Consider the following 115,343-nt stretch of genomic DNA (forward strand, 5'->3'; position numbering starts at 1 on the left):
TGCAAAGCCGCTTCAGCCAAAAACAGAAACAAATCGTAACCGGTGAACTTCCGGGCCACATCGACATAGCCGATTTCCGCGAGCAACTCTTCGATTTGCTCGCGGGGAAATACAGTTTGCAGAACACTCGAGAATGTCGTAGACTTTGTCATGAGGTCGCCTCGTTTCGATGTTTGTAGGGGTACAAACAGCTTAACAAACAGGCGTCCTTTTTGCTATTTTTTGGTTAATCAACAGGCCTAGCATAACAGCACTTATTTTTTGACGTCCTGAATATTTGCATTTATTTCTTAACGCCCTGCAGATCGTACTTATTCCCTGGCGCCAGCATTTCTGTACATATCGCATCGCTCGCCTTTTAAAGCCTTCCACATTCCCTTGTTCATTCTGGATTTTGGTTGTACAGTATGAACATCAACAGCCATGGGAGGTTGCAGAGTGCTTTTCGGGAAATTAAAAGGGAGCGGGGGCCGAGCCAGTCTTCAAACCAAATTTCTGCTGGCGTTTGCGGTGCTGCTGCTGATCGTACTGGGCATTTTTGCGGTCTATGTGAATCAAATGGTGGTTCGGCCGCTTCGGGACAGAACGGAAAACGAAATGCGGCAGACTGCAGCGAAAATCAGCGATCAGCTCAATCTATACGTCGATAGTCAGAATCAGCTTTCGCAGCGTATTTTATCAAGCCAGGATATTTTTACGTTAATGCCGTCCGGCGACTACTCGCGTTTGAGTGTAGAAGGACTGAGCCGAAGCCGCAAGCTGAGAGAAATTATGTTCCAGTCGATTGGGCCCAGCATGAATATTGAAGATGTGGCAATCTATGATCTGCGCGGCGCTCTGCTCACGACTTTTATCAGTGCTGCGGGCAATCCGTCGTCACTGCTGCCTTTTTTGGAAGAAAGCGAACAAAATACAAGTTGGATCGAAAACGGTTACGCTCTGTACCGGACAAGTCCGGATCGAGTCTTTTTCGTTCGATCGATCATCAATCAGAATGGCAAAATCTTCGGCTATATGGCCATTCAGCTGCAGCAGGACATGTTAGACCGTTCCGCTTCCGTTGTCAGTTCGGGCAGTGAAGTGTACGTGCTCGACCCGGACCGGCAGCCCATCTACGCATCGGGAAATCTGAAAAGTGCAGACCTTGCGGGCTTCTCCATGCCGACTTCTGAAAAGGACTCGAGCGGCGTTTATCTCGACAGCCAGGGCGATTATGTCGCTTATTACCGATCGAACGAAACAGGATGGACGACCTACACCATAACGCCGAAAAAGGTAGTGCTCGGTCCGGTCAATTCGGTCACGAACGTCTCCATGCTGCTGATTGCTTCGCTTCTTCTCTTTTCCGCCGCCTATATTTACTTCTCCGCCCGCAACTTTCTGCTGCCGATTCGCAGATTGCGAAGCCAGATTCTGCACATCAATTACAGCAATATGGACACTCGGGTCGTGACCCCGTCGTCGAACAACGAACTGCTGCTGCTGAACGAAGCATTTCAAGGACTGCTGGATCGGCTTCAGGTATCGATCGAGCGGGAAAAGCTGGCTGTGCATGAAGAAGCGGTTGCCCGAAACTCGGCACTGCAGGCGCAGATCGCACCACATTTTATTCATAATACCCTGTATCTGATCAGCATTGCCGCACAGGAAGGGAAAAATGCGGTCGTATCGGAAATGTGCAAAAATCTCTCGGACAGTCTGCGCTATATTGTGTCTTCGCCGTATCAGCATGTCAGTCTGACGCAAGAGCTGGAGCACACCAAGCATTATTTGACGCTGCTGCAGCATAATTACGAGGACGATCTGGAATGGACGATAGACGAGGATCGGGCGTTCGACAGTATTCGGCTGCCGCGCCTTGTCATTCAGCCTTTTGTGGAAAACTGTATTGAACACGCATTCAAGCAGGCGGATACGCCGTGGCGAATTGAAATCCGGGTGAAGCTGTACAACGGACTGTGGGCGCTGGAAATTCGGGACAATGGAGACGGATTCGATTCGGATACGATTGCTGCTGTATTGGGCCGTATTCGTACAGCTGAAGTTACGGAAAAAGAGGAGTATAAAGATTCGGCTAACGACAAAACAAATGCAATAGATGCAATAGATATAGTAGATGCAATAGATGGAGTAGACGAAATAAGCGGAATAGACGATAGAAACGGAAGCCGCAGCGAATCTGCAAAAGAAAGCGAAACGGGAATCGGTGGCATGGGTATTGTCAATACGGTCAGACGTTTGCAGCTCATGTACAAAAACCGGCTGTTTTTCAATATGTACAACCATAACGACGACGGTGGGGGAGCGGCTATTCAAATTATCGGGTCGCTAACGGAGGACTTTTATTGAGTCGAACAAGAGAAACAAGAGAAACAAGAGAAACAAGACAGTTTAGCCAACTAAGTCCCACGATATGTATTGACAGTTGATCGACCGCTTGGAGTAGGGGAGTCTGTGTTCGAATGGAACAAGAAAGGAGACGACGGCATGTACAACATTCTGATCGCGGAGGACAGCAAGCCGATCCTGCGCAATATCCAGTCGTTGATTCAATCGGCCAATCTTCCGGTGAAGGTTACGGCTGCTGCGTCCAACGGCGTAGAGGCGCTTGTGCATCTGCGGGAGCAGCACATCGATATCCTGCTGACGGACATTCGCATGCCAAAGCTGGATGGCTTGGGACTGATCGAAGAAGCCAAGCATTTGAACCCTCGGCTGCAAACCGTGCTGATCAGCGGCTACAGCGACTTCGAATATGCGCGCCGGGCGTTGAATCTGCAGGCATTCGACTACCTGCTCAAGCCCGTGGAGCAGGAACAGCTGACGGAAGTGCTGACCCGTCTGCTGGAACAGCTGCGTCTGCAGGAGGAGAGCGACCGGAGGCTGCTGGAAGGCGTTGTCGCGCCGGAACTGCTGGCGCATATGACGCTGGACGCCGAGCTGCTGACCGGCGAGCATGCGCTTCTGCTGCTGCGCCGCCGGCCGTTCTCGCCGCAGTCTGACGGATGGACGCCGTCAGACGTACAGGCCGCGCTTGCTCCGGCCTGCGGCGCTTTGCGCTGCCGGGTGCTGCCAACGCTGCACCCGCAGGGACTCCTCGCGTTCGCGGACGCGAGGGTGCTGACCGCCCACGCTTCGCCGGAGGCGTGGGCGGGCGCGGCGCGCAGCGCGCTTGCGGAGCGCGGCATTCATGCTGCCGCGCTGGGCTGTCCGCAGCCGGTGGAGCTGCGGGATCTTGCCGGCTTGTACAGCCGGCTGGAACGCGCCATGCGCGAGCGGCTGACCGTGTCGGGCAGCCTGGAGCCCTGCGCCGGCGAGCCGGAGGACGGCAGGCCGCGCTGCGGCGAAGCCGAGAAGCTGGCGGCGCAGGCGCAGCTCGCGGAGCTGCTCGCCCAGCGGCAGAAGGAGCGATTCCTTCTGCTGCTGCGGCAGAAACTGCCGCTGTGGCTGAGCGGCGGCGCGAAGCTCGCCGAATTGGAACGGCTGGTCCGTTTTCTGGCGGAGGAGTTCGGTGCTGCGGTGCTGCCGGATGGCGGCGATTACGCCGACCCATCCAACAGCCTAGGCAGCTCAAACAATCGGGACAATCTGCATAACCTGAACAACCCAAACAATTCGGCCAGCGCGTTGGACACGGAGCTCCATAGTCTGTTCGCCGTGCCCAGTCCGGAAGCTTTTGCCGAGGTGCTTCACGATTGGTGTGCCGCCAGATTCGATCCGCTGCAGGAATCGGGCCGAAGAGGGGGCGAGGAGTTGTTTGAGCAGCTCGATCGCTATTTGCGGCAAAATCTGTACGCTCAGCTCTCCATGCCGGATGCGGCGCAGCAGTTTCATGTCAGCCCGTCGTACATCAGTCGGATTGTAAAACGGTATACGGGGCGCACATTTGTCCATCATTATATGGATCTGAAGATCTGCGAAGCACGGCGGCTGCTGGCTTCCGATCCCGACGTGAGGGTCAAGCATATCGCGGAAGCGCTTGGTTTCGGCGATCCGCATTATTTTTCCAAAGTGTTCAAGGAATACGCCGGATGCAGTCCGTCGGAGTATCGGGACACGTTGGCGATCGAATCTGAACGTATATAAAAGCACATGAAAGTAGATAAAATGCATATAAAAGTCATATAAAAAGCACACAAATTATAGTGAAATCATCGCTGCTTCCAGCTGCGGCAGCTCCTACCGAAAAGGGTAATAAGCAGGAGAGAAAGCATATGCCGCAGAAGCTTGTGCTGTAGGAACTATACTGAGCCGGGCTTTTTCCTAAAAAAGACAAAGGAGCCTTTCCATGACCCTTTCGATCAACGCCCCAAATCATCCGCTAAATCTGCTGGGCAATGAGCCGGATTCCGAAGAATCGACAGATGTGGACTTGGCTTTTTTTCTGGTGCGCAAACAGAAAGAGGCAGACCGGTATTACCGGGCCAAAGCGTTCTCGATTTCGGAAGAGCTGAGTCACTGGCTGAAGCGGCAGCTGATCAAGGAAATCCGGGCGATGCAGATCAAGGAAGATGACGGATCGCGGCGCTTTGTCGTCAGCGAATATCATCTTGAAGTTCAGAAGCACGGCCGGTTGGCGAAACTGACTCTGGGCGAGGAAATCGGTTTGCCATATGAGCGCAAGAATGCCCTTCTCGGTGCTCTGGCCAATCCGGATGGTCTGCTTGACGTGCAGGAGACGGACTTTCAGGTGATACAAGCGGATGTTGACGGAGAGCGTTTGTATTTCTTTTTCTACCGCAAACCTAAGCAGAGCGCATCACGAAAAAAGTGGGCGCTCGGACGCTCCGGCGAATTGGACTTTGCTTCCGACGAATTGATCGAATTGGGCGGAAAGATCGACTTTATGCTGGTGGGGGATGAGCTGTACATTTCCAACCTGCTTTCTTTTGAAAATGTGTTCGATTACCGCGATCATATTGTCAGCGCCAGAGATCGGAATCTGGAGACTATTACAAATATGCCCTTTTTCGCGATCGACGAGTTGGACAAAGAACGATTCAAAAGGGACTGCAGCGCCATTTTCCATACTCGGACGTTGGCACAATTGGGAGCGGAACAGCTGGAGACATTGGAAGAAAACTTTAAAGATCGCTGCAGCGAGCTCCGACAAATTCGCAATGGTGTTCCATCGAGTGCCGAGCGGGCAGAAGAATATCGCCGTACCTATGCACCCCTCTGGGAGCTGTACGATTTTCTCGATCTGGATCACGAAGTGATTATGTATCCCGAAGGCAGTCGGCCGACCGCTCTGCTGCACTTTTTTGCGGACAAGATCGTACAGTCGTTCCTGACGAAAGAGTTCGGCTTGGCCGATTCCATCGATAGTGCCGGAGATCGACAGGAAGATAACGCCTAGAGAGGAGAATCCGGACCATGTGGAGCAAAAAAGAACCGATCATCCTCTGGACGACCGCTTACGCACCGCTGTTCATGCTGATGATCGGCGGTTTTTTGTATCGGAACAATCTGCTTCCGGCGTGGCTTGGGCGAGAATCCCTAAATGGGCTTCTTGGTGGCCGAATGTGGATTGCGGAAGTTGTTTTCCTGCTGGTTGTGCTGGGAGCTTCGCTGCTGCTGTACCGTCTGGTCATCGTCTGGCTGCTGCGTGATACGGAGAAAAAGGTGGTTTCGCAGCGCGGTGGACGGATGTATGCGGTGCGGCGTTTCGAAAAACTGCCGGCGAGCGACTATACTTTCTTCCTCATGACGCTGCTGCTTCCTCGGTTGGCACTCGACTATTCGTCCATCACCAACTTTGCCGTGTCGCTGCTGATGATCGTGTTCATTATCGCCGTGTTCGTAAAAACGGATACGATTGCCACCTGCCCGCTGTTTTTCGTGTCGGGATTTCAGGTGTTCAAAGGAACAATCTCGGCATACAGCCTCGAAGAGGAAGCGGCGGACAAAGGGCTGCGGCAGGAAGTTGTGATGCTGGTGAGGGAGAAGGATCTGGATCTTGGAGCGAAATATAGAGGCGAGCCGCTGACAGGGAAGATGTATGTGATCAGTCGCAGTAATAAGGAAAACTGACAGGTGCTAAATGGATAGAAATAGGGACTACCTTGCAATTTGATTCAATTTTGATGATTTTAATTCAATGAAGTGTTTATCCGATCGATATTCCGGTTACTCCAACTTATGGAGGTGATACGGATGTCCCATGAACATGACAGCAAGCAATCTTCAGCCAAGATGTCTACTCTGGCTTCCAAGGTACTGCAGGATAACTCTGCTGACCAAAAGGAAAAGTCGCTGGCGGGATCGGTATTGTCTCAGTCCGAGGCCCATCATGAAGACTCGTCTGATAAGGATCAAGAAGACAAGTAAACATAGAGAATTCGTTTTGTATAAAAAGCTGCAATCCCTAAAAACGAAAAAAGCTCCCGTAAATTCCTGAGTTCGCTCGAAGCGAAACCGGAATACGGGAGCTTTTTAAATAATCGCATTAAGGCTCTAAGTTACCTTGCCTTAATGCATCATGCATTAAGGTAGTCTGCTTAACGATCAGTTACATAGGAATGACCCTATTCCTTACTTGGAAAAGTCCATCACATCCAGCGCTCGTCCCAGCATTGCCGCACTCTCGGCACGGGTTGCATGGCGATCCGGCAGGAAGCGGCCGATGGAATCACCCTGTACTAATCCGAGACTGCCCAGCAAATTGACGGACTCCGCAGACCAGGCCGGAATACGATCTGTGTCCGTGAAGGCTGCGGACGAAGTACCGGACTGACTGTAGCCGGCGAAGTTCAGGGCGCGTGCTACCATAGCTGCCATCTCCTGACGTGTCACTTGGGCGTTGGGACGGAAAGTGCCGTCCGTGTATCCGCCAATGAGACCGGCTTCTGCCGCTGCACTTACCGAACCGGCATACCAGCCCGAAGCTTGAACGTCTTCATAGGCAGCTGGAGCGGAGACGGAAGTCGTAAGTCCCAGCATACGAACCAGCATGGCAGTGAACTCGGCGCGGGTAACGGCTGTACCTGGACTGAATTTGCTGCTGCTTACACCGTCTACGATGCCTTTGGCAGCCAGAGCGGTGATTTCGGCGTTGGCCCAATGGGCTTTCGTATCGGTAAAGGACTTGTTCTGCTGCGCTGCAACATAGGTGCTGTTGGTGCGGCTGTAGACAATCAATTCACTGCCGTTTCGTTTGAACGGAACCGGAGACAGGGTCATCGTTCCGTTAGCCGCCGTTTCGAGTCTCAGTACGGCTGTAGATCCGGTCGCTGCGCCGGACAGCGGAATCGTACGTTTTACGTACGTATCGAACTTCCGCAGTTCGCGGCTTGTACCGGAAGCATCGACCAGTGCAAGCTCAAAGTCGACAGCCTGCAGGGCGTTCCAGCCAAGCGTCTCCACCTGGCTCAGCGCCTGAGAGTTGCTCGAGATCGTGACTTGAAGGCCACTTGTTCCTGCAGCGTTTGCGGCAGCAGGCAGTCCGAGCTTATTAAGCGGTACGCTGTAACCGCCGTTCGGCGTCTCGATCGACAGCACTCGGACCCCTCCGGATACTGCGGTGCGGAGTGCTTCCGGAGTCAAGGACATCTGCATGCGATCGGCATTTTCTCCGCTGCCAAGAGACAGTCTGAGACTAAGCATATCGGTACCGCTTGTTTGCAGAGCTTGACGAATAGCATTTGCTTCAAGCTGGGCTTCGGCAACTCGGATTCCACCGTTTACGACAACGGCAGGAGTCATTTCGATCCGTCCCGCTGTGCCGGTTGGAGTGCCCGGTACGGTGCCTTGGTTTCCTGGAACGGTGCCTGGAACTTGACCGGAAGACGTTCCGCCTGCAGAAGGTGCCGATCCGCTGTTACCGCCACCGGAAACCGGAGGAGTCTGTGCAGGCGGTGTAGTCGGAGTTCCTGAGCCGGGAGAGCCCGAGCCAGGGTTTCCAGGATTACCTGGTTGTTCCGTTCCTGGTGTTCCGGGAGGCGTCTTAAGGCTCAGATCCAGCTGCACGAGCAGCGGATCATGGTCGCTGACCCGGCCGCTGCCATCCATGAAGTCGGCGTTGATATGCACAATATCCAGCTTCGCCGCATTCGTCAGATTGCGTCCGACAAGAATATGGTCAAGGGTCTGCGAATTGCCTTCATAGACATAGGAGTATCGTTCGTTCTCCGGCAGCTCGTCGACCAAGTTGATCAGCTCTTTGCCGCGTAAAATGCTCAGTGCGTTGGAGAACTGGAAATCGTTCAGGTCGCCCAATACAACAACATTGGCGTCCGGATCGTTCGTCTGAATCTGCTGTACAAATCCATTGACGACAGCGGCAATCTTGGCACGCTGAACTTCGCTTTTCAGTTCAAATGGTTGAATACCGCCGAACGGAGCGCCGTCTCCCAGCTTGGAATTGAAATGGTTGCCGATGACGACCACTTTCTCCCCTTTGAATTCAAACTCGGCAGCGAGCGGTTTTCTCGAACTTCTGAAAATCTCGTTCTGCGGTTCGATGCGGCCCGGATTGAGGGTCAGACCGTTTTCGTCATAGCTGACGGCATCCGTGCTTTCGCCTTTAGGTTTTTCCGTCAGGGTTACCCGCTCAGGATTGTACAGATAGCCGACACGGATATTGCCGCCCGGAGAACCGCCGTCCCGGTTATTTTCCGGTTCGATGTCCGTAAATTTGTACGAAGGACCGCCCGCATCTTCGATCGCTTTGATCAGCACGCCGTAGCTTGCAGAAGCATCAGTTACGCCGTCGTCGATCGTGCCGCTGCCATCCTGCACTTCGAGCAGAGCGAGGATGTCCGGCGACTGCAGGTTGTGTACAATCGCTTCACCGATCTCGCCGATCCGCTTGCCGGCAGTCGGGCTGAAGTTTTCCAAGTTGAAAGAAGCAATATTCAGCTTGTCTTCTTCCGGAGTCAGATGAGTAACGGCACGTTCCAGATCACCCGGGACAACAGCCGGAAGCTCTTCTGGCAGGATTTTGTAGTTGCTGAAGTTGTAGCTCATCACGCCGATTACCGGTTCTGCAAAATGATCGCCGGTCTTCACCATTTCTTTCGGCTTTTTATCGATCAACAGACGCTGCGGATTAAGACCTCTCTCGGTCAGCAGCAGACCGCCGGCAGGCGTTCTTACTTCATCCGCATCCGGCCCGTTGTCTACCAATACCGGCAGTTCATAAGAATAAGGTCCGATAATTTCGGCATCGTTCAACTGAATACGCATGCTCTCCAGACTTTCGAAAAAGTCCATACCGTTAGCTTCGGAATCGAACTCTTCGAGTGTCCCGGTCTTGATATTCCCAGTCGGCATAATGCGTCCGTCTTTGCCCAATATAATCGGTTTTGGCAGTTCGACATTTTGCTCCAGCACCCGGATATCCGAAGCGACTGACGGAACGACCTCCGTCGTAGTCAGGTCAACCGGATTACTGGTGTAAGTGAGCTCGGTGTACTCTTTGATCGTTCCGCTGATGCTGACTCGATCGCCGGGCTTCACGCCGTGGCTTTTGAAATAAACAGCGATCGCTTCCGATGTGGCATCGTTATCGTCAACCAGATCGTCCTGCTCCTGAATGTAGAAAGTACTTCCGCTGACGAAGATTACGATTCCTTCCACATCTTTGACGCTCAGGCCTTCATAGGGCGAACGATGAGCTCCGCCCTGAATATCGTGGATGCGAAGCTGGTCGAGCTCTTTCAGTACTTGATACTGGAAAGAAAAGATTTCGCTGCGCTGGTCGCCCTGTACCGCGATCGCTTTGACCGTCGTATCCTCGCTCAAGGTCAGCGGTGCTTCGTAGAGGTTCGAATTTTCATCCGGGTCGCTTCCATCTGTCGTATAACGAATGACTGCGCCTTCTGCCGGTACATGCAGAGAGATCGGCGTACTGCGTGTGACGGTACCCGAGTTTGGGGTGGCTAGCACGGACATCTCGTTTTCGACAACATCGAGGCCGTTTCTTGGAATGAGCTGAATGGCCTGGTTGTAGCGGTTCATTACACCGACGATTCGGCTGTACATTTTGCCGGTTTGAACAAGTCCGTTTTTAGAATAGATAATAAACTCGCCTTGGTCGTCTTTGGCCGTGAAGCTGCTCGACGAGCTGACCGATTGTACATCTACGCCTTCAACTTCAACCAACATGCCCTCATATTTGGCGGAGCCAGCTGGTGTAAAGTCGCTCGAAGTCAGTTTTAACGGAGCAGGAACACCGGCAGAGGCTTATGTGACTGTAAGGTCGGATGCGTTTGCATTAATCTGCAGCAGTTCACGGTAAAGACCAAGCTTTCCGGAAACTTCGATCACGTCTCCCGCCTGTACGGCAGGGGCGCCGGAAGCTCTGACCACAATGCCGGCTTCGCTGTCCTGCACGTAGATGTTCAGTGCGCTGCCGGATTCCTCAACATAAGTGACGGTTCCTTCTACCCATACACTTTGTCCTTCTGCGATTTGGCGAGCTTCGTAGATCGAAGTTTTTTGCAGCGTGGTATAAGAAAATTCGGAGATTTGGCTGCGTTCCAGACCTTGTGCTTCCGCATAGGCGCGGATAGAAGTGGGACCTTCAATCAGAATTGGATCGGTATAAGGAATCGGAGCGTTCCCGTTGATCTCGACTTGAATAGAAGCATCCGGCGTTCCCGTACGCAATGTAATCGCGGTTCCGCTCTTGACCGTTCCGGACGATATATCTGCTTGTACCGGCATCGTCTGTGTAGGAGCGGCAGGCGTGTGACGTTCAATCGAAGTAGGATTTTTGAGTCCGGTTTGCGAGTAGTAAGCTTCAAGAGAGCCGGTTACGACAATGCTCTGTCCGCGAAGTTCAGGGTGATCTTTCAGGTTATATCCGCTGCGCAGAGCTCCCGACGGAAGCTGAACCGCAATCGTCTTGCTGCGATCGGTTTCCTGCGGAGAATCGGCAATCAGAATATTTGTGTCAACCGCATAAGCACCGTCAGCTTCTGGCTCTAATTTGTGAGAGCTCGCACTGATTACAACACCAATTATGTATCCTGATACCGAAGCGACTTCCTTATTATTGTTCAGCAGCTGCGCATCCGCCACCGATAAAGGAGCGCTTGCCTGCTGTATATCGAACTGTGCTTCGGCATAAGCTGATCTAGGCTTTACGGTTCCCGGAAGCGATCCCGAGACCAGCAAGGTTCCTGCGGTAAAAGCCGTCAGAAGCTTGCGGAGTTTATGTTTTTCCCAAAATGTCATGCGTGTAATTCCTCCATATTCCTCGTTTTCTAAAAAGTCAGCCTCTCCACCTTAACGAATAATTGTTTGCTGGTTGTTAATGGAGTGTAAAAACAAACATGGGAAAAGCAAGAAATCAAGCAAGGAGGAATTAAGCAAGAAGCAAAACAGAAAAAAGCATGCCAAACAGACGAGAAAATACTTCGAATCGGAAAACTTATTAAAAATTTAAGAAAATTATTATTACTATCATCTTGAGTAAGCATTATTTTTGTATTTTCATGCATGACCAATAAGTCATTTCGGCAATGGGATTTCCAAAGCGAAAATGCTTGCTGCGTATGATTTTAATCTAAAAAATATTGTTTAAAAAACGACCAAAAAACAAATTGACCGATGTTTATTTATTCTGTATATTGTAAATTAATTGTAAGTGAAGAATTAAATGATAAGACTACATAGAGACGGCGGTCTTGATGCGAAAGAGGTGTGGAGATGGAATTGACAATGACGCTGCGTTCCGAAATTGAAAAAGGAATTGCGGATATGGGAATGAATTTTTCGGAATTCGGCGAATGGTCGGGAATTAACCGTGGCATTTTCAGTGCGATATTGAACAGCAATCCTCCCAAACCGATTTCGCTTAATCAGATGGAACGGATCGGCCGAGCGCTTGGACATGAGGAAGGGTGGATGTTCGAGCGATATATCGAAGAATGTTTTTACGATGGCCGGCCCAATAGGCGTCGCGTCGAACCATTCCTCATCCGCTGCGCCGAGCTAGGCCGGGTCGAATGCATTCAGGCGGTACTGTCGCGTCTGCTGGAAGATCTGCGGCAGCTCGATATGATCTTCGAAATTGCAGAAGCTTTGTACGAGGGAGGTAAAGTTGAAGAATCAGTCGTCTTTTACCGCTGCCTGGTACAGAACGAAAAGTATCATCAATCGGAAAGATTGGCGGTGAGTCATTATCGACTATTTCGAGCAGCGCTGGGAGAAGATAATGAGCAGAACCTGAGAGCTGCCATTGAATTTGAGCCGTTTTGCGAGAGGCTGCCGGATCATCATCGGTTGGACGGATTGATGAAATTGGTGAACGTATATTTGTCTTTGGACAAAAGACCAGAAGCGAAAAAGTATTCGCATCTACTTTTTGACTTTTCACAAATCATTTATCTTAACGAAGAACAGCGATTGAAGCGTGGGTTAGACCAAAATCGAATTCCAAGCGAATATCCATTGGTCGTTTATTATGGTTATGGCTTTTTGGCTATGCAAAATATCATGCTCCATGAAGAAAATTACGAGAAAGCAAAAAGTTACATAGCCGGCTATGCGGATTTGGATTGGTTCGCCGATTTGGATGAGCAGTCGCGCGTTGAAGTCGATAAGTTCAAATTTTTTGCAAAAATTAATACGATGCAAGTCCGTTTGTTAGAAGGGGAGCAAGAAGTTCTGTCTGAATGTGTACAGTTTATCGAAGAAAATCCATCTGAACTGCTGGTAACACTTTTAATTATTGTGGAATCTGCAAATAAGCATCATTATACGATTGACCACATTTTGAACAAGTTTTCTGATCCTCTTGAACAACTGCTTCGTGAAAATTCCGTTTATAGTCAAGAGAGTAATTACAATAGGTATACAAGTCTTTGTTATGAAAGTGCATTATACTTTTGGAATAAAGAAAAATATAAACTTTGTTTAAATTATCTATTGCTTGGTTTGGAAATGGCGATTAATATAAACAATAAAGACATGTTTATGAAATATGTCCCATTATTTGAAAAGCTTCGAAGTTTAACGGATGAACGCGAACAAAAACAGTACGAGAATTTGATGAGGAGGCTATAAGATGAAAAAGCAACTAGCTAAATTCGTTGTAATGTTTGGGGTATTTGCAGTGATAACCGCATCTACAGCTCTTACTTCATCTTCTGCAGTAGGAACGATAGAACTTACTGGAGAAGCCCAATTTTTTGAAATTTCAGGTGTTGCCGGAGGTACTTCAGGCATTGGTGCTTGGTAAGAAATTAAATAATCTTTATGAAAAACGCCTCTCTTTCAGAGTTTTCTGAAAAGTGGGGCTTTTTCTGCTTCACTGGTGCTTCGGAGGGTTAAGGGTGGTAGAACCATACTACTGTACATAAGATGTACATACTGGGAGGCGTTCACATGAAGAAAACACGGACTGGTCAAGCGAAAAGGTGGCCTGTGGCGGTATTGGCAACAGTTGTAGCAGCAGGAGGCGTATATGCGCTGCCGCATATGTTTGCTGACGATTCATCCAAGACACAGGCGGTATCGACATCTGCGCCAACAGCGGCCGCAGGTGAAAAAACTATCGCAGATCAAGGAACGAAGGTTTCCTCGGCAGACGCAGCTTCCATTCGTACAACGGATGCATCGTCAGCCGCACCTCTTGCCGTTCGCACGGCAGCTGTATCTGCAGCGGGCGATGCGGAAGTCGTTCAACCGGTTGTATCGGTCGATGCGAAAACAGCTTCGGCTGCAGCGTCGCGTGCGGCGCTTATCAAACTCTCCTTTATGAGTGTTCAGACAGTAGAGTATGCTCCGCTGGAGCCTTCGCAAAAGCAGTACGCCAAGCTGGCGGAAATCCGCAATCGGGCGATCGAAGTGTCGGCCGATCCGGACGCTCCCGCAGACCGGGTCTTCTCGTCTTCACGTAAGTTGGAAGAAGCCCTGGATCGCTACAACGATACTGCAATCGGGAATGCCAATTCGGTGAAGAAAATTCTAAGCGAAGTTCAGACAGCCACATTGAACGGTCGCAATGAAAGTGCCCTTAACGCTTCAGAACGTTTGCTGTTGAAAGGCGTCACGGAAGCGCAAAATAAACTGACGGGCGATTCGACGAAAGCCGGCGCGCTGTCGGCTTACAAGCATTTTCTGCTGCGCGAGGCGGAAGCGAATGAGCTGGAATCGTTCAAGGCTTCTGACTATACAGCCGTGTTGAACCAGTATGAAGCCAATATCAAAGCTCGGATCGAAAGCGCCGGAAGTTACGCCAAGGATGCTGATAAACTTCAAAAGGCTTATCATACGTCGGTAAAAGCGATGCAGGCGGCAATTAGCGGATCGGACAATAAAAATGTGTTGGATGCGGCTCAATCAGGTCTGGAAACTACGTATACTGCATTGACAGAAGGGCTGGGACTTGCAGAAGAAATTCGTAAAGCGCAGCCTCTGCTTGATTCGCCTGTCGGAAGAGAAGTCGGAAAATACCCGGCATCGGCGATCGGTACGTTGAATCGTGCGATTAATAAAGCTCAGCGGGCACTCGATACAGCGAAAACCTCGGCAGGAATTGCAGAGGCTCGCGCGGAACTGGTTAAATCGATCTCGGACTTCAAGGCCAAGCGGAACGCTTAACAGCCGGATCTGTAAACATTCAATATAAAGAGAATTGATTAGCCTTCTGCTTTGAGCAAGGGGGTTTTTGTTATTCTAATTATTTCCTTATCTGATTATTTCAAAAAAATCTAAAAAGTTTTCGGTAGGGGGTTTTTTATGCGTCTAAACTTATGGATGCCGTTTAAACATGTTACGTAGTCCCAAATGATACATAATTAAGGAGGAATGTAATTGAAAGAGCAAGTTGTTGGTCGTAAAGTGAAAGCGGTATCTGCAGCTTTTCTTGCATCTGTCGTCGCTTTTGGAGGAATCGGCTTCACTCCGCCTGTTCAAGCGGTAGAAGCGCAGACCATACAGCAGACGGATCTTTCGTCGTTTGCTTATCTGAGCGATCCGGCCAGAACGAAGCTGATCGATCTAAATGCGATGCGAGAGATTTCCACCAGTCCGGCGCAGTCGTCCGATTTCGTTTCCGTTGCTTACTATCAAATGCTGGGCATCCAGCATGAAGCCGCGCAAGCGGTTATGGATCCGACGACTTCTCAGGCCCGACTGCAGGCAATTGCAAGACAGTACGAGCTGAGACTGGCCGACTATCAGGATTTTTACCTTAAAAAGTTCTGGGTAGATCGCTATCTGTTTGTGGAGGAGAGAGCGATCTGGAGTTCAGTCGATAATGAAAGTGAACTTACACCGGAAGACAGGAAGATGTTGGATGTAATCGGCCGAACTTTCGCGCAGATTCGTTCCAATCCGAACCCGACGGACAAAGACTACCGCGATGCTTATGTAGACATCTATGCCAAGTACATACTTGAGCGGCAAAAGCTGAATCCGACCAAAGATCCCGGTTGGTATGGAGCGCAGCTTGCTTATATTCGTGAAGATGTGGAGACCAAGCATCAAGCTGCGCTATCAGCCGGCAGCACCGAAGACTATTCCGCTTCCTTGCAGGAAGTTGATCAGGCGCTCTCCAATGCGGAGCATCTGCTGGCGAATTCAGCAAGCATCACTTGGCTGGAAATTGCGCTTGCTGATGCAAGAGCTAAAGCCGAAAACGCTATTGAAGCCTTTGATCCTTACGTGCCGCAAAGACCGTTCCGTGAAGAAAGTTTTCTAACCTCTCTAATTCAGGCTTCCAAGAACAGAATGGATTCCCCTAAAGGAATCAATCCGGGCGAATACCCGGCTTCCGCTTTCGGTGCACTTCGCCGAGCGATTAATGAAGCTGAGCGTTCCTTAGAAAAAGGTAAAACGCGGGCAGATTTCGGAATCGCACTTGCCAAGCTGTACGAAGCCGACACTATTTTCTTGAACAGCCGCAAACAATAAAACAATCAAGGAGAGATAAAAACAATGAAAATGAATTCGAAAGTATTCGTGCGAACATCCGCAGCCGCACTGGCCGTGGCTGTAAGCTTTGGAGGATTCGGCTTGCAGCCGTCTATTCAGGCGGCGGCACCTGCGGTATCTTCCACGGCACCCGTCTCGCTGAATTATCTGTCTGATCCGGTTCGGACGGACCTGATGAACCTCAATGATATGAGGCAGGAGACGTTGAAGATAACGGAATCTTACAATTACGATAATAATCCCAATGCTTACAAATACTACGATCTGCTTAAAATCCAGGACAAAGCTTATAAGATAACAATGGATCCGGCGGCAACACAAGCAGAATTATCTGCGCTCAAGCGGGAGTACGAACAGAAGCTGAACGATTACATCGATCAATTTATCTATGATTCCGAGGTCGCCAAGCTCTTGGCGACGCTGAATTATATGTTAAGTCTGAATGAAAGTAATCTCAATCCGTACGAACGCGCTAAACTGAATGCCGTGAGGGATTCGTTAGCCTTTGTCACGCAAATCGGTTGGCAGGAAAAAGGAAATTATATGCGAACTTTCAAAGAAGTCTATCTGCCTAGAGCCGCCAAAGCGAGTGAATTATACAGCTATAACCCATCGACTTATCAGCAGCGGATATCGGAATATCGTGCCGACATCAAGAATCGGCTTGATGCACTTGGCGGAGGATCGGCGGCGTATACCGCTTCGATAAACGCTTTTAATCAAGCGGCTTCCCTGCTGGATCAGATGGTAGCAAGCGGCTCCAATTATAATCAAGTTAGAATGGCTGCAGGCAATCTGGAAGTCCGGTACACGACACTTAAAGCGGAATTAAAGTCGGGTACGCCGCTGCCGGAAGATGCAAGACAGCCGCTGCAGACGCAAATTAATTACGCCTGGAAGCTGATGGAGCAGCCGAAAGGCATTCGCTCCGGACAAACGCCTCAATCGGCATTCGGAGATCTGCGCCGCGCGATTCGTAAAGCGGAAGCGGTACTCAAAAAGGCTACAACGCGAGAAGAACTTACCAGAGCCCATGAAGAGCTGACCAAAGCAATATCCGTATTTAACGGACGTAAAAAACCTTGAGTCGGGTGTTGGATTGACAGGTCTGCAAGAAAAAGCTCTCTGCCAAAGGCAGAGAGCTTTTTCTACAATAGGAAACTGTTGCTTTCCGAAAGCTGCCCGTATTTTCGCTTTGCAGTAAAAGGAATTCAGCCGCGTACCCGAACTTCCTCCAGCAGCCTTTCAACGACTTCGTCCAAAGGTGTCATTATCTGTGCTTCGTCGTCGTAGCGGCGCACGTTCACACATCCGGATTCTTTCTCTTTTTCGCCGACGACCAAAATATACGGAATCTTCTCCTGCTGCGCTGCCCGCATCTTATAGCCGAGCTTATTGCCGCTGACTTCGGCTTCGGCTCGAAGTCCGGCATCCTGAAGCCTTTTCCGAACTTCAAATGCATAATCGTCGTAATGTCCCGACACCGGGAGCACGCGCACTTGAACCGGCGAGAGCCAGAGTGGAAATGCCCCGGCATAGTGCTCGATCAAGATCCCGATAAAGCGATCAATCGATCCGTAGATCGCGCGGTGAATAACGACCGGCCGATGCTTGCCGCCGTCTTCGCCGATATAAGACAGGTCGAATTTTTCTGGCATCTGGAAATCAAGCTGGATCGTTCCACACTGCCAACTGCGGCCAAGAGCATCCAGCACGTGGTAATCGATCTTCGGTCCGTAAAAAGCGCCGTCGCCTTCGTTCAATCGATAGTTCACGCCGCGGTCCTCCAGTACATTGCGCAGCGCATTCTCGGCTGCAGTCCAGAGTTCTTCTGATCCCATACTGTCTTCAGGACGCGTGGACAGTTCAATCCGATAATCAAATCCGAACACATGATACATCCGGTCGATCAGGTCCATCACCTTACCGATTTCTTCTTCAATCTGACCCGGAAGCACGAACAAATGCGCATCGTCCTGACAAAATGTCCGCACTCGCATCAGTCCGCTCAGCGCGCCGGAGTATTCATGTCGGTGTACCTGACCGAATTCCATCATGCGGATCGGCAGATCGCGGTAGGAATGCAGTTCGTTTTTGTACATCAGCATATGACCGGGGCAGTTCATCGGCTTAAGCGCAAAAGCTTCGTCGTCTACCTCGGAAAAGTACATATTGTCCTTGTAATGATCCCAGTGACCGGATTCTTCCCACAGGCGGCGGTTCATCATAAACGGAGAACGCACTTCGTCATAGCCGCTGTCAAGCTGCATATTTCGCGAGAAATTTTCCAGCTCCGTACGCAGCTTCATGCCGTTCGGCAGATAGAAGGGCATCCCTGGAGCTTCGTCCGAGAACATGAACAGCTTGAGTTCGCGTCCCAGCTTGCGGTGATCCCGCTTCTTGGCTTCTTCCAGCATCTGAAGATGATCGTTCAGCTGCTCTTTGCGCGGAAATGCCGAACCGTAGATGCGCTGAAGTACAGGACGATTCGAATCGCCTCTCCAGTAAGCTCCAGCCACGCTCAGCAGTTTAAAAGCTTTGAGTCGTCCTGTCGAAGGCAGATGCGGTCCGCGGTCAAGATCCGTAAATTCACCCTGCTCGTAGAGCGAGAAGACGTCGCTTTCCGCTGCGTCTTCGATCATTTCGATTTTGAACATTTCGCCGCGCTCTCGGAAAAAATCCAGCGCTTCAGCGCGGCTGACAGTCCGGCGGCGGATTGGAAGGTTCTCTTCGACAATCCGCCGCATTTCGCGTTCAATGGCGGGCAGATCTTCGGCGGACAGGGCATGAGGCAGTGCAAAATCATAATAAAATCCGTCTTTGGTCGGCAGACCGATTCCCAGTTTTACCGCATCTTCGTCGTACAGCCTTTTAACGGCCTGGGCAAGCAGATGAGCGGCGCTCAGTCGATAGACCGGCAGACTGTCTTCGTCGCCTGGAAGCAAAATCTGCAGCTCGGAATCTTGTTTCACCGTTTCGCTCAAATCGACAAGGCGGCCGTTCAGTCTGGCGGCGACGGCATTTTTGCCGAGCGAAGTGCCGGCGGAGCGCGCCAGATCAAGGACGGATACGCCCGATTCTACGGAACGTACATCTCCATTTGGAAATCGGATTTCGATAAGATTGGAGCCAGTTGTAGAATTGGATTTCGAATGAAATAAAGGTGACATGCTGCATTCCTCCAAGTGTGAGTGGGATAGCGAGCGCAGAATATCCGGAAAACGCAAAAAGCGCAATCTCCCGGAAAGGGACGAGTGCGCTCGGCTCGTGGTTCCACCCTCATTCGGTCCCGGCTTCGGAAGACTGTGCTTCCGTAAATAGGCCGTGACCCTTACTTGGAATCCGCTAACGGGGATCAGACGGCGGAGGCTACCGGCCGCCGTGCGTTCCCACTCAGGAAAGCATCGGTCGCGGCGTTCGCATCCGCGGCTGCGGAGGGGTAATTCCGGGCCGCTTACCGAAGAAGCTTTCAGCAATCGCTTCTCTCTCTGGACAGTGCGCGCAGGGAATATTGTCTCCGGTCAAAGCCGAGTGTTTCATTGATTCTGGATTATAAGGGGCAAAACGGAAAAGGTCAAGCGCAAAAGTTTGAACGATTGTTCGCCGGAGGTTATGATGAAATTGTGAAGGATTAGGATATTCGGCAAAAAGAAGGGGTGCTGGCCATGTATGGACATACTTTTGCCCAGGCGCTGTGCAAGCTTAAAGGCGACGAGCTGAGGCTGGTTTACGTACTATGCTGCGATACGGCGGTTCAAGAGCTGCTCGTGTCCAAAATTCGCGATTGGATCAAACGGGATCCTGAGCGTTTCTCCAGAAAGCTGGAGGAAAAAACGCTTGCCTATCGGGAATGGGACGACAACGAATTGAGACTTGGTATTCTGCTGGAGCTGGCTGAACGCGCTAAGCTGCTGGGTGCTCCACTGACGACGCCCGGCGAGCTGGAGCAATTTGCGGGAACGATCGTCGAACAGGTCGAACTTGGTGCTTCGCAGGATGATGGAGCTTACTATGCTTATCGAGAAGATCGTCCGGAGTCGGGAGAGCTGGAGACTTTAATCGATTATCAGATCGCTCAACTTGTACTGGCGTTGGGCCGACTGCTTGATACGGCGCCGCAGACGGAGTGGGACGAATACATGCAGCGAATTGAATCGCTGCTGCCGGATACGCCCGAGCTGTGGGAGACCGCACCGCCGGTTGAGGAGCGGGTACAAGATGTTAGAGTAATAGAGCGCGATTTCGAAGATATAAATAGCCAGGTGAACGAAGAAATCGACTTCCGGGGTTCGCAGAAGGAGGCCGGAATACCTCAACCTGTAGACGATGAGCGGAAAGGCGTCCGGCTGGATAAGACTGAGCCTGAAGACATCCTATCTTCGCCTGTTATACCGGGGTCCATGAATGGAGCGTATCCTCGGGAAACAAACTTGGATAAATCTCTGGAGGAAGCGCATATACTCAACAACGAAGAGGTTCCGGCGGATGCCGAATCTGTCGAATCTCCAGAACCGGATGCTCCTCCGCGGCCTAGCGGTGCGAAGCTGCTGCTTGCCGCTCTGGAGCAGCAGGAAGGCTTCGCCTATTACGAGACCGTCATGACGCTGCTGGCATCTGCAGAAGGTCTGCTGGGCTTTGGTCGGACAACCGTGCTGGACGGACAGCGCATTGATTTTCTGGCCGTATCGGCCAGTCCGGTCTTCCTGCAGATGATTCCAGTCGGAGTCAAGCCCGCTCATCTGTCGCTGCGCGGCCTGAATCCGCAGCGAAGACGTCTTCCGCTGCTGATGCTGCAGCTATTCCTGCCGGAACTGGTCTCCGGAGACGAGCAGGCGGCGGATTACGAGCCGCTGCTGGCCTTGTGGCGCTCTCGTGCGGAAGCACATGCGGCACTGAAAGCCGAAATTGAGGAAGAAGATTCGCAGATTGACTATTACAAGCGCGAATCGGCCAGCTGCGCCGAACAGCTTGAAACCGCCCGTGCCGAGCGGGAAGGTTCCGAAGCGCGAATTGTGCAAATCCGCAGTTCACTGGTAGACAAGCTGCGTGTCAGCAGTATGCAGCTGCCGTATATTTCCGATTCGTTTGACCGACTTCTCCAGGAGTATGCCGACAACCGTCATCGGATGACAAATGCCGAGACGACCCGGCAGGAGCGGAGTCCGGGCTTCTCGGGACTGGTCAAGTACACGCTGAACTATGCAGCTTCAAGTGTAACACTGCTGGATTTGCGGCGTAAGCAGGACCGCCTGCTGGAACGGATGGCAGACGAAGCGCTGCGTACCGACGGCGAGTGGGGGCAGGGCGAACGCTATGTCGTTGCGGCGGAACGGGAAAGGATCGGTCACCTGAATACCGAGATTTCACGATTGGAAAGTCTTCAGACCGAATACCGCGAGCAGCTGCGGCAGTCCGAACAATCCCGCAAGGCATTGGAACAGGAAATGAAAAACTTGGAGAAGCGGGTATACGGACTGGCCGACCTGTAGAGAAGCAGAAGCAGGGTCGGCAGCGGTTTTCTGCTGGAAGCTGTATAGAATACATGCAAGTTTACCGGATTGATAAAAAGGACCGGATGTTCCGCAGTAGGCGGAGCATCCGGTCCTTTTGTTGTTTGAATCCGTGGAAAAGTAAGCCGGCGCTTATACGTAATTATTTGCCGGGTGCATAAAAGCTGATCGTGCCTGTCCCTTCGTCGGCGCTGACGAACAAATCCCGCCCGTTCACACGGTGGATGCCCTCTGGCGATTCGCCGGCAGTTCGGATCAATCCGAGATAGAGGGGAGTTCTGACATCGGCCAGATCAAAAAACAGAATCGCATTTGCGCGTTCGGCGGCTACGGCCAATAAAGATTGTCCGTTCACGACGGACACTGTCAAGTTCTCGACTTCGCTTCCTTTGTTGGGACTGCGTTTGTCGGGATAGATGCCGGCTTTGGCCGCTGCTTCGTCGATCAGATTCAGACTGTCGTAAACGAGGTTCCCTTCCAGATCCCAGACAGCAATGTTCCGTCCCCCGGCTTTGACACCATCGTCGAACTCGTTCTTGCCTAGATCGCCTTCATTGGCTGTAATCAGATACTGTCCATCCGGAGAGAAGGTGATGCCGTCAGGTTCGAAGCGACCTTTCATGTTACTGGAGAAAGAGACCTGTCCGTCGTCTTCAAGATCGGCGAGGTGCTCGGTCGTACCAAGTGCAAATATTTTCGTTATCGTTTTGTTGGCGAGATCGACCAGTGCGATGACGTTATTTTCCTGAAGCGTAACGGCCGCCATCGTTCCGGCGTCGTTGATGGCAGCGTACTCCGGTTGAGGTTCGTGCGGATATACGGCACCTGGCGTTCCGGCAAGATCGACCGGCAGGTCGGTAAGCGTTCCTTTTAGAGGGTCGCCGCCGTCAAATTCGACAACGGTAATGCTGCCCGGGCGCTTGGCATTCGGATAGTCGAATTCGTCCGTTTCCGGGTCCAATTCTTCGTCTTCGATTGCAATGACCGCACGACTTCCATCTTTCGAAACAGCGATCGAATCCGGCCCGATTCCAAGGGGATAAGTCTTGACAATGTCGTAGCTCTGCAGGTCGACAACCGCAAGAATACCCGGGTTGGCTAACTGCATCGTATCGCCGGTCCGAATGACCGCCAGCGCATATTCACCGTCCGGCATAACGGCTGTGCTCGTCACTTCGGCTTTGTCCGACAAGGATTTGAAACTGATGCTCTTAAGCAGGGATGGTCGGCTTGTATTGGAAATGTCCAACACGCTGATACTGCCCTCGTCCGCTTCGGTGACAATCAATCGTTGTCCATCTGGAGTGGACGAAGCAATCTCGGCTTTGCCGGAAGGCATTTGGAAAGAGGAAACGAGCTGGAAGCCGGTATTGTTTTGAGCGGCCGCAGCTGCATCCAACAAAGTGCTCAGCGCAGCTTGCGAAATGTACACGTGTCCGTCTCTGACATATGGCGCAGCGTCCAATTTCAAGGTCCGATCATTGAGTGTCATAGAAGTCGAACCGATTGTAAAGCTGCCGTTCAGACCGCTGCCCTGAATCGTGACACTGCGGGAAGCGGCATTCCATTTTACTGCCCCTTGCAGATTTTCGACGACGGTGCGCAGTGGAATCGGTGCCTCGGCTTCAGCCGCACGAAGGGCGCCGGGATTTAGGGTCATTATGCCCGAAGCAAGCGAAAGCGTCGAGATGGTCAGCAGAAGACGTCGGATCTTTTTGTACTTGGCTCTGTTGCGTCGTTTTAAGCTCATAATCAGGCTCCTTGTTAAGTGAAATTTTTGGATCGTTTTAAATCGATTTAAATATGTAAAATGCGTAAGACTCGAAAAGATTGTAAATGCTGCAAAGATGCAGCACGCTATGCGCCAAACTTATGCCATTTTAAAAAGAAAATGTGTGGCCTATGTCAAGATAAGTGTCGAATTTTGTAAACGGCCCCTAATACCGAGGGAGCCGCATATTATGATACACTCGATAGGTGCAGGAACGAATACCGCCGATTGCGGGAGAGGAAGAAAAAGATGATTAAAAAGCAGGGGATTCTATTCAAAAACGGCCGGATCGGCCTGAAAGCTGTACAGGGACGAACGGATGCAGTGTATACGGAAAACGGAGTCATTCGGGCAGTTGGAACAGCAAAGGAATTGGAGCTGCAATTGTCCGGTCGGGAATATGGAATTGTCGATTGGGACGGAGCCTTCGTGCTGCCGGGTCTGGTCGATTCACATATGCATTTGTCCATGCAGGGAGTCAAGCTGGAAGCGCTGGACTTCTCGGATACGTTATCCAAGGAAGAAATGCTGATGCAGATCCGCCGGCGCGCGGAACAAACGCCGCAAGGAGAGTGGATCTTCGGACTGAACTGGAACGAAAATGCTTTCTCGCCCGCCGCGGCTCCGACAATCGCCGAACTGGACGAAGCGGCCGGCGACCATCCGCTGTATTTGACACGCACCTGCTTCCATGCGTACCTCGCTAACGGCGAAGCTTTCCGGCGTGCTGGCATTTCAGGGGATACGCCCGATCCGCCTTCAGGTGCATTCGGACGCTGCGAAGGAGGGCAACTGAACGGCTGGATCTATGAAGAGGCGTCGAAGCTGCTCACTGTCGTACAGCCTCAGCCGGACTACGCCGCCAAAAAAGCCGCGATCCGCAGAGCCTGCGAGTATGCGCTCAGCCTTGGGCTGACCGGGGTACATACGGAAGATCTGCGTTATTTGGGCGGTATCGATATTATGCGCCGCATTCACCGCGAACTGAGGGAGGAAGGAGTACTGCTCCGATCGCATCAGCTGATCTTCCACGATTATCTGGACGAGGCAGAGGGGCTTGGACTCAGAGCCGGTGACGGCGACGAATGGCTGCGGATCGGCGCAGTCAAGATCTTCTCCGACGGAGCGATCGGCGGCCGAACAGCTCTGCTGAATGCACCTTATCATGACTCGCCGGAAACCAGCGGGATGGCGATTCATCCGCGCAGCGAACTGCATGGCATAACGGCCCGCGCACGCTCGCTCGGCTACCCGATCGCCGTCCACGCGATTGGCGACGGCGCGGCGGATTTGACGCTGGGAGCGATGGAAGCTTATCCGCTGCAGGGAATTACCCGCCTCCCCGATCGTTTTATTCATGCACAAGTGCTGGATGCCGCTCTCTTGGAGCGCATGACCCGGCTGCAGATGATCGCGGATATCCAGCCCCGCTTTGTGCCAAGTGACTTCCCTTGGGTGTTGGAACGTGTCGGTCCGGAACGGACAGACTATTTGTACGCATGGAAAAAGATGATCGACGCGGGTGTTATCTGCGCCGGCGGCAGCGATGCCCCAATTGAGCCGCTGAATCCGCTGCTTGGTCTGCACGCAGCCGTCACGCGGCGCCGTCCCGGCGGCCTGGAACCGGCCGAAGGCTATCTGCCGCACGAACGCCTCAGTCTTGAAAAGGCGCTGTGGCTGTTCACGGAGGGCAGTGCATTGGCCGCAGCGGAACAACATGAACGGGGGCAGATCCGCGAAGGCTTTGCCGCTGATTTTACCGTACTGGACCGCGATATCGCTCAAGATGAAGAATCACTGCTGGAAGCACGGGCTCTTATGACCGTGGTCAACGGAGAAGTCGCTTACCGGGCTTGAACCGGACGTGCGCAATAAGCCGAAGGAGGAAGCCGTTTGAGTCGCACCGGACCCGCCTCGGCGGGATTTATACGTTTATATACGCTTGCCTTTTTATTCTTTTTTGCAAACTCTGTTCTGACGGTCATCCTGCCTCTGCGCGGTGCGGAATCGGGGATGCAGCAGGGCGGGATTGGCTTGATGATGGGAGCCTATATGCTGACCTGCATGCTGCTGCGTCCGCTCGCCGGACAATGGATCGGACGGTTTGGCCCATTGTCCGTTATGCGGGTTTTGCTTGCGGTTCATGCGCTGACGCTGCTGCTGTATGCGGTATCGGACGTTGGCGGCTATATACTGCTGCGCGCGCTGCAGGGTGCGGCAACGGCGTTTTTTTCCATGACTGTGCAGGCCGGCATTGTCGAGCGGCTGGATGAACGCGATCGGGGGCAGGGATTGTCGCTGTATACCCTTTCGACCATGCTGCCTTCACTGGCTGGTCCGCTGCTGGCGGTAGAATTGTGGGAGCGGGGAGGGAGTTTCGGCTTTGGCGGCGTAATGGTTCTGCTGGCTGCCGCTGCGCTAGCGGCGGGATTGTCGCTTCCTCTTCCGGGCGCTTCCGCGAACAAGGCGACTTATACACTTCAAGGCATGATGAAGTCGTTCGGCGAGATCGGACGAAGCCGGCCGCTTGGCGTCAGCACGGCCGTTATGCTGCTGATTTCATGCGTGTTTGGCACGATCGCGACCTTTTTGCCGCTGTATATGATTTCGTCGGGCATTGGGAATGCAGGCGTTTATCTGGCGCTGCAGGGTGGGGTAGTTGTGCTGTGCCGCTTCGCTTTTCGTAAAAAGATTCCTTCCGACGGACGCTGGAGCACTGCGCTGATCGCCGGTCTGCTGCTGGCTTCGGCTGCCGGAACGCAGATGCTTGCCATGCCGCAGACGTTCGGGACGTTCTTATATGTTTCGGCAGTCTTTAACGGAGTTGCGCTGGCTTTCCTGTATCCGACGCTGACGACCTATCTGTCTTTCGCCCTGCCGGTTGGAGCCAGATATACGTTGATGGGATTGTTTATGTCGTCTTACGACCTGGGCTTTGCCCTTGGCGGACTGGCGCTCGGGTGGGTCGCACAGATCTGGTCTTATCCGGCGGTGTTCGGCTGCTGTACGGTATTGGCGCTGGTTGCAGCCGTTATTGTACTGATTGGCGGACGCAAGATGAACGCGATAACCTCATAAGCCAAGTCAAAAAACATGTCATCCGGTTCGCTCATTTGCGGCTAATCGGGTGGCATATTTGTTTATTGTCCAGCTGTAATTGGATGAGCTGCAATTGACAGAAGGGAGACGCATGCCGACTGCTCAACGGATACAGCTTCGCCGGTATTGAACAAATCGTGCTTAAGGCCGAGCGCAAAGCGATTATCGACCGTAAAGCGATGGGATGCGCGCATATCGGATTATCGTATGAAGAGTATGCGCCGGCACCGGCTTCTTATAAGGCCAAGGCTCAATAGAAGGCGGAAGAAACACGGGTGGAGAATCATGAATATCCGGAACTATATTCAAATATGATGGATACAGATGTAGATGCAGATGTAGGTGTAGGTGTAGGTGCAAATGCAGATGCAGCATCGCAGATGTAACTTGTCATACGGATAGACGGATGTTTGGCATAAATAGAAAGCCTGATTATTGCGGATCCAATCCGCAATAATCGGGGCTTTTTGGCATTTCGGATTAGGTAACTTCGCTGCGGTTGGCTTGAAGAATCGCTTCGCGATTTTCCCACAGCATCGTACGCAGATTGGATTTGGAGCCTTGAATAATAAAATAGGGGATGCCGGATGTTTTGGCCAGTTCGACGCCTTCCCAAGACGCGCGGTGTGACGTGGAGGTGATTAGCAGGAAGAGTGCCTGAGCCCGCCGCAGACTGGAGGCGACCAGATCGGGTCTTTCTCCGTTTTCATGCACGTAATCCGCTCCGCTTTCGGCCACAACCTCTTCAAACCATTTACGCTGTCCGCCGAGTACGACTACTGTACAGCCTTTGAGGAAAGGTTCTGGTTTGGCCTTGCGCCCCTCGCGCTTGAGCTTTGACGAAGAAGACGATGAGGGGCGGAATGAGGAAGACTCGCGGCGCGGCGCAGCTTCCGGATCGGAGAAGTCGCGGTAGACTCGGGCGAGCCGGGCAACTGATTCTTCTTCCCCGACATTGAAAATGCAGGGCGACCCGTCGGCCGGCCGTTGAATATCCAGATCCCGGGGATGAATCGGGTAGCGGCGATTCGCGTTATTCATGTCGACGGCATAGCCTGTTCCCTGCTCATCAAGCTCGACATAACCGTTATACTGGCGGATCGGAGAATAGGTATCGTCGCCTTGGAACAGCAGTTCAATCTCGTACTGTGTCCCGCTGTACTCATCTTCTCGCGGTGCACACCATACTTCAGCTTCATGCTGAAGCTGAAGTTTGTATACAATCGATTCGGTAATATTGAATGTATCGCCGTCTTCCAGCACAATATATCCGCCATGATCCCGGCGATAGAAAGTCCCCGCCTGCCCCGGTTCCGGGTTTGCAGAGATATCCCTATTTGAGGGTCCTGTTGTTTCCGTCATACGGGAGGACGACTCGGTTTTTGATTCTTCTACCGGCATGACGACGTTAGAAGCTTCATCCGGAAGTGCTGCCGGATTGGCATTCAGCAGACGTCGTCCGGCAGCGTACATGTCGACCGCATCCAGCAGGTCGAGCGTACGGCGCAGGTGGGTTCGCGCTTCCAGATCGCCCGGCTCTTCACTGCCGGGAAGTGCTGCCCCCGATATGCGCAGATCATGCCGCAGCAGCGCATCGAATCGGCGGATCGTCGAATCTGCCGATTTCGATTCCGATTCCGCCGATTCCGCTCTCGATTCGCTTGAATCGTGTTCGTGAGCAGTCATCTTTTCGCCTGCAAGGCTTGCGATCTCCGTGCGCAAGCTGTGCTCTACGGCCTTCGCACTGCGCCGCACTTCAGTCAGCTCCGCTTCCAGACTACTGCGTTCCTGCTTGTGCTGCCGCTTCAGCTCCGACAGTCGGCTCGCTGCCGCTTCGCGCTCTTCGGTCATCCGGCTGCTCAGCCGCCGTTCGGCTTCAAGTTCCTGTTCGATGCGATCCGCATGTTCGCGAAGCTTGGCTGATTCCCGATGTGCTTCTGCTGTTTCCTTTTCGGCCCGCCGCGCACGTTCTTCTTCTCTTCGGCAGCGCTCTTCCAGCGCTTCAATCCGCTTGTTCAGCTTCTCGATCCGGCGCTGTTCGGCGGCTTCACTGCGATTTCCCGCCGCTGGCTGGCGCTCCTGCATATTCCGGCTGTATAAATCCTTCTCCCGAAGCTGCCCATCTTCATGCAGTACCAACCGTTCAAGACGTTGGTGGTCTGCCTCGGCATCGATCTTCTCATCCGCTATGGAAGTGCAGAAATAGAGAGCCCAATAGCAGTGCCATTTGCCGTAACGAACTATCCAAGCATCGGGATTTTCATCAAAGCTTTCAAGTGAAAAAGACGAATCTTCGGCATCGAGTACGGTTCGCCTTATTTCAAGCAAAATGGCTGCCGCCAGTTTGCGCCGGATCTCGAGACTGTTTCGGCCGCGGGTCGTCAGATCCAGCATGGACTTGGCAAACAGAGCTTCCGGCCATTTTGCCAAACTTCTTCGGGCAAAAGGGAACTCCAGTGCTTGAGCCATCCTCCTTTTGGAGGGTTCGTTCATTTCCCGCAGCAGCGGAGCGACAAACTGGAGCGGCACAGCCGAAATTTGGTCTTCGCTCAGCGCTTCGACGGATAATGTCGAATCATGGTTACCGACCGGCGGGACGAGCGGTAATTTCGTTGGAACGGAAGGCTTGATTCGTTTCATGGGCTCCTCCTTCTGGATGGACAGCCAATCCCGGCGAAGCCGGTGTGCGCAAAGTGTCATCCTTAATATATGCTTTTAAATATAACGAATTTGCACAGAGTTTACATTATGAAAATGATGAATTCGACATTTTTCGAGAAAAAGACGGAGTTTGAAGAGTTAAAAAAGTAAAAGAATGGCTCGAATCTAGGGGATATATGTTATAATCGTAACCGTTACCAAGCAAGGAGCGGGCAAAGGATTAACCTGCGATAGTTTTGCTCTAATTGCTGCGGTGCGGTTTGATAGAAGAGTAAGGAATTTGGGTAAATAGTGAGAATGACTGTATTTACGTATAAGAAGCTTTTTTAAAGGAGAATAAAATTGACTTCGTCTTATAATCCGAATTTGTCCATATACGCACGCATATATAACAAAATGTCGACAGGTGTCCTGTTGATGACATTGGACGGTCAATGTGTCGGTGTAAACCCGGCCATCAGCCGAATTTTTGGTTGGGAGAAAGCCGGATTTCTGGGATACGGCTACCGGAACCTGCTGCTTGCAGAACAGGACAGCTCTCTGGATTTGATTGACTCGTTGGATGAATGGTTGAAAAATCCTCTTCCCTTCGAACCTGTTGAAATTCGTCTTGAACGAAAGGATGGAGAATCCGTCTGGGTCGAAGTAGAATGCGAGCTGCCGGGCGAAGAAGAGGAAGAGCAGCTTGTTGTCGTCTACATCGAGGATATATCGGATCGTAATGTGACCGTGGAAAACAAGCATGATCGCACAAGGGAAATCTATAAGCTGATTACGCAAAATACACCGGATATGATCTCTTTCAGCAAGCCTGACGGCACACTGCTGTATGTTTCGCCTTCGGTTGAACGCACACTGGGATATACGCCTCAAGAGATGCTTGGACGGAACCGAACCTCTTATTACCATTCCGGGGATGCAACAAAAATGAAAATTGAAGGCACACTTTACGCGGAAGACCGATCTTTTGAACGTCGGGTTCTGCATAAGGACGGAAGTGTACGCTGGGTCGATACGTCGTTTCGTCTGATTCGGGACTTGGATGGCAAGGTCAGTCGGGTACTGGTTATCGCACGTGACATAACCGAACGAAAGATGAACGATCTAATTTTGGCGAAAGCCCAGAAGATGGCGAATATCGGATCGTGGCACTGGGATATTCAGCAGCAGCAGCTTACCTTTTCCCGCGAAATGCGCGAAATTTTCGATTATACCTTGGAACCGATCGAACAAAATACAGATTCGTTTATTGCGGTTATTCATCCGGACGATCGTGATAGCGTCGCCCAACATATCAGAGCAGCGCTCAGCCAAGGCCGTGACGGTGAACTAACATATCGGATTGTTCTTCCGGGTAACCGGGAGAAGACCATTTACGGAATTTGGGAAGTGTTCAAAGACAGCATGACCGGAGAACCGCTGCAGATAACCGGCATCGTCCAGGATGTGACCGAACGTGTACGCATCGAAGCCAAGCTGCGAAGCAGCGAAAGCCGCTACAGATCGTTATTTTTGAACCATAATGCTGGCATAATTTCCATGGATATGAAGGGCCGTATTGTCGATGTGAATCCGGCGCTGGTAGCCATGAGCGGCTATACAAAAGATCAGATCCTGCGATTAAGAGTCGGCATGCTTCAGCCCAAAGAATATGCGGTTCCTTCGCGAACTCATTTCCTTGCGGCACGGAACGGAGAATCGCGTACTTTCGAAACTTCATTCTATCGACGTGACGGTCGGCTTCGACATGTAAGTATCGCCTATGTGCCGATAGGTTCCAAGAAGGATCAGTCCGGCGTATATGCAATCGTTACGGATATTACCGAGCGCAAGCAGTATGTTGCTCAGATTGAAGCACTCAGCTATCAGCATTCGCTGCTGCTGAACACTGTGTCCGAAGGCATTATCGGCTTCGACTTGGAAGGACGCATTATGTTCACCAATCCATCGGCCGCGGCTATGCTCGGTTATGAAGGCGGCGAAGCGATTGGATGCTCGTACTTGGATATGATGCGCCATGCAAAAACGCAGGACAGCACGTATCAGAACGGAAGCGGGAAAATGCTGGATGCGATTGCTTCCGGAGATGCGCCCCTGCAGTCTGAAGCGGTATTTTGGCGAAAAGACGGAGAAAGCTTTTTGGCGTCCTGCCAGCTTACGCCGATTATGGATCAAGGGGAACACAGAGGAACCGTTCTGGTGTTCCGCGATGTAACCGGGGAGAAAGAAATTATCCGGGCCAAAGAATCCGCAGAGCGGGCCGATCGGGCCAAATCGGAGTTCTTGTCGATCGTCAGCCACGAGCTGCGGACACCAATGAACGGTATTATCGGCATGACGGATCTGCTGCGTGAAAGCAATCTGCAGGAAGATCAACAGCAGTATGTCAAAATTATTTACGAAAGCAGCCATGCGCTCCTCAAAATCTTGAATGAGATTTTGGATATTAGCAAGATTGAAGCCGGACGAATGGAGATTGAACTGTATCCCGTTGATCTGCGCGAAATGCTCAACAGTGTCATTCAGCTGTTCCTGCCGCGTGCAGTGGAAAAAGGACTGGCACTTAAGTTTGCTGCCGACGAAAGTATTCATTCTCTGCCTTCCATCATAATTGCCGACAGCGAACGTCTGCGTCAGGTACTGATCAATCTGCTTGGCAATGCGATCAAATTTACCGAGCAAGGAAGCGTATCTCTCTGCGTAGCTCCGAAGGCATTCCGGGCGCCGAATGAACTTTGGATTGAATTTTCGGTAAGTGATACTGGAATCGGTATTGCCGCCGATAAGCAGGATAAGCTGTTCCAACCGTTCTCTCAACTGCATCCGATCTTGAATCGTAAATATGGCGGTACCGGATTAGGACTGTCGATCAGTCGGAAATTGGTTGAGTTGATGGGCGGAAGCATCTTTGTTGAAAGTGACGAAGGAGAAGGGGCAACCTTCTCCTTCCTGCTTCGTTTACTGCTGCCGGAAGCGGAAGGAGAGCGTTTTCTGGAAGCGAAGTCCGAAGAGATACCGAGCGATGTAGCGGCATCTCTCCTGCAGCCGGAACATCGGAAAAATCTTCGTATTCTTGTTGCGGAAGATCATCCCGTCAATCGCAAGGTTATCGAGTCTATCCTTGCCCGTTTTGGCTGCACAATCGATATGGCAGAGGATGGAGAACAAGCTGTGCGTCGGGCACTGTCTCAAGACTATGACCTGATCTTCATGGATGTGCAGATGCCGGGGGTAGACGGATGCGAAGCCGCTTACCAGATTCGCACTCATCTGCCTGCTGGACAAGTACCGCTGATTGTCGGAGTCAGTGCTTTCGTTCGTCAAGAAGAAATCAACCGCTGCTTGACGGGCGGCATGGACGATTTTATTGCAAAACCAATTGTCGCTTCCGAAATTGAACGAATACTGAATGATCCGCGTCTGCAGCAGGGTCATCGCAGCCAGTCCGGTTCAGGAAGCATCTAATTCAAATAGATCGAAGGATCCAAACAGAACGAATGATTTGCATAGACTTAACGATTCGCATAGATTGAACGATTTGAACAGAACATGATGAAAAGCTCATCTTTCGATCCCGGATCGAAAGATGGGCTTTTTCGTTTGAATGTACAGTTTTCTTTTTCCATTTCAAGCAACCTTCTGTAGATTCTATTCGTTGGTAAATGTAGGAAGGTACTTGATTTATTGACCATAGAGTTAAGAAAGATATGCAAAGTATATAGTAAAGGAAAAAAGGGGGTCTACTAAAAATGTATACGACAAAGAAAAAGTATACGACAGGGAAGAGACCGGAGATCAAAAAAAATTTAAAGAAAATCGGTATGCGAAGTCTGGTGCTGGCATCCCTGGTGGCCGTAACAGCAGGCTGTTCGAACGAAACGGAGACGGAAGCTTATCAATCGGCCTATACGGCCGAGGATGTCAATCCAAAGCTTGCGGCGTCGATGAACCGATTTGCACTGGATTTCTACACTATGCTGGAGCAGCACCCGGGCGAAAAAGACGTAGGACCTAATCGGATGATCTCGCCGGCAGGCATTGCTATGGCACTGTCCATGCTCAAGGCGGGTGCGGAAGGCGAAACGAAGCGTCAGATGGATGAAGCGCTGCGGCTGAACGGGATGTCCCTAGAAGACTTGGCCAAAGGACAGATGATTTTACGTGATCTGCTGCGGGGTTCAGATCCGTCGGTCCATATGGCGATCGCCAATTCACTGTGGAGCCGCGAAGGCTTTGAGTTGAACAAGGATTATGTCTCGCAGATTGAGAAAAGCTACGGAGCTCAGGTGCAGGCGCTGGATTTTTCCAAGGAGCAGGCTGTCAACACGATGAACCAATGGGCTTCTGACAATACTGCGGGGAAAATTCCGAAAGTGATCGAGGCGCCGCTTAGCGATGAGCTTATGCTGCTGTTGATGAACGCCATGTATTTCAAAGGGGATTGGACCGAACCTTTTGAAAAAGAACAAACCAAAGATCTTCCGTTCCATACGGAAGACGGTGAAGCCGTCGATGTACCGACGATGCATCAGAGCGGCGACTACGATTATCTGGACGAAGAAGGATTCCAAGCCATCCGTCTGCCATACGGCGAATCCAAAAACTTCGGCATGATTCTCGCACTTCCAGACGAAGATCGCTCGCTCGATGATTTTAAGCGACGGAATCTGCCGGAATTCGAGAAGTGGAGTAAGGACTTGACCGATCAGCCGGGCATTATCGAACTGCCACGCTTCAAGCTGTCGGACAAATTGGAGCTGAACGATGCCTTGTCTGCGTTGGGAATGCCTGCAGCATTCGACGACCAACAGGCTGAACTCGGCGGACTTGCGGCTTCCGGTGCTGACCCCGGCGAACTTTACGTCGACTTCGTTACACACGATACATTCGTTGAAGTGAACGAGGAAGGAACCGAAGCGGCAGCCGTTACGGTGATCGGCGTCGAGGCCGGTTCGGCTCCTCCAGCCCCGTTCGAGCTGAAGCTGAATCGTCCGTTCTTTTTCGCGATCACCGACCGTACCACCGGTTTAATCGTCTTTATGGGCGAAGTCGGCAATCCGCTGGAGAGCTGAAACCAAAAGTTCAAAGCTGAAATAAAAAGCCTAAAGATGAAGCCCTGCGGTATAACCCGCAGGGCTGTGCTCCATGCAGTTTGAAAAGCCTGCATCTAAAAAGACTGATAGGCAGAGGGGGAGTTCGTGAAGTTCGCCTTTGAAATCGGGAAGCCACCTCTTTGATTAAGCCTGCTTCCCGATTGAGACAGCGAACGCAGCGAACTACCCTGGAGCCGTTCAAAGAGTTTTATGCCTTACAGGATTTTCGCCCGACAAAAAAGCCCCGCGGCTAAGCCGCAGGGCTTCTTGATTAAGAACGAGGTCCGAACAAGCCGGATTTTTTGAGTCCTTCCCAGAACTCGCCGAACTGCGGAATGTCGAACTGCTGGGCAGCATCGGACAGCGCCGTCTGAGGGTCCGGGTGTACTTCGACCATGATGCCGTCTGCGCCCGCTGCAAGAGCGGCTTTGGCGCAAGGAAGCATGATGTCTTTGCGTCCTGTCGAATGCGTCACGTCAACCATGACCGGCAGGTGCGTTTCCTGCTTGAGCAGCGGAACCGCCGAGATGTCGAGCGTGTTGCGCGTCGCTTTTTCGTATGTGCGAATGCCGCGCTCGATCAGCATGATCTGCTCGTTGCCGCTAACCATAATGTATTCGGCCGCATGAACGAATTCGTCCAGCGTCGCGGACAGGCCGCGTTTCAGCAGAACCGGAATCTTAGCGCCGCCGACTTCTTTCAGCAGCTCGAAGTTGTGCATGTTGCGCGCACCGATCTGGATTACGTCGATGTAATCGGCCGCCAGCTCGATATGCGATGGATGCACGATTTCACTGATTGTCGCCAGACCGAACTCGTCCGCAACTTCCTTCAGCAGCTTCAGGCCGTCAAGACCCAGGCCTTGGAAATCGTACGGGGATGTTCTCGGTTTGAAAGCTCCGCCGCGCATAATTGTAATACCGGAGTCTTTGAGAGCCTTGGCAACCGTACGCAGCTGTTCGCGCGACTCGATCGAACATGGACCTGCTACGAGAACCGGGCTTGGTCCGCCGACCTGCACGCCTTTGAATTGCACGATTGTGTCTTCCGGACGCTTTTTGCGGCTGACCAGCAGCTGACGCTTATGGTCTTCCTGTTGAATGTTTAGCGATGCCTTGAAAATTTCCTTGAACAAGTGCTTCAGCGTACTGTCAGGGAATGGACCCTTATTCAGGCCAGTGATGCGATCCAGAATTTCTTTTTCGCGCTCCGGCTCGAATTTTGGGACACCTTGGGATTCTTTGACTTGACCGATTTGATGTACCAGTTCGGCACGTTTGCTGAGTAGTTCCAGAAGCTGGGAGTCGATTCCATCAACACTCGCTCGCAGCTGTTCCAATGTTTCATTCATATCTGCATAGTCTCCTTATTAGCTGCAACCCTGTTCCTCCGTCGACATAATCGCAAAAGAGCGTCAAGACTCCTTCTGCTTTACCGCGTTGTTTCTGGACAGGATTGAAAAGCTTATTTCTAGACATTTTAATCCCGCTGCGCATACATAGCAAGACGCGGAAGCTTTTTTAGTCAAAAAACGCAAGAAAAAGACCGATTTTTTTTATCAAGCCATATGGTAAAATAGAAATTGGGAACTTTAACCAACTACTGTCGCAGCGGTTAAAGCCGTTTCCAGTGCAGATCAAACCAGTCGAGGAGCCTGTCTCAATCCGCTGCCCGGTTTCGCCCCTCTGAGTCGCACCTAAACCGTGTGCGGTTCGGAGGGGCGAAATCCTACTATTTAAGTGAGACAAGCTGCTAGAGTCAGGAGGAAGAAGTATGATTATCGGAGTACCGAAAGAAATCAAAAATAATGAAAATCGAGTCGGCATGACACCGGCTTCGGTCACGGCCTATATTGCCGAAGGACATGAAGTGCGGGTAGAGGCAGGCGCGGGACTCGGTATCGGATTTTCGGACAAAGATTATAGGGATGCAGGCGCTGAAGTCGTATCGGAAGCGGCGGAAGCTTGGGCAGCCGAAATGGTCGTCAAGATCAAGGAGCCGCTGGAGAGCGAATACGGCTTTTTCCGTCCGGGCCTTATTCTGTATACGTATCTGCATCTCGCGGCGGAACCGGATTTAACCCACGCATTGTTAGACCGGGGAGTAACGGGTATCGCTTACGAAACGATTCAGCTGGGAGACCGAAGTCTGCCGCTGCTGACGCCGATGAGCGAGGTGGCTGGCCGCATGTCTATTCAGATCGGTGCACATTTCCTGGAAAAAACGTTCGGGGGAAAAGGGGTTCTGCTCGGCGGAGTGCCGGGTGTGGAGCCGGGCAGAGTGACCATTGTAGGCGGTGGTATCGTAGGGGTCAATGCGGCGAAGATGGCGATGGGACTTGGAGCGGACGTCACGATCCTGGATATTAATGCCGATCGGCTGCGTCAGCTGGATGATCAGTTCGGCGGCAGGCTCAAGACACTGATGTCCGACAAACATAATCTGGAGATAGCAGTCGAGCGTGCGGATCTGCTTGTCGGAGCCGTATTGATTCCGGGGGCCCGGGCACCGAAGCTTGTAACGGAAGATATGGTCAGACAGATGGGCGCCGGTTCGGTCATCGTGGATGTGGCAATCGATCAAGGCGGTTCGATTGAAACGATTGATCGAATCACGACGCACGACGACCCCGTATACGAAAAACACGGTGTGCTGCACTATGCGGTAGCCAATATGCCGGGAGCGGTCGCCCGTACTTCGACACTGGCGCTAACTATGGTTACGACGCCTTACGGCCTGCAAATTGCGCGAAACGGATTCCGCCAGGCCGCGCACTTCAATCCGGCGATTGCCAAAGGAATCAATACCTATGGAGGCCGCGTGACGTACCGGGCGGTCGCGGAAGCGCACGGATTGGCGTATACTGAGATTGAAGCTATTTTGAACGAAAAGGGAGAGAGTATCGCATGAATCATATATTCCGACTCCAAGCAGATTGGAACGGAGGACGTAACAGCACAGGTACAATTGAGAGCGGACAGCTGAAGACCGAGATTTCGATTCCCGAATCGATGGGCGGACCTGGAGTCGGTACCAATCCGGACGAGATGCTGCTCGGTGCGGCGGCAACCTGCTATATTATTACGTTGGCGGCGATGCTGGAACGCTCTTCGATCGGGGTGGAAAGTCTGACCCTCGATTCAGAAGCCGTTGTAGACGTCACCAATAATATTTTCACATACAAATCGATTACGCATCGTCCCCTGCTCGTGCTGACAGGCGGTCAAGACGAAGAAGCGCGGACGAAGGCCGAGAAGCTGGCGTACAAAGCGGAAAGCTCCTGCATGATTACAAGAGCGCTGCAGGGCAACGTTGAAGTGTCGGCAGAGCCGACAATCACCGTAGGAGAAAAAACGCCTTGAGACTGATTGTCCGGCAGGGGGAACATACAAGAAGGATTCCAGTAGGTTTTGTTTGTGATTCTTCTTATGGTTCTTCCTGTGGCCGCTCTTATTAAGGATCTACATTTACACTTTGAAATACCCGATATAGAGATATAGCAGCAAAGTAAGCGAATTCATACAAGGAATCATCACTACATGGCTTATCGGATTCTGCTCCGCAGTAGACACTTATTCGGATTAGGATCGAGGCTTGAGAGGACGGAAAACGATGCAACCGCAGTTTCGGATTGAAAAAGACTTCCTGGGTTCCAAGCAGGTTCCCGCCGACGCTTATTACGGCGTTCAGACGATGAGGGCAATCGAGAACTTCCCGATTACCGGCTACCGCATTCACGAATCGATGGTTCGCGCACTGGGAATTGTGAAAAAAGCGGCGGCGCTTGCCAATATGGAAGTAGGCCGTTTGCCGGGTCACCTGGGCGCTCCGATCGTGGAGGCGGCAGGAGAAGTTATGGATGGCGTTTGGGATGCTCAGTTCATCGTTGACCCTATTCAAGGCGGCGCAGGAACGTCGATCAATATGAACGCCAATGAAGTCATCGCTAACCGGGCTCTTGAGCTGATGGGGAAGCCGAAGGGCGATTACTTCCATCTGAATCCGAACGTGCACGTCAATATGGCCCAATCGACCAACGACGTGTTTCCGACCGCGATTCATATTGCTTCCTTGTCGCTTGTTGAGAAGTTGGAAGATACAATGGAGCGTCTGCAGCGTTCTTTTGAAAATAAAGCGCGTGAATTCGATCATGTCATCAAAATGGGGCGTACCCATCTTCAGGATGCGGTGCCGATTCGTCTCGGTCAAGAGTTTGCCGCTTATGCGCGCGTATTGGGCCGTGACCTGCACCGGGTTCGCCGTTCGAAAGAGCTGCTGCATGAAGTGAATATGGGCGCTACCGCGATTGGAACGGGGCTGAACGCCGACGTCAACTATATGGAGAAAGTTGTGGTTAAGCTTGCGGAGATCAGCGGGATGCCGCTGCGTCATGCGGAAGATCTGGTCGATGCGACACAGAACACGGATGCTTATACCGAACTGTCGGGTGCGCTGAAGATCTGCATGATCAATCTCTCGAAGATCGCTAACGATATCCGTCTGCTGGCATCGGGACCGCGCGCCGGTCTGGCCGAGCTTAAGCTGCCGGAGCGTCAGCCGGGTTCTTCGATCATGCCGGGCAAAGTCAACCCTGTTATGTGTGAAGTCGTTAATCAGACCGCTTTCCAGGTAATCGGCAACGATCATACAATCTCGCTGGCCTCGGAAGCCGGACAGCTTGAATTGAACGTTATGGAGCCGGTATTGGTATTCAACCTGCTTCAATCGATCAGCATCATGAATCAGGCGCTGACCGTATTCCGTACACACTGCATCGACGGCATTGAAGCCAATGAAGCAAATTGTGCGGAGTATGTAGAGCGCAGTGTAGGCGTTATTACGGCGCTGAGCCCGTATCTGGGCTACGAGATTTGCGCTCGTATCGCGCGCGAAGCGATGACGACAGGACGCTCCGTACGCGATTTGTGCCTGCTGCACAATGTGCTCAGCGAAGAAGAGCTGGACATTATTCTGAATCCGTTCGAGATGACGAAGCCGGGTATTGCAGGTTCTTCGCAGCTGACGCGGGATTAGGCCGTAATTCAGTCTGAAATCGAATAAGCGGGAATAGACAGAGAAGCTGTCTTCGGAAGTCGTTTTGACGCTTCTGGAGACGGCTTTTGCTGCATAAGGAAGCCGGATGTGGGATTGAAGCACGGAATGAATGTATGAAATTGTATTGAAATATGGAATTCAATAGAAATACGAAGAAGCACGGAATGAATGTATGAAATTGTATTGAAATATGGAATTCAATAGAAATACGAAATTCGATAGGAATACGGAAAAGGGCTGTACGGCAGCGTGCCGTACAGCCCTTTATTTTTCGGTAGTCGGATCATAAGTTCCGTTATGGGTCGGCCGGGTCCGTTGTACGTTAATCCGGTCAATCCAATAAAGTCTTCTCACAATAGAATTTTTGCTCCGTCTTCCCACTGCGTTCAAGAACGGGCTTCTGCTTCTTCGGCGCCGGCTTCGCTGCCTAGACCGAAAGCCTCGGCCACCAGACGTACGGATTTCAGGCGAGCCTCGAAATCGTGAATCGACGAAACGATCAGCAGCTCGTCGGTCTTGTATTCTTCGGAGAGCTCAAGCAGACGTGCTTTGACCTGTTCCGGTGTACCGACGACACGGTATGCACGAGTTGCTGCAATCTGTTCGCGGTCATACGGCGTATACGGATAATCTGCCGCCGTCTGTGCGGAAGGCAGGTACGGCAGTTCCATTCCTTTATACATGGCGAGGAAGAATAGATCGGAACTGGCGGCGAGCCGTTCGGCTTCTTCCTGCGTATCCGCACAAATAACAGTAATGGCGGCAAGCGATTTGGGTACCGGAGACATCAGCGACGGTTCGAAATTGTCATGGTAAAACTCCGTCGCTTCGCGGCCGCCCGGTGTACCGAAGAACTGCGCGAACGCGTAGGAGGCGCCGGTCTGTGCAGCCAGACGCGCCGTACCGCCGCTGGATCCAAGCAGCCACAGCTCCGGCTTGGTGTCTACCGAAGGCGACACGCTGAGTCCCGCGAAGCGGTGATCGGCCGGTACGGCATCGTTAAGATAAGCGATCAGATCGATGATCTGCTGAGGATACGGATCAGCGCTGTGATAATGGCCTTCCTGGAGCGCGCGGGTCGAGAGCGGACGTCCGCCGGGTGCACGACCGACACCGAGATCAATTCGTCCCGGATACAGCGCTTCGAGCAGCCGGAAGTTTTCCGCGACTTTATAAGCGCTGTAGTGGGGCAGCATGATGCCGCCGGAGCCCAACCGAATACGTGAAGTATGGGCAGCCAGATGGGCGACCAATACTTCGGGACTGGAGTGGGCCAGAGCTTTGGAACTGTGGTGTTCAGATACCCAGAAGCGGCTGTAGCCAAGTTTATCCGCTTCAATAGCGAGCTGGGTCGTCGCCTGCAGCGCTTCCTTAGGACCGGAACCTTCTGTGATGGTCGATTGATCAAGAATGCCGAGCTTAAGCATATATGGGTTCCCCTCTCGAAACATTGTTCGATAACAATGTCAGTGATAGATTGAATGAAGGCAGCAGCGGAAATGCGCCGGTTAAGCCGCAGCGGCGGTTCGACATTTGACTGCGAGCGTTACTTTCATTGATCTATCATATCAAATTCGTAAACAATCGTCAAAATACAACTAACTATATAAAATATAGTAAAAGTTAAAGGCTTGTTTATTAGGTTTGCGGAATAGCTGTACTTTTTTGCACAACTATTCCACAACTATTCAAGGGGAAGCCGGTATACATACGTAGACGGTAAGCGGAAACTATGACAGGAGGACTTACAGACATGACAATGGATTGGAAAAAAAGTTTCGCATGGAGCCGAGTTGCAATTAGCGCAGCTCTTGCATTAACAATCTCTGCCGGTACGCTGCCGACTTACGCTGCGGAGAAGAACGGCGGACAGATTCCGACGGCCGTTTCCGCGAGCAGCACGAAGGTTGTTGCCGAAATCGACGGGAAGCCAGCCCAGTGGGGAGACAGCGTCTATGTGTACCGTTCGTTGACCTATGTGCCGGTACGCGAAGGGGCCGTGTCGCTGGGAGCCAAGGTCAAGTGGGACAAAAAGCAGCATGCCGCAGTAGTAACGCTGAACGGGGATGAACTCTTATACCGCCCAAATTCGGATACGGTATCGGTTAACGGCTTCGAATTGAAGATGCCGGGGACAACCCGCAATGTGAACGGTATTTTGACGGTACCGCTTCGAGGGCTGACGGAACCGCTTAGAGCCAGCGTCAAGCCGGTCACCAGCGGTGGCGTGCTGAATTTGTCACTGAAGACGGACGATGCAACTGTTGTCGGCTCCAACCTCACAGCTGTCGATGAATACTTGAAGAACGAACAGTTTTCAGGAAATGTACTTGTTGCAAAAGATGGAAAAGTACTGATACGTAAAGGATATGGTCTGGCTTCGGACCAGACGCTTGTACGGCCTACGGACAAAATGCGGTTGGGTTCATTGACGAAAGCATTCACCGCTGCTTTGATTCTGAAGTTGGAGGAAGAAGGCAAACTGAGTACGGAAGATCCACTGTCGAAGTACATTCCCGATTATCCGCGCGGAGACGAAATCACCTTGTCGATGCTGCTGTCTCATACGTCGGGAGTCGCTTTGAACTTTACCCGCCGCGAAGGTACGCCGCTCTCCGAGACGGTGGAGGAGATCAAAAGAAGTCCGTTGAAATTCATTCCAGGCAGTGATTACTTGTACAGCAACAGCGGTTTCGTGCTGCTGGGTTATATTATTGAGCAGGTAACCAGCACAGACTATGCGGATTATGTTCAGACACGGATTCTGGACCCGCTAGACATGGAAAACAGCGGAACGGTTACACGGCAGACGAAAGTGCCGACTTCGTATGAATATGATTGGCAGGAGAAGACGTGGAAAAGCGTAGACGAATATTACTTCGCGCCTTCGGGTACGGGAAGCTTATATTCTACACTTGACGATATGCTGATCTGGGCGGATTCTCTGAGTGCCGGTAAGGTGCTGTCGGAAGCGACAATGGAGCGGATGTACACGCCGAGTCCGTATAAAAATTACGGATATGCCTGGATCATTGAAGGCGAAGGCCCGAACAAAGTCGTATTCCATAACGGCGGCGGCAGCGGCTACACAACCGGCATCCGGCGCGGACTTGGAGACGGAACGGTCGTTGTGCTGCTTGCGAATCGAGGCGGTCTGGATACCAATACAATGACGGCCGAAATCCGGAAGTTGGCTTTTAATAACTGATGCAATAGCAGGCAGATTAAAATGACTTTCTGTCTGTCGATTGCGCTCAACATACGAAGGCCGCGGACTTAAATCCGCGGCTTTTTGCGCTGTTGAGCAGTCGCCCTGCAAGCACTTTTGTTCAGACAAGTCCGTTAGCTTCTGCGTATCTTCCCCAATGTGGTCGGCTGCCGTCCATATCAATGAATCCGTAACGGTCCGACAGCTCCCATGAGCTGAGTGCCCTGCCGGTAAACGCCATGACCTCTGGATCCGCGGCCAGCTGTGCGGCTGCTTGTCCGACGTACGCCGGAGTCTCCGAGGCGATAAAGTGAGGTTCGATCTTCGCCGCATCCCGCCAATTTTTTTCGGTTACGCCAAAATGGTCCAACATCGCTTCCGACCGCAAAAACCCTGGAGTTAATGCAGCGGCGGCAATATGGTACGGACGGAGTTCCTCTGCCATTGCCGCTGCAAGATGAATGCCTGACACTTTGGCTAGACTGTAATAAACGTTTCCCCGGAACCGATAATCGATCCCGTCCGTTACTTCCAGTACCAGCCCGCCGGGACGATCCAGCATAAGCGGCAGCATGTAATGGGAAGTGATCAAATGGGTATGCACGGCTCTTTGCTGAATCAAAAGACCATCTTCAAGCGAATGCTCCCACAATTTCAAGTCCCAGCGTGTCAATTCGTCTCCTCCCCAAATATCGTTGACCAGAATGTCCAGTCCGCCGCGTTCTTCGGCGATAAGCCCGGTCAGACGGCTCACCTGTTCGGGATCCGAGTGATCCGTCCGCACGGCGGAAGCCGTTCCTCCGAACGCTTCGACCATTTCAGCCGTATCTTCAATCGTCTCCGAGCGTCCCATATCCGATGATTGTTTCCGAGTGCTTCGACCGGTCACATAGACATGGGCGCCGAGTGCGCCCAATTCCCGCGCAATACCACGTCCTGCACCTCTTGTCGCACCCGCTACCAGCGCCGTTTTTCCGGCAAGCGGTCGTTGGTTTGTAGGCTTTTCATTCCTATTCATAAACATCGCCTCTTTCGTTAATGATTTGCAGTACGATTACGAACGACAATGACCTTAACGACGTTGTTCGTACGTTCAATATAAGAGATAATAGATGACAACCTTTGTCTTATTTACAAAACGTTCGGAAAGAAAATAATGCGAAGGAGGCGGCCCATGAGAGGAGACAGACTGCTGAAAATTGTCCTGCTGCTTCAGAGCAGAGGGAGAATGTCGACTCGTCAGTTGTCGGAAGAGCTCGAAGTAACCGGCCGAACGGTGAGTCGGGACATGGAAGCGCTGGGACAGTCGGGAATTCCGCTCGTGGCGCATCGCGGCCGCTTTGGCGGATGGAGCTTGATGGAAGGATATCGAAGCGGGCTGACTGGAATGACACCTGACGAGACGGCAGCTCTGCTGCTGCGCGCCTCCTCGGGCCCTCTCAGAGATCTGGGATTGGATGGCTATTATGAGGCGGCGCTGCAGAAACTTAGAGCCGTCTATCCGGATTCGGGACATCGTGGAGCCGCGTTTATGAAACGCCGACTGCTGATCGACGATTCCGGTTGGCACAGCCGAGCTTCCGGAATTCCTGAAGCGCTTGAAATTTGTCAGGAAGCAGTTTGGGAAAATCGACTGCTGCGTTTCGGATATGCGAATAACAGCGGGGATAATGCACCGATTCGGATTGTCCAGCCGCTGGGGCTTATCGTGAAGCGCGGAATATGGTACTTGGCTGCGCAGGATGGCGGCACAGTTAAAACGTTCCGAGTATCAAAAATGACCGATGTCGAGCGATTGGAACATTCATTTGACTACCCCGAAACGTTCGATCTGGCGCTCTACTGGGAAGAGTCGCTGCGCGCTTTCCCCTCAAAGCTCCCTCATTATGAAGCGAAGCTTATTGTGGAGGAAGAAGGGTTAAAAGTGTTTCGGCAAGAGCGATACGTCCGCATCTTGGAAATCGAGCTGGTTGAAGACAAGAGCTTCGTTATTACAGCCGATCTGGCTGCACATGAATTTGCGCTGCGTTTTGTACTCGGTTTTGGATCATCGATTCGGGTATGCGAACCGGCGGCGCTTGTCGAAGCGGTAGCAGCGGAAGCGGAAAAAATAGCAGGAATATACCGAGCAGACTGTTCAAGGTAATGCGTCTGCAGCTGCTTCGGCAGTGGATGGATACATATGCCTACGGACAGCTGCTGAGAGCATCGAAATAGTCTTTTTATCAATTTTACACAAAAAAACGCTTCTTTTTACCTTGCGCATACAAGAGAGACGTTTCCACTGTCGCTCGGGAAGTTTTTTTATGATATAATGGTTTAAAAAGGTGACACTGCTGGGTAAGTAATGCTCAGGTTTCACCATCCAATTACAGAAAGGATCAGGATACCATGAGTCCCCGAAGGAGTATTCCCCAAAGGACAATCTGGAAACGTTACGATCTCTCCTATACTTAGCGCCTTTCGTAGATAGTTTGTCGGACGACCGTACATGACAAACGCTGCGAAAGGAAGGGACCACCCATGCGAAGGACGAATGCCTCGCGGTTTTCCCCTCTTGCTCGCAGCATCTTGTCTAACTAAGACAAATACTGCGAAAATGAGGAGAATATCGTATGAAGGCAAAAGGCAAAAGGATGAAGCGGTCCGCGCAGGCGGCCGCGATCTTAACAGGCACATTTTTGATGGCATTTACGTTTTATCACATTAATTTTCAAAACCATCTTTCGGAGGGCGGTTTTGTCGGTCTCTCGCTGCTCGGCGAGTATGCGTTCGGATTCCCGCCCGCACTGACAATTCTGATTCTCGACATTCCGTTTATGCTGCTGTTCGCCCTGCGCAAGGGCTGGAGGTCTATGGGACCTGCAGCGTTGGCCGCGGGTTCGTTCACTGTGTTTTATGCGGGAATGGAACACTTTTCCACATTGAGTTTCGACCTGCAGGGTCAGCTCTGGCTCGCTGCTTTGCTTTCCGGTCTTCTGACCGGAGTCGGAGGAGGTCTGGTACTTCGCTGCGGCGGAGCAACAGGCGGAGACGACTGTGCCGCCATCTGGCTTCATGAGAAGACCGGACTGAAGATTGGTACTGTGTTCATTCTTATGGACGCGTCGGTGCTGCTGCTGTCGCTGCTGTACCTGCCGCTGGCCGAGACGCTCTACACTGTAGCGGCTGTATGTATCGGAGGCAAGGTCATCACTTGGACTGTGGAACCGCAGATTTTGCGTCAGGGTCTTACTTCGATCGCGCATCTGTTTGTGCCGGCGAAGCCTCATGTTCCTACCGCACCGCCGGAAGTTAAAGGTTTGAATAGAGTGTAAGATATAGGGTCATAGGGGAAGACCCGTAGCCGCGAACTTTCCCCGTCTGCTTGAATGAAAAAACCGTTCCGATTTTCTCCATTTTGGAGAAAGCCGAAACGGTTTTTTTTTGAGAATTCAAAAAAAATCGCGTGAGTACTTAATATAAACGAATGATAAGTAAATGATAAATGGACGGAAAGCTTTGAAGTATACTGCTTCTTGTATCAAAGCATGTCTTCGGTTTTTAGGCTTAAGATTGAATCTGACCGTCTTTATCATGGACATAGACGTGAACATCGCGATTTTCCGCTTCCTTGTTCGCTGCTTTGACCGCTTCATCTTTGCGGCTGTGAGTAGACAACGGCTTATCTTCGTGTTCTTCTTTGACCGCCCAGTTGTTCTCGCGAAACACAACGTGAAGGGCATGGCGGTCGTTCGAATTGGATTCTGATTTTGAGTTTTTTGAATCGCTGTCTTTTTTCGATGTTTTTTCTTCGTGTTCCGGATGATTTTCGTTCCATTCCTCGGCACGTGCCGTGGCAATCGCAATGGCACGTCCTTCTTCGTAGTCTTCGTCGAGCAGAGCATTTGCAATCTCGATCGCTTTATTGCGGACACGTTCATCCAGATTTTTCATCGACTGCGGATAATCATTTTTGTTCCAAGGCATATTTGTTCCTCCTATCCGAATAGAGAACAGTGGCGCCGGATTCCAATAAAGAACTTTGTTCCAGCGCGCGGGGTGTCTGCTTTTTCGTATGCCTATTACCTACCCGAACGCAAAGAAGCTTAACCATCGAGAGCTTAAGGCGGCATGGATGGAAAGACAAAGAATGTTCAAATTTGCAAGTACCTGCTATGATAAAAAACATGGTCGTGCGGCGCTTTTGAAAAAGAGCCTGTTCGCCGATGAACATGATAACCGAAAGCACGGAAGGAGTTTTACACATGAAAGTCACTTTGATTGCCGGCAGTAACCGGGAACAGGCCAGCAGCACACAGCTGACCCGTTATATCGCAAGACTGCTTGAAGAGCAGGGGTTCGAAACGGAAGTATTCAGTCTGTACGAACATCAGCTGCCGCTGTACGGTCCTGGCGAAGCGTATGGACACGAAGAAGTGCTGAAGCTGGCTCAGTCTGTCAAATCGGCGCAGGCTATTGTATTGGCGACACCGGAATATCACTCCTCGATTTCGGGTGTGCTCAAAAATGCACTCGACTTCCTGAACAGCGAATACTTTGAAGGCAAGCCGGTGCTGTCGGCAAGTTCCGCAGGCGGCTCCGTCGGCGTATCCTCACTGGGCGCACTGCAGGCGATTGTACGCAATCTGCATGGATTGAACTGCCCGGAATGGATTTCGGTCGGCGGCGATCAGCGCAAATTCGACGAGAACGGCGATCCAGTCGATCAAGCGAGTGAGCTGCGTATTCGCAAAGCGGTCGATACATTCGTGCATCTGATTCAGCGCGTTCAAGCCTAAGCGAGTTTTTAAACGTTTAGAAACGGCGGATTTCGGCGGTACAACGACAAAGAAAAACGGATTCCGCTTCGAAGCGGAATCCGTTTTTCTGTTAGTTGATACATTTTGAACAAGTTATAAAGGCTGAAAAAGAATGAAGAGATGCTTACTGCTCAGCGAACAAAGCGCGGTATTCGCCATAGCCTTCTTCTTCAAGCTTGTCCGCCGGCACGAAACGAAGCGCAGCGGAGTTAATGCAGTAGCGCAGTCCGTCAGGACCCGGGCCGTCATCGAATACGTGTCCCAAGTGAGAATCGGCTTCTTTGCTTCGTACTTCGGTACGAATCATGAAGTGACTGAGATCCACCTTTTCCTTGACGTGATAATCGCGGATTGGACGGGTGAAACTCGGCCAGCCGCAGCCGGCATCGTATTTATCGCGCGAGCTGAACAGCGGCTCGCCGGAAACGATATCCACGTAGATGCCTTCGCCATGGTGATCCCAGAACTCATTATGGAATGCTGGCTCGGTACCGTTGTTTTGGGTGACGTTATACTGCATTTCGCTCAAACGCTGTTTCAGTTCGTTTTTATCGATAGGTTTTTTCCAATGTTCTTCAATGAACGCTTCGCGTCCAGACGCTTTTTTGTAACGTTTGTAATGGCCGGGATTTTTTTTATGATAGTCCTGATGGTAGTCTTCGGCTTCGTAGAACGTTTCGGCCGGACGAATCGGGGTTACAATCGGCTTGTCGAAGCGTTCGCTTTCGGCCAACGCTTTCTTGGAAGCTTCCGCCTTGATGCGCTGTTCGTCCGTATGGTAGAAGATGGCCGTACCGTACGAAGAACCGCGGTCGTGAAACTGTCCGCCTGCGTCGGTCGGATCAATTTGCTGCCAGAACAGTTCGAGCAACTTTTCGTAAGGGAACAGTTCCGGATTGTACGTGATTTGAACCGCCTCGAGATGTCCTGTCGTTTCCGAGCATACTTCTTTGTAAGTCGGGTTTTCGGTATGTCCGCCCGTGTAGCCGGATACGACCTTGACGATACCCGGCAGATCTTCGAACGGCGTCACCATACACCAGAAGCAACCTCCCGCAAATGTTGCTTTTTCGATCATAGAAGATGAGTAATCGGCCATGGTGGATCCCTCCGTGAATTTTATTTTCATCAATTGTTTGATGCACAATTAATTAGAAGACGTACTTTAAATTATAAAGGATTTCATCCTATTCGCCAAGTCTCGCTTCACAAAGCTAGTAAACGTCAGGAAGGTTCGCGAATCAGAGATGCTTTTTCCGGCGAAGGTCTTCGGGACAATGATTCTTTTGCTGACCGAGCGTTTGCCAACGAGACTTTTGCCAACCGTAAGCGGGGCGCGTATACTCGAAAAGGAAACGAGATCAGCTCGGCGGCGAGGATGCTGCACACGAACGACAGAAAGTAGGGAAGCGGAAATGGAAACAACGGAAAGCGGCACAGGCAGGGAATCGGCAAAACGGAGAAAAAAGGTGGCGCTGATCGGAATCGGAGGCATAGCGGAAAAGGTATATCTGCCTCTGCTGGCCGGACATCCCGATGCGGAAATTGTAGGCATCGTCAGTCGGACGGAGTCCCGTGTTCGTGCAGCGGCTTCGCTGCACCGTATCCCAAATTTTTCGACGGAGCTTGACGATCTGCTGCGTTGGGAGCCGGATGCGGTATTCGTACACAGCGCCACGGATTCCCATTATGCTATCGTGATGCGGTGTCTGGAAGCAGGGCTGCCGGTCTACGTCGACAAGCCGCTGTCGACGGATCCGGCAGAAAGCAGGGCGATGGCATCCAAAGCCGAAGAAAAGGGTCTGCTGCTGAGCGTCGGTTTTAACCGTCGTTTCGCGCCGCTCTATGTCGGTGCCAAAACATGGATTGAAGAAGCCGGAGGTTTTGCCCAGATGCAGGCGGTCAAGCACCGGACCCGGATGCAGCATCGTTCCGCCCGGGAGACGGTGTACGACGATCTGATACATATGCTCGACCTGCTGCTCTGGTTGGGGAAAGGCGATATCCGCTCTCTGTCCGGCGGGATAGAGGCGGATGAGCAGGGACGGATGCGGCAGGCATTCGGTTCGCTGCGTCTGGGCGGCGGAATAGGCAGCTACAGTATGGTTCGCAGCGCAGGGAGGGATTTCGAGCGGCTGGAACTGCATGGCAGCGGCCGTTCAGCGGTCGTGGAAGATCTGGAGCGAGCTCTTTGGACGGAAGACGGCGGGCGTCCGCAGGAGAGCGGCTTCGGCAGCTGGGATACCGTGCTGAAGCGCCGCGGGTTCGAAGGCGTTGTCCAGCATGTGCTGGACACGCTGGATGAGCCCGAACGCTGCACGGTTCGTGCAGATCGGGTACTGGACTCGCACGAGTTGGCGGAACGTGCGTCCCGTTTCTGGTGACGAGACGAATTTAAACCCTGCAAAATACGCAAAACGAAAGGGGCTTACAGACATGAGCGATTATGGAGACGACGATTACGAACGTTATGAGAGCGCTGAAGGGCGCAGGGAGTTGGAGAAAAAAACACAGGAGAAAATCGTCGAAGTCTACCGCCAGGAAGAAGACATGATGATTCTCGTGTATGCGCAGTGGTGTATCAACAACGATATTGATCCAGTAGAGCTGTACACGCAGGCTTACCCGGATCAGCTGGCGAACGAGCGGCTGGCGCGTGTAATGGAATTGACCGTGTCGAAGGAAGAAGCCGGTGATATTACGGACGATACGCTGCTTGGCGTGCTCTCCATGTTCGGCAACGAGGATCTGGGCATGGTTGTAACGGAAGTCATCGAGCAGAAAAAACGCAGCAAGCGCGATTAGGCGTTTGAACCTTATCCTTATTCTTAGCTTTATCTTTATCCTTATCTCTACGGTAGGGTAACTTTTAAGGAACAAAAACAGCCCGCATTCTGCCTATCCGGCATGTCTGCGGGCTGTCTTCGTTTGTTTCTATCATTTACAATCTGCGTGATATAAATAGTGGAGCGTCTGCAGACAGACCCAATTCCGTTACATTTTCTCCTGCCGGGTATATCGGAACTCTTTTGGAGACATGCCGAATTTGCTTCGGAATACGCGGTGGAAGTAAGTATAATTGGCAAATCCCGACGTCTCGGCGACTTGTTCCAACGGCATCGGACTGAATACGATTCGTTCCTTGGCCATATCGAGCCGGACTTCAAGCGCATACTGCATAATGCTGATGCCGAACGTCTCCTTGAACAGGTGAACACAGCGGGAAACGCTCGTATCCACATAAGCGGCCACATCTTCCAATTTGAACAGAGACGACGCATTTTCTTCAATATACTGCTTGATTCGATGGGCGAGGAAACTTTTGCCCGAGGAGATCGGCTGCTCGCTGAGCAGACGGTCGGTTTCCAGACACAGGATACGCAGATAATAATCGGAAATGCGTGGATCCGGATTGGAGATGCGGCGCTGTTCGATCACAATCTGACGAAATAACCCCAGCAGCCCTTCGCTGAGCGGAATGCTGATCTTGGTTGGACGCTTGCGCTGACTCCACCATTGATCAATCCATTCGCCGCCAAAAAAAATGTGATAGTCGCCGCTCTCCATCGGCTGATTCAGGCTCTCCGAAGGAGTCGGTGGAAAAATTTTAAGTTCATAAGTATCGTTCGGTCCATAGAGCAGCAGGTCTCCGGCTTCGATCCGCTGCATTTTGCCGTCGATCAGCGCTTCGGAAGTTCCGTCCGTCTGTAGACGAAGCAGGTAGCTGCCGAGACCTTCGGTCCGATTGATATGAAAAGGTGTTCGATGGAAGGAAAATCCTGCAGTGAAAATCTGGCAGGAAAGGTTCGTCGTCTGCATATCGGCTGCTCCTTGATAAAGAAAGATAAAATAATGACCAGATTGTTCATGTTTCGATTATATTCTTCATTTTAATATAAATCGATTTGCAATACCATGAATTCGAACGAACCATGTACAGTCGAGACTGTTAACAAGCCAGAATGGTTAACGTTTCGGCGCAAAGCGACTTGGTAATCGACATGAAGGAGTGATGTTCTCTTGACACGCATGAAGACTGGGATTGTCGGATGCGGCAACATCAGTTCCATATATCTGCAAAATTTGGCTGCAAGTCAGTGGATCGAGGTAACTGCGCTTGCCGACCGTATACTCGAGAAGGCGCAGGAACGGGCTGATGAATTCGGCATTGCAACCGCTTGCACAGTGGACGAGCTTATGGCAGACCCATCCATTGAGCTTGTTATTAACCTAACCATTCCGGCAAGCCATGCAGCTGTGCATCTTGCCGCCCTTGAAGCGGGTAAGCACGTATACGGAGAAAAGCCGCTTGCGGTATCGCTGGAAGATGGTCGTCTGGTGCTGGAAGAAGCCGCCAAGCGAAATTTGCAAGTCGGCTGTGCTCCGGATACTTTCTTGGGTGCTGGTGTTAGTACGGCTCGCCGTGCGATCGAGGAAGGGCTGATTGGTCGTCCGATTGGAGGAACCGCGTTTATGTTGAGTGGAGGCCCTGAAAGCTGGCATCCCGATCCCGAATTTTTCTACGCTTACGGAGGCGGACCGCTGTTCGATATGGGTCCGTATTATCTGACGGCGCTGATCAATCTGCTTGGACCGATCCAGCGTGTCAGCTCATCTGCCGGCATACAGATTCCCGACCGGATTGTCGGTTCGGGACCGAAGGAAGGAACGCCGATCGTCGTTCAGACTCCGACACATCTGGCCGGCACATTGGATTTCGCTGGCGGGTCAATTGTCACGATGATCATGAGCTTTGATGTACGCGGCGGAGCCGAACTGCCGAGAATGGAAATCTACGGAACGGCTGGTACGCTGTCGCTGCCTGATCCGAACTTCTTCGGAGGAGACGTTCGTCTGCGCCGCGCGGATTCGGAAGAGTGGGAAACACTGGCTCCTATATTCGAAAGCGACCATAATGAGCGGGGAATCGGCGTAGAAGACATGGTCAAGTCCATCCGGGAAGATCGCCGTCATCGCGCCAATGGAGAGCTGGCTTATCACGTGCTTGAAGTCATGCATGCATTTATGCATTCCTCTGCGGAAAGTCGGCATATTACGCTGGAAAGCTCGTATAAAGTTCCGGAGGCAAGACCTGATTCGCTCAAATTATAATTCGAGAAAAGGTGGAGCGCATAATGGCAAAAGTAGGACTGCAGCTGTATACCGTACGTGAAGAAATGGAACAGGATTTTCGTGGGACGCTTGAGAAAGTAGCCGCACTTGGCTACAAAGGTGTGGAATTCCATACGTTTTTCGGACATGGAGCCGATGAAGTCAAGTCGATTCTTGATGAACTCGGTCTGGAAGCACTGGGTACGCATACAGCCTATCGACAGATGCTGGAACATCTCGATGAAGAGATCGCATACAACAAGCAGATCGGCAATAAAATCCTGATCGTGCCTTATCTGGAGGAAGCGGATCGCGTCTGGGACGAGGTGTTCGCCAATTTGAAGGAGCTGGGCAAACGTACACGGGAACAGGGAGTGGTGCTGTGCTATCACAACCACGAATTCGAGTTAACGGAAAAGGTGAACAATCAAACGGTATTTGACGCCATGTATGCAGCTGTACCTGCCGAAGATCTGCAGGTCGAAATGGACACGTGCTGGGTACATTATGGCGGCTATGATCCGGTTGAATATATCGCTCGATACAAAGGCCGTCTGCCGATTGTACATTTGAAAGACATGACTCGGGATGCGGATGGCAAGGCAATCACCGCTGAACTGGGCGTAGGCGAAGTGGATCTGAAAGCAATCGCGGACGCCGCGATCGATGCGGGCGTGGAATGGATTGTCGTCGAACAGGATTACTGCGGAGGCGGCAAACCGCTCGAATCGATCGCAGCAAGTATGGAATGGATCAAAAAATATGCAGCAGAAGGAGGCAAATTGAATGTCTAAAACGCTTAACGTCGCCGTAATCGGGTGTGGAGGTATTGCCAACGGAAAGCATCTTCCCGCCCTTTCCAGACAAGATAAAGCTGTGATTGTCGCCTTCTGCGATCTGGTTGAGACCCGTGCGCAGGAAGCTGCCGACCAGTATGGTGCCGAAGGTGCCAAAGTGTATACCGATTACAAGGAGCTGCTCAAGGACGAGAACATCGAAGTTGTACATGTCTGCACGCCAAACGATTCTCACGCAGAAATTACGATTGCGTCGCTTGAAGCGGGCAAACATGTACTGTGTGAAAAGCCGATGGCCAAGACGACGGAGGAAGCGCGCAGCATGATCGAAGCGGCCAACCGTACAGGAAAAAAATTGTCTATCGCTTACCAAAACCGTTTCCGAGACGACAGCCAACATCTGAAGGATATGTGTGAAAAAGGCGAGCTTGGCGATCTCTATTTCGGCAAGGCAATCGCACTGCGCCGCCGCGCCGTACCGACTTGGGGCGTTTTCCTCGACGAAGAGAAACAAGGCGGAGGTCCGCTGATCGATATCGGCACACACGCGCTGGATCTGACGCTGTGGCTGATGGATAACTATAAGCCGAAAAGCGTTATGGGTTCTACCTTCCATAAGCTCGGCAGCCGCGAGAATGCAGCCAATGCGTTCGGTCCATGGAATCCGGAAGAATTTAAGGTAGAAGACTCGGCGTTCGGTTTTATCAAAATGGAGAACGGTGCGACAATTGTGCTGGAGTCGAGCTGGGCGCTTAATGTCCGCAAGTTCGGTGAAGCCCAGACGCTGCTCTGCGGTACCGAAGGCGGAGCCGACATGGCGGACGGCCTGCATATCAACGGCGAAGACCGCAGCCGTCTGATCGAAACAAAAGTGGACTTCGGCTCCGGCGGCGTAGCGTTCTATGACGGTGGATCGGAGAATGCGGAGGATCGCGAAGCGAGAATGTGGCTCGAAGCGATTCTCGAAGACAAGGAGCCGGTCGTCAAGCCTGAACAGGCGCTTGTCGTTACGCAGATTCTCGAAGCGATCTACGAATCCGCCAAAACGGGCCGTGCAGTATACTTCGATTAAAGTCGGCTCTTTGCATAGTCTATAAAGTTTGCTTTCACGAACCATTTTAACTGCTAAAACTGGTACATTTCGCTGGTCGTGAAAAAAGGGGAGTAGGGCTTTTTCGCACCTCTTTCCTATTCAGATTGGGGCCAAAATACAGATATAATAACTAAGGAGGTTCGGCTGGTGAAGCTTGGAGTATTTATGGTATTGTTCAACGAGCGCGGCTTCGAAGAGTCGCTCGACTATGTGGCGGAAAAAGGTCTTAAGGCGGTAGAGATCGCGACGGGCGGTCATCCGGGCAATGTACACTGCAATCCGGAAGAGCTGCTCGCCGACAAGTCGAAGCTGGAAGCATTTAAGAAAGCGGTGGACTCGCGCGGTCTGATCATCAGTGCGCTGAGCTGTCACGGCAATCCGCTCCACCCGCAAAAAGCGCTCGCACAGGCCGATCATGACGTTTTCCAACGTACGATCGAACTGGCGCAGCGGCTGGAAGTGCCGGTCGTCAATACCTTTTCCGGCTGCCCGGGGGACCATGAAGATGCAAAATACCCCAATTGGCCTGTCGCACCTTGGCCTAACGATTATCAAGATATCCTGAAGTGGCAGTGGGAAAACAAAGTGATTCCTTACTGGAAAGAAGCCGGGAAATTCGCTGAAGATCACGGCGTCAAGATCGGAATCGAACTGCATGGAGGATTTTCGGCGCACACGCCGGCAACGCTGTTGAGGCTGCGAGAAGCAACCTGTGAAGCTGTCGGCGCCAACCTCGACCCGAGCCATATGTGGTGGCAGGGTATCGATCCGGTACAGGCCGTTCGTATTCTCGGACGTGCCGGAGCTATCCATCATTTCCATGCCAAAGATATTACGATTGACCAGAACAATGTAAATATGCACGGTCTGACGGATATGCAGTCTTACACACTTATGCAGGATCGGGCTTGGAACTTCCGCAGCGTAGGTTATGGTCACGATATGAAAGTCTGGTCCGACATCATCAGCGAACTGCGTTTGCAGGATTATGATTACGTCGTCAGCATTGAACATGAAGACGGACTGATGTCCGTCGACGAAGGATTCAGCAAAGCCGTACGCAATCTCCAGCAGATCATTATTGAAGAGCCTGCAGGAGAAATGTGGTGGGTATAAGATAAATCGGGAGTATCACATTACATCGTAGAATCTACACCAATCCAGTCATAATTAAGGGGATACTGACAAATGATCAACGTAACCATTTGGAACGAATTCGTACACGAACGCAGAGATGAAGACGTTAAAGCCGTATATCCGGACGGCATTCACAAGCAGCTCGAACGCGCATTGACGCCGGAAGGATTCGCAATCCGCACCTGCACGCTTGAAGAAGATGATCACGGTTTGACAAGAGAAGTACTCGATTCGACCGACGTGATGATCTGGTGGGGCCATATGGCGCATGAACTGGTCGACGATTCGATTGCCGAAGCGGTTGCACAGCGTGTACGCGAAGGCATGGGCCTGATCGTGCTGCACTCCGGTCACTTTTCCAAGCCGTTCAAAAAGCTGATGGGTACGGGCTGCGACCTCAAGTGGCGCGAAGCCGGCGAACAGGAAATCCTGTGGGCCGTGAATCCGTCCCATCCGATTGCGGAAGGTATCGGCGAAAATATTATTCTGGAGCACGAGGAAATGTACGGCGAATTCTTTGACATTCCGACTCCTGACGAGATTATCTTCATCAGCAACTTCTCAGGCGGCGAAGTGTTCCGCAGCGGCTGCACGTTCAGCCGCGGTTCGGGTAAGATTTTCTACTTCCGTCCGGGTCATGAAACTTATCCGACTTACTACAACCAGGACGTGATCCGCGTTATTGCGAACTCCGTTCGTTGGGCACATCCGGCTGCAACAGCGAAGCCGGTCTACGGCAACACTCAACCGATTCGTTCGTTGAATACTCGGGAATTAGTGTAACAAAAGCCTCTGCAGGCGTGTAGGAATACGGAAACGTTGATTGCAAGTTTTGGCAGTATGCCGTCGAAAAGTCGCTTTTTCGCTCTGAGCGAAGAAGCGGCTTTTACTTATATTAAGATGAAGAAAAAGCTGAAAAATGTGAGAGTCCGCTTTCTCTTTGGTTGGCGGAATATCGGATTTAGGGTAAAATGGGTGCATTACCGGTTAATGACCATATAGGAAGCAAAGAAAGGGGGGATGGCGATGGAGGTGAAATTCGGCAGCGCACCGGTTCCGGAACGTATTATTCAGGAGTGTCTGCACAGATCGGAAGGTTACGATTTGGAAGGATTTTTGCTCGGTCAAGGTGCCATCCCGGCGACGATCATGTTTGTCGGCGAAGCACCGGGCGCTACGGAGATCGTGGAAGGGCGTCCTTTTACCGGGCAGGCGGGCAAGGTATTAGAAGGATATTTGGACAAGCTGGGGTTGACGCGTCAGGACATCTATATATCGAGTGCTGTGCGCAGCCGTCCGTTCAAAGACAAAGTGGTTTCGGGCACATCGTCCGGGACGGTGCAGCGAATCAGTCGTTCGAACCGCACCCCTACGAAAAATGAGGTAAGGGCGCACGCAGCCATTCTGGATGCAGAGATCGAATATGTTGACCCTCAGATTATCGTGCCTCTTGGGAATATCGGACTCCATCGTTTGATCGGCAGTCATGAGACTATCTCTTCACTGCATGGAAAAGTTATTGAAGGTCCGATCCAGCGCTTGAAAGATCCGGAAGATCCTCAATCCAGTTATATATTTGGAGAACGCTCATATTCTATTTTTCCGCTGTACCATCCTGCGGCCGTTATTTACAATCGTTCATTGGAACAAGTGATTGACCGCGATCTTACAGCGCTTAAGGACTTTTTGACAGCAAAAAATAATTTGTAAAAGCATTTTCTTTTTCTTGGAAATATGTTAATATGAAATAAACTAACAAATCGTAAGTTTCTCTTCAGAGGGAATCTTCTAAGAGGTGATCATCTATGATAGAACAAAAAAGTGAAATCTCCATGCAGCTTTGTCCACGTTTTGAGAGCGCATTTTCATTTCTGGGCAAGCGCTGGAACGGTCTGATTATTCAGACGCTGATGAGTGGTCCGAAACGCTTTAAGGATATTTCCAACCAAATTCCGATGATGAGCGATAAAATGCTCTCCGAGCGAATGAAAGATCTGGAAAGCGAAGGTATTCTGGTACGTCACGTTTATCCGGAGACTCCGGTGCGTATTGAATACGAATTGACTGAAAAAGGCCGTGCACTCAAGCCGGTCATGGAACAAATTCAGATGTGGGCGGAATCTTGGGTCAATTGAGTCCCGGATCTGCGGGAACCCCTTTGCTGGCAAAGGGGTTCTTTTTTGATGAGATATACATTTGAGAAAGAGCATTCAATTTTGTTACAATAAAAAAGATGAAGTTCAAAGAAGCGCATCTGCCCAAGGTCGGAGAACCGGCCAAGCGGGAAGAGGAAGGGAACGGGACCCATGCAGATAAAATTCAAGCTGCCCGATCAGCGCATTCTGTTGTTTCTGCTTGCCGTGCTGCTTGTAGCAGCTGTAGCCTTTTCGGCAGCCGTATTGTTTCGCCAGCCGACTCCGGATTCGGCAGCTGAAGAAGCAATAAACAGCAGCGAGAATTTCAGACTGGTCGTTGACGGCGGAATCTATATGCCAAACGAGAATCGCTCGCTTGTCAGCACTTACCGGCCGGAAGATACAATTCGCGATGCACTGGAACGCAGCGGCATCGTAAAATTCGACAATGAAGGTAGGATTGCTTCAGTCGATGATGCGGAAGTACATTCGGAGCTGAAATGGGCAGTCAAACAGAACGGCAAAACGCTGCCTGAGAGTGGGTTCAGCACCCGGGTTCAGCCCGGCGACGAAATCTTATTGTATATTGAAGCTCCTGGCAATGACGGAGAGCCCGTCAATACGCTGTTAATTAGCGGCGGAGAGTTGAATTCTACTCTGAGCGGCTCTTACGCCCATCCTTTTACAGAAGGAACGACGGTTTTGAATGTGCTCAAAGCCAGCGGACTTGTGACCATGTCGGAGAACGATCGTACGATACGCCTTGTCAAAGCCAGCCCGGATCTCCCTAAAGGATACATGACCAAGCCGCGCGAACGCTGGGTAGTCAAAGTCAATGGGAAAGAGCTTAAGCAGCAGGGTGGACTCGATATGCTGCTTCAGCCGGGCGATTATGTGGAGCTTACATTGGAAAGATTCCGAAACGAATAAAAATATCCAATACGTCAATATGCCGGATCATCAGATCCGGCATATTTCGTTTGGACACCATTCACAGTGACAAACGTCCCGCAGCATGGATAAATCCGTAATGACAATCATACCGTTCTCATACTCGACTGCGCCTTTTTTTCGCAGATCACTGAGCATTCGATTTACACTTTCACGGGTAGCCCCAATCATATTCGATAAATCGGTATGCGTAATTTTTTTGTTGATCAGAATCGACTCGCCCTGCTTCTCGCCATACGTATTTCCCAATCGAATCAAAGTTGAGCAGAGAGCCCCAGGCTTGCCGTACATCATTAAGTCACGGATCTTGGTCTGAGTCAAACGATGATGAATACCCATCCATTTCATAAAGTCCATCGCGAAATCGCAATGCTGGCAGATCAATACTTCAAGATCTTTGTTCTCGATGATGCCGATTTCTGTATCTTCAATCACTTCTGCGGTGAAGCTGTGCTTGCTGCTGAAAAAAGGATCTGCCTGACCCACCATATCGTCGAATTGATACATATACAAAATAAGCTCTTTGCCTTCATCCGTCGACTTGGTTAGTTTGACCCGGCCGTGCTTGATATAATAAAGTTTGTCGGCAAGATCTCCTTCCCAAAACAGATGCGATCCTTCCGAGATATGACGGTTCTTCATGACAGCTTCCAGACGTTTCATATTCGAATCCGAAAAACATCCTGTATTTCCTCGATAATCAGTGGCATGGTGGTAAAGGCTCATTTTTAACATCTCCTTTGCACAAATACACACTTCAACTTTGGATAAGCGAATTTTAATTTCATTGCAGCTAAAATTTTAAGTTCTCATATTGTCTTCATCAAAAAGTAGTGACAGAAAAGCAAACATTGTGACTTTTTTCACTTTATATCTTAATCATGAAGGGTAAGGTGGATTTTGTCAATTCTTATTATGTAAATTTTAGAATAAATTTTTGGTTTTAAATGAAGTTAAAATGCTTTGGCTTCAATGTTAGAATCAATGCTAGAAATAGAATAAAAAGATAATAAATATATTGTGATTTTTTTCACATTAAGAACCTGAAAGCTGTGCTAACATCAGTGGCGTAGAGAAAACAACGCAAACATCTTGAGGAGGATGAGGGAAATGGCAGTTAAAAACGAGGCCGCCCGTACTGTGGAAGCAACCGCTGAACAAGAAATTCAAAAGCTGATCGACAAAGCGAAAAAAGCGCAGGAAGCTTTCATGCAAATGGATCAACAGCAAATTGATACCGTCGTGCAAGGGATGGCTCTGGCCGGTTTGGACAAGCATATGTATCTCGCCAAGATCGCAATTGAAGAAACCAAACGCGGGGTATACGAAGACAAGATCACGAAAAATCTCTTCGCTACGGAGTACATTTATCACAGCATCAAGAACGATAAAACGGTAGGTGTTATTGAAGACAATGAGTATGATAGCTTTCAAAAGATTGCGGAGCCGGTCGGCATCATAATGGGGATCACACCGGTAACAAATCCGACTTCCACAACGATGTTTAAAGCGCTGATTTCGATCAAGACACGCAACCCAATTATATTCGGTTTTCACCCTTCTGCTCAATACTGCAGCTCGGAAGCCGCAAAAATTCTGCATGAAGCGGCTGTCAAAGCCGGTGCTCCTGAAGGATGCATTCAGTGGATCGACAAACCGTCGATGGATAAGACGAATGCTCTAATGAACCATAATGATGTAGCGCTCATTCTGGCTACTGGCGGCGGTGCCATGGTCCGTGCAGCTTACAGCTGCGGCAAGCCGGCATTGGGTGTAGGACCGGGCAATGTACCCGCTTTTATTGAGAAAACGGCAGACATCGACCAAGCCGTCACCGACCTGATCCTGTCCAAGTCGTTCGATAACGGCATGATCTGCGCATCCGAACAGGCAGTAATCATTGAAGAACCGATCTATGATCAAGTCAAAAAGAAAATGACAGCCAACGGCTGCTACTTCTTAAGCAAAGAAGAAATCGCCAAACTGACTCCAAGCGCAATGAATGTGAATAAATGTGCGGTCAACCCGGCTATCGTAGGTCAATCGGCCTTTAAAATTGCGGAAATAGCAGGCATTTCGGTACCCGCTGCAACAAAGATTCTAGTAGCCGAAATTGAGGGCGTAGGTACGAAGTTTCCGCTGTCTGCCGAAAAGCTGAGTCCGGTTCTGGCCTGCTATAAAGTCAAAACGGCGGATGAAGGGATTGCCCGTGCTGCAGAAGTCGTGGAGTTCGGAGGCATGGGCCACTCTTCGGCGATCCACTCGAACGACGATGCCGTCATTCAACGCTTTGCGAACCGTCTGCAAACCGGCCGGATCATCGTCAATTCGCCTTCGACGCACGGGGCGATCGGCGACATCTACAACACGAACCTGCCTTCGCTGACGCTGGGCTGCGGATCTTACGGACGCAACTCGACATCATCTAACGTAACCGCAGTGAATCTGATCAACGTAAAAAGGGTGGCGCGTCGTACCGTGAATATGCAGTGGTTCAAAGTTCCGGACAAGATCTACTTTGAGAAAAATTCAACTCAGTATCTTGCCAAAATGCAGGACATCACCCGTGTCGCAATCATTACCGATCCGATGATGGTGCAGCTGGGTTATGTGGACAGAGTGCAGCACTACCTGCGTCAACGTCAAACGCCGGTTGCGATTGAAGTGTTCTCCGAAGTTGAGCCGGATCCGTCTACAACGACTGTTGAACGCGGACGCGCCATGATGGATCGCTTCCAGCCGGACTGCATTATCGCTCTAGGCGGCGGTTCACCGATGGATGCTGCGAAAGGGATGTGGCTCTTCTATGAATATCCGGATACAGACTTCAACAACCTCAAACAAAAATTTATGGATATTCGCAAACGGATCTACAAATATCCTCGTCTGGGCAGAAAAGCAAAATTTGTCGCGATTCCGACGACTTCGGGTACAGGATCGGAAGTTACTTCGTTCGCGGTTATCACGGACAAGGAAAACGGCAACACCAAATATCCGCTGGCCGATTATGAATTGACGCCGGACGTGGCGATCATCGATCCGGAATTTGTCTACTCGCTGCCTAAAGCAGCCGTTGCCGATACGGGTATGGATGTCCTGACTCATGCAATCGAAGCTTATGTATCGGTTATGGCGAGCGACTATACGGACGGCCTTGCGATCAAAGCGATTCAGTTGGTATTTGCCAACCTGGAAAAATCGGCTTTGACCGGAGATAAATTGGCCCGTGAAAAAATGCACAACGCTTCGACACTCGCTGGTATGGCCTTTGCTAACGCATTCTTGGGCATCAACCACAGTCTTGCGCACAAATGGGGCGGGGAATACCATACCGCTCACGGACGTACCAATGCTATCCTGATGCCGCACGTTATTCGTTATAATGCAAAAAAACCGACCAAATTCGCTTCGTTCCCGAAATATACGCACTTTGTGGCCGATGAACGCTATGCCGAAATCGCCCGCATCTTGGGACTGCCGGCTAGAACGACGGAAGAAGGCGTGAAGAGTTTGATCAAAGCGATCCGTGAAATGAACGAAAAGTTGGGCATTCCGGCTTCGTTCCAGGAACTTGGTTTCGACGCCAAGCAGTTCGAATTGCGCGTCGATTACCTGGCTGACCGCGCATTCGAAGATCAGTGCACAACGGCCAATCCCAAGCTGCCGCTGGTAAGTGAACTGGCCGACGTTTACCGTGACGCTTTCTACGGCAGCTTCGAAGAATAAGCTTAATCCGGCCGACGGGCCTGTCAGGGTTCCCCTCAAAAAGAGTCCAATTGAACTCACCTTTCACTTTTTTATGGCGATGCTCTCACTTCAGTGGGAGTATCGCTTTTTAAAGTGATAAAGGTCATAAAAAAGAGCAGCTATTGTGAGAAATCTCACATCATGTTGAAGGTAGGAAAGGCATAATAAAGACATGAAAGGTCCCCAGATGCATCCAGAGACATGTTTCACAAAAAGCAGCTAAATCTCTTGATAAATGTGATTATTTTCACTTTAAACTTTGCAGTTGACAGCTTGGGGCCTACAGCGGAACGCGGAACACCTCTTTACAGCCGTGATTTCCGTAAAACATACAAATGGAGGTAATCATATGTCGGTTATCGAAAAAGAAATTACTGGTGCAAATTCGGAAGCTTGGAGAGGTTTTAAAACGGGGAAATGGACCAATCATGTAGATACCAAAAACTTTATTGACGAAAACCTTACGCCTTATACAGGCAATGAGTCGTTCCTGGCCGGACCTACACAGAACACGAACGACCTCTGGAAAATCGTATCCCAACTGTCCAAAGAAGAAAGAGAAAGAGGCGGTGTATGGGACGTAGATGTCAACACGCCGGGATCGATTACTTCGCATGGTGCCGGTTACCTGGACAAAAATAAAGAACAAATCGTCGGCGTACAAACGGATGAACCGTTCAAGCGCTCGATTCAACCTTACGGCGGAATCAAGATGGTCATTGATGCCTGTAAAGCTTACGGATTCGAGGTTCCCGACTCTATTGTCGATATCTTCACAAATATTCGTAAAACGCATAATCAGGGTGTATTCGACGCCTATACGGCAGAGATTAGAGCAGCGCGCAAATCGGGTATCATAACCGGCCTCCCGGATGCTTACGGCCGCGGCCGCATTATTGGAGATTACCGCCGAGTCGCCTTGTACGGTGTTGACTTCCTAATGAAACAAAAGCAGCGTGAACATGCCGAAACGGTTGGAGAAAGTATGGATGAAAGCATCATTCGTCTGCGTGAAGAAATTTCCGAACAATATCGCGCACTCGGCGAATTGAAAGAGATGGCCGCTATGCACGGCATGGATATATCCAAGCCTGCTCGAAATGCAAAAGAAGCTTTCCAATGGCTGTACTTCGGTTATCTGGCTGCTGTCAAAGAACAAAATGGGGCGGCAATGTCACTCGGACGTGTATCCTCGTTTCTTGATATCTATCTGCAGCGCGATCTGCAGGAAGGTACGCTGACGGAAGAAGCGGCTCAAGAACTGATCGACCATTTCGTTATGAAGCTGCGTATCGTGAAATTCCTGCGTACGCCGGACTATAACGAATTGTTCAGCGGCGACCCTACTTGGGTAACAGAATCGATCGGCGGTATGGCCGTTGACGGAACGACCCGTGTCACGAAGAACAGCTTCCGCTTCCTGCACACGCTGTATAATCTGGGACCGGCTCCTGAACCGAACCTGACTGTTCTCTGGTCGGAACAGCTGCCGGAAGCTTTTAAGAAATATTGTGCCAAAGTTTCGATTGAAACCAGCTCGATCCAGTACGAAAACGATGATCTCATGCGTCCGACTTACGGTGATGATTACGGCATCGCATGCTGCGTATCCGCAATGTGTATCGGCAAGCAGATGCAGTTCTTCGGTGCGCGTGCGAATCTCGCCAAAACGCTTCTGTATGCAATTAACGGCGGCAAAGACGAGAAATCCGGCACTCAGGTCGGGCCAGAATTCCCGGCGATTACGTCCGAATATCTGGATTACGAGGAAGTGATGAAACGTTACAAACCTATGATGGAATGGCTCTCCAAAGTCTATCTGGATGCGCTGAATATCATTCACTACATGCACGATAAATACAGCTACGAACGGATCGAGATGGCTCTGCACGACCGGGATATCCTTCGTACAATGGCCTGCGGCATCGCCGGATTGTCTGTAACAGCGGATTCTCTAAGTGCAATCAAATACGCCAAAGTCAAACCGATCCGCAACGAACAAGGCATCGCCGTAGACTTCGAAATTGAAGGCGACTTCCCTTGTTATGGTAACAACGACGATCGTGTCGACGGAATCGCTGTTGAACTGGTCGAGACGTTTATGGGCATGATTCGCAAGCATAAAACGTACCGCGACGCGCTGCCGACGCAATCCGTACTGACCATCACTTCGAACGTCGTATACGGCAAAAAGACAGGTACAACACCGGATGGACGCAAAGCGGGCGAACCGTTCGCACCGGGTGCCAATCCGATGCACGGCCGCGACAAAAAAGGTGCACTGGCTTCCCTAAGCTCCGTTGCCAAACTGCCTTACGAAGAAAGTCTCGATGGTATTTCCAATACATTCTCTATCGTGCCTAAAGCGCTGGGCAAAGAAGAAGAAACCCGCAAATCGAATCTGGTTGCCATGCTTGACGGATACTTTGGCAGCAGCGCACACCACTTGAACGTTAACGTCTTTGATCGTGAGCAGTTGATTGATGCAATGAATCATCCGGAGAACTATCCGCAGCTGACGATCCGTGTATCCGGCTATGCCGTCAACTTCATCAAGCTGACTCGCGAACAGCAGCTCGATGTCATCAACCGCACGTTCCACTCCAATATGTAAAAAGAGAAAAGCCAAAGCGTTGACTATTTTCAGAGTGGCTGCCTGTTCATTCATAATCAAATAAGCGGCGCTCGCGGAATGTGAGCGCCGTTCATAGTGAAAGGGTGACGACGAATGAGTCAGATGAGTCACAAAGGACGCATACATTCACTGGAAACATTCGGGACAGTAGATGGCCCGGGAATTCGCTTCATCTTATTCATGCAGGGATGCTTGATGAAATGCCAATACTGTCACAACCCCGATACTTGGAATTTCGACGGCGGGAAAGAAATGAGCGTAGAGGACGTACTGGCAGAGATTGAATCTTATCTGAACTACTATCGCTCTTCTGGCGGCGGATTGACGATTTCGGGCGGAGAACCTACGCTGCAGGCTCCTTTTGTATCCGAAGTGTTTTGTGCAGTAAAAGAACGCTGGGGCCTTCATACAACGCTCGACAGCAACGGGTTTAATAATGCGGAAAAACTTCACTATTTGATGGACGTGACCGATCTGGTTCTGCTCGACATCAAGCATATCGACAACGCCAAGCACAAAGTGTTAACCGGAGTGAACAACGAGCAGACGCTGCGCACCGCCCAATGGCTGTCCGCTCACGGCAAAAAAATGTGGATTCGCCATGTTTACGTACCGGGCATTCATGACGACGAACATAATCTTCGAGATCTTGGCCGTTTTATCGGAACGTTGAACGGTGTCGAGAAATTCGAAATTCTTCCTTATCATCAGATGGGCATTTATAAATGGAATGAACTTGGTCGTGAATATCCGCTTGAAGGGGTGCCTTCGCCTACAGAGGAGCAGGTGCAGCGAGCCTACCGATTGATTGAAGAAGGGCGCAGGTTGCAGACCGTATAAGCGGATTTACAGCCTCTATATCTAAAATTGCAATTACTTGGTTTTGAAAAATGTAATGTAAATGTTATCATAAGGTTAAATGAAGCGGCTTTTCCTTAAAGAGGAAAGGTCGTTTTTTTAATGTTTTGCAGAAACTTTTAATAAAATACCGCGTCTAACAGTATGTGCTTAGCGAGAGAAGGACCAAATTCAGTTATAAAGGGAGTCGTAGAATGAATCTGAAGAAAATCACGATCATCGCTTTGCTTGTTGCCGTACAGGCAGCGGCAGTGCTGCCGTCGGCCTCGGCCGAGGCGACATCGAAAACGCAGAATGGTAATGGTACACAGACCGTTGTGCGTGGAGAAGTAGTGCAGCAGGAAGGCGCATCGAAAGAATATACAGAGAAACTTGCGCCAACGACGCAAAACACGGCTGACCAGAATGACATCGAAGCGGCAAATACCACTGTTGATCCGGCGTCGACTGCACCAACGAATGTACAACCATCGCAAGATGAACCTGCAAAATCGGAAGAAAATGCTGTGGAAAGTTCGAACACTGTGCCAACCGAGGTACAAACACCTGCCGAGCAGCCGGTGAACGAGACAGCTGATGATACGGATGTCAATGCAGCAAGCAATGAAGAGAAGCCGAGTACAGGAACGCCGGCTCCGACTCCAGGCAGCCCGACCGTTCCGTCTGCTTCAACTACGCCGACAGCACCGACTGCTCCAGCAGCGATTGACCCGGCTTCTACATTGGGAACCGACAAGCTTATTCTTTTAATGAACAACAACAAAATGTATCAGAATGGTCAAGTTTACACCGCTGCACAACCAATGACCGTCAAAAACGGTGTGTCGTATATCGCGGTTCGTTCGTTTGTCAATCGTGTAGGCCTTGTTCTTACATATGATGCGAAAACGAGAGAAACGATCATTACCAAAGGCGCCGATGAGCTGCGCTTCAGAGACGGTACAGATTCTTACACCGTAAATGGAGTATCGACCAAAATGAAAGGCGCTTCTTATCAGCAAAAAAATACCTTTATGGTGCCGCTGACTTCGATTACAAAAGCGCTTGGCATTCCTTATTCGGTTGATAACAAAGCTAAAACCGTTACGTTGACTCTCTCTTCGAAGCCGACAGCTTCGTTCACGGTTGAACCTAAAGAGATCGTGGCCGGCGAAACTCTGGTAACGTACAAGACGAAATCGACATCGCCTAGCGGTTATGCCATTATCGATGAGCGTTGGGAAGGACGTCAGGATATTTTCGAGAATGCGGGAACGTATACGATCACGTATTCCGTAATGGATGCCAGAGGACAATGGAGCGATCCGTACGTTCAGACGATTACGGTCGAAGCGCCGAATGTACCGCCAGTGGCACAGTTCACGACAGATAAAGACACTTATCGGATGGGTGAACCGGTTACTTACACCGATCAAAGTTATGATCCAGATGGCGTGCTGCCGGCAGCGAACAGCCGAGCATGGGTGAATCAAAAAGGAGCTTATTTCACTTCGGGACCACAGACGATTACGCTGACGGTAACGGATGCCGATGGAGCAACCGATACGGTCTCGAAAACCATCACGATTACAGACGAGCAGCTGTACACGCAGGAAGAGTATAATGCCCTGTTCGTTCCAATCGGAAACAAGTTCATGTTCGATGGGGGAACGGTACCGTCTATCCGTCAAGTCGCTCGTTACGATAGCTCGGAAGACATCACGCTGTATCGCAGTAACAGTCCGGAATCGGTATTCAGTACAGGCAAGCTGTACGAAGATACGCTGTCCGGCAAGGTCCGTTTCATGATTCACCATGCCAACTATACCGGCAAAAGAGTGACCATGTACGTGGTGGCTACTAACAGTAATGCGACGCCGGCAACGATCGAGACGCTGGACAGCGGATTCGGCGGACCAAGCCCGTTTGCAACTGCAGCAGGCAAAGTTTCCATTCAGCGTTACCATCAGTCGATGATGGACGGAAGGCTGAAAACGAGAACGACTCTGCAGCCGGGAGAAAGCAAAATCATATTGACCGAACTGAATGCTACTCCAATGGCTGACAAAACGGTGATCTCACTGCTTGCCGATGTAAATTCTTCTCAGCCAATCACTTACAGCACGTTGATGATCGATTCGAATCTGGATCCGCTGAAGGAAGTCAAGACATTGACGACAATAGCCGGACGCGACGTGCATAACCGCGGCACTTATGAAATGTCGACCAAAATCATCAATGTCTTCGATCCGGTAGGAGGCTTCTCGCAAAGCAAGATCGTACTTGGAGACAACAAAGACGATCTGAATTTAACGGGAGTTGATGCGCCAACCGGTTCTGCGGAATCGAATGCGGGCAACTTTGGCGTCCTGTACAAAATCAATTTGGACGTTGTCGCTCCAAACACATTGATTACGTTTAACGGCCGCGGCGGCAGATATGCCGGCTGGATCGTCGTAAACGGACAGCTTGTCGAAATTTCCTCGCAGACTATGGGTCTGGTCGGAAATGCATTGAGCGTATCCGATGAAGCAGGCGTCTTGTACCGCACTGGAAATACGGAAGAGAAAGTTACTCTCGAATTCACGCCAGCACCAGGCAGCAACCTGCCAGTCAACATCATATTTACGCCAATGCCTGAACGCAAATCTTAAGGTGAGCGTTTGATTGTCCATTTTGGATGGTGATCTGAACCGCCAAGAAGCCCGTTTCCGTTACTTACGGAAGCGGGCTTCTGCTTGTTGGCAGAAGAATGTGTTTGTTTGACTCTATGTTCGTTTTGAGGCATTATTGATAGAGGGCATTACGATTAAGAAATGTCGCAAGGAATAAGCCACAAGTGGCAGGAGGCGAGATTTGACCGATGCTTTCAATGGAACGCATTATCGAGATTATGGCGGAGCAGGGGCTTCGAATTACGGATCAGCGCAAGACGCTGGCAAAATTGTTTGCCGAAGCGCCGGGCTATTTATCCGCCAAAGACGTTTATGATTATATGGGACAAAAATATAAGGGACTCAGCTTTGATACCGTATATCGGAACTTGCGGGTTATGCAGGAGCTTGGGGTGCTGGAGCAGATTGTATTTGAAGAAGGTGTGAAGTTCAAGCTGCACTGCAGTGAAGATCATCATCACCACCACATGATCTGTCTGCAGTGCGAAAAAACGTATCCAATTACGTTCTGCCCTATGCAGCTCACGGAATCGCCGGACGACTTTCAAGTGGTCAAGCATAAGTTTGAAGTGTTCGGCTACTGCAAGGACTGCCGTGAGGAAGCGGCACAGGAGCCGCTTCAAGCGATTACGGGAAAGCGTGCGGCGCGATGAAGATCGTTCGGCGGACTGTTCAGGGACCGATTCGTTTCTATCGAAAATTTATTTCTCCGCTGAAGCCGCCCAGCTGCAGATTCCTGCCAACCTGCTCCGCATATGCATTGGAAGCGATCGAGGTGCATGGTGCGGCTAAGGGAACTTGGCTGGCCGCCAAACGTATTTCGAAATGCCACCCGCTGCATGCGGGAGGTTATGATCCGGTTCCTCCGCGTGCTGGGCACGTACGCAAGCATGAGACGGAGGAGTATGAAGAGCAGCAGGCCGAAGTCCGCAGTTCTCAAGCCTAAGGCTTGACACTGCGGACTTTTTTTCGGTATATTTCTTGGTATAACAAATCCGAGGAACGGATGAGTAGAAGGAAGAACCAGCAGCAGAGAACCGGGTAAGACGCTGTGAACCGGTCTGGAAAAGCCTTTGAAGATGGTCCGGGAGGAACTTTGCGCAAGCCGCGATGCGGCCGTCTGAATGAGATACCAAGCCTAAGAGGCCGGTTATTTGAGGAGGAACGGGGCTGCCGAGGGTGAACGTGAAGCGTGTTCCAGCGTTAATGGACGGTCGAATGCGACCGGCAGAGCCTTCGGTTCGTGAGAACGAAGGGAATGTGGGTGGTACCGCGCGAGCTTCCGGCTCTCGTCCCATTGATGGGGCGGGAGTCTTTTTGGTGTTTTCGCTTCATATCGCTGCATGCGGCAGATCATTTTCAAGAGGAGAGAAGAGACCATGACGGAAAAAAAGAGTTTCTATATTACAACGCCGATTTATTATCCGAGCGGCAAGCTGCACATCGGACACACGTATACGACGGTTGCTGCCGATGCGATGTCCCGTTATAAGCGGCTGCGCGGCTACGATGTTCGCTTTTTGACAGGAACAGACGAGCACGGCCAGAAGATTGAACAAAAAGCGGCGGAAGCCGGCCAGACGCCGATCCAATTTATTGACGGGATTGTAGAAGGAATTCGCAGCCTGTGGGATAAACTCGACATTTCGTATGACGATTTTATCCGAACGACGGAAGAGCGTCACATTAAAGTTGTTCAGGAAATTTTCGAGCGCCTGCTGAAGCAGGGCGATATCTACAAGGGCGAGTATGAAGGCTGGTACAGTATTCCGGATGAGACCTACTACACCGAATCGCAGCTGGCCGATGTAGTGCGCGACGAGAATAACAAAGTGATCGGCGGCAAAAGTCCTGAGAGCGGACATCCGGTCGAACTGGTCAAAGAAGAATGTTATTTCTTCCGCATGAGCAATTATGCTGACCGTCTGCTGAAATATTATGAAGATAATCCGGAATTCATTCAGCCGGAATCGCGCAAAAACGAGATGGTAAACAATTTCATCAAGCCGGGGCTTGAAGATCTTGCTGTATCGCGCACAACGTTCAAATGGGGTGTTCCGGTAAAAAGTGATCCGAAGCACGTCGTCTACGTCTGGATTGATGCACTGTCAAACTATATCACGGCGCTTGGATACGGTTCCGACGATACATCGAAATTCGAAAAATATTGGCCGGCAGATGTGCACCTGGTTGGCAAAGATATTCTGCGCTTCCATACGATCTACTGGCCGATTATGCTGATGGCGCTGGATCTGCCGCTGCCGAAAAAAGTATTTGGTCACGGCTGGTTCCTGACCCGCGAAGGCAAAATGTCCAAGTCCAAAGGCAATGTGATCGATCCTGTGAAGCTGATTGACCGCTACGGCCTGGACGCGCTGCGTTATTATGTCCTGCGCGAAGTGCCGTTCGGATCGGACGGTCAATTCACACCAGAAAGCTTTGTGGAACGCATCAATTCCGATCTGGCTAACGATCTTGGCAACCTGCTAAATCGGACTGTAGCCATGGTGGATAAGTATGTCGGCGGCGAAGCGCCGGCTTATAACGGTCAGGTTACGCCATTTGATGCGGCACTGGAGGAAGCGGCGGCAGCAGCCGTCGATAAAGTTGAAAAAGCGATGGACAGCATGGAGTTTTCTGTCGCGCTGACAGCGATTAGCCAATTTGTCAGCCGGACGAACAAGTATATCGACGAAACACAGCCTTGGGTAATTGCCAAAGATGAAAACCGCAAAGGTGAGCTGGAATCGGTCATGCTGCATCTGATCGAGAGTCTGAGAATCTCGTCGATTCTGCTGCAGCCGTTCCTGACGCGAGCTCCTAAGCTGATCTGGAACCAACTGGGGATTGCCGGAGACGAAGCTGCGGAGTGGAGAGCATGGGATTCGCTCAAGACTTTCGGAACAATTGCGGCAGGCACGAAGCTGCAAAAGGGCGATCCGATCTTCCCTCGTCTCGATGTGGAAGTCGAAGTGGCCAGCATCGTCGAGTCAATGAGCGGCGGAACACCTGCCAAAGCGGAGCAGAATCCACAACCTCAAACATCCGAGCCGGTTGAAGCGCCGGAATTAAAAGAAGAGATCGGAATCGAAGATTTTGCCAAAGTGGAACTGCGCGTGGCACAGGTTATCGCTTGTGAACCGGTCAAGAAAGCCGACAAGCTGCTGAAGCTTCAGTTGGATCTTGGTTTCGAGCAGCGTCAGGTCGTTTCTGGCATTGCCAAATTCTATACACCGGAAGAGCTGATCGGTCGTAAAGTGATCTGCGTAACCAATCTTAAGCCGGTTAAGCTGCGCGGCGAAGAATCGCGAGGAATGATTCTTGCCGCTTCGCAGGGCGATCAGCTTACGCTTGCAACCGTGCCGGACTCCATGCCGAACGGTGCTCTGGTCAAGTAATTCGGAGGGCGATCGGATAAGTCCGCTGTCCAATACTGTGGCAAGGGGCATATGAATGTATAAAATGAACATATAAAGCGATCTTGTAAAGCGACTTTGTAAAGCGAAAAATCGGGCTTCTCCTGTACTGGAGAAGCCCGGTTTTTCTCTGCAGCTGTTTAGCGGCATCGATAACTGCAAATATCCTGAAAAACATTGACAACGATAGGTCATACTCCTATAATCGGTAAGGTTACGATTTAGTAGTCGGGTAGTTAAAGCTTCGACCCGGATTTCAATAAAGAAACGGAGTGTTTATAAACATGAAGCGCAATAAAACATATGGACGACATTTTGCAGTCGTAATCGCACTGGCAGCTTTGCTCGTGTTAGCGGCCTGCGGCCGGAATTCGGCAGGAACTATCGTTGAAGACAAAGTGAACGTTGTGACAACTTTCTACCCGATCTATGAGTTCTCCTCTGCAATTGGAGGAGAGGATGCCAATGTAATCAACCTGCTGCCGACTGGCGTAGAGCCGCATGATTGGACGCCGCGAGGTCAAGATATCGTCAATACGTCGAAGGCGCAGCTTTTTTTCTATAATGGAGCCGGACTTGAAGGTTGGGTTCCAGATTTTCTGAAAGGTCTGAATGCGGACTCCAAAGTGAAAGCGGTAGAAGTCAGCAAAGGCGTCGACCTGATTATGACGACGGAGGATGACGGGCATAATCACGGAGCGGTATCAGAAGAGCAGGATCATGAACACGAGGGTGAAGAGCATTCCGATGAATCTGTTGACGCCAAGCATACGGATCCGCATACATGGGTGAGTCCGAAATCCGCGCTGATTATGGCAAAGAACATTCGTGACAGCTTAATCGAAGCCGATCCCGACCATAAAGCCGGATACGAGGAGCGCTATCAAGTATTGGCAGATAAGCTTGTTCAGCTCGATGCGGAATTCACCGAGAAATTATCTCCTCTGCCAAACAAAGAAATTGTCGTATCGCATCAGGCATTCGGTTATTTGACCCGCGATTACGGCTTGCAACAGCATTCAATCATGGGCCTTTCACCGGATGCGGAACCGCGTGCCCAAGATATGCTGAATCTGGCGAAACTGGTCAAGGAAGAAGGAATTCGTTATATTTTCTTCGAAGAACTGGTTTCTGATCGGCTGGCGAAAACGTTGGCGGATGAAGCGGGTGTCGATACGCTTGTTCTGAACCCGGTTGAAGGACTGACGGAACAGCAGGTGAAAGACGGCGAAGATTACTTCAGTCTTATGCGAAACAATTTGCAAAATCTGCTGCTCGCCTTACAATAAGAAGAGTTTAATGTATTGATAATCAAGGAGGGCTTCCTATGTCCGCTATTCCGACGGCAGATTGTCATCAGCCGATGATCGAATTACGTGACGTGTGCTTTTCTTACAAAGACCAGCATGTAATGAAAGATTTGAATTTTAGCGTCAAAGAACGCGACTTTGTCGGAATCGTCGGGTCCAACGGAGCCGGCAAAACGACACTGCTTAAAATGCTTGTAGGCCTGATGCCGCCTACAGGCGGAGAGATCCGTCTTTTCGGCGAATCGATCCGACAATTCCGCGACTGGGAACGGATTGGATATGTCCCGCAAAAAAATGCGCTTAACATGCTTTTTCCGGCTACGGTGCGCGAAGTGGTAACTTCCGGCTTGTTTACGAACAAAAGTATATTTCGGCGATTGAGCCGCGATGCCAAGGCGAAGCTGGACGACGCGCTGCAGGTCATGCGGATCGAAGATATTGCGGACAAGCGAATCGGACGGCTGTCCGGCGGTCAGCAGCAGCGTGTATTTCTGGCGCGTGCAATGATTAATCAACCGGATCTGCTTGTACTGGACGAACCAACAGTAGGAATCGATGCAGAGACGCAGGACGGCTTTTTCGAACTGATCCGGCATATGCATCAGCATCATAATATTACGTTCCTGATGGTGTCTCACGACATTGATCGTCTGGAAGACTACCTCGGTAAGGAACCGCGGCAGCAGAACGGCAAGATCAAGTTTTTCGTGCGCCATTCGCATGACGATCTCGACTGCGGAGAAACGAATCTCCAGCATTCGATCCCGCTCGTCGGGTCGGTGGAATGAAGGTAAGGAGACGGTAACTTGGAAATTTTGTTTAGCGACTTTTTTCAACGGGCACTGCTTGGCGGCCTGCTGATCGGCCTGACCGCACCATTGATAGGCATTTTTCTCGTGCTGAGACGCTTGTCGATGATTGGGGATACATTGGCCCATGTCACGATTGCAGGGGTAGCGCTCGGTTTTCTTATTAATGTATATCCGCTTGTTGTCGGTCTGGTATTTGCAGTTATCTCGTCATTCGCGATCGAGAAACTGCGCCGGGCTTACAAAGGTTATGCGGAATTGTCGATTGCAGTCATTATGTCGGGCGGCGTGGCAGTAGCATCCTTTCTGTTCACGCTCGGACAGGGCTACAATACGGATGTAACGAGCTATCTGTTCGGCAGCATTTATACGCTGGGCCGGACGGATCTCTATTTGGTAGGCGGCGTAACAGTTGTTGTACTAGCGGTTGTCGTTTTCTTCTACAAAGAACTGTTCCTGCTCACGTTTGAAGAAGATGCGGCTGCGGTCAGCGGTCTTCCGGTCAAGCTGCTCAACATGCTGATTACGGTGCTTGCAGCGCTGGTGATCAGTACGGCAATCAAGATTGTAGGGGCACTGCTTGTATCGGCGCTGCTGACTATTCCGGTTGCCTGCAGCCTGTTTCTTGCAAAAAGTTTCCGCATGTCGATCGTATTATCCGTTGTCATAGCGGAAATTGCCGTGATTGTAGGCTTGATCGTAGCAGGCATTTGGAACTTCGCTCCGGGTGCAACAATCGTGCTGCTTCTTATTCTCATGCTGCTGCTGACACTTGTTGCATGCAGAGGGTATACCGTCTAACGGATATCCTCTTTTTTTGTATCATGAACTTGCCAATGGACGGCGAATAAAGGTATCATAGTAAGAGCTGTTTTTTGGCGGGCCTATACATATTGGGCTTTCGCCGGCAGGCGGGGTGCCCGTTTATCAGCATTGTTTATCAGCATTATTATGGAGGGAAAGCTGCGGTTTGGGGTTTTCAAGTCAAGGAAAAGAGGGAAGCGGATGCCAACGCCCAGCATGGAAGATTATTTGGAGCGTATCTACCTGCTGATTGAGGAAAAGGGTTACGCCCGGGTATCGGATATTGCCGAAGGGCTGGAAGTTCATCCTTCTTCGGTCACCAAGATGATTCAAAAGCTCGATAAGGACGAGTATCTCGTATATGAGAAATACCGTGGGTTAATCCTGACCAGCAAAGGTAAAAAGATCGGGAAACGGCTGGTGGATCGGCATCAGCTGTTGGAACAATTTTTGCGTTTGATTGGGGTGGAAGAAAGCCGCATTTACAAAGATGTAGAAGGTATTGAACATCATCTGAGTTGGGATTCGATCACACGGATCGAATCGCTGGTCGAATTTTTCGGTCGAGATCCGAAGCGTGTAGAAGAACTCAAAGCGATTCAAGACGAAGGGTCAAGTGAATTTTAGAGAAGGCGTCTGTGGCCGTAAGGCACAGATGTCTTTTTGTTTAGGGTAGGGAGAATTCTGAAATTTTGTATGTTTTCCAGCGCTACAATCGGTATACCCTTCGCGTATAACAATTAGAAGGCTGAAAAGGCACTGGTCGCAGCCGGACGAAAATAAGGCGAAATGAGGGAGTTTGGAAAATGAAATGGCGTCAAGGAATGTTGATTCTGCTGGCTGTGTTATTGATGCTGCCGGCGTTGAACGGATGGGGAAATGCTCGGGCGAGTGCGGCATCTGTTATCTCGATTTATTTGGATGGACAGCGAATCCGGGGGGATGTCGATCCGTATATGGTGGCTGACACTACGTTAGTGCCTATGAGGCTGATCAGTGAAAATCTCGGAGCACAGATCAATTGGTCCCAAAGCGAAAAAGTGGTCAAAATCAACCAGGGAGGCACTCTGCTGTCGATCCCGTACGGTTCGAAGACGGCTTTTGTAAATGGAAACTCGGTCGAGCTTCAGGCACCTGTTAGTATAGTAAAAGGACGTATCATGGTTCCGCTGCGATTTATCGGACAAGGACTGGGCCTCGATGTGAACTGGAACCAAGCGTCTCAAACGATCACGTTAACGACGCCTGAAGGTCCGATCGGCGTGCCGATTCCGGGAACAGCCGATCAGGGAGGTAATCTTACTGCACTGCGTGGTGCATGGGTTGCTACCGTATCCAGTCTGGACTGGCCTGCATCGAAAAATGCGGCTGTGCAGCGTACCCAATTCTCCGCCATGCTGGACCAACTTCAAGAAACCGGCATTAACGCGGTATTCGTACAGGTGCGTCCAAGCGCAGATGCGCTGTACAAGTCCAAGCTTGTGCCTTGGTCCAGTGTGTTGACCGGTACTCAAGGCAAAGACCCTGGTTATGATCCGCTTCCCTTCATGATTGAAGAAGCGCATAAGCGAGGAATGGAGTTCCATGCTTGGTTCAATCCTTTCCGTGCCAGCACCGGCTCGTCGACAACAGGATTGGCATCGAACCATATTGCGAAAGCACATCCTGAGTGGATTGTGAACTTCGACGGTAAACTGTATATCAATCCAGGAATTCCGGCAGCCCGTCAATCGGTTATTAACGAAATCATGGAAGTTGTGAACAACTATGATATCGACGGTGTGCATCTAGACGATTACTTCTATCCTTATGGCGAATCGTCTTCGAAAAAGTTCGGCGACGATGCGACGTTCAAGCAGTATAATACAACCGCTTCTACAAATAAGGGAGATTGGCGCCGCGGCAATATCAACAGCTTTATCCAGAGTTTAGGAAAATCCATCGATGCTGTCAAACCTGGCGTCAGCTACGGTGTCAGTCCGTTCGGCGTATGGCGCAACGCTTCTGCCGATCCTCTCGGTTCGAACACCCGCGCCAGCGTGACTGCTTATGACACAACCTATGCGGATGCCCGCACTTGGATCAAGAACGAATGGATCGACTATGTCGTTCCCCAGATTTATTGGAGCAATGCCAGTACAGCCGTTAACTATAAGACACTTGTCGACTGGTGGGCTGACACGGTAAGAGGGACGAATGTCGATCTGTACATCGGCGAAGCCGCCTATAAAGTTGGCACGTCCGAAGCGGGTTGGAGCAGTCCTTCCGAGCTGACCGACCATTTGGCTTATACAATAGGCCGTGCCAATGTGGACGGCAACATATTCTTCCGTGCCCAGCACATCCTTGCGGGCAGAGTGAAAAGCACGCTGCAGGCTTATTGGACCAACTGAATAAATCACAAACTGAATAAACCGCACGAAGGCTTAGTGATCGCTTCAACTTCACCGACGTAAGTCGAGTGGAATGTACAAAAAACCGTTCGGCTTCTTCTTGAAGCGAACGGTTTTTTGTCTGGAATCATTCACTCGCGGCAATTAGGCAGAAACAAAAAAAGAAGAACATGGATTTCTCCATGTTCTTCTTTTGATCTCAGCTTCACTTCCGGGTTTATGTCTTCTCATAAACTCCGAACCGTTTCTGAAGCCGCACCCTTAATGAAATTTCGGAACGTCTTCATCGTCTTTGCTTTTTCGTCCTTCGATCACTTGAAAAGGATAGCTTTTCCGTTTCTTTGAATCAGAGGAAGTTTTTCCGCCGCGAGAAAAATTCTTCGAAGCGGAACCGGAAGAAGACATACGGGCCAGCTTTTCCTGCGTACGGGCCGAAGGCTTGATCTTCGGTTTTCTGCCTGCTCCCGGACTGCGAAAACCGCCGGGACGCCGTGCATTGGGAAGCAGGAAGTACAGTAAAACGATAACGGCGACAATCGCGATTGGAATCAGCCATGTAATGGACGGATTCATAAGAATCTGAACCAAGCCCAGTGCGGCAAGTGCAAGAATGATATAGCCTGCGACTCCGGGTTTTCTCATTGGGCATCAACCCTCCAAGGGATCGAGTATGGCGTTCGGTGACGAAGCGGGAACGCCTTGTTTGGCATAAACGGCATCAAGTTCGCGCATCCGGTTGAACGAGGCGATCGATACTTCGACCTGCTCGTCAGTCGGCTCTTTGGTTGTCAGCAGCTGCAGCCACAGTCCCGGATAGCCGAGATAGCGGAGCACGGGGACGTCACGAAGTGCGTTGGTAAATTTCAAGAACTCGAACGATATGCCCATAACGACCGGCAGAAGCAGCAGACGCTGAACGACGCGTTCGGCTAGAGAATCCCAAGTAAACAGCGAATAGATCAGAACGCCGATGATAACGGTCAGCATGATAAAGCTGCTGCCGCAGCGGTAATGCAGTCGGGTATATTTCTGAACGTTCTTCGGAGTCAGTTCTTCGCCGGCTTCGAACGCGCTGATAACCTTGTGCTCGGCTCCATGGTATTGAAACAGTCTCTTGACGAGCGGGGTTAATGAAATGAAATACAGATACAGCAGCAGAAGAATCAGCTTAATGCCGCCTTCGGCCAGATTATGATAGACTTGATGGGCGAAAGCCCCTTTGAACAGAAATTGTTCGACAAACACCGGGACGAGCGTGAACGCGATTTTGCCGAGAAGGAAAGATACGATCGCTGCAGCCGTTACGCCGATAATGGCGCCTAAGCCCAGTTTGGCTTCACCGTTTTTGTTCTTCGCTTTCAATTCTTCGCGTTCTTCAGGCGTCATTTCGTCGTCGGCGTAAGCGTCGAACGAATAGTTGAGATGCTTGGAGCCTTTGACGCTGGAGTCGATCAGGCTGACCAGGCCGCGAAGAAGCGGGATTTTGCGTAGGGAGCGCACCCAACTTTTTTCTTCACGGGGCACTTCAAGAAAAGTGATCTCCCCGCTCTTGCGGCGCACCGCGGTAACGTTGACATGCCTGCCGCCGAACATAACTCCTTCGATCACGGCTTGTCCGCCGTAGGCGACGGGAGCGGATTTTTCTGACAAAACCTTCACCTTCCTAAACGTTTTAAGATCGCCATCTGCGGCTTTGGCAGTTACTTGTGCCGGCCCAGAGACATTTCTTTTCATTGTATCGGATTTTACCGGCAAATACCAGCGAATGAGCGGCCGGATACGGCTGATTCCCGGCGCGTAAAAAGGCTTCTCATAAGGTGCGGGCGTGTGATAGAATGTAATGTGGTAATTTCGCTTGACGTTCTGGAAAATACGAACTGAATAGGTTCACCGGGAAAGAGGAGAAAATATGCAGCAGCGTGTAAGCAAATTGCGTGAAGCCATGACGGCTCATGGAGTTAGCGCAATGTTTGTGGCCAGTGACATTAATCGTCGTTACCTGACCGGATTTACAGGTTCCGCCGGATACGTGCTGATTACCGAAAACGAGAGCTATTTGCTGACCGATTTCCGTTATATGACTCAGGCGCCGGAGCAGGCTAAAGATTTTAAAGTGGTCGAACATGCGCCTAAGGTTATGGAAACGGTTAAGGAACTGCTCGGTTCTTCGGCAAAGCTCGGTTTCGAGCAGGAACATGTCACATTTGCGACGTACCAAAGCTATCGGGAAGCGCTGGAAGGCGTTGAACTCGTGCCGGTATCGGGTCTTGTTGAAGGTCTGCGCATCTTTAAAGACGAGGGCGAGCTTGCAATCATGCGTGAAGCCGCAGCTTTGGCTGACCGGACTTTCAGTCACATCCTGACGAAAATCCGTCCGGGCGTTACCGAGCGAGAGCTCGATTTGCAGATGGAAATGTTCATGCGCGAAAACGGCGCGACATCGTCGTCGTTCGATACTATTGTCGCTTCGGGAGAGCGTTCGGCACTGCCGCACGGCGTAGCCAGTTCTCGGGTTCTTCAAGGCAGCGAGTTCATTACTTTTGATTTTGGAGCACTGCTGAACGGTTACTGCTCCGACTTGACCCGCACCGTTGTGCTGGGCGAAGCGAGCGACAAACACCGCGAAGTTTACGGAATCGTGCTCGAAGCGCAGCTCAATGCGCTGGACAAGATTCGCCCGGGCATGACCGGACGCGAAGTGGACGCTCTTACCCGCGACATTATCTCGTCGTACGGTTATGGCGACAAATTCGGACACAGTACAGGACACGGTCTCGGCATGGAAGTGCACGAGAATCCGCGCCTGTCCAAGCTCAGCGACGATATCCTGAAGCCGGGCATGGTCGTCACCGTAGAACCGGGTATATATATTCCAGGCTTCGGCGGCGTCCGGATTGAAGATGACATCGTGATTACCGATTCGGGAATCGAGATTCTTACGTCTTCGGTCAAAGAGCTTACCCTTCTGCCGATGGCATAAGGCAATCCAGAATTTACATCAGCAACGCAACCATTCCAAGGAGGAATCCTCTATGATCTCAGTTAACGATTTTAAAACAGGCTTGACCGTCGAAGTTGACGGCGACATCTTCACCGTTATCGAATTCCAGCACGTAAAACCGGGTAAAGGTGCGGCATTCGTTCGCTCCAAGCTCAAAAACTTGCGCAATGGCAACACGGTTGAGCGTACATTCCGTGCCGGCGAAACGATTGGCCGTGCGCAGATCGAAAACCGCGGTGTACAGTATCTGTACGCAAGCGGCCAGGAACACACGTTTATGGACAACGAGACTTACGATCAGTTCTCGCTGACCAGCGATCAACTGGAATGGGAGCTCAAATTCCTGCGCGAGAACATGAACGTACACATCATCAGCTACAAAGGCGAAATCCTTGGTATCAACCTGCCGACGAGCGTTGAGCTGAAAGTCGTTGAGACTGAGCCTGGAATCAAAGGAAACACGGCGACAGGCGCATCCAAAAATGCGAAGCTCGAAACGGGCCACAACGTTCAGGTTCCGCTGTTCATTAACGAAGGCGACGTTCTGCTGATCGACACGCGCGAAGGTAAATACATTTCCCGCGCTTAGTCTGCCATTCAAATTGTCGATAGGCTCTCGGTCTTCGACTCCAAAAGCTCTCTGCTCCCTAGCGGCGCAGAGAGCTTTTTTATGCGGAATGCTGTCGGAAAGTGTAAACAATCTGCTGAAAAAACAATGGAAGCACGGAGTGTTTTCGTATTATACTCATTTAAAGCGATAAATACGCCCGGAGCTGCATATATAGAGCGAGGTTCCGGAATAACAATATGTTTTCAGCAGAATTATAATACGCTTGAAAACATATTCTACGCGGGGGAGTGAACACGTTTTGTCATTATTCGTTATGAAATTCGGTGGCAGTTCCGTCGGCGATACCGAGCGTATGCAGCGGGTTGCCAAGCGCATTGCCGAGAAAAAAGAAGAAGGACATCGCTGCGTTGTTGTTGTATCAGCTATGGGCGATACGACTGACGATTTGATCGATACGGCCAAGCGTCTAAGCGACAAGCTTCCGGCGCGCGAAATGGATATGCTGATGACAACCGGAGAGCAAATTTCGATTTCGCTCTTGTCGATCGCTATTCAGGCCATCGGCCACGAAGCCATCTCATTGACCGGTTGGCAGGCTGGTTTTAGAACGGAACCGACTCACGGGAGTGCCCGGATTACAGATATTCGTCCGGATCGTGTGCTGAAAGCCCTGGATGAAGGCAAGATCGTTATTGTTGCCGGTTTCCAGGGAATGAGCGAAGATGGGGAGATCACAACGCTCGGACGCGGGGGTTCGGATACGACGGCTGTGGCGCTGGCTGCAGCCATTCAAGCCGATGCCTGCGAAATTTATACAGATGTGGACGGTATCTATTCAACCGATCCCCGGATCGTCAAATGCGCGCGCAAGCTGCCATCTATTTCTTACGACGAAATGTTGGAGCTGGCTCATCTGGGCGCGGCAGTTCTGCATCCGCGCGCTGTAGAGTATGCGAAGCATAACAGTGTTCGTCTGATTGTTCGTTCAAGCTTTAATTATAATGAAGGAACCGTAGTGGAGGAGGAATCGAGCATGGAACAGGGAGTAGTGGTAAGCGGGATCGCTTATGACAAAAACGTGGCGCGTATCAGCATCTTGGGCGTATCCGATGTACCGGGCGTGTTGGCCGGAATTTTCGGTGCGCTTGCCCAAGCGCGTGTCGACGTCGATATTATCGTACAGAGCGGAGCGCAGGATGGAAAAGCCGACTTCTCGTTTACCGTTAACGGTTCCGAAGTTGAACGCGCAATTGAAGTGATCGAAGGTGCACGGGATACGGTAAACTACCGCGAACTGACTTCGGAATCTGATCTCGTCAAAGTGTCCATAGTCGGCGCGGGTATGGTCAGCCATCCTGGCGTAGCAGCAGAAATGTTCCGCGTAATCGCGGGACTGGGTGTCAGCATCAAGATGGTCAGCACTTCTGAAATCAAGGTGTCGTGCGTTATTGAAGGCGAGAAAGTCAAAGAGATCATTGCGGCGCTGCATACAGCGTATAACCTAGATACCCAGGAACAAGCATTTGTCGGTGGTCCTCAAGATCGCCGCTGAGCGGCAGCAGAGAGAATCAGCCTCGACCAAATTTGCGAGTGATAATTAGGGCGGCGGCTCCTTCGGGAGACCGCTCTTTTTATTTTACGTTCTTGTGATATAATACATAACGTTAGTTAAACGGCTTGCCGTGCGTTTTACAAAATGCTGCACGAATATGACCCGCACAAGCCTGAAAATGTTAAGGAGCGTGCTTGAATGTTTAAAATAAGCGAAATTAAAGAACTCATCGAACTGCTGGATCGTACATCGGTTCAGGAATTGGAACTGGAGGAAGAAGGCGCGCGCGTCGTGATCCGCAAGGGTGGACGCTTTGAAGGAGCGGCCCTGCAGGCTCCTGTATTGATACAGCAGCCGCAAGCACAAGCTGCCCCTGTACAGAATACGACTGCTGCCGCAGTTTCCGCCGAGCCTTCCGCACCGGACGAGTCTTTACATAAAATCGTCTCCCCGATGGTCGGTACGTTCTATGCTTCTCCGTCGCCGGACGCCGATGCTTATGTAAGCGAAGGCAGCCGCGTGAACGAAAAGTCGGTTGTCTGCATCATTGAAGCAATGAAGCTGATGAACGAGCTTTTAGCTGAAGTTAAAGGTGAAGTCGTTGAAGTGCTGGTCGAGAACGGACAGCTGGTCGAATACGGACAGCCGTTGTTCCTGGTCAGAGCGGAATGAGTGAACCGGAAGCGGAAGGAGGACGTATCGATTTGGAAACGACAAAATTCAACAAGATTCTGATCGCCAACCGCGGCGAAATCGCTGTGCGGATTATTCGTGCGTGTCGCGAATTAGGGATCTCTACAGTAGCGGTCTATTCCGAAGCGGATCGCGATTCGCTCCATGTTCGTCTGGCTGACGAGGCTTATTGCATCGGGCCGACAGCATCGAAAGACAGCTATTTGAACTTTACGAACCTGATGAGCGTAGCGACGTTGACCGAGTGCGATGCCGTACACCCGGGTTACGGTTTCTTGGCGGAAAATGCGGACTTTGCCGAAATTTGCGAATCATGCAATATCACGTTCATTGGACCATCTCCGGATGCGATCACAAGAATGGGTGACAAATCGGTCGCCAAGGCAACGATGCAGAGTGCAGGGGTACCGGTTATTCCAGGTTCCGACGGTCTGGTTGACGATTTGGAGCAGGCGGTCGAGATCGCGCGCGGTATCGGCTACCCGGTCATCATCAAAGCAACAGCCGGAGGCGGAGGCAAGGGCATTCGTTTGGCCGAAGATGAAGACACGCTGCGTCAGCAGATTGTAGCCGCGCAGCAGGAAGCCGAGAAAGCATTCGGTAACGCTGGCGTTTATCTGGAGAAATTCTTGACCGGCATGAAGCACGTCGAAATTCAGATTATTGCGGACAAGCATGGCAATGCGGTTCATCTGGGCGAACGCGACTGTTCTGTGCAGCGGCGCCGTCAGAAGTTGGTCGAAGAAGCTCCCTGCTCGATCATTTCCGAAGAAGTTCGCGACGCAATGGGACAGGCAGCCGTACGTGCTGCTCATGCCGTTAATTACTCCGGCGCAGGTACGCTTGAGTTCCTGCTTGGACCGGACGGCAATTTCTACTTCATGGAAATGAACACTCGCATCCAGGTTGAGCATCCGGTAACTGAAATGGTTACAGGTGTTGATCTGATTCAGGAAATGATTCGGGTTGCCGAAGGCAATCCGCTCTCCTTCACCCAAGAAGAAGTGAAGATCAACGGCTGGTCGATCGAGTGCCGTATCAATGCGGAAGATCCGGATCGCAATTTCATGCCGGCTCCGGGCAAAATCAGTTTCTATCTGCCTCCGGGTGGGCCGGGCGTGCGTGTAGACAGTGCAGCTTATCAAGGCTACAGCATTCCGCCGTTTTACGACTCGATGATCGCCAAATTGATCGTCTGGGCACCGACGCGGACAGAAGCAATTGCCAAAATGAAGCGCGCGCTGGCCGAATTCGCTGTCGAGGGAATTCCGACTACAATTCCTTTCCATCAGCGACTGCTGAACCATGAGACGTTTGTACGCGGCGATTTCGACATCAAATTCCTTGAAGAAAATGAAGTCTGATTGCGTGAAACGCCGTTTGTCACAATGGACGGCAAATGATATATTAGGAATAAATAATCCATAAGGTGGATGGTATCGACTATGAGCAGCTTACCTACAGAATTTGAACGGACGGAGATCGGCGAAATCCAGATCGCGCCTGAAGTGATCGAGGTGATCGCGGGCTTGGCTACTATCGAAGTTGAAGGCGTAGCAGGTATGAGCGGCGGGTTTGCCGGCGGCATCGCCGAGCTGCTCGGACGCAAAAACCTGGCCAAAGGCGTTAAAGTGGAAGTCGGTCAGCGAGAAGCGGCGGTCGATGTATCCGTAATCGTGGAATACGGTTCCCGTCTGCCCGAAGTGGCCGGTGCGGTGCAGCGCAATGTGAAGCGTTCGATCGAGATGATGACGGGACTGTCCGTTATCGAAGTGAATGTGCATGTGCATGACGTACAGTTCAAAGCCAAGGCGGTTGAAAACCGGTCCGAGGAAGTCGAATTGGGCATGCCCCGGGTGAAATAACGATTCTTTACTAACCCCCGACCCGCAAAGTCGGGGTTTACTACCGTTTTGAGGGGGCTTGGCTGCAAGTGGCAAAAATTGTAGACCGTCTATTGCTGTTCGTTTATAGTGTAACGATTTTGATTTTGAGCATCTTTGCCATCCTCCTGCTCAGCCATTCAATTCAGATGCCTGTTGATTTGCGTTTCGATCTGACGACGCTGACCGTATTGATTATCAGTGCGGCGATTCTGATATTAATCAGCTTGAGAATGCTTTACGTATCACTGCGGAGCAGTAGGGCGCATTTGAATTCCATCGATCAGCGTACCGATCTCGGAGACATCCAGATTTCGGTAGAAACAATCGAAAATCTCTGCTTAAAGGCGGCTTCCCGTGTGCGAGGTATCAAAGATCCGCGTACTCGAATTCGAATGACCGAGCCGGGACTTGAAGTCCAGATTCGTGCAGTCGTCGACGGTGAATATCCGATCCCTGCATTGACTGAAGAGCTGCAGCGAGGCGTCAAGGAATTCGTTCAAGAAATTACAGGTATTCCTGTGGCGGCCGTTTCGGTGTACGTTGCTGGTGTAGCGCAGAACCAGGCCTTCAAAAGCCGCGTGGAATAGAGGTGAGCGGCGATGAAATGGAATGAAATCTGGACGGTATACGGCGGACGTCTGGCTTGGACGGCATGGGGGCTTTTTTTCGGTCTCTTGTACCTGTGGGTCGGATTTTGGCATATGCTCGTCGTGGCGCTCTTAACGCTGCTCGGTTATTGGATCGGACGGCACAAAGACCTGCGCTCCGCTCCGCTGCTTCCCTGGAGCGAGATCTGGGCGAAGCTTGCCGAGCGCTGGCGTCCGTTCCGGTGAAAAAAGCGGCAGCAAGCCGTATAACGTAAGTCAGCGAAAGCCTGTGAGACGTTTTTACGCCGGACAAGAAGAAGTGCTTGAGTCCGTCTTCCATATAAGACAGGCGGCATTTCTGCCGGAATACGGGGACGGAGCGGCCCTATAGTCCTCCGACCCGTTTTCGCGGCAATCAAGTTTTCTGGGCGGAGAAGCGTTTCACAGGTTTTTGCTTGTTCGGCAAAAGCGTGAAAAGAAGAGGAACAACACAGATTGCGGGAGGGACCCATGAAAAGAAGATTGGGAAGAGAACTTGCGGTACAGAGCCTGTACCAGATGGAAATGAACGAAGTGGCGGCATTTGATGCCGTATCAATGCTGATTTCGGAAGCTGGCGATGAAAATGAAGGTGAAGTCAAGCTTGAAGACACCGATCGTCTGGCCGACTACGTACTGGCATTGGTAAACGGAGTAACCACACACAAGTCGGCGATCGACGATTTGCTCGGCGTCTACTTGAAAGGTTGGCAGATCAGCCGTCTGTCGCGTGTAGACCGTCAAATTCTGCGTTTGGCCGCCTACGAAATGATTTTTGCGGAAGATGTGCCGGCCAAGGTCGCGGTCAATGAAGCCATTGAATTGTCCAAGCACTTCGGCACCGACGAATCAGGCAAGTTTGTCAACGGTGTACTGGGCAAGATGATCCAGGACGCCGATGAGTTGAAAAAGAAGTTGAAATAAACAAGCTGGAATAAGCTCCACAGATTTTGAGCTTATTTAATTCCACCTTATTCAAATCGACTTGGCGGAGGGGAGCGTTCGTGAAGGAATGAAATGTTCGTCTTTGTAATCGGGAAAATTCCTTGCTATTATTTCATTCATTTTCCCGATTGCAGCGCGCGACCGGAATGAATGCTCCCCGCAGCCCAGCGCCACCTCACGCACATCCCATTTTGAAGGAGAGAAAATCATGACGACAGCCCAAATCATCAGCGGAAAACAAGTATCGGACGAAATTCGCCAGAACCTGAAAACCGAAGTCGAAAGCCTTGCCGAACAAGGCTGTGTACCGGGGCTTGCCGTCGTGCTCGTCGGAGAAGATCCGGCCTCCCAAGTCTATGTGCGCAACAAAGCCAAAGCCTGTGAAGATCTCGGTTTCTATTCCGAAGTCCATCGTCTTGAGGCCGACACATCTCAGGAAGATCTGCTCGAGCTTGTGCACAAGCTTAACGAACAATCGAACATTAACGGTATTCTTGTGCAGCTGCCGCTGCCAAAGCAGATTGAGGAGAAGGCGATCATTAACGCGATTGCTCCATCCAAAGACGTTGACGGTTTCCATCCGGTGAATGTGGGCAATCTGGTAATCGGCGACGACAGTTTGCTGCCATGCACGCCTGCAGGCGTAATCGAACTGATCAAGCATACGGGAATCGAAATATCCGGCAAACATGCTGTTGTAATTGGCCGCAGCAATATTGTCGGCAAGCCGGTATCCATGCTGCTGCAGCGAGAGAATGCGACCGTCACCATGTGCCATTCACGTACGGCGAACATGAAGGAACTGACTCGTCAGGCCGACATTTTGGTCGTAGCGGTGGGCCGTGCAAATTTCGTTGACGCTTCGTATATCAAACCGGGCGCTGTCGTTATCGATGTAGGTATCAATCGTTTGGAAACGGGCAAGCTGGCGGGCGACGTGGATTTCGAATCGGCTAGTTCCGTATCCGGACCGATTACACCGGTACCGGGCGGTGTCGGTCCGATGACGATCACGATGCTGATGAAAAATACGCTGCTGGCCGCCAAGCGCGCGCATGGCCTCTCGTAAAAGGGAGCTTTCAATATGGAGCAGCGCATACTGTCGATCCAGGAGCTGAACCGGTACATCCGCCAAAAATTCGAAGCGGACCCGCTGCTGCCGGAAGTGTGGGTGCGCGGCGAGATTTCGAATTTCACACATCATTCGAGCGGTCATATGTACTTCACGCTCAAAGACGCCGGAAGCCGGGTGCGAGCGATTATGTTCGCTTCGCACAACCGGCGTCTGCCATTTATTCCTCGCGAAGGTACTCGGGTTATCGCGCAGGGAAGTGTCTCGGTGTTCGAACGCGACGGTCAATATCAACTTTATTTGACGCAGATGCAGCCCGATGGAGTCGGCAGTCTGTATCTGGCTTACGAGCAGTTGAAGAAAAAGCTGGAAGAAGAAGGGCTCTTCGACGAGAGTGGCAAGCGGAAAATTCCTGTCATGCCGCGGGCGATCGGTGTCATTACGTCGCCGACCGGTGCGGCCGTAAGGGATGTCCTGACGACTTTGGGACGGCGTTTTCCGGGGATTCCGGTCATGGTTTACCCGGCGCTGGTACAGGGAAAGGAAGCTGCGGCTTCGATTGTGCGCGGTATTCGGACGCTGAACCGCCTTGGCGAAGCCGATGTGCTGATTGTCGGCCGAGGCGGGGGCTCGCTCGAAGAGCTGTGGGCTTTTAACGAGGAAATCGTGGCTCGCGCGATTTACGATTCGGCGATTCCGGTCATTTCGGCTGTCGGCCATGAGACCGACTTTACAATCGCCGATTTCGCCGCCGATTTGCGGGCGGCGACACCTACCGCTGCAGCGGAGCTGGCGGTGCCGGATCGGCGCGAACTGCAGCAGCGTGTATCGCAGCTGCAGCAGCGCCTGCGCGGCGCCCTGCTGCGCCGCGCTGCGCAGGAGCGCGAGCGTCTCGGGCGCCTGCAGCGCTCCGCCGTGCTGCGGCAGCCGGAGCGCGCGCTCCAGCCGCATGCGCAGCGGCTGGACGGGCTGACGCGCCGTCTGACGGCGCGTACACAGGCCCGCCACGCTGCAGGCCGGGATAAGCATGCGCGTCTGCACGGCAGACTGTCGCGCTTCTATCCGGGTGCGCAGCTGCAGCTAGCTTCAAGGCAGCTTGGCGTGCTCGACGGACGATTGTCCGGCGCTATGAATGCCGCCGTCAAAGATCGGCGGCAGCGGCTGCTGGGCAGCGTGCGCCAGCTTGATGCGCTGAGTCCGCTTAAGGTAATGGCTCGCGGTTACAGCCTTGTATATGACGAGAACGAAGAGAAATTGATCAAATCCGCGCGCGAAGTGCGCGAGGGCGACCGGGTGATTGTCCGGGTGAATGACGGGAGCCTGGACTGCCGGGTCGTCCAAACGACGGAGGAGGACAATCAAAGTGGACAATAACGCGGAAATACAAGCCAATGGAGATCCATCCCAGCCGGCTGGGGGAAGTGCGGAACTAAACTTTGAACAGGCGATGGACCAGCTGGAACGAATCGTCTCCGAACTTGAACAAGGAGACGTACCGCTGGAGAAAGCCATCGATTTGTTTCAGCGCGGAATGCAGCTGTCACAGCTGTGCGGCCAGAAACTGGAACAGGTGGAACGCAAGATTGAAACGATTGTCGAGGAAGACGGACAGCTTCGCCGCCGGAACTTTGCGGGCGAGGCGGAAGGCGGGGATAGCTTTTGAGTCATGGCTTTTCACTTAAACCGTACATGAATGAGGTCGCCTCCGACCTGGAAGCCTATTTCAAAGAATCATTTCCGGCAGAGTGGGATATGCCGCCCGCTCTGTTGGAATCGATGAATTATTCGCTGAATGCCGGAGGAAAGCGTCTACGCCCGCTGCTGGTGGTAGCGGCCTGCGAAAGTCTGGGTGGGAACCGCCAAACCGCAGTTCGTGTTGCGGCTGCCGTCGAAATGGTTCATACGTATTCGCTGATTCACGATGACCTGCCGGCTATGGACGACGACGATCTGCGTCGGGGCAAACCTACGAATCATAAAGTGTTTGGTGAAGCGATGGCGATTCTTGCCGGAGACGGTCTGCTGACACATGCTTTTTACGTGGTTGCTTCGCTTGGCAAGGAAGGACTGCTTCCGGCGGAAGCCGCTGTCGCCATTGTATCCGATCTGGCCGAATATGCGGGTCCGCGTGGTATGGTCGGCGGTCAAGTGGCCGACATGGAAGGCGAACAGGGAACGACGGACTTTGAACGGCTGAAGTACATCCATCTGCACAAGACGAGCGATTTGATCATGTTCTCTATGATTGCAGGCGGACGTGCAGCCGGAGCGTCAGAGCAGCAGCTCGAAGCGCTGCGGACATTCGGGCGTGGAATCGGTCTTGCCTTTCAAATCCAAGACGATATTCTGGACTTGGTAGGCGACGAAAGTAAAATGGGCAAAAAAACGCAAAGCGATGTCAAGATGGAGAAAGTCACTTACCCGTATTTCCTGGGTATCGACAAATCGCGCGAAGAAGTGCGGCGTTTAAGCGAAGAAGCCAAAGAAGCTGTTTCGAATGCAGGTTTGAATTCCACGGAAATCCTGCTTGCGATCGCCGATTATTTGGTAGAGCGGGATCGGTAAAGGGAACAAATAAGTGCCATTTCGGTTTCGTCGCTTGCTTGCTCGGGTATTGAACAACAGAGAAATCCGCGACGTATAGAACGGAAGACTGCGCTTGAAATTGGCTTTGTTTCCCGAAAAACGATATAATACCGGTACCACTGCGTTATTTAAACTACGCATATTCGAAATCGTTCGCGACCAAATTCAGGAAAATGAAGGAAAGCGGGGAATGACATATGCTGCTTCCACAAATCAACCAACCCGGCGACCTGAAGAAGCTGCCATCTGAACAACTGGCACCGCTGGCACAGGAAATCCGGCAGTTTTTAATTGAGAAGCTGTCGGTAACGGGAGGCCATCTAGCTTCCAATCTGGGCGTGGTCGAGCTGACACTGGCACTGCATTATTGTTATGAAAGTCCAAAAGACAAGTTTATTTTTGATGTGGGACATCAAGCCTACGTACACAAGATTTTGACAGGCAGACAAGAGAAATTCGATACTCTGCGTAAATACAAAGGGTTATGCGGCTTCGTTAAGCGTACGGAAAGCGAACACGACGTGTGGGAAGCGGGACACAGCAGTACATCGCTGTCCGCGGCAATGGGTATGGCAATGGCTCGTGATCTCAAAGGCGAAGACAACAAAGTGGTTGCCGTAATTGGCGACGGTGCATTGACCGGAGGCATGGCATTCGAGGCGCTTAATCATATTGGACACGAGCAGAAAAATCTGCTGGTTATACTTAACGATAACGAAATGTCCATTGCACCAAATGTAGGCGCCATGCATAACTATTTAAGCCGTGTCCGTTCGGATAAACATTATCTGCGAGCTAAGGACGATGTTGAATCGCTAATCAAGAAGATCCCGGCGATTGGCGGTAAATTGGCACGTACGGCCGAGAAGGTCAAGGACAGCCTCAAGTACATGATGGTGCCGGGCGTTCTGTTCGAAGAACTGGGGTTCAAATATATTGGTCCTATTGACGGACATGATCTGCCTAAATTAATCGAAACATTCCGCCAATCGGACAATATAGAGGGGCCGGTACTTGTGCATGTTGTGACGACCAAAGGCAAAGGTTATAAGCCTGCGGAAGTCGATTCGCATAAATGGCACGGCATTTCGCCGTACAAGATCGAATCAGGTAAGACTCTCAAATCGGCGGGCAATCCAATGTATACCGAAGTATTCGGCCGTACATTGATCGAAATGGCCGAACAGGACGAGCGGATTGTCGCCGTCACCCCGGCTATGCCGGGCGGTTCCGGACTGATGGAGTTCGCGGCAAAGTTTCCGAAGCGCATGATCGACGTAGGTATCGCCGAACAGCATGCCGCGACGATGTGTGCCGCTATGGCAATGGAAGGGATGAAGCCGGTATTTGCCGTCTACTCGACCTTCATGCAGCGGGCCTATGACCAGATTGTTCACGATATTTGTCGGCATAACGCCAACGTTATCTTTGCGATTGACCGGGCAGGTTTTGTCGGTGCAGATGGCGAGACGCATCAAGGCGTATACGATGTCGCTTTCCTTCGTCATATCCCAAATATGGTGCTGATGATGCCGAAGGACGAAAACGAGCTGCGCCATATGATGAAAACGGCGTTCGATTACGATCAGGGACCAATCGGTTTCCGTTATCCGCGAGTAAATGGACTTGGCGTACCGCTTGACCAAACGCTGAAAAGCATCCCAATCGGCAGCTGGGAAACGGTGCGTGAAGGAGAGAACTGTGCAATTCTGGCCGTAGGTCCGATGGTTCAGACTGCTCTCGCAGCTGCGGAACAACTCAAATCATCCGGCGTTCAAGCGAGCGTTATTAATGCCCGTTTCTTGAAACCACTCGACGAGAAGCTTCTGAAGGAACTTGCTGATCGAGGCGTCAAGCTGCTGGTTATGGAAGAAGCGTCGCAGGCCGGTGGTCTGGGCAGCGCTGTGCTGGAGTTCTATGCTTCACGCGGAATTGAACATGCGGAAGTACGCATTCTGGGCGTGCCAGACTGCTTCATTGAGCATGGCAGTATCAAGGAGCAGCAGCAGGAATCCGGCTTAACCGCGGAACATGCTGCGGATCTGGTCCGGGAAATGGTAGCTGGAAGCCGATTGGCGTTGAAGTCGGGACTGCCTTCATAGAATAATCGGCGGATTCCGCATTTTATACAGAAAGAGAGCCTGATTATGGCCGCGCAAAAAGAAAGAATCGAAAAAGAAAGAATTGACGTATTGCTCGTAGAGCAGGCATATTACGAAAGCCGGGAGAAAGCCAAGGCCGCCATTATGGCGGGCCTTGTTTTCGCCGATAACGAACGGATCGAAAAACCGGGTATGAAAGTGTCCCGGGAAGCGACTCTGCATGTTAAAGGTTCTGTTCATCCTTATGTGAGTCGTGGCGGTCTTAAGCTGGAAAAGGCGCTTAAAAATTTTGAAATCGATATGAAAAATCGGGTTATGCTTGACATCGGTTCCTCAACCGGCGGATTCACCGACTGTGCGCTGCAGAACGGCGCTTCATACGTATATGCGATTGACGTGGGTTATAATCAACTCGATTGGTCGCTTCGAAACGACGAGCGGGTTTGTGTAATGGAGCGCACCAATTTCCGTTATATGACACCGGAGGAGCTTAAAGGGCCGGAGCCGGATTTTGCGAGTATCGATGTCTCGTTCATTTCGCTTCGTCTAATTTTGCCTCCACTCGTTCAGCTGCTGCGCCGTCCGGCCGAAGTAGCGGCACTAATCAAGCCGCAGTTTGAAGCCGGTCGTGAAAAAGTAGGGAAATCCGGTGTCGTACGCGACCGCAAGGTGCATGAAGAAGTGCTGAACGAAGTGCTTGGCTTTGCGAATGCTCTGGGCTTTGAAATTGGTGGACTGACGTTCTCGCCGATTACCGGTGGAGAAGGCAATGTTGAATTTCTTGCCTATCTGAAGCTGACGGAAGGAGAAGTCACGCCTCTCGGCGAAGAAACTATACGGGAGCTGGCCTCGAATACCGCGGCGGAAGCCGCTCGAACTTTCCAAAGAAACTCATCCGCCGAACGGTGAGTTTCTTTGTGCTGACTGCGTTTATTGTATATATTGGGGTTAAGGGGGAGTCTGATGAAGGGACAACGACACATCAAGATTCGAGAAATCATTTCGAATCGCGATATCGAGACGCAGGACGAACTGGTTTCGGCACTGCGCACTGCCGGTTTTCAAGTGACACAGGCTACTGTGTCTCGTGATATTAAGGAGCTTTTATTGATCAAGGTGCCGCTTGACGACGGCCGCTATAAATATTCGATGCCAACCGAACAGCGTTACAATCCTGTGCAGAAGCTAAAACGCGCGTTGGTGGACAATTTTGTTCATATCGATCATTCAAGTAATCTTGTAGTTATGAAGTGTCTGCCGGGTACGGCCAATTCGATTGCCGCACTGCTCGACAATATGGAATGGCCGGAAATTATGGGTACGCTCTCGGGAGACGACACGATCCTGCTGATCTGCCGCGAACCGGAAAACAGCCAGACCGTGATTGATCAAATTATGGGGTTCATTTCCTAAACTTTATCGAGGTGAGTGCATGCTAGTTGCATTGTCCATTCGCAATCTCGCCGTCGTCGAATCCGTCGACGTTCATTTTTTTCATGGATTTCATGTACTGTCCGGGGAAACAGGCGCCGGCAAGTCGATCATTATCGACGCATTGGGTCTGATCTCGGGCGGGCGAAGTTCTTCCGATTTGATTCGCTATGGGGCGGACAAGGCGGAGATGGAAGCGCTGTTTGAATTGCAGGACGAGCATCCGGTCTGGAAAACACTGGAGCAGCTCGGCATATCTGCGTCGTCGGAAGAACATCTGGTTATTCGGCGCGAAGTTAATACGCATGGCAAAAGCACATCCCGGATCAACGGACAGCTTGTCAATTTGACGATGCTGCGCGAAGTAGGCGAACAGCTGATCAATATTCACGGACAGCATGAACACCAATCCCTGCTGCGGCCGGAAAGCCATCTGGGATTGCTGGATGCCTATGGAGGCAGTACAATCGCTCCGGCCAAGGCTGCTTACCAGCAGGAGTATTCCGTGCTCGCCAAGCTGGAACGCGAACTTCGCGAGCTTCGGGAGACTAGTCAAAAATCGCTGCAGATGCTCGATATGTATCGTTTCCAGCTTGAAGAGATTCAGGCTGCCAAGCTGAAGGTGGGCGAAGATGTCGAGCTGGCGGATGAACGCTCCAAGCTGGCTCACAGCGAGAAGCTGATGGAGTCTGTTAGCGAAGGTTATAATCTGCTCTACGGGGATCGAGGCATTGAAGCAATCGGTTCGGCGATCTCCAGCTTGGAAGATGTGGAGAACTACGATTCGAAAGCCATGCAGCCGATTTTGGAACAGTTGAGAACTGCCTTTTACCAACTTGAAGATGCGGCATTCCAACTGCGGGATTACCGAGAAAATATCGAGTTTAATCCTGGAAGGTTGGAAGAGGTCGAGGAACGTCTCAACCTGCTCTCCGGACTGCGCCGCAAGTACGGAGAAAGCGTCGAACAAATCCTTGAGTATTACGACCGTATTCATCGGGAGACCGATATGCTGGAGAACAAGGATGAGCGCATGGAAGTCTTGACCGCCAAGCGGGATAAGCAGTTAGAGAAAACGCTGCGTCTGGCAAGGGAACTCAGTTCGCTTCGGCGTGATTGTTCACGGGATTTGGCCCGCCAAATCGAGAGTGAACTGAAAGATTTGCAGATGCAGCGAACGTCGATCGAAGTCCGTCTGGAACCTATCCAGGATGCTCGTGGTTTCGAATTCGAAGGCCGTCGTGTACGTCTGACACGTCAGGGTATCGACAGCGCAGAATTCCTAATTTCGCCCAATCCCGGCGAACCGTTGCGTCCGCTCGGCAAAATTGCATCGGGCGGTGAGTTGTCGCGGATTATGCTGGCACTTAAAAGCATTTTCGCCCGTCACGACAAAGTTCCTGTGCTGATCTTCGACGAAGTCGATACGGGAGTCAGCGGCCGCGCTGCGCAGTCGATTGCCGAGAAGCTGGTGAAGCTCTCCAGAGACTGCCAAGTCTTTTCGATTACTCACCTTCCGCAGGTTGCCTGTATGGCAGATCATCAGTATTTGATCGAAAAACGGGTAGAAGGCGAACGAACGATGACCCGGGTCGAAGCATTGAATGATGAAGGGCGTGTGACGGAGCTGGCGCGTATGCTGGGCGGTGTCGAAATTACGGAAAAAACGCTGCATCATGCGCAGGAAATGTTGAAATTGGCAGAAGAAAGCAAGAGCGAACGCGCTTCTTAGAAAAAAAGCTTATCCCAAAACCGTATGCAATCCGAAGCCGTGCAGCTGCTTGTTCCGTATAGGAGCTTTGCTGGGATCACGTCGGATGAACGAATTCTGAAATGTATTCGTTCCATGTGCAGATTAACGGTTTTGGGATTTTTTGTTTGAATCTGTTGTATAACCCGCTATACTAATAAAGAGTGAATGTTTGATGGGGGAGCAGGAGTATTTCGAAGCGTGTCGAATTTTATAAGTGAGGGTTGAACAAAAACAGAACGGTTCCGTGAATTACAGAGGATTCGGCTTCCCGGCCGGATGAGAAGGAGGAACAGGCTTTGCCAAACATCGAAGTTATGCTTGCGGACGACAATCGGGATTTCGTCCACATGCTTCAAGAACACATTTCCACCCAAGAAGATATGACGGTGACCGGAATTGCCTTTAATGGTGAAGAGGTGCTGGGACTGCTACGAGATGCTGAACGAGCGCCTGATATTCTGATTTTGGATATCATTATGCCGCATTTGGACGGGCTCGGCGTGCTGGAGAAGCTGCATGAGATGGAATTGAATCCGCGTCCCAAAGTCATCATGCTGACGGCATTCGGACAGGAAAACATTACACAGCGAGCGGTGGAGCTGGGAGCGGCCTATTACATTTTGAAGCCGTTCGATATCGAAGTGCTGGTAAGTCGGGTTCGACAGATGCTAAATATTTCGTCTTCGCCGATTACGCCTGCACCAAGCGCGCCTACGCCGAAGCCAAGTATCGAATCACTGTCCAAAGGCAAAACGCTTGATGCAAGCATCACATCCATCATTAACGAGATCGGTATTCCTGTGCATGTACGTGGCTATAAGTATCTGCGCGAGGCGATTACAATGGTGTATCATAACATCGAAATTCTAGGATCAATTACAAAAACGCTGTATCCGTCGATTGCCGAAAAATACGCGACGACTCCGTCCCGTGTGGAACGTGCGATCCGCCACGCAATCGAACTGGCCTGGGCTCGCGGTTCCGTGGAGAATATCAGCGATTTGTTCGGATACACCGTCAGCCTCAATAAAGCCAAGCCAACCAACAGCGAATTTATCGCGATGATCGCAGACAAGCTGCGGATCGAGCATAAGGTGAGCTGAAGCGTTTATGGGCAAAGTATTGATTGGTTAGCGAGTTATACAAGCAGCGCTTATTCCTTCGGGAGTGAGCGCTTTTTTTATTATTCAAAGCAGCTTGGCGAGGTAGTATTATAAACATTTCTTATGAATGTACGTACAACCTTTTGGTAAAAGCGTCAAAAAGATAAAATTTCAAAAAAATTTGCGTTTATATTTGCATATCTTCGTACAAAATGCTAATATTTTTTGAGTAGATGTATGTACATTATTATTTTTAATCTATTTTTAATCATATGTACGTACAATACTTTTATGTAAGCGCCATATAAAAAGAGAAGACTTAAAGGAGTGGAAAGTATGAATACTGCACAACCGTATCAGAATCCCGTAATTGCACAAAGAGCCGATCCGTGGGTTTACAAACATACTGATGGCTATTACTACTTTACGGCTTCCGTTCCAAAGTACGACCTTCTTGAACTGCGTCGTTCCAAAACGATCCAGGGTCTTGCTGAAGCTGAGCCTGTTGTGGTCTGGCGCAAACATGAAGAAGGCCCAATGAGCCAACTGATTTGGGCACCGGAAATTCATTTCAACCAAGGTAAATGGTATATCTACTTCGCGGCTGCGCCGATTGATTATCCTGAAGACGGAACCTTTAACCATCGCATGTTCGCGATTGAAAACGATTCCGCAAACCCTCTTGAGGGAGAATGGACGGAGAAGGGACAAATCGTTACAGCTTGGGAATCGTTTGCGCTGGATGCAACCACGTTCGAACATAATGGAAAACTGTATTATGTATGGGCTCAGCAGGATTACGATATTCCAGGCAACTCGAATCTGTACATCTCCGAAATGGAAAATCCTTGGACGCTCAAGGGCAAGTATACGATGTTGAGCAAGCCGGAGCTGGATTGGGAGATCATCGGCTTCAAGGTTAATGAAGGACCGGCTGTGCTGAAACGAAACGGAAAAATTTTCATTACGTACTCTGCAAGCGCTACCGACATCAATTACTGCATGGGGCTGCTGAGTGCCGATGAAGACAGCGACTTGCTGGATGCTGCATCCTGGAGCAAATCCAAGCAGCCGGTATTCCGCAGTGCACCGGAAAACGGCCAGTTTGGACCTGGACATAACAGCTTTACGCGCTCGGAAGACGACACGCAGGATGTACTGATCTATCACTGCCGCAACTATACGGAAATTGTCGGAGATCCGCTGCATGATCCGAATCGTCATACACGGGCTCAGATCTTCACTTGGAATGAGGACGGAACACCAAATTTTGGTATTCCGCTTCCCGATAAGGATTTCGTTCGTTCGTAATATCTGCTTGTCCCATTATGATCGGTTCGCCGCGCGGTGAAAACACACCGCCGGCGTTCTTACTCGATAGGAGGTTTTTTTACTGTGAAGCTGCCCAAGTGGAAGTTTTGGAATTTTGGCGGTTTGTTCTTTTTCTATTTCTTAATGTGGGCTGTCGTCCTCGCCTTTCTATCGATCTGGTTGAAAGAAGAAGCGGGACTTGATGCGACTCAGACGGGACTTGTTTTCTCGGCAATCTCGCTTATCGCACTCTGTTACCAACCGTTCTTCGGTGTCATTTCCGATAAGCTTGGATTCCGGAAAAATCTATTCTGGTTTGTCGTGATCATGGCGCTGCTCATGGGGCCGTTCTTCACATGGCTGTTCATTCCGCTCCTGCAATTCAACATTTGGGTCGGAGCCATTATCGGCGGGATTTATCTCAGTGCCGTATTCCAAGGCGGTGTCGGTGTCGTAGAAGCCTACATCGAACGTGCCAGCCGTGCCAGTTCTATCGAATACGGCCGAGTTCGTTTATTCGGATCGGTTGCTGGAGCTGTCGCTACGCTTGTAGGCGGCCGACTGTATGTTATGAACCCGACAAGCATCTTCTGGTTTGCATCTTGTTCTGCGGCGCTTCTGGCGATCTTGTTAAAAGTTGCGAAAGTGGATGAAGCACCGAAAACAGCCGAAGCACTTGCAGCTCAGCAGGCGGGTGCAGAAGTAGAAAAGAAAGAAGACGGAATTACGAAAGAGCGAGTGTTCTCGATCTTCAAGTTGAAAAACTTCTGGTTCCTTGCACTGCTGATGATCGGAACAGCAAGTGTACACGACGTATTTGACCAGCAGTTCCCAAACTATTACAACCAATTCTTCCCGACAACAGACCAGGGAACGGCACGTTTCAGTGAACTGGTTTCGCTGCAAACAGCACTGGAAGCGATTATCATGATCTTCATGCCATTCTTGATCAATAAGATCGGTGCAAAGAACGGTTTGCTGCTGTTCGGTTTGCTGACTTTTATCCGGATTGGTGGAAGCGCTGTAGCGGACGATGTCTTCTCATTATCGGCCATCCGTCTGATCGCTGCAGTTGAAATGCCGCTGCTGCTTATTTCAATCTTCAAGTACATTACCGGAGTGTTCGATGTACGCTTGACGGCGACTATTTATTTGCTGGCCTTCAACTTTGCCAAGCAGGCTGCCAATGTTATTTTCTCAAGTGTTGCAGGCAGTCTATACACAAGTATCGGATTCCAAAATACGTATTATGTATTCAGCGTAGTCGTTTTGATTATTACGGTTATTTGCTTCTTCGGTCTCTCCAACGACAAGACTCAGGGAGGCCTGCTGAAAAAAGCCGGTGGACTGAAAAAGGGAGCCCCAGCATTGGGTGCGTCCGATATCAGCAGATAAAGTTAGTTATAGCTCAAAAGCTTAAAAGCCCAAACTCCAAAACCGTCTTCCGGAATTTCTGGAAGACGGTTTTTTTATATGAGAAATCAGAATATCCTTTATCTGTCTTCGATTATGGCCATTTTGCAAATGTGTTAGAAAGTCAGGTGCTTTCTTAACACTCAATAACCCGGTTTCGTCCTTCTGCTTTGCCGCGCAGGAGGCCATGATCCGCTCGTGTAATAGCGGCAAAGGCGGATTCGCCCGGCTGTATAGAAGTTACTCCGATCGTTACGGTGATCTGGAGAGGCTGACCTTCAAAGATCAAAACATTTTGCTCAATGTGCGTACGGACCTTTTCTGCTATATCGAAAGCCTTCTTCTTGGAAGCTGGGACGGTAATCAAAAACTCTTCTCCACCCCAGCGTGACGTGATATGCTGCGGCGGCAGTATGCCGTTCAGCAGGCTGCTTAGCAATTTGAGTACCAAGTCTCCGCAGTCATGACCGTAACAGTCGTTGAACTTTTTAAAATGATCGACATCCAGCAGCAGAACTGAGTAAGGAGCGCCTTCTTTTGCGGCTGCGGTCAGGATTTCCAAATTTTCCGTCATGCTGCGTCGGTTCAGCAAACCGGTCAAAGGATCGGTGGTGGCCAGCCTTTCAAGCGTCTCGTTCATGGCCGCAATCTTATGAAAAGTGCTGCGAAGCCTTGATTGATAATTAATAGCGAGGATGAGAATGAGGGAAAAGACAAAGGTAGTATTGATAACAAAATAAATGAAAGAAAACTTCGCGGCTTGCGGGTAAGGCTCTACCCATCCCGATATGCTGGCATATCCCAATAAGACATAAGTAGCCAGACAGCAGGCGGTAACGATTATCTTGATCCGGACCGAAACACTGGGGATGAATATACAAGAGAACAATGTGGTGAAGAAGTAATATTGAAAACCGCTATCCCAGTCGTTATATAATACAGCCAGAGTAATATGAATGAAAAAAAACAGAAGAATAATGCGAGGTACGATTTTTAGCAGATATTTTTTACGCCGCATTAAAATATAATCGAACATTACAGCTGCTGCGACAGCTACACAGGTCCAGCCTACAACATACATATCTTGGAGAAGATAATGAATAGACCAAAGTGTAAGAACGAGGAAGAGCGGAATACTACAAGCATGCCATATTTTTTGAAGTTGCATGTTCCAGATTTTATTCATAAGGTATCATTCTCCACTATTAGATAATCAGAAGCTTATGCTTCCAGCTTTTATCTGATATATCGGATGAAATTCCCGGGATGAAGAGAGGTTTTTCCGGCCGCTTTGTAAGAAAGCCGTCCCTTGCCAAAGGCAAAGGACGGCTTTCTAATTTAGGATATCGAAATCAATTCCATTACGCATTCAGCAGTTTTTCAATGTCATCTTCCATATCGATTGGATCGGTTGTCGCTTCGTAACGATCAACGACCCGGCCTTCGCTATCAATCAGGAACTTGGTGAAGTTCCACTTGATCGAATCGCCGGACATGTATTCCGGATGCCGTTCATTGATCAGAGGAATCAAGATTTTAGCTACCGAGTGGAACGGATTAAATCCATTGAAAGGTTTAGAGTTGGCGAGGTAGCTGAACATCGGATGTGCCTGCTGACCGCGGACATCAACTTTTTGGAACATCGGGAACGAGACACCATAATTCAATGTACAAAATGTCTGAATCTGATCGTTTGTATCCAATTCCTGATCCGCAAACTGTCCGCAGGGAAAGCCGAGAATAACAAAGTCACGATCTTTATAGCGGTCATACAATTTTTGCAGGTCTTCAAATTGAAACGTAAATCCGCAGCCGCTGGCCGTATTGACAATCAATAAGGTTTTCCCGCGGTATTTGTTCAATGAAACTTCTTGACCTGCCATCGAAGTAGCTGAAAAATCGTAAATGCTGCTCAAGATAAATGCCCCTTTAATGGATGATTTTTGATGGATAATTAGTTGTCATAAAATGTCGAAAAACTTTATTTAGACTATAGCATGTATATCTTAAGTTGGGTATATTTTTTTGATAAATAGGAATATATAACTATGTTGTTGAGGGGTTATTCGGTGTCTTGAACAAGTCAAAAAACCTCGAAGCTATAAGCTTCGAGGCTGTCAGTCTGTCATTTAACGAAAAACTAGGAAAGGCTAACGGAACTCTTATTCCCATTTTTCCGAAGCGATAAGCTTAGGATTGGCGCCAATCAGATCATAAAATTGAGAATTTTTTTTCGAAAAGTCGTAACTGCCGTTAATCAAACTCTGCAGGAGAATCCAACTTCCATTATCATTTCGGGAAATTTGATCGCTGCTGATTCCTTCCGGCCGTTCATTAAAAACCGGAGCCAGGGAAACATTGATGTACAGCGTATGAATGCCGAATGTTTTTGCAATATCGAAGGCAAATTCTTCAGTTAGATCGTACATTACATACCCGTCTTTTTTGGTTTCGGAATAAAGGGTTCCACTTGATTCGTAGTTGTCCAGAAGTATCGTTACTGTGTACTTGTTCTTTGTATCAATCTTTACCTTGTAATCGACTTCGTATTCGGAATCTGATGTGGAAAGGGTGTCGTAATATGTGTATAGAAACTCCCTGATCGAGTCTTCTGACGGTTCGAGTACGGCTGCGTTATCGTTAACGGTTTCTTGGTGCGTATCCGTGTTTGTATACTCAGACTTATCGGTACTGTTAGGCGATGACGAGGTATTTGCGCTTATGATTGAGATTCGACTGCCCGATAGGTTGACTTTGGCGCCTGCTGCCTCGCTTACGAAGCGCAGCGGAACAAAGACATTGCCGTTAATCAACGTAGGAGCCAGCGGCATACGCATCGGCTGTCCGTTTATGTATGCGGTGCGGCTTCCAACATTAAGAATCATTTTTGTTCCGTTTTTGACGGCGGAAATTTGCTGCTTTTGCTGATCCCAATTGAAGGAGATAGCCAGACTGCGAAAGATTGGCGCAACCTGAACCATCGTGACATTTTCTTTGACAAGCGGATTTGTATTAAAGGTGACCGCCTTATTGTCTACCGATACTTGCATAACGGAGGCATTTGCAGGGGAAGCAAACAGACCGAGTGCGAGCGGTACGGTCAGAAGCATTCTTTTTTTCAATGGGCTTAACTCCTCTATGTTGAATGATGAGAATGAACAACGGATCGTAACCCGAGTATAAAACATTCGATTCACACTGCATAGTTTTTCGAAGAATTTGAAGGGAAATTCTTGAAATTTGGTTTCTAGGCCTAGGTTTGAGATAATACATAAGTGGGTCGTTTATTGCTATACCCCGCAGAGCCGAAAGGGAGAGACAAGCATGAGAACCATTTACATTCATATTTTATACGATAACGGAATTGAAAAAGAGTATGCTTTCGACTCGAGCGAGGAACTGACTCCGGCCGAAATGGAGATTGCGATCAGAGAGTTCAAAGATGCGTATATCATTCCGGTTTTTCGCGGTGAAAAATCTGAAGGCAGCAGTTACATGACTTTTGAAAGCGAAGGACGGGATATCAGCATCAACCTGCACAAAGTATCGGAGATTGGCTTCAGCATCCGCTGAACGGACCGCCGGTTCGCATTTTCAAGCACAATTCACACTTTATGAATGAACATCCATTCCGTAAACGAGGAGGAAACAATCATGAACGTATTGGTTATCGGAGCAAACGGACAAATTGGACGCCAACTGGTTATGCTGCTTCAGCAGGAGGGGAAACATAAGGTTACAGCAATGGTGCGCAAGCAGGAACAGGAAGAAGAACTTCAGGCAAAAGGTATTGAAACTGTACTCGCCAACCTGGAAGACCGGGTGGAAGTGCTGGCCGAAGCGATGCAGGGAAGCGATGCCGTTGTATTTGCTGCGGGTTCCGGCGGTTCGACTGGACTGGACAAGACGCTGCTGATTGATCTGGACGGTGCGGTCAAGACAATGGAAGCGGCAGAAAAGGCGGGAGTCAAACGTTATGTGATCGTCAGCGCGATGCAGGCTCATAACCGTGACAATTGGTCTGAGGAAATCAAGCCTTATTATGCAGCCAAGCATTATGCGGATCGGATGTTGGAATCGACGGGACTGGATTATACGATTGTGCGTCCGGGCGGGCTTGTGAACGAACCAGGTACAGGCAAAATTGCAGCACAAGAAAATTTAGCACCCGGCTCTATTCCGCGGGAAGATGTAGCGGCGGTTATCGCGGCACTCCTAGAAGATCGGAATACGTATCGCCGTGCATTTGATCTGACTTCGGGTGATACGCCTATTGCCGACAAGTTCCGAGGTTGATTGGTTAACTGCGGCTTAAGCCGGGAAAATGTTCGATCTGCGCAGCTGCGTCTGGCGCTTATCGTTTCAGTAGCGAAACTTTCCGGTTAACGATATCGTATGTGCATAAGGAATGCGATAGGCCTACGGAAAGGGCGGATGCCAGATGAAATCGTTCGGAAAAGGAAATTACACCGAAGCACAAAAGAGCGAGATGAAGCGGCAGATTGAGCGGGATGCAGGCGAAGCGTTCGATAAAGAAATGTCCGAGATCAACGGGCAGCTGCGTGAAGAAATTTTGATTGCCTTGATCGGCGATGTCAACGCAGGCAAGTCTTCGACCATCAACCGGATTGTAGGAGAGGAAGTCGCTGGCGTTGGCGCGGAACCTGGCGAAACGACGAAGATTCATCCGCATGCCTACAAGGACAAAATCTTTTTCATTGATACGCCAGGACTTAACGACGTAAATACGGAGAACTCGGCGACAACGCTGGACTATTTCCGCAAAACGGACGTGGTGCTGTTTTTCCTAAATGCGGCGGGAACGGTATTTTCGGAAAGTGAGCAGCGTTCGTTCCGGATTGTCGAGAAAGCCAATCCTAATATTCTTATCGTTCTGAACAAGATTGACGCTGCAGATGAAGTGGATCGCCTCGTAACACGGGTGCGCAGAGAAACAGGAGATAAATACGATGTCATTCCGATCTCTTCCCGCACTGGTGAAAATATTGACGAGCTGCGCGATGCCATTCTCGAGCTGTTAAAAAAAAAGAACAAGGATATTTTGTTCGCCCGCACGATCAAAGAAAAATCGTCGATCGCCAATAAATGGATCATTGGGGCGGCAACGTCGGCTGGTGCGATCGGTGCGGTGCCTTTACCGGGTGCGGATATTGTGCCGTTGACTGCGCTGCAGATCGGCCTGCTGACCCGGCTGGCGACATTGTACGAACGTCCGATTAGCCGAGAGGCGGCCAAAGAGATTGTCATTACCGCTATTGTCGGCAATCTGGGTCGAACGCTGTTTTCGCAAATTGTCAAAATGTTCCCGGGAGCAGGGACGGTAGCTGCAGCCGGTGTAGCCGGTTCCGTTACGCTGGCACTCGGTTACTCGGTTAAATATGCTTACGAACGCGGAATTGACGTTACCCCGGATACAGTATCCAAGCTCCACCGCAAATTTCTTAATCGGAAAAAGAAGGGTGATAAACTTCCGGGCGAGTAAGCGTGAAAACGGATCAACTATAAAACAGAAAAAGCTTCGTACGGTGTAATGCGCCGGCGGAGCTTTTTTGCTGCCGAGCGGCAGTCTGATATAATAGAAGGAAGGGCGTTTGACTGCCGAAAGAGATATAAGCACAGCGAGAGCAGGCAGCAGGGAGGCGCAGTATGTTGACGGAGCGGTTAGAATTGAGAGCTTTTCTGCCAGAAGAGGCGGAGGAGCTTCTGGAGCTTAGACTTGCAAATCGAGAATTTTTGGCACCTCTGGAGCCCGTTCGCTCGGACAGCTATTTGACACTTGCAGGACAGCGGACAGAAATTTTACAAAGTGAAAAAGGAAGAGTCCGCGATCAGGCGTACGTATATGCAATCAGGCTGCGCGAAAACGGGCAGCTGCTCGGACGCGCAGCGCTTACCGGGATTGCAAGAGGACCGTTTCAGAATGCGAGTTTGGGCTATTTTTTGGACAGGACGCATAATGGGCATGGTTATATGACAGAGGCGGCGCGCGGTATAGTAGAGCTGGCGTTTACCAAGCACAGACTGCACCGTGTTCAAGCGGGCGTGATGCCCCGGAATGCGGCGTCGCTCCGAGTACTGGAGAAGGCCGGATTTCGGCGCGAAGGTTTGGCAGAACGATACTTAAAAATTAACGGGGTTTGGGAAGACCATATTTTATTCGGAATCACGATTGAAGACTGGAAAGGAAAGGAGGAAGAAAATGACGTCAGATAACAGCAAAAAAGGTAAGGAGCATGAAGCGACAGGAACAAGCGTTGGTGAGCCGGTGGATCGATATATGGCATCTCTCCAAGAAGCGCCTGAGCATTCCGGTTCTGTCCGTGACGAGACGCTTGGTTATATGCATGAGCTAATCGAAATTGCACGTGACTTTGCGGAACGAGAGGACGACTTCTACGCTTGCGCCTTACTGAAGCGGATCGCAAATTCGTTGTCGGCAGCCGTGCTGCTGCGGGAAGGCGGCCTGATTGTAGAAGCTCCGGTACAAATTAGGGTGGCGTTTGAACATTCGGCGCGTCTGTTCCAGTATCGCGCCGCTCCCGAAACGATCGACACCGATGCGGCTCAGGAAGTTATGGGCAGCAACCTGGGTGTTATGAAATACGCCTATGAGCATATTTCGTTTGAATTGACCGATGTGTACGGTTTCCTGAATATTTTCACACATCCCGATCGTGCTTCGCTGGAATGGACAAGCCGGGTCAATGCGGATTCTGTGGACATGGCGGATATGTTGGCTTTGCATGGGGTTGGCGGTATCTTTCTGATTTTGTCCCGATCTTATCCGGAAGATGAGCGGCTGAGCGAAGAACGGATGAAGGAACAGGCGGAACGGATTGCGGCACGCATTCTCGGCGTACTGCAGGATTTCGATACGCTTAAGAATACCGGAGACCCTCATCGAATGCTGGAGCTGTTTCTTAGCGAAAACGGCCGCGTATTCGGCAAGGATAAATACAACGATCATCTGAAAAAATTCATGCTGTTTGCTTCGGAAAATCCGGAAAACACGATGGAATTGTATCTCAAAAGAGAAATGGAACTTGAAAAAAGAAGACAGCATAGAGCAGCGGCCAAGCAAAGAGAAAAAAACGCCCGGCTCAGACCAAAAAAGAAATAAATGGATATTAAGGAATGTGTCTTTACTGCCGATAGATATAAAGGCGGTTGCTCTCAAGTCTAAAAAAACGTATTCAAAACCGCTGTTTCCGGATGCCGATTCGGTTTCGAAATTCGGCCAATGGTTAAATATAAAGTGGATACGTCACAATAGACTGAAGTAAGGTGAGGAATCAAGATGCAAAACAATCAGACCATTCCGCAGTTCTCGGACGTTCTGGAAGAAGTTAATTTTATCCTTTACGGCTCAAAGTCCGGCAAGTCGGATGAAGAGCGTGGGAACGAACACGAGGAACAAGCGGAAGCCTATGCGCGCTGAGAAGCGCCATTAACCATTACATTGAGGAATTTTATAGATCCGTACCCAAACGGGTCCCCTTTTTCGAGCAGCTGCAGGCTGTTCGAAAAAGGGGACTTTTTTATATGATTGCCCATAGTGAATCAGAGGAGTCTCGAAGGCTGCGGGAGCAGATCGACAGTTGCATTACCGGACAGAAGCGAGAGGTGCCCTTCTGCGTATTGGATGCCATTTATAAGAAGCACAATCCGATGAATGCCCGGGTAATGCCGCCGAGTCGTAAGATCGGCAAACCGATGTCTGCGCGTACCGGACAATCGTTCTCCTCCATCCAACGTCCGGTCGGCCAGCATAAACAATTTGCGTGAAGAGCGTCCCGATGCTTTGATAAAATCGATCGCATATTCAAGACGAAGGCGTACAGGAGCGCCAGGTCGTGCTGTTAAACTAAAGTGCAGCTCGATATGTTCTCCGATCGTGATTGAAGCAGAAGAGAGCTGAAGCGAAGCTTGATCGACCGGAAGAAGAGCATTCCCATTTTCGGCTGTAGCATAACCGAACAAAGCTAAAATTTCGGGATCGGCTTGGCGAAGAAGCCCGCGGCAGCCGCGGCGGACAATCCAATCGGTCAGAGGATCAGAGCCGTACCAGCGGTACGCTGTTTCTTTGACCTGTCTCGGGTTGTCTTTCGAGATATCGTTAAGATTGTTGGCAACGCTTTTGCGGACGTACAGCGACGGATCCCTTTTCAATCGTTCAAGAATGTCCAAGACGGGAGCCGGATTACGCTTGAACAACGGAAGGGACTGTCCCCAAGGCAGACGCGGTCGGCAGCCCTCACTGGCCAGACGTCTCACATGTTCGTTGTCGCTGGATGTCCATTTGCGCATGCGAGTCATTGTACGATCAGGCGCATGGATCAGAAAGGCGCGAATAGCGAACTCGGACGACGATTTTGAAGTGAATCGCTCAAGGGCATCGAGTGCAAGCTCGACATCGTCTTCAGCTTGTCCGTGTACTTCGACAAAGTCAGGGAAGAAAAGGTAGGGAAAACCGACACAGTGCTCGTCAATCCGATACAGGACGTCCAGTGCTTCGGCAAACGATTTGGGGAGCGTGCGGCCCAGCGCTTGGGAGATACGCCGAATGCGGGCTTTCAATTCTAAGCTCTCCCAGTCGTCTCCAAGCACAAATGTGATAAAAAGGGTGCTGTCAAAGGGCGGATAGGCTGACTTGAGTTTGGCGGTAAAGTCCTGCAAAAAAGCTTCGGTGTATATTGATTTTAACGGTTCCGGCATGATGATTCCTCCTAAGTATCCTATAATGAAGATGATAACTTTATTGAAAATCCGATTCCTGCCTAATGTAACAGACGAACCCGGACAGAAGACTGTCCGGGTTTACCTGTTGAAAACACAATCATCAAATTCTTTTTGTACTCGAACATTGATCAGCCGCTTGCGGCAATCGCTGTAAATACTGCGGCAAGCGGAAGAAGTATGATTGCCGCAGTGATCAACCAAGTCAGCGGACGGGCAAAGCTGAAAGTCCAGCCGAGTCCGGTACGTTTTCCACAACCCCTTCTCATGGTATGCTAGAAAAAGAAAACCGGGATCAGAGAACAGAATGAAACGCAGTATGGCCGGAGAAGGAAGGATGAACCAAACAGATGAACAACGATTTTGACCGCTTGAATAAACTGCGGGAGCAGCAGCTGCTGAACGCCGAGGAAGCAGATTGGATTGAAGATTTGCTGCATCGTTTGGAAGAAGCGGAGTCCCATAATAAGCGGCTGCGAGAAGCTCTTTTGAAAGTTAATGGTAAGAAGCCGAGCATGTCCACCAAACTGCGCGATGCGCTTTACGAATAAAGGGTATAAATAGGTGCAGCCACAGGGTATGAATACATGCAGCCCTTCATACCATACAATTTCAAATCATGATAAAGCAGCAAATAAAAAAAGCGACAAATAAGAGATAGTAAATAAGAAACAGCAAATAAGAGACAGTGAACCAATAAAAGGAGGAAAAGATTTATGACTATTACATGTGATGTCGCTGTACTCGGCGGAGGAACAGGCGGTTACGTAGCGGCAATCAAAGCTGCCCAATTGGGAAAAGAAGTTATTGTGGTTGAGAGGTCAAAATTGGGAGGGACCTGCCTGCACCGGGGATGCATTCCGACCAAAGTCCTTCTGAGAAGTGCCGACATTTACTCGCTGCTGCAAAACGCGGAAGCATACGGGATTGAATCCGATGGAAGCCGCCTAGTATTCCCTAAAGTTCAGGAACGTAAGCAGGCCGTGGTCAACAAGCTGCACGAGGGCGTACAGTATCTGATGCGTAAAAACAAAATCCGCGTAATCGAAGGGAACGGCCGAATTATCGGACCTTCGATTTTTTCGCCGCGCAGCGGAGCGGTAGCGGTTGAATTGGCAGACGGAGAAATGGAGACAATCGTGCCGAACAATCTCATCATTGCTACCGGCTCGCGTCCGCGGGTCATTCCCGGTCTGGAGCCGGACGGAAAGCTCATTTTGAGCAGCGATGAGGCGGTAGACCTGGAGAAACTGCCTGACTCGATAGTGATCGTGGGCGGAGGCGTTGTCGGTGTCGAATGGGCATCCATGTTCTGCGATTTCGGCGTAAAAGTGACTCTTGTTGAACTGTCCGAGCAGATTCTTCCGGGGGAAGACGAAGAAGTGGCCCGAGAATTGGCAAGACTGCTTTCGAAGCGGGGAATTACAATTATGACAGGGGTTGAGCTTAAGCCGGATACTTACGCGCCCCGAGAGGACGGACTTTCGATTTTGGCGGTATACAAAGGGGAAGAGCTCCAGCTTGAAGCTGCACAGATGTTCGTTTCCATCGGCCGTGCTGCTAATGTTGAAGGGATTGGTCTGGAGAACACCGATATTCAGGTTGTAGATGGAACAATTGCCGTTAACGACAATTTCCAGACAGGCGAATCGCATATTTATGCAATCGGCGACTGTATTGGCGGGCTGCAGTTGGCTCATGCGGCGAGTCATGAAGGCATTGCGGCGGTTCAGCATTTGGCCGGACAAGGAAGTCACGGTTATAATTCCAATTTTGTTCCGCGCTGTGTGTATACACATCCGCAAGTAGGAAGCGTCGGCATGACAGAGAAGCGTGCTCGCGAGCTTGGCCGCAGCGTAAAATCTGCCAAAGTGCCATTCTCGGCAATCTCCAAAGCGCTGGTGGAAGGTCACACGGACGGATTTGCAAAAGTTGTCGTGGATACGGAAACCAATGATCTTGTTGGGGTGCAAATTATTGGACCGCATGCGACCGAGTTGATTGCCGAAGCTGCCTTGGCAGCCGTGCTGGATGCAACGCCATGGGAAGTCGGCAGTGCGGTACATGCGCATCCGACACTGGCTGAAGTGCTCGGTGAGGCCATGCTGGCGATCGACGGAAATGCGATTCACATTTAACCCCGACCCTTATGCTTTAGAGCGAACATTTTGACCCGGCTGCGCTCAACGGCAGACCGGGTTTTCTTCTATTTTCGTGATTTTTATGCAACGGCATGGAGCAATCGCTGCACAATAGGAGGAGTTCTTTGCATATGTGCTGTAAAGCGGTACTTTTCTTTTTTGCTTGAAAAGGATTATAATAAGTTCGAGCTTGGAATTAGTACCTGGTTTTAAGACGTTGTGTTAGACGACGGACTTGAGCAACTCACTCGTTTACGACATTTAAGGAGGTTCCTATGATGAACCAAAAAGGAACGGCTGCGCCGCAGACCCTTCACGAAGCGGCAGGTCTGGATGATCGCCGCGCCGTTGAAATGTACAAATATATGCTGCTTGCACGTAAATTCGACGAGCGTTGTCACCTGCTGCAGCGGGCTGGAAAAATCAACTTCCATGTATCCGGCATCGGACAAGAGACAGCCCAAGTGGCTGCCGCGTTCGCGCTCAATACGGAAAAAGACTATTTTCTGCCCTATTATCGCGACTATGGCTTCATGCTGGCCGTTGGAATGACACCACGCGAGCTGATGCTTTCCGCATTCGCTAAGGCGGAAGATCCGAACAGCGGAGGACGTCAGATGCCGGGTCACTTTGGCAGCAAAAGACTGCGCGTTCTGACAGGATCGAGTCCGGTAACGACTCAGGTTCCGCATGCGGTAGGCGCAGCGCTGGCTGCCCGGATGCGCGGAGAAGAAGCGGTGTCCTTTGTTACTTTTGGTGAAGGATCGAGCAACCAGGGAGATTTCCATGAAGGTGCAAACTTTGCCGGCGTACAGAAACTGCCGGTCATTATGATGTGTGAAAATAATCAATACGCCATTTCCGTTCCGATTGCCAAGCAGTTGGCCGGTAAGGTAAGCGATCGTGCACTGGGATACGGTTTCCCGGGACTGCGTGTAGACGGCAATGATGCTCTTGAGATGTTCCGGGCTGTACGCGAAGCACGGGAACGCGGTGTAAGAGGCGAAGGGCCGACACTGATTGAAGCGATGATGTACCGTCTGTCGCCTCACTCTACGTCGGATAACGATTTGGCCTACCGGACCAAAGAAGAAGTGGATGCCAACTGGAAAAAGGACGGAATTCCGCGCTACAAGCAGTATCTGATTGAAGAAGGTCTATGGAGCGAAGAGCAGGAAGAAGTCTATTTGAAAGAAGTCGCCCAGGAGCTGAAGGAAGCGACGGAGTATGCCGATCAAGCGGCTTATCCTCGCGCGGAAGACACGCTGCTGCATGTATATGCGGGCGATGACGACGGACAGGGAGGAAACAACTGAGATGCCGATGATGGAATATATTGACGCGATTCGCCTGGCAATGAAAGAAGAGATGGAGCAGGATCCGTCCGTTTTCGTATTGGGAGAAGACGTGGGAGTCAAGGGCGGCGTGTTTACGACGACCAAGGGGCTGCAGGATCAGTTTGGCGAAGAGCGGGTCATCGACACGCCGCTGGCGGAGTCAGCAATTGCCGGGGTAGCGATTGGAGCAGCGATGGTCGGCATGAAGCCGATCGCCGAAATGCAGTACTCGGACTTTATGCTGCCTGCTACCAACCAGATCATCAGCGAAGCGGCCAAGATTCGCTATCGTTCCAACAACGACTGGGACTGCCCGATTGTCGTACGCGCTCCGATCGGCGGCGGCATCTTCGGCGGCTTGTATCACTCCCAGTGTCCGGAATCGATCTTCTTCGGTACTCCGGGTCTTAAGATCGTGGCTCCTTACTCGGCATACGATGCGAAGGGACTGCTTAAGGCTGCTGTCCGCGATTCCGATCCGGTTCTCTTTTTTGAAAATAAAAAATGTTATAAGCTGATCAAGGAAGATGTGCCGGAAGACGATTATATTGTCCCGATCGGTAAAGCGAATCTGCTGCGCGAAGGTGACGATATTACGGTAATCAGTTACAGTCTCCCGCTGCACTTTGCGATGCAGGCAGCAGAGGAATTGGACAAAGAAGGCATCAGCAGCCATATCCTGGACCTGCGCACCATCCAGCCGCTTGACCGCGAAGCGATTATAGAGGCTGCACGCCGCACAGGAAAAGTGCTAATTGTACATGAAGACAACAAGACCGGCGGTGTAGGCGCCGAAGTGGCCGCGATTATCGCCGAAGAATGTCTATACGACCTGGACGCACCGATTCGTCGTCTGTGCGGCCCGGATGCACCGGCGATGCCGATCAATCCGCCGCAGGAAAAGTTCTTTATGCTCAGCAAAGACAAGCTTCTGGTTGCTATGCGAGAACTGGCACTGTACTAGTGTCTTGATCGAATTCGATTAGTTATAGAATCCCTTTACAATTAATGCGGTCCAGGCACCGAATAGGAGTGAACGCAATGAGCAGCAATCAACAAAAAGATATCGCAATGCCTCAGCTCGCAGAGTCGCTCGTGTCCGCGACGATCTCGAAATGGCTGAAATCGCCGGGTGATTCCGTCGATATGTACGAGCCGATATGCGAAGTAATCACGGATAAAGTCAACGCTGAGATTCCGTCGACGGAGGAAGGTGTCATGGGCGAGCTGCTGGCTGCGGAAGGCCAGGAGGTCGCCGTAGGCACGGTCATCTGCCGCATCGTAACCGGAGGCGGAGCCGCTGCCGAAACAACGGCTTCTGCGGCCGCTCCGCAGAATCAAGCCCCGGCGCAGTCCGCTCCGGCCGCTTCGCTCTCCGGCGCTGCGCCGCGTCCTTCCTCGGCTGCACCTGTGCCTGCCGCTTCGGACAGCGCCGCAGGAGGCATGCGCGTGCGCTATTCGCCGGCCGTACAGGCGCTGGCAGCGCAGCACGGCCTCGATCCGTCCGTCATTGCCGGCAGCGGCATGGGCGGCCGGGTAACGCGCAAAGACGTGCTCCAATATTTGGAGCGCGGCGGTGCGTCCCAAGCGGCTGAACCAGTCGCTCCAACCGCTCCGACCGCTCTGGCGGTCCAGCCTTCGCCGCCGACCGCCGCGGCTTCATTTGGGACTCCGCAGCCGCCGATGTTCGCCGCTCCATCTCCGGCGTCTTACAATGAAGTCCGGCATTCCGGGCTTCATCTCAGCGAGACTCCGGCGCTGCCTAAGATCGAAGTCGAAGACGGCGGACGGGGCCGCAACGAGACTTACATCGATGTTACGCCGATCCGCAATACGATCGCAAGCCGGATGCGCCAAAGTGTATTGGAAATCCCGCATGGCTGGATGATGATCGAAGTCGATATGACCAATCTGGTCAAATTGCGCAATAAATACAAAGACGAGTTCAAGCGCAAGGAAGGCGTCAATCTGACGTATCCGGCGTTTGTCATTAAAGCGGTCGTCAACGCGATCAAAGACTACCCGATCATGAATTCCGTATGGGCGGTTGATAAGATTATCGTCAAACGCGATATCAATATCTCGCTCGCAGTCGGTACGGAAGATTCCGTCATGACGCCGGTCATTCAGAAAGCAGACCAGAAAAATATCGCGGGTCTTGCGATGGAGATCGAAGATCTGGCCCGCCGCACGCGCGAGCGTACGCTAAAGCTCGACGACATGCAGGGCGGTACGTTCACCGTCAACAATACCGGCTCGTTCGGATCTATTCTGTCCCAGCCGATCATCAATTATCCGCAGGCGGCGCAGCTGACGTTCGAGTCGATCGTCAAGCGTCCGGTTGTCATTAACGATATGGTCGGCGTACGCTCGATGGCCAACTTCTGTCTGTCGCTGGATCACCGGATTCTCGACGGTCTGATCTGCGGACGTTTCCTGCAGCGGGTCAAAGAGAATTTAGAATCTTATTCGCTTGATACAAAGCTGTATTAAGGTGTTAAGGTATTAAGCGTTATGTTTTAATAAATTACGGTATAGAAAAGAGCTTCGGATTCCAGCGTTATTTCGCTTGGATCCGAAGCTCTTTTTCATTTGTTTGAACTTTTGCCGACAGGCATGTTTGTTCATTCGGCGGTTTACTCAAAAGTACATACAAGCACTTACTCTACTCGAGCTTTACCCGAGCGCCTTGCTTAATCAACAATTTCGTTTACACGAAAATTTGCATGAAGGAAACCAGCACTGAACCGAGCATGGCAATAATCATAATCCAGATAAATACTTTGAACCATTTCTTGTTTTGCATGAAGTTGTCGAACCTCTTTTCGCGAATAGTAAGATAGAGATGCTTCGAGTTTGAATCATCGAGGCGTCTTTTGGTTTTTTACGAATTTCCTAGTAAGATAGAACAGAGAAACGGGACTGCCCGTCAGGGGAGCCGCTGCGGCTCCCATCATACTATCTATTTTAGCTTATTGGGAAAGCGGAGGGAAGTTTTTATGATTGATACAGAAAGACTGGTTCATGAATTTTTGGAATTGGTGCAGATCGACAGTGAAACCAAGAATGAGCGGATGATTGCGGATGTACTTACAAGCAAGTTCAAGCTGTATGGCCTTGAAGTAACTGAGGACGATTCGGCATCGCGTTCCGGGCACGGATCGGGTAATCTGATAGCGCTGCTGCCGGCCACCGAAGGTACGGATGCTCCGAAGCTGTTCTTCACCTGTCATATGGATACAGTTGTTCCGGGACGCGGCGTCAAGCCGGTCATCGGGGAGGACGGCTGGATCCGAAGTTCGGGCGATACGGTTCTCGGAGCTGATGACAAAGCCGGCGTAGCCGCGCTGCTGGAATTGATTCGAGTGCTGCGCGAACAGGAGATTCCGCACGGCCAGATCCAATTTGTCATTACGGCGGGTGAGGAATCCGGTCTGATGGGCGCACGCTCAATGGACGCTTCGCTGCTGGATGCCGATCTCGGATTTGCTGTCGACTCGAATGGCGAAGTGGGAGCGATCGCGGTATCTGCGCCGGCGCAGGCCAAGATCACGATGGAAGTTCACGGGAAGTCAGCACATGCCGGCGTTAATCCGGAAGACGGAATCAGTGCCATTCAGGTGGCGGGCAAGGCGATTTCGCGCATGAAGCTGGGGCGTATCGACAAAGACACGACGGCGAACATCGGCAGCTTCTCGGGCGGCGGTGCAACCAATGTAGTGACGGATTATGCCAAGCTGGAAGCCGAAGCGCGAAGTGTTGTACAGGAAAAGGTTGAGGCCCAGATCGCTTCGATGAAAGAAGCTCTTGAATCTGTCTGCGAAGAATTTGGTGCCAAGCCGATATTCGACAGCCGTATCGTGTATCCGTCGTTTGGTCATACAGAAGATTCTGAAGTCGTACAGCTTGCGAAAAAAGCGGCGGCACAGCTGGGGCTCAGCGGACGCACTTTCCAATCGGGCGGCGGCAGCGATGCCAACGTATTCAACGGTTTTGGCGTACCGACGGTCAACCTGTCTGTAGGCTACGAAAATATTCATACCACCGAAGAGAAAATTGGGGTCGACGATCTGGGCAAGCTGGCCGGATTTGTACTTGAAATTGTGCGCCAATCGGTACGCGGTT

General features: G+C 50.8%; 96 protein-coding genes (1 of these 96 running past the window's edge). 76 read left to right on the forward strand and 20 right to left on the reverse strand.

Going from position 1 to position 115,343, the window contains the following annotated elements:
- Positions 1-438: 438 nt before the first annotated feature.
- The 5 genes from F456_RS0113010 (at position 439) to F456_RS24550 (ending at position 6,330) form a co-directional block, all read left to right on the forward strand.
- On the forward strand, positions 439-2,349 hold the full coding sequence (locus F456_RS0113010; RefSeq protein WP_018977477.1) for a sensor histidine kinase: 1,911 nt from the start codon (positions 439-441) through the stop codon (positions 2,347-2,349).
- 105 nt (positions 2,350-2,454) lie between these two features.
- The gene (locus tag F456_RS0113015) at positions 2,455-4,086 is read left to right on the forward strand and encodes a response regulator transcription factor (protein WP_157060090.1); all 1,632 of its coding nucleotides are present in this window, start codon (positions 2,455-2,457) and stop codon (positions 4,084-4,086) included.
- A gap of 202 nt (positions 4,087-4,288) precedes the next feature.
- The gene (locus F456_RS0113020; protein ID WP_018977479.1) at positions 4,289-5,359 is read left to right on the forward strand and encodes a Kiwa anti-phage protein KwaB-like domain-containing protein; all 1,071 of its coding nucleotides are present in this window, start codon (positions 4,289-4,291) and stop codon (positions 5,357-5,359) included.
- A 17-nt stretch (positions 5,360-5,376) separates the two neighbouring features.
- A complete protein-coding gene (locus tag F456_RS0113025) occupies positions 5,377-6,033 on the forward strand; it encodes a hypothetical protein (protein ID WP_018977480.1) in 657 nt (218 codons plus the stop codon).
- Positions 6,034-6,156: 123 nt separating this feature from the next.
- On the forward strand, positions 6,157-6,330 hold the full coding sequence (locus F456_RS24550; RefSeq protein ID WP_018977481.1) for a hypothetical protein: 174 nt from the start codon (positions 6,157-6,159) through the stop codon (positions 6,328-6,330).
- Between the two features lie 204 nt (positions 6,331-6,534).
- Here the strand turns inward: F456_RS24550 and F456_RS23650 are convergent, their stop codons facing one another.
- Entirely contained in the window at positions 6,535-10,107 is a 3,573-nt protein-coding gene (locus F456_RS23650) for an S-layer homology domain-containing protein (RefSeq protein WP_083923664.1), read from the reverse strand.
- Positions 10,108-10,185: 78 nt separating this feature from the next.
- Positions 10,186-11,181: a DUF6359 domain-containing protein gene (locus F456_RS22535; protein WP_018977483.1), complete on the reverse strand. Its 996-nt coding sequence runs from the start codon at positions 11,179-11,181 to the stop codon at positions 10,186-10,188.
- 474 nt (positions 11,182-11,655) lie between these two features.
- Between F456_RS22535 and F456_RS0113040 the strand changes: the two genes are divergently transcribed.
- The 5 genes from F456_RS0113040 to F456_RS0113060 all read left to right on the forward strand — a co-directional run bounded on the left by F456_RS0113040 (position 11,656) and on the right by F456_RS0113060 (position 16,974).
- Positions 11,656-13,014 carry a hypothetical protein gene (locus F456_RS0113040; protein WP_018977484.1) on the forward strand — a complete coding sequence of 453 codons (1,359 nt, stop codon included), beginning with the start codon at positions 11,656-11,658 and terminating at the stop codon, positions 13,012-13,014.
- A 1-nt stretch (position 13,015) separates the two neighbouring features.
- The gene (locus F456_RS24320; protein ID WP_018977485.1) at positions 13,016-13,189 is read left to right on the forward strand and encodes a hypothetical protein; all 174 of its coding nucleotides are present in this window, start codon (positions 13,016-13,018) and stop codon (positions 13,187-13,189) included.
- 146 nt (positions 13,190-13,335) lie between these two features.
- Positions 13,336-14,553, forward strand: a complete 1,218-nt coding sequence (locus tag F456_RS0113050; protein WP_018977486.1) for a hypothetical protein — start codon at positions 13,336-13,338, stop codon at positions 14,551-14,553.
- 213 nt (positions 14,554-14,766) lie between these two features.
- Complete coding sequence (locus F456_RS0113055; protein ID WP_018977487.1) at positions 14,767-15,867, forward strand: hypothetical protein; 1,101 nt, start codon at positions 14,767-14,769, stop codon at positions 15,865-15,867.
- Positions 15,868-15,891: 24 nt separating this feature from the next.
- The gene (locus tag F456_RS0113060; RefSeq protein ID WP_018977488.1) at positions 15,892-16,974 is read left to right on the forward strand and encodes a hypothetical protein; all 1,083 of its coding nucleotides are present in this window, start codon (positions 15,892-15,894) and stop codon (positions 16,972-16,974) included.
- 125 nt (positions 16,975-17,099) lie between these two features.
- Here the strand turns inward: F456_RS0113060 and thrS are convergent, their stop codons facing one another.
- Complete coding sequence (gene thrS / locus F456_RS0113065; RefSeq protein WP_018977489.1) at positions 17,100-19,058, reverse strand: threonine--tRNA ligase; 1,959 nt, start codon at positions 19,056-19,058, stop codon at positions 17,100-17,102.
- Positions 19,059-19,553: 495 nt separating this feature from the next.
- On the opposite strand from thrS, the gene F456_RS0113070 reads away from it, so the two are divergent.
- Entirely contained in the window at positions 19,554-21,377 is a 1,824-nt protein-coding gene (locus F456_RS0113070) for a GumC domain-containing protein (RefSeq protein ID WP_018977490.1), read from the forward strand.
- Positions 21,378-21,540: 163 nt separating this feature from the next.
- Here F456_RS0113070 and F456_RS0113075 read toward each other — a convergent pair whose 3' ends face one another.
- The gene (locus tag F456_RS0113075) at positions 21,541-23,148 is read right to left on the reverse strand and encodes a choice-of-anchor I domain-containing protein (protein WP_018977491.1); all 1,608 of its coding nucleotides are present in this window, start codon (positions 23,146-23,148) and stop codon (positions 21,541-21,543) included.
- A 270-nt stretch (positions 23,149-23,418) separates the two neighbouring features.
- On the opposite strand from F456_RS0113075, the gene F456_RS0113080 reads away from it, so the two are divergent.
- Positions 23,419-25,026 (forward strand): amidohydrolase, encoded by a 1,608-nt coding sequence (locus F456_RS0113080; protein WP_018977492.1) that lies wholly within the window; start codon positions 23,419-23,421, stop codon positions 25,024-25,026.
- Positions 25,027-25,062: 36 nt separating this feature from the next.
- Complete coding sequence (cntE, locus tag F456_RS0113085) at positions 25,063-26,247, forward strand: staphylopine family metallophore export MFS transporter CntE (RefSeq protein ID WP_018977493.1); 1,185 nt, start codon at positions 25,063-25,065, stop codon at positions 26,245-26,247.
- 62 nt (positions 26,248-26,309) lie between these two features.
- Here the strand turns inward: cntE and F456_RS24325 are convergent, their stop codons facing one another.
- Together F456_RS24325 and F456_RS0113095 are read right to left on the reverse strand one after the other, a co-directional pair.
- Complete coding sequence (locus F456_RS24325; RefSeq protein WP_157060091.1) at positions 26,310-26,462, reverse strand: hypothetical protein; 153 nt, start codon at positions 26,460-26,462, stop codon at positions 26,310-26,312.
- 286 nt (positions 26,463-26,748) lie between these two features.
- Positions 26,749-28,908: a hypothetical protein gene (locus F456_RS0113095; RefSeq protein ID WP_018977495.1), complete on the reverse strand. Its 2,160-nt coding sequence runs from the start codon at positions 28,906-28,908 to the stop codon at positions 26,749-26,751.
- 363 nt (positions 28,909-29,271) lie between these two features.
- Between F456_RS0113095 and F456_RS22540 the strand changes: the two genes are divergently transcribed.
- Both F456_RS22540 and F456_RS0113110 read left to right on the forward strand, forming a co-directional pair.
- Positions 29,272-32,394: a PAS domain-containing hybrid sensor histidine kinase/response regulator gene (locus F456_RS22540; protein WP_018977496.1), complete on the forward strand. Its 3,123-nt coding sequence runs from the start codon at positions 29,272-29,274 to the stop codon at positions 32,392-32,394.
- Between the two features lie 284 nt (positions 32,395-32,678).
- The gene (locus tag F456_RS0113110) at positions 32,679-34,001 is read left to right on the forward strand and encodes a serpin family protein (protein ID WP_018977498.1); all 1,323 of its coding nucleotides are present in this window, start codon (positions 32,679-32,681) and stop codon (positions 33,999-34,001) included.
- Between the two features lie 292 nt (positions 34,002-34,293).
- Here F456_RS0113110 and F456_RS0113115 read toward each other — a convergent pair whose 3' ends face one another.
- Positions 34,294-35,373 (reverse strand): bifunctional 3-deoxy-7-phosphoheptulonate synthase/chorismate mutase, encoded by a 1,080-nt coding sequence (locus F456_RS0113115; RefSeq protein WP_018977499.1) that lies wholly within the window; start codon positions 35,371-35,373, stop codon positions 34,294-34,296.
- A 422-nt stretch (positions 35,374-35,795) separates the two neighbouring features.
- Between F456_RS0113115 and ald the strand changes: the two genes are divergently transcribed.
- The 3 genes from ald (at position 35,796) to aspA (ending at position 39,056) form a co-directional block, all read left to right on the forward strand.
- The gene (gene ald / locus F456_RS0113120; protein WP_018977500.1) at positions 35,796-36,932 is read left to right on the forward strand and encodes an alanine dehydrogenase; all 1,137 of its coding nucleotides are present in this window, start codon (positions 35,796-35,798) and stop codon (positions 36,930-36,932) included.
- Entirely contained in the window at positions 36,929-37,384 is a 456-nt protein-coding gene (locus F456_RS0113125) for an OsmC family protein (protein WP_018977501.1), read from the forward strand. Before ald ends, F456_RS0113125 begins: the two co-directional genes overlap by 4 nt.
- Before the next feature lie 250 nt (positions 37,385-37,634).
- Positions 37,635-39,056, forward strand: coding sequence for an aspartate ammonia-lyase (gene aspA, locus F456_RS0113130; protein WP_018977502.1), 1,422 nt, complete (start codon positions 37,635-37,637; stop codon positions 39,054-39,056).
- A 407-nt stretch (positions 39,057-39,463) separates the two neighbouring features.
- On the opposite strand, the gene F456_RS0113135 is transcribed toward aspA, so the two are convergent.
- A complete protein-coding gene (locus tag F456_RS0113135) occupies positions 39,464-40,504 on the reverse strand; it encodes an LLM class flavin-dependent oxidoreductase (protein WP_018977503.1) in 1,041 nt (346 codons plus the stop codon).
- A 326-nt stretch (positions 40,505-40,830) separates the two neighbouring features.
- Here F456_RS0113135 and F456_RS23655 point away from each other — a divergent pair, with 326 nt between their 5' ends.
- Entirely contained in the window at positions 40,831-42,285 is a 1,455-nt protein-coding gene (locus F456_RS23655; protein ID WP_018977504.1) for a serine hydrolase domain-containing protein, read from the forward strand.
- Positions 42,286-42,406: 121 nt separating this feature from the next.
- On the opposite strand, the gene F456_RS0113145 is transcribed toward F456_RS23655, so the two are convergent.
- Complete coding sequence (locus F456_RS0113145) at positions 42,407-43,303, reverse strand: SDR family oxidoreductase (protein ID WP_018977505.1); 897 nt, start codon at positions 43,301-43,303, stop codon at positions 42,407-42,409.
- Between the two features lie 156 nt (positions 43,304-43,459).
- Between F456_RS0113145 and F456_RS0113150 the strand changes: the two genes are divergently transcribed.
- Together F456_RS0113150 and F456_RS0113155 are read left to right on the forward strand one after the other, a co-directional pair.
- Positions 43,460-44,431, forward strand: coding sequence for a helix-turn-helix transcriptional regulator (locus F456_RS0113150; protein ID WP_018977506.1), 972 nt, complete (start codon positions 43,460-43,462; stop codon positions 44,429-44,431).
- 469 nt (positions 44,432-44,900) lie between these two features.
- Positions 44,901-45,602, forward strand: coding sequence for a YitT family protein (locus F456_RS0113155; protein ID WP_018977507.1), 702 nt, complete (start codon positions 44,901-44,903; stop codon positions 45,600-45,602).
- A gap of 232 nt (positions 45,603-45,834) precedes the next feature.
- Here the strand turns inward: F456_RS0113155 and F456_RS0113160 are convergent, their stop codons facing one another.
- Entirely contained in the window at positions 45,835-46,254 is a 420-nt protein-coding gene (locus tag F456_RS0113160; RefSeq protein ID WP_018977508.1) for a DUF2188 domain-containing protein, read from the reverse strand.
- Between the two features lie 278 nt (positions 46,255-46,532).
- Between F456_RS0113160 and F456_RS0113165 the strand changes: the two genes are divergently transcribed.
- On the forward strand, positions 46,533-47,066 hold the full coding sequence (locus F456_RS0113165) for an NADPH-dependent FMN reductase (RefSeq protein WP_018977509.1): 534 nt from the start codon (positions 46,533-46,535) through the stop codon (positions 47,064-47,066).
- Positions 47,067-47,211: 145 nt separating this feature from the next.
- Here the strand turns inward: F456_RS0113165 and msrA are convergent, their stop codons facing one another.
- Positions 47,212-48,186, reverse strand: a complete 975-nt coding sequence (gene msrA / locus F456_RS0113170; RefSeq protein WP_018977510.1) for a peptide-methionine (S)-S-oxide reductase MsrA — start codon at positions 48,184-48,186, stop codon at positions 47,212-47,214.
- A gap of 316 nt (positions 48,187-48,502) precedes the next feature.
- Between msrA and F456_RS0113175 the strand changes: the two genes are divergently transcribed.
- Entirely contained in the window at positions 48,503-49,471 is a 969-nt protein-coding gene (locus tag F456_RS0113175; RefSeq protein ID WP_018977511.1) for a Gfo/Idh/MocA family protein, read from the forward strand.
- Between the two features lie 52 nt (positions 49,472-49,523).
- Complete coding sequence (locus F456_RS0113180; RefSeq protein ID WP_018977512.1) at positions 49,524-49,892, forward strand: hypothetical protein; 369 nt, start codon at positions 49,524-49,526, stop codon at positions 49,890-49,892.
- 189 nt (positions 49,893-50,081) lie between these two features.
- Here the strand turns inward: F456_RS0113180 and F456_RS0113185 are convergent, their stop codons facing one another.
- Positions 50,082-50,906 (reverse strand): helix-turn-helix domain-containing protein, encoded by an 825-nt coding sequence (locus tag F456_RS0113185; RefSeq protein ID WP_018977513.1) that lies wholly within the window; start codon positions 50,904-50,906, stop codon positions 50,082-50,084.
- A 201-nt stretch (positions 50,907-51,107) separates the two neighbouring features.
- Between F456_RS0113185 and F456_RS0113190 the strand changes: the two genes are divergently transcribed.
- From F456_RS0113190 to F456_RS0113230, 8 genes are all read left to right on the forward strand, one after another.
- Positions 51,108-52,199 carry a Gfo/Idh/MocA family protein gene (locus F456_RS0113190; RefSeq protein WP_018977514.1) on the forward strand — a complete coding sequence of 364 codons (1,092 nt, stop codon included), beginning with the start codon at positions 51,108-51,110 and terminating at the stop codon, positions 52,197-52,199.
- A 23-nt stretch (positions 52,200-52,222) separates the two neighbouring features.
- Positions 52,223-52,993 carry a sugar phosphate isomerase/epimerase family protein gene (locus tag F456_RS0113195; protein WP_018977515.1) on the forward strand — a complete coding sequence of 257 codons (771 nt, stop codon included), beginning with the start codon at positions 52,223-52,225 and terminating at the stop codon, positions 52,991-52,993.
- Entirely contained in the window at positions 52,986-54,068 is a 1,083-nt protein-coding gene (locus F456_RS0113200; protein WP_018977516.1) for a Gfo/Idh/MocA family protein, read from the forward strand. Before F456_RS0113195 ends, F456_RS0113200 begins: the two co-directional genes overlap by 8 nt.
- Before the next feature lie 168 nt (positions 54,069-54,236).
- Positions 54,237-55,205, forward strand: coding sequence for a sugar phosphate isomerase/epimerase family protein (locus tag F456_RS0113205; RefSeq protein WP_018977517.1), 969 nt, complete (start codon positions 54,237-54,239; stop codon positions 55,203-55,205).
- 72 nt (positions 55,206-55,277) lie between these two features.
- On the forward strand, positions 55,278-56,009 hold the full coding sequence (locus F456_RS0113210; RefSeq protein WP_018977518.1) for a ThuA domain-containing protein: 732 nt from the start codon (positions 55,278-55,280) through the stop codon (positions 56,007-56,009).
- A 243-nt stretch (positions 56,010-56,252) separates the two neighbouring features.
- Entirely contained in the window at positions 56,253-56,936 is a 684-nt protein-coding gene (locus F456_RS0113220; RefSeq protein ID WP_018977520.1) for a uracil-DNA glycosylase, read from the forward strand.
- 95 nt (positions 56,937-57,031) lie between these two features.
- On the forward strand, positions 57,032-57,361 hold the full coding sequence (locus F456_RS0113225) for a winged helix-turn-helix transcriptional regulator (RefSeq protein ID WP_018977521.1): 330 nt from the start codon (positions 57,032-57,034) through the stop codon (positions 57,359-57,361).
- A gap of 171 nt (positions 57,362-57,532) precedes the next feature.
- On the forward strand, positions 57,533-58,291 hold the full coding sequence (locus F456_RS0113230; protein WP_018977522.1) for a hypothetical protein: 759 nt from the start codon (positions 57,533-57,535) through the stop codon (positions 58,289-58,291).
- 30 nt (positions 58,292-58,321) lie between these two features.
- Here the strand turns inward: F456_RS0113230 and F456_RS0113235 are convergent, their stop codons facing one another.
- A complete protein-coding gene (locus F456_RS0113235; RefSeq protein WP_018977523.1) occupies positions 58,322-59,038 on the reverse strand; it encodes a Crp/Fnr family transcriptional regulator in 717 nt (238 codons plus the stop codon).
- A gap of 384 nt (positions 59,039-59,422) precedes the next feature.
- Here F456_RS0113235 and adhE point away from each other — a divergent pair, with 384 nt between their 5' ends.
- The 12 genes from adhE (at position 59,423) to F456_RS0113295 (ending at position 76,938) form a co-directional block, all read left to right on the forward strand.
- Positions 59,423-62,038, forward strand: coding sequence for a bifunctional acetaldehyde-CoA/alcohol dehydrogenase (gene adhE, locus F456_RS0113240; RefSeq protein WP_018977524.1), 2,616 nt, complete (start codon positions 59,423-59,425; stop codon positions 62,036-62,038).
- 370 nt (positions 62,039-62,408) lie between these two features.
- Positions 62,409-64,673 carry a formate C-acetyltransferase gene (gene pflB / locus F456_RS0113245; protein WP_018977525.1) on the forward strand — a complete coding sequence of 755 codons (2,265 nt, stop codon included), beginning with the start codon at positions 62,409-62,411 and terminating at the stop codon, positions 64,671-64,673.
- 114 nt (positions 64,674-64,787) lie between these two features.
- Positions 64,788-65,534, forward strand: coding sequence for a pyruvate formate-lyase-activating protein (gene pflA / locus F456_RS0113250; RefSeq protein WP_018977526.1), 747 nt, complete (start codon positions 64,788-64,790; stop codon positions 65,532-65,534).
- Positions 65,535-65,746: 212 nt separating this feature from the next.
- Positions 65,747-68,185: a copper amine oxidase N-terminal domain-containing protein gene (locus F456_RS0113255; RefSeq protein ID WP_018977527.1), complete on the forward strand. Its 2,439-nt coding sequence runs from the start codon at positions 65,747-65,749 to the stop codon at positions 68,183-68,185.
- A gap of 209 nt (positions 68,186-68,394) precedes the next feature.
- A complete protein-coding gene (locus F456_RS0113260) occupies positions 68,395-68,859 on the forward strand; it encodes a Fur family transcriptional regulator (RefSeq protein WP_018977528.1) in 465 nt (154 codons plus the stop codon).
- Positions 68,856-69,152 (forward strand): membrane protein insertion efficiency factor YidD, encoded by a 297-nt coding sequence (gene yidD, locus F456_RS22550; protein ID WP_018977529.1) that lies wholly within the window; start codon positions 68,856-68,858, stop codon positions 69,150-69,152. The genes F456_RS0113260 and yidD overlap by 4 nt, the downstream gene beginning before the upstream one ends.
- A 397-nt stretch (positions 69,153-69,549) precedes the next feature.
- The gene (metG, locus tag F456_RS0113270) at positions 69,550-71,604 is read left to right on the forward strand and encodes a methionine--tRNA ligase (RefSeq protein WP_083923670.1); all 2,055 of its coding nucleotides are present in this window, start codon (positions 69,550-69,552) and stop codon (positions 71,602-71,604) included.
- A 302-nt stretch (positions 71,605-71,906) separates the two neighbouring features.
- Entirely contained in the window at positions 71,907-72,911 is a 1,005-nt protein-coding gene (locus F456_RS0113275; protein WP_018977531.1) for a metal ABC transporter solute-binding protein, Zn/Mn family, read from the forward strand.
- Between the two features lie 38 nt (positions 72,912-72,949).
- Entirely contained in the window at positions 72,950-73,720 is a 771-nt protein-coding gene (locus tag F456_RS0113280; RefSeq protein WP_018977532.1) for a metal ABC transporter ATP-binding protein, read from the forward strand.
- Positions 73,721-73,738: 18 nt separating this feature from the next.
- Positions 73,739-74,542: a metal ABC transporter permease gene (locus tag F456_RS0113285; RefSeq protein WP_018977533.1), complete on the forward strand. Its 804-nt coding sequence runs from the start codon at positions 73,739-73,741 to the stop codon at positions 74,540-74,542.
- Positions 74,543-74,746: 204 nt separating this feature from the next.
- On the forward strand, positions 74,747-75,172 hold the full coding sequence (mntR, locus tag F456_RS0113290; RefSeq protein ID WP_018977534.1) for a transcriptional regulator MntR: 426 nt from the start codon (positions 74,747-74,749) through the stop codon (positions 75,170-75,172).
- A 179-nt stretch (positions 75,173-75,351) separates the two neighbouring features.
- Positions 75,352-76,938 (forward strand): family 10 glycosylhydrolase, encoded by a 1,587-nt coding sequence (locus tag F456_RS0113295; RefSeq protein ID WP_018977535.1) that lies wholly within the window; start codon positions 75,352-75,354, stop codon positions 76,936-76,938.
- A 261-nt stretch (positions 76,939-77,199) separates the two neighbouring features.
- On the opposite strand, the gene F456_RS0113300 is transcribed toward F456_RS0113295, so the two are convergent.
- Together F456_RS0113300 and F456_RS0113305 are read right to left on the reverse strand one after the other, a co-directional pair.
- A complete protein-coding gene (locus F456_RS0113300) occupies positions 77,200-77,580 on the reverse strand; it encodes a hypothetical protein (RefSeq protein WP_018977536.1) in 381 nt (126 codons plus the stop codon).
- Between the two features lie 6 nt (positions 77,581-77,586).
- Positions 77,587-78,588: a DUF1385 domain-containing protein gene (locus F456_RS0113305; RefSeq protein ID WP_018977537.1), complete on the reverse strand. Its 1,002-nt coding sequence runs from the start codon at positions 78,586-78,588 to the stop codon at positions 77,587-77,589.
- A gap of 259 nt (positions 78,589-78,847) precedes the next feature.
- On the opposite strand from F456_RS0113305, the gene F456_RS0113310 reads away from it, so the two are divergent.
- The 20 genes from F456_RS0113310 (at position 78,848) to F456_RS0113405 (ending at position 98,965) form a co-directional block, all read left to right on the forward strand.
- Positions 78,848-79,918, forward strand: coding sequence for a M24 family metallopeptidase (locus F456_RS0113310; protein WP_018977538.1), 1,071 nt, complete (start codon positions 78,848-78,850; stop codon positions 79,916-79,918).
- Between the two features lie 52 nt (positions 79,919-79,970).
- Complete coding sequence (gene efp, locus F456_RS0113315) at positions 79,971-80,528, forward strand: elongation factor P (RefSeq protein WP_018977539.1); 558 nt, start codon at positions 79,971-79,973, stop codon at positions 80,526-80,528.
- A gap of 280 nt (positions 80,529-80,808) precedes the next feature.
- Positions 80,809-82,062, forward strand: coding sequence for an aspartate kinase (locus tag F456_RS0113320; protein ID WP_026293874.1), 1,254 nt, complete (start codon positions 80,809-80,811; stop codon positions 82,060-82,062).
- A gap of 198 nt (positions 82,063-82,260) precedes the next feature.
- Positions 82,261-82,734, forward strand: a complete 474-nt coding sequence (accB, locus tag F456_RS0113325) for an acetyl-CoA carboxylase biotin carboxyl carrier protein (RefSeq protein WP_018977541.1) — start codon at positions 82,261-82,263, stop codon at positions 82,732-82,734.
- Positions 82,731-84,119, forward strand: coding sequence for an acetyl-CoA carboxylase biotin carboxylase subunit (gene accC / locus F456_RS0113330; RefSeq protein WP_018977542.1), 1,389 nt, complete (start codon positions 82,731-82,733; stop codon positions 84,117-84,119). The genes accB and accC overlap by 4 nt, the downstream gene beginning before the upstream one ends.
- 81 nt (positions 84,120-84,200) lie before the next feature.
- Entirely contained in the window at positions 84,201-84,620 is a 420-nt protein-coding gene (locus tag F456_RS0113335) for an Asp23/Gls24 family envelope stress response protein (RefSeq protein ID WP_018977543.1), read from the forward strand.
- A gap of 68 nt (positions 84,621-84,688) precedes the next feature.
- Positions 84,689-85,228, forward strand: coding sequence for an alkaline shock response membrane anchor protein AmaP (gene amaP, locus F456_RS0113340; protein ID WP_018977544.1), 540 nt, complete (start codon positions 84,689-84,691; stop codon positions 85,226-85,228).
- 12 nt (positions 85,229-85,240) lie between these two features.
- Complete coding sequence (locus F456_RS0113345; protein ID WP_018977545.1) at positions 85,241-85,474, forward strand: DUF2273 domain-containing protein; 234 nt, start codon at positions 85,241-85,243, stop codon at positions 85,472-85,474.
- A gap of 264 nt (positions 85,475-85,738) precedes the next feature.
- A complete protein-coding gene (gene nusB, locus F456_RS0113350) occupies positions 85,739-86,191 on the forward strand; it encodes a transcription antitermination factor NusB (RefSeq protein WP_018977546.1) in 453 nt (150 codons plus the stop codon).
- Between the two features lie 229 nt (positions 86,192-86,420).
- Positions 86,421-87,281 carry a bifunctional methylenetetrahydrofolate dehydrogenase/methenyltetrahydrofolate cyclohydrolase FolD gene (gene folD, locus F456_RS0113355; protein WP_018977547.1) on the forward strand — a complete coding sequence of 287 codons (861 nt, stop codon included), beginning with the start codon at positions 86,421-86,423 and terminating at the stop codon, positions 87,279-87,281.
- Positions 87,282-87,296: 15 nt separating this feature from the next.
- On the forward strand, positions 87,297-88,658 hold the full coding sequence (gene xseA / locus F456_RS0113360) for an exodeoxyribonuclease VII large subunit (RefSeq protein ID WP_018977548.1): 1,362 nt from the start codon (positions 87,297-87,299) through the stop codon (positions 88,656-88,658).
- Positions 88,648-88,947 (forward strand): exodeoxyribonuclease VII small subunit, encoded by a 300-nt coding sequence (gene xseB, locus F456_RS24830; RefSeq protein ID WP_018977549.1) that lies wholly within the window; start codon positions 88,648-88,650, stop codon positions 88,945-88,947. The genes xseA and xseB overlap by 11 nt, the downstream gene beginning before the upstream one ends.
- 26 nt (positions 88,948-88,973) lie before the next feature.
- Complete coding sequence (locus F456_RS0113370; protein ID WP_157060093.1) at positions 88,974-89,849, forward strand: polyprenyl synthetase family protein; 876 nt, start codon at positions 88,974-88,976, stop codon at positions 89,847-89,849.
- A 218-nt stretch (positions 89,850-90,067) separates the two neighbouring features.
- Entirely contained in the window at positions 90,068-91,972 is a 1,905-nt protein-coding gene (gene dxs / locus F456_RS0113375) for a 1-deoxy-D-xylulose-5-phosphate synthase (RefSeq protein WP_018977551.1), read from the forward strand.
- Positions 91,973-92,017: 45 nt separating this feature from the next.
- A complete protein-coding gene (locus tag F456_RS0113380) occupies positions 92,018-92,881 on the forward strand; it encodes a TlyA family RNA methyltransferase (protein ID WP_018977552.1) in 864 nt (287 codons plus the stop codon).
- 54 nt (positions 92,882-92,935) lie between these two features.
- Positions 92,936-93,385, forward strand: a complete 450-nt coding sequence (ahrC, locus tag F456_RS0113385; RefSeq protein ID WP_018977553.1) for a transcriptional regulator AhrC/ArgR — start codon at positions 92,936-92,938, stop codon at positions 93,383-93,385.
- Positions 93,386-93,404: 19 nt separating this feature from the next.
- On the forward strand, positions 93,405-95,135 hold the full coding sequence (recN, locus tag F456_RS0113390) for a DNA repair protein RecN (protein WP_018977554.1): 1,731 nt from the start codon (positions 93,405-93,407) through the stop codon (positions 95,133-95,135).
- Between the two features lie 317 nt (positions 95,136-95,452).
- Positions 95,453-96,259, forward strand: a complete 807-nt coding sequence (gene spo0A / locus F456_RS0113395; protein ID WP_018977555.1) for a sporulation transcription factor Spo0A — start codon at positions 95,453-95,455, stop codon at positions 96,257-96,259.
- Positions 96,260-96,595: 336 nt separating this feature from the next.
- A complete protein-coding gene (locus tag F456_RS0113400) occupies positions 96,596-97,570 on the forward strand; it encodes a glycoside hydrolase family 43 protein (RefSeq protein WP_018977556.1) in 975 nt (324 codons plus the stop codon).
- A gap of 84 nt (positions 97,571-97,654) precedes the next feature.
- Entirely contained in the window at positions 97,655-98,965 is a 1,311-nt protein-coding gene (locus F456_RS0113405) for an oligosaccharide MFS transporter (protein ID WP_018977557.1), read from the forward strand.
- A gap of 154 nt (positions 98,966-99,119) precedes the next feature.
- Here F456_RS0113405 and F456_RS23660 read toward each other — a convergent pair whose 3' ends face one another.
- From F456_RS23660 to F456_RS23665, 3 genes are all read right to left on the reverse strand, one after another.
- Complete coding sequence (locus F456_RS23660; protein WP_018977558.1) at positions 99,120-100,169, reverse strand: GGDEF domain-containing protein; 1,050 nt, start codon at positions 100,167-100,169, stop codon at positions 99,120-99,122.
- Between the two features lie 175 nt (positions 100,170-100,344).
- Complete coding sequence (locus tag F456_RS0113415) at positions 100,345-100,899, reverse strand: glutathione peroxidase (protein ID WP_018977559.1); 555 nt, start codon at positions 100,897-100,899, stop codon at positions 100,345-100,347.
- A gap of 246 nt (positions 100,900-101,145) precedes the next feature.
- Complete coding sequence (locus F456_RS23665; protein ID WP_018977560.1) at positions 101,146-102,105, reverse strand: copper amine oxidase N-terminal domain-containing protein; 960 nt, start codon at positions 102,103-102,105, stop codon at positions 101,146-101,148.
- A gap of 202 nt (positions 102,106-102,307) precedes the next feature.
- Here F456_RS23665 and F456_RS0113425 point away from each other — a divergent pair, with 202 nt between their 5' ends.
- The 6 genes from F456_RS0113425 (at position 102,308) to F456_RS24330 (ending at position 106,442) form a co-directional block, all read left to right on the forward strand.
- On the forward strand, positions 102,308-102,556 hold the full coding sequence (locus tag F456_RS0113425) for a hypothetical protein (protein ID WP_018977561.1): 249 nt from the start codon (positions 102,308-102,310) through the stop codon (positions 102,554-102,556).
- 81 nt (positions 102,557-102,637) lie between these two features.
- Positions 102,638-103,279 (forward strand): SDR family oxidoreductase, encoded by a 642-nt coding sequence (locus F456_RS0113430; RefSeq protein ID WP_018977562.1) that lies wholly within the window; start codon positions 102,638-102,640, stop codon positions 103,277-103,279.
- A gap of 145 nt (positions 103,280-103,424) precedes the next feature.
- Positions 103,425-104,486 (forward strand): GTPase, encoded by a 1,062-nt coding sequence (locus F456_RS0113435; protein WP_018977563.1) that lies wholly within the window; start codon positions 103,425-103,427, stop codon positions 104,484-104,486.
- A 164-nt stretch (positions 104,487-104,650) separates the two neighbouring features.
- Positions 104,651-105,217: a GNAT family N-acetyltransferase gene (locus F456_RS0113440; protein ID WP_018977564.1), complete on the forward strand. Its 567-nt coding sequence runs from the start codon at positions 104,651-104,653 to the stop codon at positions 105,215-105,217.
- Positions 105,204-106,124 carry a hypothetical protein gene (locus tag F456_RS0113445; RefSeq protein WP_018977565.1) on the forward strand — a complete coding sequence of 307 codons (921 nt, stop codon included), beginning with the start codon at positions 105,204-105,206 and terminating at the stop codon, positions 106,122-106,124. The genes F456_RS0113440 and F456_RS0113445 overlap by 14 nt, the downstream gene beginning before the upstream one ends.
- 177 nt (positions 106,125-106,301) lie before the next feature.
- Complete coding sequence (locus tag F456_RS24330) at positions 106,302-106,442, forward strand: hypothetical protein (protein ID WP_018977566.1); 141 nt, start codon at positions 106,302-106,304, stop codon at positions 106,440-106,442.
- A gap of 122 nt (positions 106,443-106,564) precedes the next feature.
- Here the strand turns inward: F456_RS24330 and F456_RS0113455 are convergent, their stop codons facing one another.
- A complete protein-coding gene (locus F456_RS0113455) occupies positions 106,565-107,719 on the reverse strand; it encodes a DNA alkylation repair protein (protein ID WP_018977567.1) in 1,155 nt (384 codons plus the stop codon).
- Positions 107,720-108,090: 371 nt separating this feature from the next.
- On the opposite strand from F456_RS0113455, the gene F456_RS0113460 reads away from it, so the two are divergent.
- From F456_RS0113460 to F456_RS0113480, 5 genes are all read left to right on the forward strand, one after another.
- A complete protein-coding gene (locus F456_RS0113460; RefSeq protein ID WP_018977568.1) occupies positions 108,091-108,291 on the forward strand; it encodes a hypothetical protein in 201 nt (66 codons plus the stop codon).
- 165 nt (positions 108,292-108,456) lie between these two features.
- Entirely contained in the window at positions 108,457-109,878 is a 1,422-nt protein-coding gene (lpdA, locus tag F456_RS0113465) for a dihydrolipoyl dehydrogenase (protein ID WP_018977569.1), read from the forward strand.
- Positions 109,879-110,159: 281 nt separating this feature from the next.
- Positions 110,160-111,197, forward strand: a complete 1,038-nt coding sequence (locus tag F456_RS0113470; RefSeq protein WP_018977570.1) for a thiamine pyrophosphate-dependent dehydrogenase E1 component subunit alpha — start codon at positions 110,160-110,162, stop codon at positions 111,195-111,197.
- A gap of 1 nt (position 111,198) precedes the next feature.
- Complete coding sequence (locus F456_RS0113475) at positions 111,199-112,182, forward strand: alpha-ketoacid dehydrogenase subunit beta (RefSeq protein ID WP_018977571.1); 984 nt, start codon at positions 111,199-111,201, stop codon at positions 112,180-112,182.
- Positions 112,183-112,259: 77 nt separating this feature from the next.
- Positions 112,260-113,711: a dihydrolipoamide acetyltransferase family protein gene (locus F456_RS0113480; protein WP_018977572.1), complete on the forward strand. Its 1,452-nt coding sequence runs from the start codon at positions 112,260-112,262 to the stop codon at positions 113,709-113,711.
- A 217-nt stretch (positions 113,712-113,928) separates the two neighbouring features.
- Here F456_RS0113480 and prli42 read toward each other — a convergent pair whose 3' ends face one another.
- The gene (prli42, locus tag F456_RS24020; protein ID WP_018977573.1) at positions 113,929-114,024 is read right to left on the reverse strand and encodes a stressosome-associated protein Prli42; all 96 of its coding nucleotides are present in this window, start codon (positions 114,022-114,024) and stop codon (positions 113,929-113,931) included.
- A 193-nt stretch (positions 114,025-114,217) separates the two neighbouring features.
- On the opposite strand from prli42, the gene F456_RS0113490 reads away from it, so the two are divergent.
- A protein-coding gene (locus tag F456_RS0113490) for a M20/M25/M40 family metallo-hydrolase (protein ID WP_018977574.1) crosses the window boundary here: on the forward strand, positions 114,218-115,343 show its 5' portion. The gene runs 2 nt beyond the window's last position; the window shows 1,126 of its 1,128 coding nt (coding positions 1-1,126); its start codon is at positions 114,218-114,220; the stop codon is cut by the window's right edge — 1 of its three bases falls inside, at position 115,343.

This window comes from Saccharibacillus kuerlensis DSM 22868 (assembly GCF_000378145.1).
Lineage (GTDB): Bacteria > Bacillota > Bacilli > Paenibacillales > Paenibacillaceae > Saccharibacillus > Saccharibacillus kuerlensis.

Excerpts from the sequence above, each read along its gene's own strand:
- F456_RS0113380 (WP_018977552.1), top strand. The coding sequence starts at position 92,018 with ATGGCCGCGCAAAAAGAAAGAATCGAAAAAGAAAGAATTGACGTATTG.
- F456_RS24320 (WP_018977485.1), top strand. The coding sequence starts at position 13,016 with ATGAAAAAGCAACTAGCTAAATTCGTTGTAATGTTTGGGGTATTTGCA.
- F456_RS0113310 (WP_018977538.1), top strand. The coding sequence starts at position 78,848 with ATGCAGCAGCGTGTAAGCAAATTGCGTGAAGCCATGACGGCTCATGGA.
- F456_RS0113225 (WP_018977521.1), top strand. The coding sequence starts at position 57,032 with ATGATAGAACAAAAAAGTGAAATCTCCATGCAGCTTTGTCCACGTTTT.
- F456_RS0113070 (WP_018977490.1), top strand. The coding sequence starts at position 19,554 with ATGTATGGACATACTTTTGCCCAGGCGCTGTGCAAGCTTAAAGGCGAC.
- F456_RS0113185 (WP_018977513.1), bottom strand. The coding sequence starts at position 50,906 with ATGCAGACGACGAACCTTTCCTGCCAGATTTTCACTGCAGGATTTTCC.
- nusB (WP_018977546.1), top strand. The coding sequence starts at position 85,739 with ATGAAAAGAAGATTGGGAAGAGAACTTGCGGTACAGAGCCTGTACCAG.
- ahrC (WP_018977553.1), top strand. The coding sequence starts at position 92,936 with ATGAAGGGACAACGACACATCAAGATTCGAGAAATCATTTCGAATCGC.
- F456_RS0113210 (WP_018977518.1), top strand. The coding sequence starts at position 55,278 with ATGATCAACGTAACCATTTGGAACGAATTCGTACACGAACGCAGAGAT.
- F456_RS0113275 (WP_018977531.1), top strand. The coding sequence starts at position 71,907 with ATGAAGCGCAATAAAACATATGGACGACATTTTGCAGTCGTAATCGCA.
- F456_RS24330 (WP_018977566.1), top strand. The coding sequence starts at position 106,302 with ATGCAAAACAATCAGACCATTCCGCAGTTCTCGGACGTTCTGGAAGAA.
- F456_RS0113075 (WP_018977491.1), bottom strand. The coding sequence starts at position 23,148 with ATGAGCTTAAAACGACGCAACAGAGCCAAGTACAAAAAGATCCGACGT.
- F456_RS0113180 (WP_018977512.1), top strand. The coding sequence starts at position 49,524 with ATGAGCGATTATGGAGACGACGATTACGAACGTTATGAGAGCGCTGAA.
- F456_RS24325 (WP_157060091.1), bottom strand. The coding sequence starts at position 26,462 with ATGCGCGCATCCCATCGCTTTACGGTCGATAATCGCTTTGCGCTCGGC.
- lpdA (WP_018977569.1), top strand. The coding sequence starts at position 108,457 with ATGACTATTACATGTGATGTCGCTGTACTCGGCGGAGGAACAGGCGGT.
- F456_RS0113400 (WP_018977556.1), top strand. The coding sequence starts at position 96,596 with ATGAATACTGCACAACCGTATCAGAATCCCGTAATTGCACAAAGAGCC.
- accB (WP_018977541.1), top strand. The coding sequence starts at position 82,261 with ATGTTTAAAATAAGCGAAATTAAAGAACTCATCGAACTGCTGGATCGT.
- prli42 (WP_018977573.1), bottom strand. The coding sequence starts at position 114,024 with ATGCAAAACAAGAAATGGTTCAAAGTATTTATCTGGATTATGATTATT.
- F456_RS0113145 (WP_018977505.1), bottom strand. The coding sequence starts at position 43,303 with ATGAATAGGAATGAAAAGCCTACAAACCAACGACCGCTTGCCGGAAAA.
- F456_RS0113220 (WP_018977520.1), top strand. The coding sequence starts at position 56,253 with ATGGAGGTGAAATTCGGCAGCGCACCGGTTCCGGAACGTATTATTCAG.
- metG (WP_083923670.1), top strand. The coding sequence starts at position 69,550 with ATGCGGCAGATCATTTTCAAGAGGAGAGAAGAGACCATGACGGAAAAA.
- F456_RS23650 (WP_083923664.1), bottom strand. The coding sequence starts at position 10,107 with ATGTTGGTTGAAGTTGAAGGCGTAGATGTACAATCGGTCAGCTCGTCG.
- F456_RS0113455 (WP_018977567.1), bottom strand. The coding sequence starts at position 107,719 with ATGCCGGAACCGTTAAAATCAATATACACCGAAGCTTTTTTGCAGGAC.
- F456_RS0113460 (WP_018977568.1), top strand. The coding sequence starts at position 108,091 with ATGAACAACGATTTTGACCGCTTGAATAAACTGCGGGAGCAGCAGCTG.
- recN (WP_018977554.1), top strand. The coding sequence starts at position 93,405 with ATGCTAGTTGCATTGTCCATTCGCAATCTCGCCGTCGTCGAATCCGTC.
- aspA (WP_018977502.1), top strand. The coding sequence starts at position 37,635 with ATGCAACCGCAGTTTCGGATTGAAAAAGACTTCCTGGGTTCCAAGCAG.
- F456_RS0113475 (WP_018977571.1), top strand. The coding sequence starts at position 111,199 with ATGCCGATGATGGAATATATTGACGCGATTCGCCTGGCAATGAAAGAA.
- efp (WP_018977539.1), top strand. The coding sequence starts at position 79,971 with ATGATCTCAGTTAACGATTTTAAAACAGGCTTGACCGTCGAAGTTGAC.
- F456_RS0113050 (WP_018977486.1), top strand. The coding sequence starts at position 13,336 with ATGAAGAAAACACGGACTGGTCAAGCGAAAAGGTGGCCTGTGGCGGTA.
- yidD (WP_018977529.1), top strand. The coding sequence starts at position 68,856 with ATGAAGATCGTTCGGCGGACTGTTCAGGGACCGATTCGTTTCTATCGA.
- F456_RS23655 (WP_018977504.1), top strand. The coding sequence starts at position 40,831 with ATGACAATGGATTGGAAAAAAAGTTTCGCATGGAGCCGAGTTGCAATT.
- F456_RS0113195 (WP_018977515.1), top strand. The coding sequence starts at position 52,223 with ATGGCAAAAGTAGGACTGCAGCTGTATACCGTACGTGAAGAAATGGAA.
- F456_RS0113150 (WP_018977506.1), top strand. The coding sequence starts at position 43,460 with ATGAGAGGAGACAGACTGCTGAAAATTGTCCTGCTGCTTCAGAGCAGA.
- F456_RS0113115 (WP_018977499.1), bottom strand. The coding sequence starts at position 35,373 with ATGAATGAAACATTGGAACAGCTGCGAGCGAGTGTTGATGGAATCGAC.
- mntR (WP_018977534.1), top strand. The coding sequence starts at position 74,747 with ATGCCAACGCCCAGCATGGAAGATTATTTGGAGCGTATCTACCTGCTG.
- xseA (WP_018977548.1), top strand. The coding sequence starts at position 87,297 with ATGGAGCAGCGCATACTGTCGATCCAGGAGCTGAACCGGTACATCCGC.
- F456_RS0113300 (WP_018977536.1), bottom strand. The coding sequence starts at position 77,580 with ATGAGAAAACCCGGAGTCGCAGGCTATATCATTCTTGCACTTGCCGCA.
- F456_RS0113370 (WP_157060093.1), top strand. The coding sequence starts at position 88,974 with ATGAATGAGGTCGCCTCCGACCTGGAAGCCTATTTCAAAGAATCATTT.
- F456_RS0113335 (WP_018977543.1), top strand. The coding sequence starts at position 84,201 with ATGAGCAGCTTACCTACAGAATTTGAACGGACGGAGATCGGCGAAATC.
- F456_RS0113445 (WP_018977565.1), top strand. The coding sequence starts at position 105,204 with ATGACGTCAGATAACAGCAAAAAAGGTAAGGAGCATGAAGCGACAGGA.
- F456_RS0113470 (WP_018977570.1), top strand. The coding sequence starts at position 110,160 with ATGAACCAAAAAGGAACGGCTGCGCCGCAGACCCTTCACGAAGCGGCA.
- F456_RS0113280 (WP_018977532.1), top strand. The coding sequence starts at position 72,950 with ATGTCCGCTATTCCGACGGCAGATTGTCATCAGCCGATGATCGAATTA.
- F456_RS0113435 (WP_018977563.1), top strand. The coding sequence starts at position 103,425 with ATGAAATCGTTCGGAAAAGGAAATTACACCGAAGCACAAAAGAGCGAG.
- F456_RS0113430 (WP_018977562.1), top strand. The coding sequence starts at position 102,638 with ATGAACGTATTGGTTATCGGAGCAAACGGACAAATTGGACGCCAACTG.
- F456_RS0113230 (WP_018977522.1), top strand. The coding sequence starts at position 57,533 with ATGCAGATAAAATTCAAGCTGCCCGATCAGCGCATTCTGTTGTTTCTG.
- F456_RS0113295 (WP_018977535.1), top strand. The coding sequence starts at position 75,352 with ATGAAATGGCGTCAAGGAATGTTGATTCTGCTGGCTGTGTTATTGATG.
- F456_RS0113080 (WP_018977492.1), top strand. The coding sequence starts at position 23,419 with ATGATTAAAAAGCAGGGGATTCTATTCAAAAACGGCCGGATCGGCCTG.
- accC (WP_018977542.1), top strand. The coding sequence starts at position 82,731 with ATGAGTGAACCGGAAGCGGAAGGAGGACGTATCGATTTGGAAACGACA.
- dxs (WP_018977551.1), top strand. The coding sequence starts at position 90,068 with ATGCTGCTTCCACAAATCAACCAACCCGGCGACCTGAAGAAGCTGCCA.
- F456_RS0113125 (WP_018977501.1), top strand. The coding sequence starts at position 36,929 with ATGAATCATATATTCCGACTCCAAGCAGATTGGAACGGAGGACGTAAC.
- F456_RS0113135 (WP_018977503.1), bottom strand. The coding sequence starts at position 40,504 with ATGCTTAAGCTCGGCATTCTTGATCAATCGACCATCACAGAAGGTTCC.
- F456_RS0113060 (WP_018977488.1), top strand. The coding sequence starts at position 15,892 with ATGAAAATGAATTCGAAAGTATTCGTGCGAACATCCGCAGCCGCACTG.
- F456_RS0113040 (WP_018977484.1), top strand. The coding sequence starts at position 11,656 with ATGGAATTGACAATGACGCTGCGTTCCGAAATTGAAAAAGGAATTGCG.
- F456_RS0113095 (WP_018977495.1), bottom strand. The coding sequence starts at position 28,908 with ATGAAACGAATCAAGCCTTCCGTTCCAACGAAATTACCGCTCGTCCCG.
- adhE (WP_018977524.1), top strand. The coding sequence starts at position 59,423 with ATGGCAGTTAAAAACGAGGCCGCCCGTACTGTGGAAGCAACCGCTGAA.
- F456_RS22535 (WP_018977483.1), bottom strand. The coding sequence starts at position 11,181 with ATGACATTTTGGGAAAAACATAAACTCCGCAAGCTTCTGACGGCTTTT.
- ald (WP_018977500.1), top strand. The coding sequence starts at position 35,796 with ATGATTATCGGAGTACCGAAAGAAATCAAAAATAATGAAAATCGAGTC.
- F456_RS0113255 (WP_018977527.1), top strand. The coding sequence starts at position 65,747 with ATGAATCTGAAGAAAATCACGATCATCGCTTTGCTTGTTGCCGTACAG.
- F456_RS0113165 (WP_018977509.1), top strand. The coding sequence starts at position 46,533 with ATGAAAGTCACTTTGATTGCCGGCAGTAACCGGGAACAGGCCAGCAGC.
- F456_RS0113110 (WP_018977498.1), top strand. The coding sequence starts at position 32,679 with ATGTATACGACAAAGAAAAAGTATACGACAGGGAAGAGACCGGAGATC.
- F456_RS0113025 (WP_018977480.1), top strand. The coding sequence starts at position 5,377 with ATGTGGAGCAAAAAAGAACCGATCATCCTCTGGACGACCGCTTACGCA.
- F456_RS24550 (WP_018977481.1), top strand. The coding sequence starts at position 6,157 with ATGTCCCATGAACATGACAGCAAGCAATCTTCAGCCAAGATGTCTACT.
- thrS (WP_018977489.1), bottom strand. The coding sequence starts at position 19,058 with ATGTCACCTTTATTTCATTCGAAATCCAATTCTACAACTGGCTCCAAT.
- F456_RS0113020 (WP_018977479.1), top strand. The coding sequence starts at position 4,289 with ATGACCCTTTCGATCAACGCCCCAAATCATCCGCTAAATCTGCTGGGC.
- F456_RS0113480 (WP_018977572.1), top strand. The coding sequence starts at position 112,260 with ATGAGCAGCAATCAACAAAAAGATATCGCAATGCCTCAGCTCGCAGAG.
- F456_RS0113440 (WP_018977564.1), top strand. The coding sequence starts at position 104,651 with ATGTTGACGGAGCGGTTAGAATTGAGAGCTTTTCTGCCAGAAGAGGCG.
- folD (WP_018977547.1), top strand. The coding sequence starts at position 86,421 with ATGACGACAGCCCAAATCATCAGCGGAAAACAAGTATCGGACGAAATT.
- F456_RS0113345 (WP_018977545.1), top strand. The coding sequence starts at position 85,241 with ATGAAATGGAATGAAATCTGGACGGTATACGGCGGACGTCTGGCTTGG.
- msrA (WP_018977510.1), bottom strand. The coding sequence starts at position 48,186 with ATGGCCGATTACTCATCTTCTATGATCGAAAAAGCAACATTTGCGGGA.
- F456_RS0113155 (WP_018977507.1), top strand. The coding sequence starts at position 44,901 with ATGAAGGCAAAAGGCAAAAGGATGAAGCGGTCCGCGCAGGCGGCCGCG.
- F456_RS0113425 (WP_018977561.1), top strand. The coding sequence starts at position 102,308 with ATGAGAACCATTTACATTCATATTTTATACGATAACGGAATTGAAAAA.
- pflB (WP_018977525.1), top strand. The coding sequence starts at position 62,409 with ATGTCGGTTATCGAAAAAGAAATTACTGGTGCAAATTCGGAAGCTTGG.
- F456_RS23660 (WP_018977558.1), bottom strand. The coding sequence starts at position 100,169 with ATGAATAAAATCTGGAACATGCAACTTCAAAAAATATGGCATGCTTGT.
- F456_RS0113160 (WP_018977508.1), bottom strand. The coding sequence starts at position 46,254 with ATGCCTTGGAACAAAAATGATTATCCGCAGTCGATGAAAAATCTGGAT.
- F456_RS0113260 (WP_018977528.1), top strand. The coding sequence starts at position 68,395 with ATGCTTTCAATGGAACGCATTATCGAGATTATGGCGGAGCAGGGGCTT.
- pflA (WP_018977526.1), top strand. The coding sequence starts at position 64,788 with ATGAGTCAGATGAGTCACAAAGGACGCATACATTCACTGGAAACATTC.
- F456_RS0113175 (WP_018977511.1), top strand. The coding sequence starts at position 48,503 with ATGGAAACAACGGAAAGCGGCACAGGCAGGGAATCGGCAAAACGGAGA.
- F456_RS0113200 (WP_018977516.1), top strand. The coding sequence starts at position 52,986 with ATGTCTAAAACGCTTAACGTCGCCGTAATCGGGTGTGGAGGTATTGCC.
- F456_RS0113235 (WP_018977523.1), bottom strand. The coding sequence starts at position 59,038 with ATGAGCCTTTACCACCATGCCACTGATTATCGAGGAAATACAGGATGT.